Source organism: Lysinibacillus sp. Ag94 (assembly GCF_023242215.1).
GTDB lineage: Bacteria > Bacillota > Bacilli > Bacillales_A > Planococcaceae > Lysinibacillus.
This window is the reverse complement of record NZ_CP096780.1, coordinates 4501280-4616622: the sequence shown is the minus strand read 5'-3', so window position 1 is coordinate 4616622 and position 115343 is coordinate 4501280. Positions and strand designations below refer to the sequence as shown.

Below are 115343 nucleotides of genomic sequence, written 5' to 3'. Positions count from 1 at the left end.
TAGAAAAAGCAGAAATGATGCGTGCTGGCTATGCTATAGAGTACGATGCAATTGTGCCAACACAATTGTGGCCAACTTTAGAAACAAAACGTATTAAAGGTTTATATACAGCTGGTCAAATTAATGGAACATCAGGTTACGAGGAAGCGGCTGCTCAAGGCTTAATGGCTGGGATCAATGCTGCTGCTAATGTGCTTGGTAAACAAGAATTAATTTTAAGCCGCTCAGATGCTTATATTGGCGTATTAATTGATGATTTAGTAACGAAAGGAACAAATGAACCGTATCGCTTATTAACATCTCGTGCCGAATATCGTTTACTACTTCGTCATGATAACGCTGATTTACGTTTGATAGAGCTAGGTTATAATATAGGAATGATTACTGAAGGAAGATATGCAGCATTCAATGAGAAAAAAGAGCTGATTGAAAACGAAATTGCACGTCTCCGTGAAGTGATTATTAAACCAAATGAAGCAACACAAGCTACTATTCGCTCTGTAGGTGGTAGTGAGCTAAAAGATGGTATCCGTGGAGCGGATTTATTAAAACGTACAGAAATGCATTATGAGTTAATTTCTTCGTTAATTCCAGCAGACATAGAGTTTTCGGATGAAGTGAAGGAACAAATTGAAATTCAGCTTAAGTATGAAGGTTATATTGAAAAAGCATTGCAACAAGTTGAGAAGCTTCATAAAATGGAAAATAAAAAAATCCCTGAAAATATTGATTATGACGCTATTTCAGGTTTAGCAACAGAAGCTAGGCAAAAATTAAAACAAGTTACACCACTTTCCATTGCCCAAGCATCGCGAATCTCTGGTGTAAACCCAGCAGATATTTCAATATTACTTGTTTATATTGAGCAAGGTAAAATTGCACGTGTCAGCGGCGAATAATTAACAACAGTAAAGTGAATAAGAGGCGGGCATACCTTTGTGCCCGCTTCCTATTTTTAAGGCTAGTCTTATTTTTATATAGTTGATTGGTAAATGTGAACGAGTACATGCTTACAAATCAAAAATAGGGATAGTAAAGCCAGTTAGAAAAAGGAGACTTTACATGAACGAACAACAATTTATCGAGGCTCTGAAGGAAAAGGGCATTGAACTTTCTGAAAAGCAGATTGCTCAATTCAAAAAATACTTTGAGTTACTTGTTGAGTGGAATGAAAAGATGAACTTAACTGCTATTACAGATTTAGAAGGAGTTTATTTAAAGCACTTTTATGATTCGATTAGTGCCTCTTTTTATTTTGATTTTTCAAAAGTGACGACAGTTTGTGATGTTGGAGCAGGTGCTGGTTTCCCAAGTATTCCGATTAAAATCTGCTTCCCACATTTACATGTAACAATTGTCGATTCTTTAAATAAAAGAATTACATTTTTAAATCATTTAAGTGATGAGTTACAATTAGATAATATGAATTTCGTACATGCCCGTGCAGAGGAATTTGCACAAAATGCGAAATATCGTGAGCAGTTCGATGTTGTAACAGCTCGTGCGGTAGCCCGATTATCGGTCTTATCGGAGTTATGTGTACCACTAGCGAAGCAAGGTGGCTATTTTGTTGCTTTAAAAGCGGCAGCTGGTGCGGAAGAATTAAAAGATGCAAAAAAAGCATTGGCCACATTAGGGGTTGCGCTAAAAGAAGAATTTTCTTTCCTACTACCTGTTGAAGAAAGTGACCGCATGTTATATATCTTTGATAAAATAAAAGGAACACCGAAAAAATATCCGCGAAAACCAGGTGTACCAAATAAAACACCAATTCAATAATTAGTGTTTCATGTGAAACTTCTCAAAGTAGAAAATATTTTTTCTATTTTGAGCATACATACTAGTTATGGATGGTTAAAGCAAATGACATCTACGAACTATATACATTTTAAGAAATATAATAAATAATAATAGAATGAAACAGAGCAAGATAGTTACTTAAAGGTGGTGCCACTTGGATGAAAAGTCCTTTTTCACGTTTTTTTGGAGGCGGTAATAAAACTGAGCCTATTGTGAAAAATGAAGTAGAACAAGCAGAGACGGTTCATGCAGCAGAAGAAGTTATAAAGCTGCCTATTGATCAAATTGTACCTAACCGTTTTCAGCCACGTACTATTTTTGATGATGAAAAAATTGAAGAATTATCAAGAACCATTCATACGCATGGTGTAATTCAGCCAATTGTTGTACGTAAGACAGCGGAAAATCAATATGAAATCATTGCTGGTGAGCGTCGCTATCGAGCAATGAAAAAGCTACAATGGACAGAAGTTCCGGCAATTATAAGAAATTTAACTGATAAGGAAACAGCCTCTATCGCGTTAATAGAGAACCTACAGCGTGAGGAATTAACAGCAATTGAAGAAGCTGTTGCCTATCAAAAATTATTAGAGCTTCATGAGCTGACACAAGAAGCTCTGGCCCAACGACTTGGAAAAGGACAATCCACGGTAGCCAATAAATTACGTTTACTAAAGCTTCCTGAAGAAGTGCAGCAAGCTATTATGAAGCGTGAAATCTCTGAACGACATGCACGTGCATTAATTGCAATTAAAGATCGGTCATTACAGCTAGAAGTTTTACAACAAACGATTGAAAATGATTGGAATGTTCGCCAATTAGAAGAACAGATTTATGCTTTACTACATCCGGAGGCAGTAGCTCAAGAAGAAGCGGAGCCAAAGAAAGTAAAGCCGAAACGTAAGGCCATTAGTAAAGACGTACGCATTGCTTTAAATACGATTAAACAATCGTTATCTATGGTAACAAAGAGCGGTATAACAGTTAAGACTGAAGAAGAAGACACAGAGGAATATTATCAAATTACAGTGAAAATACCTAAAAAGAAAAAGTCTTAAGTAGTGATTAAAGTTATATTGGAAAAATAAAGAAATGGCTTTTAAAGCATCATCAAAGTTGCGGATGATATTTCTATAAGTGATTGGAGTGGAGGATAAACGCCACCAAGAAAGTGTCCAATTGGAACGAAAATCAACCCCGCGATATAATGATGAGCTACTTTTATAGTTCTGTACGGAGGAGGCATCTCAGTAATAATTCTGGGAGATGTCTCCTTTTTTGCATATATTCTTAATATTTTATACAACTATTTTCTGTTTTTTTGATAGAATGAAAGTAAGATAGAGGTTTTAACTTCTTTCAGCAGAAGTCTCTCACCTCTATAAGCGGTAAGATAAAGCGGGTTTAAGTTACTTTTCAGCGGGTGCCTAAACATCCGCTGAAAGAAGTTAAAGTCTCCGGCGGATGTCACGGATTCGGAAAGGAGTGCTTTGTGCAAGCACAAAGCCGAATCCGGACACAATTATGCCGAGGCATAATTGATCAGTGATTTTACAAATGATTTATCAAAGTGAACCTTTGATAAATGAAAGCAGGTGCTTTTAAATGGGTAGAATTATAGCAATCGCCAATCAAAAGGGTGGCGTAGGAAAAACAACGACATCGGTCAATTTGAGCGCTTGTCTAGCACACTTAGGGAAGAAAGTGCTCTTAATCGATACTGATCCACAAGGCAATACAACAAGTGGACTTGGTGTAAATAAAGGAGAAATTCAAGGCTGTATTTATGATGTATTAATTGATGATGAAAACGTTGAAAATGTCATTCAACAAACAAATGTCGAAAACTTAGCAATCGTTCCAGCAACCATTTCACTAGCAGGAGCAGAAATTGAATTAGTATCGACAATTTCCAGAGAAGTACGTTTAAAGCACGCACTTCAAGATGTTAAAGAAGACTATGATTATATTATTATTGATTGTCCGCCTTCGTTAGGGCTACTAACAATTAATGCTTTAACTGCTTCGGATGCGCTTATTATTCCCGTACAATGCGAATATTACGCATTAGAGGGGTTAAGTCAGTTGTTATCAACTGTTCGTTTAGTGCAAAAACATTTAAATCAGCAATTATACATTGATGGTGTATTGTTAACGATGCTTGATGCACGAACAAACCTAGGCTTACAAGTAATTGATGAAGTGAAAAAGTATTTCCAAGATAAAGTATACAAAACAATTATTCCTCGTAATGTGCGATTAAGTGAGGCTCCAAGTCATGGGCAGCCGATTATCATTTATGATGCAAAATCAAGAGGTGCAGAAGTGTATTTAGAGATGGCGAGGGAAGTGATTAAAAATGGCTAAAGGTCTAGGAAGAGGCATAGGTGCATTATTTCCTGGAGAGTCTATAGAACAAAGTGGGCAAGTGGAAGAAATACAATTAGAGCTTATTATCGCAAACCCATTTCAGCCCCGTAAAATTTTTGATGAAGAAACTTTACAAGAATTAGCTGACTCTATACAGGAACATGGTATTTTACAGCCAATTGCTGTACGTAAAAAAGGACGTAAATATGAAATCGTTGCCGGAGAACGCCGATATAGAGCGACTCAATTAGCAGGTTTAGAGGTTATTCCAGCTATTATAAAAGAGCTATCAGATGCGCAAATGATGGAACTAGCTATTTTAGAAAATCTACAGCGTGAAGATTTGACAGTTATTGAAGAGGCTGAGGCCTATCAAAGCTTAATGGAAAGCTTACATTTAACGCAAGAGGAGCTATCCAAAAGATTAGGGAAAAGTAGACCGCATATTGCCAATCATGTTCGTTTACTTGCATTACCAGAGGATGTTCGTGAGTTTATGAATGATGGAACATTATCGATGGGGCAAGGACGAGCATTACTTGGATTGAAAAATAAAAGAAGAATATCTGAAGTGGCAAATAAGGTCATCAAACAAGGTTTAAACGTACGGCAAGTTGAAATGTTAGTACACAATTTGAATGAAGAAGTTTCACGTGAAACAACTCAACAAAAGAAAAAAGATATATTCGTGGCAGCAAAGGAATCACAGTTACGTGATTACTTTGGAACAAATGTACAAATTAGAAAATCTAATAATAAAGGGAAAATTGAAATTGAATTTTACTCTGAAGATGATTTAGAACGTATTTTAGAAATATTAAATTTACAGGAAGAAGAATAAGAGATATATCAATAACGTGATCAGAGCGCCGAACTACAAGGCGCTCTCTATTTTTCTAGAGAGAAGGAAGGTTGGGACGTGGTATTACTAGGGGCATTAATTAACGCTTTGCTTATTATGATAGGTGCAATAGTAGGACGTATTTTTAAAAATATTCCTGAATCGATGAAATCTACTGTATTATCGATTATTGGATTAGCAGTTGCACTTTTAGGGATTAAAATGGGCTTTGAAAGTGAGAATTTTATTATTTTAATGATTAGTTTAGTGGTAGGTACAGTAATTGGTGAGTGGTTAGATTTAGATAAGCAAATGAATAGACTTGGGAAATGGGTAGAATCTTTATTTAGTAAAAATCGAACTGATAATAATCAAATTGGCATAGCAGAAGGTTTTGTAACGGCATCTTTAATATTTGTAGTTGGCTCTATGGGCGTCATTGGTGCACTCGATAGTGGTCTGCGTAACGATCATAATATACTTATTACGAAAGGATTAATCGATGGATTTATATCGATAATCTTAACATCTACATTAGGTATTGGCGTGCTATTATCTGCAGTACCTGTATTCGTTTATCAAGGATTAATTGCACTTTTTGCAGGTGTTATTAGCTCTTTTATACCAGATGCTGCACTACAAATGTTTATTCAAGAAATGACTGCTGTAGGTGGTGTTATGATTTTTGCCATTGGTTTAAATATAGCAGGCTTAACTAAGATCAAGGCTGCTAACTTGTTGCCAGGTCTCATCATTGTTGGTATTGTGGTTGCTATCTTCTATATTTTTTAGTGAGTAACGATGTGTAGCGAGCAATAGAGCTCTTGAAAGTTTTTCCGCCATTGCATAAGAAATATGAAGTCTTGTATTTTGTAAAACAAGCATTTCCATAAAGCCTCCAACATTGACTATTCCTTTAATGGAAATATCGCCGATAGGAGGTAATTGTTTTTTGACAGCTTTCCCCGGAAAAATAGGTCCATTCTGTACAGAAATATGTCCAACGTTTTGTTCACTTCCAAGACATGCATCAATCGCAATAATGAATGGTTTTATAGTATGATTGTGTAGCTGTTGCATAGTAGTGTCTAAATTAAGAGCATGCAAAGGATTGTCTAAAGAGCCTACAATTTCATATGGAAAACTAACAGACTTTTTTAGAAAGCTACCTGTTAATGGTCCAAGTGTATCACCTGTACAACGGTCACTTCCAATACAACAGAAAATAAGGCGTTCATGATGAAAGGGTATATGTTCTAAAAATAATGTACTCAACTGCCAAACGATATTTTTACTTTCATGATGAAGAGAATAAGGAAGTAATAATTTTGGTATAGTATTCATAAAAAAACTCACTTTCCTTTTTATTTGTAAGAAGTGCTCGATTTTTATGCAGTATACGCAAATTTTTAGCAAGTTATTCAAGAGGTGGTAATAATGGATTGGTTTAGTGAAAAGCTATATAAGAACTTTTGGGATAAGCTGATGTCAGAGAAGCTTTGGGAAACTATAATAACGGCTTCAATTAAGATAACGGTTATTTTATTAGCGTCGTGGCTAGCTGTACGATTAGGTAAAAAATTTATTAAAAAAGTGTTTTTAATGCGTATGAGTTCACCATTAAATCACTCAGAACGTCGACAAACAACAATTTCAAGATTATTACAAAGTGTCATTTCCTATGCCGTTTATTTTTCGGCAATCGTAGCTATTCTCTCGATCTTAGAGATTAAGATAGCGGGATTATTAGCTGGAGCAGGGATTGTCGGCTTAGCAATTGGTTTTGGTGCGCAAAGTTTAGTGAAAGATGTCATTACTGGATTCTTTATTATTTTTGAAGACCAATTTGGTGTTGGCGATTATATAAAAATAAATGCTGCTGAAGGAACTGTTGTAGAAATCGGTTTACGTACAACAAAGATTAATGGTTCTACAGGAGAGCAGTTTATTATTCCGAACGGTTCGATAGGTGAGGTTGTCAATTACTCTGTTAACAACTCTAAAATTTATATAGATTTACAAATGACGACCGATGCCAATTTCGAAAAAGCTGAATCTATTATTAAAAAGTATTTAAATACTTTACCTGACCTTCATAAGGAACTTGTAGCAGTACCTGTCTTTTTAGGTGTACAAAATGTTAAGGGGACAGAGGTAACGATTCGTATAGCCGCAGAAACATTACCACAGCAACAACATGGAGTGGCTCGTACGATTCGCCGTGATGTTACAAAACTCTTTGAAGAAAATAATATACCAATGGCTCAACCAAAAATGATGTTCTATGGTGTTAATGAAGAGGGGAGAAGTGAGTAATATGGAAGCAAAGAAATTTGGTTTAAACGATATTGTTGAAATGAAAAAGCAGCACCCATGCGGTACAAATGAATGGAAAATTATTCGGATGGGGGCGGATGTACGCATTAAATGTGAAGGCTGTCAGCATAGTGTCATGATTCCGCGCCGTGAATTTGAGAAAAAAATGAAAAAGGTTATCATTTCGGCTAGCGAGGACTAGTTTTTATCTTCAATCAGTAGGTGTTCTGAACCCACTAATTGAAGATAAAGCCTCCGGCGGATGCCATGGGTTTTGAAAGGAATAAATTGTACGGGTACAATTCAAATTCCGGACGCAATTATGCCAACCCGAAATGGATGTGTATTAGACTTTTTAGAAGTGAATCAATATAATAGATAGGGTTATACAGTGATGAATCAGTGAGGATTTCTGTAACCTCACAGTATCCGTTATTAAGAGCAAATTTGAACAGATCATAGAAAGGTTGTGTCCATACATGGCATTAACAGCTGGAATCGTTGGTTTACCTAACGTTGGAAAATCAACATTATTTAACGCAATTACAAAGGCGGGCGCATTGGCTGCAAACTATCCATTCGCAACAATCGATCCGAACGTCGGTATTGTTGAAGTACCAGATGCACGTTTAGATAAATTAACAGAATTAGTAACACCTAAAAAAACAGTCCCAACAGCATTTGAGTTTACAGATATTGCTGGGATCGTAAAAGGCGCTTCAAAGGGTGAAGGATTAGGGAACAAATTCCTTGCTCATATTCGTGAAGTAGATGCAATTTGCCAAGTTGTACGTTGTTTTGTTGATGAAAATATTACGCACGTATCAGGTGGAGTAGATCCGATTGACGATATTGAAGTCATTAATTTAGAGCTTGCACTTGCTGATTTAGAATCTGTTGATAAGCGATTACAACGTGTTAGCAAAATGGCGAAGCAAAAAGACAAAGAAGCCATGATCGAAGAACCAATTCTTGTGAAAGTTAAAGAACAATTAGAAAACGGTCGACCAGCTCGCGCTGCAGAGCTTTCAGAAGATGAGCTAAAGGTTATTAAAGGACTTCATCTGTTAACAATTAAACCTATGCTTTATGTGGCAAACGTTGCAGAAGATGAAGTAGCTGATGCAGATAATAACGAATATGTACAAAAGGTACGTGAGTATGCAGCTGAAGAAGGAGCTCAAGTTATCACAATTTGTGCAAAAATTGAGGAAGAAATTTCTGAGCTTGATGATGAAGAAAAATCAATGTTCTTAGAAGAACTAGGCATTAAAGAATCTGGTTTAGACCAGTTAATCCGTACTTCATATGATTTACTAGGGCTAGCAACTTATTTCACTGCAGGGGTACAAGAGGTACGTGCATGGACGTTCCGTAAAGGTATGAAGGCACCACAATGTGCAGGAATCATTCATACAGACTTTGAACGTGGATTTATTCGTGCAGAAACAGTTGCTTTCGAAGATTTAGTAGAAGCTGGTTCTCAACCCGCTGCTAAAGAAGCTGGGAAAGTACGTCTTGAAGGTAAAGAGTATGTTGTACAAGACGGCGATATTATGTTATTCCGTTTCAATGTATAAAAAACAAACAGTGGGCAATCTTTCGAAAGATTGTCTTTTTTTGTATATAATTTTATCTGAATTTTCAATTAGGAGGGTAGTATGAACATATTACAAATAAAAGATCGTGGTTTAGAAATAGAGGAGTTAGGTAAATTACCAGAAGACATATTAGAGCTTATTTATGAGCATCAATTGTTTAAGCTATTTACCGCAAAGGAATTAGGCGGTAAAGATTTAGATCTACTAGAGGGCATTAAAGTATTTCAGCAGATGTCTGCACTTGATGGTAACTTTGGCTGGCTTGTCACAATAGGAACAGGGGGTAACGTGTTTATTCCAACATTGAACAAAGAGGTTGTTGAAAAAATGTTTTCACCAAGAAATGCAGTCATAGCAGGCAGTGGCTATCCTACTGGCGTAGCAGAAAAAATCGATGGGGGCTATCGTATTTCTGGTCAATGGAAGTATTGTAGTGGCTCAAATTATGCTACAACTTTTACGATGAATTGTGTTGTCGAGGATGAAGGAAATAGAATAGATGAAATAATTAGTTGCTCAGTAAATCATGATCAAGTAGAGATTCTTAATGATTGGCGAGCAATGGGCTTAAAAGCGACAGCTAGTCATACGATCCGTGTGCAAAATGTTTGGGTACCACAAGAGGAAACATTCCAATTGGGTATAATTAAAAACAATTATGGAAGTACGGTACATAGTTTTCCGTTTGGAGCATTTGCAGAAGCCTCATTTCTAAGTGTTTGTCTTGGGATAACAGAAAATTTCTTAGAAGAGTCGTCTATTTTAGTAAAGCAAAGAAAGCATGATCCAAGCCGTACCGATCGTATGGGTGCAATACAATTTTTATTGATGCAGCAACAGAAGAACTTTAGACAGCTTGAAGAGCGATATTATTTACTGTTGAACGAATACTGGCAAAAACATAAAGAAGGTCATAAGTTTACTGAAGAGCAACTCCAACAATTTTCACGAATAAGTAAAGATACTGCAGCGGCTTGTGTAGACATTGCCAATTGCTTAATACGTAGACTTGGCATGGATGCAATTACGGAGACATCTTCCATTAATCGTATTTGGAGAAATTTATATACAGCAGCACAGCATAGTTTTTTAACGCCATAAATACAAATAGAACCTGCTTGGGGACAAGCAGATTCTATTTGTAACGTGACTGTAAGCAAAGTTATTTCTTTTCCTCGGGCAAATATACATAAAGCTTAGGTAAATGAGGATCATCTTGTATGAACGCATTTCTTGGGTATTTACGTAATGCTGTATACATGGAAAAATCACCAACTGCTCCAGCGATTAAAAAAGCACCTACTAATACTAAAACAGTACTGTTAAAGTAGAAACCAGCAATTGTCGGGAGAACGCCAGTTGTCCAAAATGGAAGTAATAAAGCTTTTTTCATTGCATGATTCGGTAACGGTTGTTCAGTTGTTGCGTACGCTATGCCAAGCTCTAAATTCAGGCCATATTTTAACGATTTAAAGGGTACGCCTCCAAAGACCATAAAGCCAATTAAATGAAAGGCTTCATGTAAGACAATGAAAATAATATACAGAATAACAAAAAGGATAGATCCAAGTATCATATTCCAAAATGAAAAATCAAAATCTTTAAAGCAAATAGCTTGAATAGCTACAAATAATATGACGAGACCACTTGTGACAACAATATTATCCATCATTAGTTTTTTTATATCCAACTCTATTACAATAGGTTCTTTATCTGGTAGCATGAAGATCCTCCTCTCATTCATGAATTAAGTTCATTATATAGAAAGAATTGTTTGGTTGCGACTTGAAAGACATGTATCTATATGTTACAATTCATTGATGTGAGTAATAATTATTACTTGCTCCTTGCTCCCTGTATACAGGAGAGCCTAAGTCCATAAGGAGGTGTAAACAGATGAGAAAATACGAATTAATGTACATCGTACGTCCGAACATTGAAGACGAAGCGAAGAAAGCTTTAGTTGAACGTTTCAACGAAATCTTAACTTCTAACGGTGCAGAAGTCATCGAATCAAAAGAGTGGGGCAAACGCCGCTTAGCTTATGAAATTCAAGACTTCCGCGAAGGTTTCTACCAAATCGTGAAAGTAAACGCTACTTCAGAAGCAATTAACGAATACACACGTCTTGCTAACATTAGCGAAGATATCATTCGTCACATTGCGGTTCGCCAAGAAGCATAATCATTTAACAAAATGCTGAAAAGGAGGTTGCATTTCTGATGATAAACCGTGTCGTATTAGTTGGAAGACTAACAAAAGATCCTGAGCTACGCTATACGCCTAATGGTGTTGCGTCTACAAGATTTACAGTTGCTGTGAATCGAACATTCTCAAACCAACAAGGTGAACGCGAAGCTGATTTCATTAGCTGTGTTGCTTGGCGCAAACAGGCTGAAAACTTAGCGAACTTCATGCGAAAAGGAAGTTTGATTGGAGTAGAAGGTCGCATTCAAACAGGCAGCTATGAAGGACAAGATGGTAAACGAGTATACACAACAGATGTAGTGGCTGATAGCGTACAGTTTTTAGAGCCTCGTAATACTAGCGGTGCTCCTGCTCCTCAATATGGTGGGCAGAATACTTACGGTAATAATCAACCGTCATATGGCGGTGGACAACCACAGCAACAGTTTGGTGGTGCTATGCCAGGGCAGGGTTCATTTGGCGGCGATGCTTATCAGCAAAATCAACCACCTATGAATCAGCCGAATTATACACGTGTAGATGAGGATCCATTTGCTAATAGCAAAGGACCGATAGAAGTATCTGAGGATGACTTACCGTTCTAATACTTCTAAAATAAAAAATGATAAGGAGGAGACATACTATGGCACCACGTCGCGGAGGCCGCAAACGCCGTAAAGTTTGCTACTTCACTGCTAATAACATTACGCATATCGACTATAAAGATGTGGATTTACTTAAAAAATTCATCTCTGAGCGCGGTAAAATTTTACCACGTCGCGTAACTGGCACTAGCGCTAAGTACCAACGTAAATTAACTTCAGCTATCAAAGTTTCTCGTATCATGGGATTACTTCCATTCGTAGCAGAAGACAAATAAGATAATAAAGGCACAACGAGGTTTAATTAACTTTAGTTGTGCTTTTTTATTTATAAAACTGGAGTTGCTGAGCTTGTCATCGCAATACTATAGTAATGATCTTTACCTCAGTAATTGCTCTATATATTACCATTTGCTATTATCATAAGAATTTATTACACTCTTAACAGACATGAATAAAGAAAAGATGAAATTTTAGAGATTGAGAAACAATCGACTAAGTAACATTTTTAAAAACAAACGGCTTATAATCATTTCGATTAAAGGCCTTTTTTCATGCAGTAGTAACGGTCGTATGCATCGTTGAAAAATTTCAACAATATATATAAAAACATAAATAATGAATTTGTTATGCCTTTTCGGTAAAAAATCTCCCTATATAGCTATGTATTTCACGCTTTAGTCATTGGTTCTACAAAATTAATGGCAAAGCATTCAGTTGTTCTTAGCGTTTTTTGTTCAATAACCTAAAAAAATGGTACAATAAAGGTCAGTAAGATTGACTGAAAAAAGGAAGGTTTTCAATGCCGAATAATCAAACAAAGGCGCTTTTACATGGCTCAATGATGGTCGCAATCTTTACGCTTCTTATGCTTATTTCTGCATATGTACCATTCATTCGTATAGTAAGTCTAATATTTGCCCCATTACCGATTGCTTGGTATAGCGCAAATTATAAGCGTTCATCATCAGTATTTGTAGCAGTAGTAGGCTGTATTTTAACCACTCTAACAACTGGCTTAATTATGTTACCATTTGCCTTTGTATTGGCATTACTTGGTGTCGTAATAGGAAATGCAATTAATCAAAAGAAGAGCAAACTTTACCTATTCATGTCATCTGGGGTTGCTGTTCTTCTGTCAATGACAATTGTCTATGTAGCCTATGTTCAATTTACTGGTATCAATATGATTAACATAAGCATGGAGTTGTTCCGTGAAAGTTATGAGCAATCAAATGAACTGACAAAAACTATGACAGGTCAAGAAGCGTTTCAGCCAGAGCTAATTGAGGCTCTGTTAAAAACAGTTGAACTGACAATACCTGCAATAGTAACACTCTCTGCATTTATGACAGCATTTATTGTCATGACATTCAATTTACCTGTATTAAAACGTCTTGGTTTAGACGTACCGAAATTTCCACCGTTCCAACATATGCGTCTACCACGATCTATTTTATGGTATTACATGATTGTTTTATGCATTAACTTATTTATGCGTCCAGAAGCTGGATCTACATTAGATATTATTGTTTTAAATGTTTCTTATGTTTTATGGATGTTATTAATCCTGCAGGGGATTTCCTTTATACATTATCTTATTTCTAAAAAGGGAATGCCGAATGCTGTAAAATGGATAGCTACTTTGTTAGCCTTACCACTATCATCCTTTATGATATTGCTAGGCATCGTAGATTTAGGTTTCGACGTACGTTCACTTGTGAAGGGAAAAACTAAAGAATAAGGGGCTGATGTAATGGGGACTTTTAGAAAACGACCAATCCGCTATCCGCTTTTTGTTCTTTCCATTTTTGGCATTGTGACGTTCGTGCTTCTATGTATTTGGAATATCGGGATAGGTGTCGGTTATGGAATAGGTTTTGTACTATTAATGGTCTATACGTGGAAGGTAGAAAAGATTACCTTTGATGAAACAGAAAGGCATATTGAATCCATTTCTTTCCGCATGAAAAAAGTAGGGGAAGAGGCATTGCTTGAAATGCCAATTGGGATTTTACTTGTCAATGATCAATATGAAATAGAATGGTCGAATCCATATATGCAAGGCGTTTTAAATATGGAGAATTTAGTAGGTGAAGGAATCGTTAATATATCTGACGACATCTACGTGCTAATGAAAAGCGAAGAGACAAACGAAGATACGATTACGCTCCATGATCGTAAATATCGAGTTTATTATAAAAAAGAAGAGAATTTACTCTATTTCTTTGACATAACGGAGCAGATAGCTATTGAAAAACAATACTATGCAGATCGTACAGTTATCGCCATTTTATTTGTTGATAATTATGACGAAATTACGCAAGCAATGGATGACCAGCCACGTAGTTTAACGAATACGATGGTGACATCAATTGTTAATGATTGGGCGGCTGAACAAGGGATATTTGTCAAACGAATATCATCCGATCGTTTTTTAGCTGTATTAAACGAATCCATTTTAATGGAGCTTGAGAAGAAAAAATTTGCCATTTTAGATACAATTCGAGAAAAAACAGCGCAAAAAAATATGTCATTAACATTAAGTATTGGTGTTGGCGCAGGATCATCTTCATTAGTAGAGCTTGGTGAACTAGCACAATCAAGTCTAGATCTTGTTTTAGGTCGTGGTGGTGATCAGGTTGCCATCAAGCAACCTACAGGAAAACTGAAATTCTATGGTGGGAAAACGAACCCTGTTGAGAAACGTACACGCGTTAGAGCACGTGTTATTTCCCATGCACTACGTGATTTAATTCAGGATAGTGACCAAGTATTTGTTATGGGACATAAAAACCCTGATATGGACTCTATTGGTGCCTCTGTTGGTGTACGTAAAATGGCACAGATGAATGATGTGAAGGGCTATGTAATCGTGAATTTCGAGGAATTAAACGGAAGTGTAACACGTTTAATGAATGAAATAGAGAGTAAATCGGATTTCTATGAAAATTTCCTAACGCCAGAGGAAGCTGCGGCAAGAATGACAGAAAAATCTTTGCTCGTTATAGTCGATACGCATAAACCAGATTTAGTCATCGATTCACAGCTATTGAAGCTGGCAGAAAAAGTTGTGGTGATTGATCACCATCGTCGCAGTGAGGATTTTATAGAAAATCCAACGCTTGTTTATATGGAGCCATATGCATCGTCCACAGCTGAGCTTATAACAGAGTTACTTGAGTACCAACCAAAACGTGCGAAGATTAATATGCTAGAGGCTACCGCATTGCTGGCAGGAATTATAGTCGATACGAAAAGTTTTACACTGCGCACAGGAGCCCGTACGTTTGAAGCGGCTTCTTATTTACGGACAAATGGTGCCGATACAGTGCTAGTACAGCGATTATTAAAAGAAGATGTCGATACGTATATTGAGCGTTCTAAAATAGTGCAAACGGTTAAGTTCGTGAAGCCGGGTATTGCTATTGCTGTAGGTGAGGAAGCGAAAGTGTATGATTCTGTACTAATTGCGCAAACAGCAGACATTTTACTAACAATGAAGGATGTTGGTGCTTCCTTTGTTATTGCACATCGTTCAGATGGCAAAATCGGCATAAGTGCAAGATCGCTTGGCGAAGTAAACGTGCAGCTTGTTATGGAAAAGTTAGGCGGCGGTGGGCATTTAACGAATGCAGCTTGCCAAGTCGAAGCAAATTCCATTGATGGAGTAAGAAAATATTTAGAAGAGGCCATAAATGAGGTACTCGAAGGGAGTTCTGAATCATGAAAGTAGTATTTTTAAAAGATGTTAAAGGAAAAGGGAAAAAAGGGGAAATAAAAAATGTAGCGGACGGCTATGCACAAAATTTCTTGATTAAAAATGGCTATGCTGCTGAAGCAAATGCACAAGCATTAAGTCAATTAGATGGTCAAAAGAAATTAGAAGCTAAAAACGCCGCTGCAGAATTAGCAGAAGCGAAAGCGTTACAAGAAAAATTAGAAGCTTTAACAGTAGAATTAAAAGCAAAATCAGGTGAAGGTGGTCGCCTATTTGGTTCAGTATCTACAAAGCAAATTGCTGATGCGCTTCAAAAAAAGCATGGTATAAAAATTGATAAACGTAAAATGACTTTAAGTGATGGAATTCGTGCGCTAGGCTTTACAAATGTACCTGTAAAACTACATCATGAAGTATCTGCAACATTAAAAGTTCATGTAACGGAAGAGTAAGGGGCGACGAACCATGAACGAACCGATGATGGACCGCGTCCCACCGCATAACCGGGAAGCGGAGCAATCGGTTATCGGTGCAATTTTCCTCGATCCCCAATCGTTAATCACGGCATCTGAAATTTTACTAGCAGATGATTTTTATCATAATGCACATAAGACAATTTTTGAAACGATGCTACGTTTAAGTGATCAAGGAAAAGCGATAGATGTTGTAACAGTTACGGAAGAATTATCAGCTAAAAAGGAAATTGAGGATGTTGGCGGGCTATCTTATTTACTAGAGCTCGCCAATGCTGTGCCTACAGCTGCTAACGTCGCACACTATGCGAAAATTGTCGAAGAAAAGGCACTATTACGTCGTTTAATTCGTGTAGCTACTAAAATAGTAGAAGATGGCTATACTCGTGAGGATGAGGTAGAGGCATTACTAGGTGAAGCAGAGAAGAAAATGATGGAGGTAGCCAATCGTAAAAATGCGGGAGACTTTAAGCATGTTAAAGACGTATTGGTGGAAACCTTTGATAATATCGAAAAGCTTCAATCACAAAAAGGTGATGTTACAGGTATCCCGACAGGCTTCCGTGATTTAGACAATATAACGGCTGGCTTCCAGCGTAACGATTTAATTATTGTAGCGGCACGTCCTTCTGTAGGGAAAACAGCCTTTGCATTGAATGTTGCGCAAAGTGTTGCCGTTCAAGCACGTGAAAACGTTGCGATCTTCTCGCTAGAGATGGGTGCTGAGCAGCTAGTTATGCGTATGCTTTGTGCGGAGGGAAATATAGATGCACAAGTTTTACGTACAGGTGCTTTAACAACGGAAGATTGGGGTAAACTAACTATGGCAATGGGAAGTTTATCGAATTCCGGAATTTTTATTGATGATACACCAGGTGTACGTATCAATGAAATTCGAGCAAAATGTCGACGTTTAGCACAGGAGCATGGCCTCGGTATGATTTTGATCGATTATTTACAGCTTATTCAAGGTAGTGGTAAGCCAGGTGAGAACCGTCAGCAAGAGGTATCTGAGATTTCACGTTCTTTAAAAGGTTTAGCGCGTGAGTTAAAGGTGCCGGTCATTGCATTATCACAGTTATCTCGTGGCGTTGAGCAACGTCAAGATAAGCGACCTATGATGAGTGACTTACGTGAATCGGGAAGTATTGAGCAAGATGCCGATATTGTTGCCTTCTTATATCGTGATGATTATTACGATAAAGAGTCCGAGAGTAAAAATATGATTGAAATTATTATTGCTAAACAGCGTAACGGTCCAACGGGTACAGTTACACTTGCTTTTAAAAAAGAATTCAATAAATTCATTAATGTGGATTGGTCGCAAATGCCACCACCACCTCCACGTGAGTAATATTTATCTTCATTCATAAGAAAAATTTCCTTCTTTTAGAGGAACTCAACGTTGGACATTACACCAAGACGGAATTAATCTGAATGTTCGATAATATTCATACCATTCTGTTATTAAACACGAACGTTGAATCATATTTTTTGATTTTATGTTCGTGTTTTTAAGTATTTTTGTTGACTAGGCGTTTCTATCATTGATACAATAATTAACGGCTTAAAAATTGAGATACAAATGGTATCTAACGGAGGTGCTGACTATGACATCAGTTGTAGTTGTAGGAACACAGTGGGGAGACGAAGGAAAAGGTAAAATTACGGATTTCCTTTCACAAAAAGCTGATGCAATCGCTCGTTTTGCAGGTGGCGATAATGCAGGACATACAATTAAATTTGATGGTGAAACTTATAAGTTACATTTAATTCCATCAGGTATTTTCTATAAAGAGAAAACTTCAGTAATCGGAAATGGTTTGGTTGTTAATCCAAAGTCATTGGTTACTGAGCTTAGAGGCTTACAAGAGCGTGGCATTGATACAGATAATTTACGAATTTCTAATCGTGCGCATGTTATTTTGCCATATCATATTAAGCAAGATATCGCGGATGAGGAAAGCCGTGGCGATAAAAAAATTGGTACGACTTGTAAAGGGATTGGACCATGCTATCAAGATAAAGTAGCACGTATTGGTATCCGTATGGCTGATTTACTAGACAAGGATGTATTTGAAGAAAAACTACGTCAAAATTTAGCAATTAAAAATAAGTTATTTGAGAAATTTTACGAAGTTGAAGGCGTAACATTTGAAGAAATTTTCGAAGAATACTACGGCTATGGACAAGAAATCGCAAAATATGTAACTGACACGTCTAAAATCTTAAATGATGTACTAGATGAAGGCGGCAAAGTGTTATTTGAAGGAGCACAAGGTATTTTACTTGATGTCGATCAAGGTACGTATCCATTTGTAACATCTTCAAATCCTGTTGCTGGTGGAGTAGCGATTGGTGCTGGTGTTGGTCCTTCACGAGTGACAAGTGTTATTGGTGTATCTAAAGCTTATACGTCTCGTGTTGGCGATGGACCGTTCCCAACTGAATTATTTGATGAAGTAGGTCAACAAATCCGTGAAGTTGGTCGTGAATACGGTACAACAACTGGCCGCCCACGTCGTGTAGGTTGGTTTGATACGGTAGTTGTGCGCCACTCACGCCGAGTAAGTGGTATTACGCATCTTGCGCTTAACTCAATCGATGTTTTATCTGGTTTAGAAACAGTTAAAATTTGTACAGCGTATAAGTATAAAGATGAAACGATTACTGAGTATCCAGCAAATCTTCATATTATTGAACAATGTGAACCAATTTATGAAGAGCTTCCAGGCTGGTCAGAAGATGTTACAGGCTGCAAAACATTAGAAGAGCTACCTGAGAATGCACGTCGCTATGTAGAACGCGTAAGTGAATTAACGGGTATTGAAATTGCTACTTTCTCTGTTGGTCCTGCACGTGAACAAACGAACGTTTTAGTGGATGTTTGGGAAGCGAAATAAATATAAATCAAAAAGGGACGTGCCATATACGGTACGTCCTTTTTATCATTAGTGAATATCTCTTTTCTTGAAGCGGCCACCTCTAACCTCTGCAATATTACCAATTGCTAGGAATGCATGATCATCAATTTCAGCGACGATTGATTTAAGCTTGGATTCCTCTAATCGGGTAATGATGGTAAAAATAACTTTTTTATCGTTCCCTGTATAAGCCCCCTCGCCATAAAGGAAGGTTACACCTCGACCGAGTCGGTCCATAATCGTTTGCCCAATTTCATCAATTTCATCACTAATGATATAAACGGATTTTGATTCCTCCATGCCTTGAATGACGATATCAATCATTTTATAGGCAATATAGTATGCTAGGATAGAGTACATGGCTTGTTCCCATGTGAACACAAATCCCGCTACCGCAAAGATGAGTAAGTTGCAGAACATAATAATTTCACCAACGGAAAACGGTGTTTTACTATTAAATAAAATAGCTAAAATTTCTGTCCCATCTAATGAGCCACCATAACGAATGACAATGCCGACACCAATACCTAAAATCATGCCACCAAAAACTGTGGCCAATAGCGTATCTTGAGTAAACGGGTTTAGATTATGTAAGAAAAGCGTTGTTAATGAGAGTACTGTAATTCCGAGCCCTGTGGAAAGTGCAAAGGTTTTACCGATTTGTTTATAGCCTAAAAAAATGAAAGGTAAGTTTAAAATGAAGATGAAAATACCAAGAGGTAAATTTAATAAATGAGAAGTAATAATGGAAACACCTACGATTCCACCATCCATAATGTGGTTTGGTACTAAAAATAGCTCAAGCCCTAGTGCCATAATGACTGCACCTAATGCCACCATAATGGTCCTAATGATAAGTTTTCGAACGGGATTTTTACATTGAGGCTTTCTTACTTTAGGGGTTATTTCAGATGTTTGTAAAACATTCAAATTAATCGCTCCATTCAACTAATGTATCTAATCTCTATTTTATCAGAATATTAAAAAAGCAAAAAGTCATAAGGCTTGGAGTAGAGGTTGAGCGGCTGAGGGTCTAGATACCTCGTGAAAAGTACAAGACTGGAGCAAAATCTACGTCTGAAACTATACTTTTTAATAGCTATAAAAATAGGAATGATGTAACAATTAGTAGAGAATTAATACATTTACATTACAATAAGATGAAAACAGTTAAACTGTATTTTCTTTATGGTACAGTATATTGGTGCAAAAACTATTAGTGGGTAATTAATACTACGATAGAAAAGGTGGAAGGTGCTTTGCTGTCACCTATCATAAGAGGTGGTAGGGAAAATCTGTTAGGGGAATTATAGGCACTACTAGAAATCCATCAGGTACACATCTACACTTTGAAGTTAAGAAAAAGGATTCGTTAGAAAAACCATTATCATATGTAGGGCGTTAATCAATTCGAATAGAAGGCAGTCCAAAATAGGGCTGTCTTTTTATATACTTCGTATGTAAATCTATGTTATTTCCCGAGAAATATTTGTCGAAATATAATTTCTGTAGCGAAAGCAAAGCGATAGTTACAGGAGTATCCGCCTCCAACTTTGTACTGTTGCTGTCGCATAGACAAAACACCGTGCTGAAGCTGTGTTAGTACTACTCCTTCGCACAAGCCTTTCGGCGGATGTCACGGGTTCGGAAGGGAATGCTTAGTGCAAGCACGAGGGCCAATTCCGGATGCAATTTGTCGAGGGATAATGGATTATAACAATATCGTAAAATGTCTTAGGATTTAGAATAATGCATAGAAGTTAAAAGCATGGTAGAGTTAGAGTAGTGACTTTAAAAATACAATCGTTTAAAAATAGATAAAAAGCGAAAGGGAGAAAAAATATGGACAAGACCATTTTAGTTGTTGACGATGAAAAACCAATCGCAGATATTTTACAGTTTAATTTAATAAAAGAAGGCTACAAAGTTATTTGTGCTTATGATGGAGATGAGGCACTAGAGAAGGTTGAGGAAGAACAACCAGATTTAATGCTTTTAGATATAATGTTACCGAAGCGTGATGGGATGGAAGTTTGTCGAGAAGTACGAAAAAAATATGATTTCCCTATCATTATGCTAACTGCAAAAGGGTCTGAGATTGATAAAGTATTAGGACTAGAAATGGGCGCAGATGATTATGTGACAAAGCCATTTAGTACACGTGAGCTTATTGCACGTGTAAAGGCAAATATGCGTCGCTTACAGGTAGTAGCTCCTACTGCCGAAGAGGTTGAAGAAGAGTCCAATGAAATTGTAGTAGGTTCGCTTGTTATTCAGCCAGATGCTTACTTAGTATTGAAACGTGATGAAGCAATTGAACTAACACACAGAGAGTTTGAACTATTACATTACTTAGGGAAGCATATCGGTCAAGTAATGACGCGTGAACATTTACTACAAACTGTGTGGGGTTATGATTATTTCGGTGATGTACGAACAGTAGATGTAACAATTCGTCGTTTACGAGAAAAAATAGAGGACAATCCTAGTCATCCGGCTTGGATTGTAACACGCCGTGGTGTAGGTTATTATTTACGAAATCCTGAACAGGAGTAACAAGGAATGCAGAAAGTTAGCTTCTTTAAATCAATTCATGTCAAGCTAGTACTAATTTATATTTTGCTAATCCTACTTGCTTTGCAAATAATAGGAATTTATTTTGCGCGTGAATTAGAGCAAAATTTAAAAGACAACTTCCGACAATCCATTTTTCAACGTGTCGATTTAATGCAATATAGCATTCGTGAAGAAATGTTAAAAGAGCGCGATGAAAGTATGCCAACTCTTGAAGAGAGCTTGAAAACGATTGTTATGGAATTTTCCACAGGGTTGAAGGAACTTTCTAAAGGAGATATTTTAGAAATCCGTGTCATCGATAATAGGCAGCGTATTCGCGCCACATCTGAGATAGACAATCAAAGTTTGATTGGACAGCGCTCGAATAATGACCTCGTACGCCGTGCTATCTCTGCAGAAACATTATTTGAAAACATTAAACTGGATAATAAAACAAGAAATCGAGTGTGGGTGTTAGCTTCGCCAATTCGAGATGGTGCAGGACCTGATGATGAAATTATAGGGGTACTCTATATTGAGGCAAATATTGAATCTGTTTTTGAACAAGTGAATGACATTAACCGTATTTTCCTTGGTGGTACAGCAGTGTCCTTAGTCATTACTATCTTTTTAGGAATCTTAGTGGCACGAACAATTACACAGCCAATTTCAGATATGCGTAAGCAGGCTCAAGCGATGGCAAAAGGTAACTATTCTCGAAAAGTGCGGGTTTATGGTACAGATGAGATAGGGCAGCTTGCTATAACCTTTAATCATTTAACAAATCGCTTGCAGGAGGCGCAATCTACTACTGAGGCGGAACGGCGAAAGCTCGATTCGGTCCTTAGTAATATGACGGATGGCGTTATTGCAACAGATCGAAAAGGGCGTATTATTCTTATTAATGACCCCGCACTAGAGCTGCTGCATATTTCAAGAGATATTACATTAGGCCGACCGATTGCATCTGTTTTAGGAATTGACCAAGAGTATAGTTTTGAGGATTTAATTCACATGAATGATGCAGTGAATTTAAATTTCAGTACAGCAGACGCACCGTATATTTTACGTGCGAATTTCTCTGTTATTCAAAAAGAAACGGGCTTTATTAATGGTCTAATTACCGTACTACACGATATTACGGAACAGGAAAAAATAGAGATGGATCGCAGGGAATTTGTATCAAATGTGTCACATGAATTAAGGACCCCGTTAACGACGATGCGCAGTTATTTAGAGGCGTTAGCAGATGGTGCATGGAAAGATGAAAATATTGCTCCAACATTTTTGAATGTCACACAAACAGAGACAGAGCGTATGATCCGCTTAGTAAATGACTTATTGCAGTTATCAAGAATGGATAGTTCAGATTATGAACTGAATCAAGACATTGTTCTCTTTAATTCATTCTTTAACCGTATTATCGATCGTTTTGAAATGTCTAAGTCAGATAAAGTGATGTTTGAGCGTTTATTCCCAGAGGCATCTTATTATGTAGAAATCGATACGGATAAGGTGACACAAGTTATCGATAATATTATTTCTAATGCTATTAAGTATTCTCCTGATGGCGGTAATATTCGCTTTGGCTTTACAGCGCAAGGAGATATGCTAAAGGTTATGATTTCCGATGATGGTATGGGAATTCCTAAGGAAAATGTAGGACGTATTTTTGAGCGTTTCTATCGAGTGGATCGAGCTCGAGCTCGTTCTATGGGAGGCACTGGTCTAGGGCTAGCTATTGCCAGGGAAATGATTGAAGCTCATGGAGGTAAAATATGGGCTGAAAGTGAAGAAGGGCATGGAACAACGGTTTTCTTCACATTACCACTTAATTTAGATGATTTTGACGAGGCAGGTGAGTGGGAATGAAATATATAGAACCAGTTAAATCAGTTGTTTTATTCCTACTCGTTGTGCTAAGTGTTGTTTTAACCTTTATGATTTGGACATACACGCCAGATTATAAATTTATTGAACAGACTGAAGGAAAAGAAATTTTAATCGGACCACAAAAAAAACCGGAGGATGTAATTCGTCCTTATAAAGCTATTTACCGTTTTGATAAAGAATTTACTGGAACAGTATCTAATGGTGCAATGGTAGATATTATGGAAGCGTTTCATGGGTGGAATATCCTAGATTTAATGCCTATGGACACTAATCTTAAGGCGGACACTGTAAACAATATGATTCGTTCTAATAATTGTATGACCGTCTTTTTCCCTGGTGAGATTCCTTACTCTGCCTTTAACACGATTTTTCAGTTCGCCGATAAGGAGCTACCTGAAACAACCTTCAATCGTATGATTATAGATTGGAGCAATTATAGTAGCAAATATTTACAGGTCTTTTTCATTAGTGGCAATAATGAATTATTAATGCGTTCACGTGTAAGTCTAGAAAATGCTAATCAATTTGTAAGAAATATTATTGAGCCAGCGAAAACATACAACACTTTTAAAGAAGTGGAGCGTGATGGCTTTACCTCACTATATATTGCAAATGATAAAATTGAATCTGCAAAATATACGTATTTTATCGAAGAGAAACCTGAATTATTTAAAAATGTGGTATTTACAAATCTAAACAATGTCGTGCGCACTGATGAAAGTGCAACTACTGAAAAATATCACGATGGCATGTCACGGATGGTGATTGATTCGAAGGTGAAATCATTAACCTATGTATATCCAGCTGCAGAAAGTAGTGTAAGAATAGAGCCTTCTAAGCTCTTTACGGATAGCTTTGAATTTATCAATGAACACGGAGGTTTTACAGATGATTATCGCTTAGCCTCAACAAGTACAAGCAATAATCAATTGGATTATCAGCTATATTTACATGGATTACCAATTTATAGTGATCAGGCTATAAACCGAATTACAACCGTGTGGGGAGATAATCGTATGTTCCGCTACAAACGTCCATACTTTTCTTTTGAGAAAGATATTCCATCCGAGAAAGAGATGAAGGAACTTCCGTCAGGAGCGGAAATCGTTGAAAAGATTAAAAAGCTAGATCACATTGCTTTATCAGATATAGATGATATTGTTGTGGGTTTCTATTTAACCTATGATCAAACCACAATAGTGACATTAGAGCCATGCTGGTTTGTTATTCGTAATGGTATATCGACAAAACTGACGCCTGAAATATTAGGAGGTGTCAAAAATGGATTGGAATAGAACAAAGTCTATTTTTATATTCGTTTTTTTAATCTTAAATATCTTTTTGTATTGGTTATATTTAAATCGCTATAATGAAGCGCAGAGCGTAGAAATACTAGGTGAAAAAACAATAGAAGCCCGTTTGAAAGATGATAATATTACTTATGGACCACTGCCGAATAGTAATGAATCAGCTTCTTACATTACAGGAAAAGTGCATAATTTTAAAAATATTGTTAACGATGATAATCAGCGAGTAAGTTTCACTGATGAGAAACATGCACATATACGTGTTAATTTTATTAACCCTGTGAAATTACGAAATATAAGTGATGATGCAAGCTTTACCGATTTTGTCCATACAAACGTTAAAGATGGAGATTCATATGCACTATGGAAGGTAGATCGTGAGGAACGAGTCGCAATCTTCTTCCAAAAGAAAAATAATCGAATGTTCTATTATAATGATAGTGCCTTATTAAAAGTACAGTGGAATTTAGAAAACGAAGTGACAATGTATGAGCAGACAATGATTGATAATATCGAAGAGATGGAGCAGCAGGAAACGGTCATACCACCACTTCAAATTTTCCAGACACTTTATAATAAAGGGCTATTAAAATCAGAATCGCGTATTAAACATGTGAAGTTAGGTTACTCGACATTTAGTAATTTAACGCAAACGCAAGTGTTGATACCAACATGGGAAGTACAAGTGGAATTACCGGACGGAGAAATAGAAGAGTACTTCGTGGATGCTATTGATGGAAAAATTATTGAAATCCAGGGAGATAAGCAAAAGGCTGAAGAGGAAGACTGGGGAGTTGAATAATGCGATTTAGTGTTTTAGCAAGTGGCAGTACAGGAAATTCGATTTATGTAGAGAATGACGAGCATGCATTTATTGTCGATGCGGGTCTTAGTGGCAAAAAGATGGAGCAACTATTTACAAAAGTCGACCGCAATATGAAACAGCTAAGTGGCATTTTCGTTACACATGAGCATAGTGATCATATTAAAGGAATAGGTGTATTGGCACGAAAATATCATGTACCTGTTTATGCTAACGCCAAAACGTGGCAGGCGATGGACGGGCTAGTTGGCGATATACCTTTAGAGCAACGTTTTGAATTTGAAATGGATACTGTAAAGCATTTTGGTTCATTGGCTGTTGAATCTTTTGCGGTATCACATGATGCAGCAGATCCAATGTTTTATAGCTTTCATGAAAATGGGCGTAAGCTTGTTGTTATTACGGATACAGGCTATGTTAGTGACCGTATGAAAGGGATTATTCGTGGTGCTGATTCCTTTGTATTTGAAAGTAACCACGATGTGAATATGCTGCAAATGGGGCGTTACCCATGGTCTATAAAACGTCGTATTTTAAGTGATGTAGGGCATGTTTCAAATGAGGATGCAGCCATCGCAATGAGTGAAGTAGTATTTGAAAAGCCAACAAATATATATTTATCACATTTAAGTAAAGATAATAATATGAAAGAGCTTGCACGCATGAGTGTTACACAAACTTTGCAATCTTGCGGCATAATTGTCGGTGAGTATTTAAATTTATTTGATACAGATGCAGAAGAGCCGACGAAGTTAGTAACCGTTTAATGATAAAATATCGAGGCTGTTCAATGACATTTACAGAAAATGCATTGAACAGCCATTTTTATGTCCATTTTATTTATTTTTCATCTGATTTTAATGTTTGAATTGTAATATTAGGGTAACAACTAGCAAATACTTAATAAACGAAAGGATGAGGTAAATGGGCTATTTTCAAGATGATGATAAAAATAATGATTTATTAAAAAATGATGAAATACAGAAGTCACCTCTTCAGGAGCGACTCGAACAAGAGGAGCGAGAAACGCAAGAGAAGCGTTATAAAAAGAAAGGCGGTGGCGGAGGTAAAGGTGGTTATTTATTTACCGGTTTTATCGGCGTTATCATCGGCGCTTTACTCGTTTGGCTCATGATGCCTGGACTGGTCAATCAAATGCCAGGTACAACAACAAGTAGCGCAAGTAATGAAAATGGAACAACCATTAATCAGGTTGCAACAGAAGTGACAACTGACGTTACAAAAGCAGTAGATAAGGCTTCAGGGGCAGTTGTAGGGATTACAAATATTCAAGAAGTGTCAACTGGCGGATTCTGGAGTCCACGATCCTCATCAGAACAGCCTGCGGGAAGCGGTTCAGGTGTTATTTACAAAGTTGAAGGTGATAAAGCGTTTATCGTGACAAATAACCATGTTATTCAAGATGCAAAGCAGTTAGAAGTTACAATGCCTGATGGAACGAAAGAAGTAGCACAAATAGTTGGGCACGATGTTTGGACAGACTTAGCGGTCATTTCAATCAGCTCTAAAGATGTTAAGACAGTAGCGACATTTGGTAACTCAGATGTATTAAAACAAGGTGAAACAGTAATTGCAATTGGTAATCCACTTGGCTTAGAATTCTATGGCTCTGTTACTACAGGTGTTGTTTCTGGTAAGGATCGTTCTGTACCAGTTGACATAAACGGTGATGGTACTATAGATTGGCAGCAAGAAGTATTACAAACAGACGCAGCTATCAATCCTGGTAATAGTGGTGGTGCACTTGTAAACCTTGCTGGTGAATTAGTCGGTATTAACTCCATGAAAATTGCGCAATCCTCTGTTGAGGGTTTAGGCTTCTCAATTCCGATTAACTCAGCAATTCCAATTATCGAGGAATTAGAGAAAAATGGTGAAATGAAGCGTCCAACAATGGGTATTTCATTAGTAGACTTAACGGATGTTCCGTCATTCTACCAACAAGAAACGTTAAAATTACCAAGAGACGTAACAACAGGTGTTGTTATTACAGATGTTGTGTCGAACTCTCCAGCTTCAAAAGCAGGCGTTAAACAATACGATGTTATTGTTGAAATGGATGGCAAAAAAATCGAAACAGCAATCGATTTACGCAAACATTTATATAACCACAAAAAAATTGGTGATAAATTAACGATAAAAGTATACCGCCAAGGTAAATTAGTGGATCTATCACTAACATTAACAAATAGCGATTCATTGTAAATTAAAATTCAGTGGGGATGATAGGGTCCCCACTGATTTTTTGTTGTTGAGTCAATGATAGTAAGGTGTCATATTAAAGTATAGCTCTTCAGCAAAACTTATGTGCAAAAGCGACAACAACAATGCTATAACTCTGTTTTGCTCAAGCTTGGTGAGTAGTGAGAACGAGTAACCTCCTCTAAGTTAGAATTCACCTAGCCGCAATGCTCACTGAATGATTTAGAAAATATTGTGGATAACTAGAAAATTGTGAATAATAACATATACAGTGCGAGTGGCGATAGAAAGCCTATTCTTCCATACTCGCCTGACCTTTGTTACAATGGATTGTGGATAACATAGACTGAATTGTGAATAAGTTTGTGGAAATTTCGGAAAATAAGAAGAGGTGCAAAAATGGAAAAATACAGCTGTGAAAACCATATAGAACACGCTTTAGACATGTTTGTGGCTGAGCAAAAAGAGTTCCCAATTATGGATAAAATCGAAGAGGGTGAAAAGTTATCCACAAAATGTAGCTACTGTGAACGACCTGCAGAATATCTTGTATCAAGTAAATAACTTTACACAAGATATAGGAATCACTTGTGGATATGTTGATAACTTTTGTGGATAATTTGTTTGTAAATGAAATGTAAAGGTGGATAACGTGTGAATATAACGATTGTATCAGTCGGAAAACTAAAAGAAAAGTATTTAAAAATGGGAATAGATGAATACGTAAAACGCCTCGGTGGCTACGCAAAGATGGATATAATTGAAGTACCAGATGAAAAAGCGCCCGAGCAGCTAAGCGAAGCAGAGATGGAAATTGTAAAGAAAAAAGAGGGTGAACGTATTCTATCTAAAATCAACCCAGATACATACGTTATCGCCTTAGCCATTAATGGCAAAATGAAAACCTCTGAACAAATGGCGGCAGATCTTGAATCCCTCATGACCTACGGCAAAAATAAAATCGCATTCGTCATCGGTGGCTCCCTTGGCTTACACGATGATGTGTTGAAACGTGCTGATGAGAAACAATCCTTTGGAAAAATGACATTACCGCATCAGCTAATGAAGCTTGTTTTGGTGGAACAGATTTATAGAAGTTTTAGAATTATGAAGGGTGAACCTTATCATAAGTAAGTACGGTTTTAAAAAAGAACCACCAAAAACGTTGAAGTGTCAGCGTTTTTGGTGGTTTTCATTTATACAAATTCAATAATGTCAGTTTTAATAAATGAGGGTAGTAACTTTTGTACATTTTCTAATGTTGAAAAGCGATTTTCGTTTGAAAAAATATCTGTACCTTTGAAGTCATCACTAAATAAAAAAGCGGTTGTTGGTTCGTTAAAATGAATGCAAATGGTCTCCTCTATCGAAGCATTTATCCCATCTGTACGTTTCGCGTCCCAAATTTTGCTTTCTATCATAAACATGTCTTTTCGATTTGACCAAATAGAGCTCATACTATAATTATGCTGCCAAATCATGATAGGAATTAGACGCATTAGTTCTTGATGATTTATGATAGTAATCATTAAATAAGTGCTCTTTTTTGATTGATAAAATACTTCAAATGGTAGCTGTGCATCATGTAATTCTTGTAGAATCTCTTCAATAATTTCTTTATTACTCTGCTTGAATAAATAATAAAGTGGAAATGGGGCTAAGCTTTCTGTAAATAGAGCAAGTTGTTCGTCTGTATAGTCTGGATAATACATCTCGCCAATATTAATGGCATATTGAATGCCTTCATTTATAAAAAATTGATAGCCCCCAGTTGAAGGTTCATTTTCATAATACTTTTTGGGTAAAAAGCCAATCCCTAAATTCATTACAATCACATCCATAGATTATAGTATAAATCTGATTAGAAAAAACGCACTTATACATGTTACGGAGAGTCCTACCCATAAGTAGATGAGTTCCTATTCAAGAAGGACTTTCAGCGTTAGCAATTAGGTAAAGTCCAATCTCCAAAGAGCATATAAAGGAAATTGGACTTCTCTTTAGTGGGAATGGGAATTGTTTATCATTGGCCGTATCTTTCCTTTTTATCAGCTAGGCTTTACAATGACATTGAAATAAAGACATGTAACATCGTTCAACAGAAGATGTTTCAAAGAGAGGAATTTGTCTATGGAAAAATACGTCGTAGGGCAAGTTTTGCAAGAAAGGTTAGAAAAGCATAAAATGGTGGCAGCGGTAAAGGATCCAAAGTATATTGAACGAGCTATTAAGTATAAAGAAAATTTAAGCGCGGTATTATTAATGACGGGAACGATTTTAACAGTAAAGAGATATGTAGATTTCATACAGTCTGAGGGGCTTCCAGTTATTTTACATGTTGAAAAAATAGGTGGATTAGAAATGGATCGTGCTGGAATTGAATTTATAAAAAGAAATGTTCAGCCGTCCGCAATCGTCACAACGAGGACTGGAATTATAAAAAAGGCAAAATCAAGCGGACTTTTTGTGATTCAGCGAATATTTTTAATTGATACGGATGTTTATAATAACTTAGTGGAGGATGCTAGTCAGGTTCGCTCCGATATCATTGAGATTATGCCCAGTCGAGCACCAGAATTTATAAAAAAGTTAACAAATGTGTTGTCAGTCCCTATTATAACAGGTGGATTATTAAACAAACCTGAACATGCTAAGGAAGCACTCGAGAATGGTGCCGTTGCGATTTCGACGTCAAACTCAGAAATGTGGAAAATGAACTTAAATGAATTATAATCAAAATTTACATATCATTAATACTTACTTAATACACACCGTCTATATTATAAGTATAAAGTGAATAGACAAATGGTGCGAGCAGAGAGACCTCAAATACATGTATATGAAGATATACATATATTTGAGGTCTCTCTTTTTTGTTACACTGTGCATTTTCTATAATCATGACCAAAGGAGTTTGCCATGTGGAAAAATAACATCAAGGTATTGATTTTTGATATGGATGGAACGCTCTATCAAGATAGTTATAAATAGTAAGGAAAGAAGGAGATTAGTAAATGACGTACGCTGAACTGGTTAATCTTTCAAAATCATATGATAAAAAGTCTCATGTATTAAGTGAAATAAACCTTGCCATTAATAAGGGGGAGTTCTTTGTTTTAGTCGGACCTTCTGGTTGTGGGAAAAGTACTTTATTAAGAATGATTGCGGGATTAGAAGAAATAACTGGGGGTGTACTAAAGATCAATGATGAAGTAGCTAATCATCTGCCTCCTAAACATAGAAATCTATCAATGGTTTTCCAAAATTATGCACTCTATCCTCACTTAACCGTCGAACAAAATATTCTTTTTGGTTTAGATATTAAAAAAATTGATAAAAAAGAACAACAAAGAAAACTCCAAGAAACGGCAGAAATGATTGGATTAAGTGAATTATTGAAAAGAAAACCGAGGGAACTATCAGGTGGTCAAAGACAAAGGGTGGCCCTAGCTAGAGCAGTTGTAAGTGAAGCGCCACTTTGTTTAATGGACGAACCGCTTTCTAATTTAGATGCTAAATTGCGTGCACATATGCGTGTTGAGATTCGCAAATTACAAAGAGAATTGGGACTTACGATGATTTATGTGACCCATGACCAAGTGGAAGCCATGACGATGGGCGACAGAATTATGGTGTTAAATGACGGGACAATTCAGCAAGTTGGGAAACCGATTACGTTATATAACGAACCGGCAAATACATTTGTCGCCTCTTTTATCGGTTCTCCAAAGATGAATATGGGAAAAGCTGAACTATCCGTTGAGAAAAAACAAATTATGGTTGAAGGTAAGCTTACGTTTAAATTAAGTCCATCAGACTTAAGAAATATACCATCAGCCAAAAAGACAACGATTGGAATTAGAGCAGAACATATATATCCGGCAGCTGAACACGAAGCAACGCATAAGTTGAATGTTGTAGGTGTAGAGCAACTAGGAAATGAAACGATGATTGTTTTTGAAGAATTAGGAGGCCAATTATGGAATGCTAAATGGCCAGGGCAATGGATGATTTATCCGGGTGATAAAGTTCCAGTTATAATATCCGTGCAACATTTTTGTTTCTTTGATTTCGAAACCGGTCAATTATTACAAGCTGCCTATAAAGAGCAGAAACAAGAGGTCGTTGCACAATGAATCACGAAGCTGCATTGATGGTTGAACATAATCAAGTTCATTATGAGAGGATAAAAAAACAACAGCGTAGGGAAAATTTCGTAAAGGGATTGCTATTCTTATTACCATCCATCTTTTTATTTAGTGTTTTTATCTTTTATCCAATGATTCGTACAATCTATTTAAGTTTCTTTTTAACCAATCAAACGGGTGCCACAACGGTTTTTGTCGGCATACAAAATTATCTAGATCTTTTTACATCTCCGATTTTTATGAAAAGTTTGGGGTCAACCTTTCTATTTGTTCTATACACCTTGCCAGGTACGATTATCATAAGCTTATTTTTGGCGGTTATGGCCAATGAAAAGTTAAAAGGTATTGGTTTTTTTCGGACGATTTTCTCATCTACAATGGGAGTTTCTGTAGCCGCTGCGTCTGTATTTTGGTTGTTCTTATTTCATCCTAGTATTGGATTTTTTAATAAATTATTAGTGACATTTGGTTTTGACAAAATTGGTTGGTTAACAGATTCGTCGTGGGCACTCCTTTCCGTTTCATTATCTACGGTTTGGATGAATATCGGCTTTACCTTTTTAATTTTACTTGGCGGTTTACAATCTATTGATTCTCACCTTTATGAAAGTGCCGATATTCATGGCGCCAGTTATTTTTACAAATTGCGTCGGATTACGATTCCTATGCTTTCTCCGACCCTATTCTTTGTGACGACTGTGTCCATCATCAATGCCTTTCAAACCTTTGGTCAAATCGATATGTTGACTAAAGGGGGACCAAGTAATGAAACGAACCTAATCGTTTACTCAATTTATCGTGAAGCCTTTGTGAATTATCAGTACGGATCAGCCAGTGCACAGGCGGTAATTCTATTTATTATTATTTTAATTATGACCGTGATTCAGTTTAAGCTCGGAGAAAGGAAGGTCCACTATCAATGAGGATGTCTCTTTCCAAAAAAATTATCTTATACATATTACTCACAATTTCAGCGCTGGTCATCTTTCTACCTATCATTTTGGCTTTTTTAATGAGCTTTATGAACAATCAAGATGTCATGTTAGGTAAAATCATACCTTCTACTTGGACAATTGAGAATTATGTGAAGGCATTTGAACGCTTACCATTGCTGAAATTTTTATTGAACAGTTTTATTAGTTCCCTGTTGATCATGATTGGTCAGTTAGTTTTATCTAGTTTAGCAGCTTACGCTTTTGTGTTTCTAAAATTTAAAGGTAGAGATGTGATATTCTACTTGTTTATTGCAACGATGATGATTCCATTTGAAGCATCCATCATCCCGAACTTTCAAACGATTAAAGGGATGAATTTAATTGATACATATCCAGGACTAGCCTTGCCCTTTTTGGCTACAGCATTTGGTACATTTTTATTAAGACAAACCTTTAAACAAATTCCAAAAGAACTGAAAGAAGCGAGTGAAATTGCAGGTATGGGTGATTTTAAATTTTATTTAACTGTCGTTTTACCTGTCGCCAAAACAAGCTTAGTTACCTTAGGGATTTATGGCTTCTTATCCGCTTGGAATATGTACTTATGGCCGCTTCTATCCACAACAAATGATACTGTACGAACCGTTCAAATTGGCTTAAAGCAATTACAATCACAGGAAACAGTCAATCAATGGGGAGTTGTCATGGCAGGTGCCATGATTGTGGCTATCCCTACGTTGCTTTTATTATTCTTTGGTCAGAAGAAACTGCAAAAAGGGTTAGCTGAGGGTGCGCTTAAATAATTGGCTTTGTTAATGAATCAACACTCCTATTTAATAAAGTCCAATCATTATCGGTTTTAAGAATATCAATAGATAAATAATCTAAAGGAGAGATATCATGAAGAAAAAGCTTTTATCCTTATCTATGGCAAGTTTATTATTGATCGCGGCAGGATGTAGTTCAAGTAATGCAAGTAATGAGGCTGCAACAAAGACAAAGGAACAAACAGTCGTAACATTTTGGCATTCGATGAATGGTGTACCTCAAGAAACATTAAATAGTATTGTTGAAGAATATAATAAAGCTCAAGATAAAGTTCAAGTGAATGCAGAGTTCCAAGGAACCTATGAAGAGTCATTACCGAAGTTTCATAGTGTTGCTGGAACAAAAGATGCACCAACAATGATTCAAGTGCAAGAAATCGGGACAATGTCAATGATTAATAGTGGTAAAGTCGAACCGATTCAAAAATTTATCGACGCTGAAAACTATGATATGAGTGGACTGGAAAAAAACATCATAAATTATTATAAAGTGGATGGTCAATTCTACTCCATGCCATTTAACTCATCAACACCTGTCATGTACTACAATAAGGATGCTTTTAAAAAGGCAGGGTTAGATCCTGAAAAAGCTCCTCAAACGTTTGAAGAAGTGGAAGCAGCAAGTAAGAAAATCGTTGCAAGTAATGATCATATGAAAGGGTTCGCCTTACAAGCATATGGCTGGTTATTTGAAGAATTATTAGCCAATCAAGGTGGATTGCTAATGAATAACGACAATGGTCGCACCGCAACACCTACAGCAGTAGCATTTGATAATGAAAAAGGGAAATCAATCTTTGAATGGGCGAAAAGAATGAATGACGATGGAACTTTCGCCAATTATGGAACAAACTCTGATAATATGGTTTCAGGTTTCTTAGCAGGCGATGTTGCTATGTTCTTACAATCTTCAGCTTCTTCAAGAGATGTTATTGATAACGCACCATTTGAAGTAGGTGTAGCATTCCTCCCTCACCCTGAAAGTCAAGACCGCCAAGGTGTAGCAATTGGAGGAGCAAGTTTATGGATGTCAGGTGGTAAAGATGAGGAAGAACAAAAGGCAGCATGGGCATTTATGAAATATTTGCAAACGCCAGAAGTACAAGCTAAATGGCATGTAGGAACAGGTTATTTCGCCATCAACCCAGCTGCTTATGATCATCAAGTCGTTAAAGATGCTTATAAAAAAATGCCGCAATTACAAGTTTCTGTACAACAACTTCAAGCAACAAAACCATCTTATGCGACACAAGGAGCATTAATGGATATGATTCCTCAAGAACGTAAAATCATAGAAACGGCACTTGAAACAGTATATAACGGTGGAGGCGTAGACGAAACCTTTGATAATGCGGTTAAACAAGTGAATGCAGCCATCGAACAATCAAACGCAGCAAGAGGTAAATAAATTTCCATAATAAAAGATTACGGTAATAGACGTTGAGATTACTCTCTATCTCCTTGTCCAAGAAAGGATCTATAGCTTATGAATCATACGAAAATTTTTGGTCATCGCGGGAGTATGGGGACTATGCCAGAAAACACATTATTAGGATTCCGTCATGCATTGGATTTAGGTGTAGACGGTATTGAGCTTGATGTGCAACTAACAAAAGATGGAGAATTAGTCGTGATTCACGATGAAGAAATTGATCGAACGACAGATGGTTCTGGCTATGTTAAAGACTATACTTTAGCCCAATTAAAACAGTTTAGTACAGGTATTAAATTTTCCCACTTCGCGTTGTTTGATAAAAATGTTTGGAGTAAAGAGAGGATACCGACATTAAAAGAAGTTTTAGAATTAATTGTCCCCTATCAGATTGAGTTAAACATAGAATTGAAAACGAATATTTTCCCGTACGATGGTATTCAAGAAAAAGTGATAGCAACAGTTAATCAATTTGACTATGCTGATAAAGTAGTTTACTCATCGTTTCATTTACCTTCTATTCTAAAATTAAAACAAATGGAACCTAGTGCAAAAATCGCTTGGTTATTAGAACATGAGCTGAGCCACCCTGCTGAATACGTTAAAAGTTTATATTTAGAAGGACTACACCTTCATAAGAATTTATTATTGAATGGTGTATATGATAAAAAAAGTGGCGCTGATTTTAATATCCGAGTGTGGACTGTTAATGACGGAAAAGAAATGGAACAACTATTAAAAATGAATAACGTAGAAACCATTGTAACGGATTTTCCGATGGAAGCTATTTCTTTAAGAGCTAATAAGTATTTATCGATAATAAGTGATGACAAACAGGCAATGGCTTTTCCTAAAGCCTCTAAGTAAGTTACTTGTAGTCTATTTAAAACTTTTGATTAAATTTAAAGAAAAACGAAAAGTCTGATCAAAAAAGCGTTACTACCGATTGCTAAGCAGTTATTGCCAATTTGTTTTAAACTAAGTTTAACAAGTTCTCACAATGACCATCTATAGAGATAAAGATCTTATATACTAGGAAAGTATAATATAAACGAAAAATAAGCTGTATAGAAAGTTAAATTTTAATAACTTCTGTACAGCTTATTATTTTAATTAATATGCCTTAAAGCATTCGTCCCACTCTATGAACACTCTAAAAAAATTGATCATGTATGCCTTAAATTTGCATGGGCATAAACATAATCAAGAGGCATAGTAAGAACTATTATCGTTAACTTTTTATAGCTAGGCCACTAAAAGAAATCGGTCCAACAATGTTTGCTTGTGCGTTGGGTGTAATATTCTCAGCAAAAACCTGATAGAAGTTAGCGCCAGCTATCAAATTGGAATCAATAGCTTGGAAGGTAAAGATGTAATTTTGTTCTGAATCAGCTGATTCTACCCCATCTTGCGTATTATAGATCTCTTTTCCGTTACGGAAGACTCTAAATACAATTTGGGAAATATCAGTAACTCCAGCCACGCCGATGCTTGCAAGTAGTTCAACATTATTGTTTCTTGAAGCGGTGCCTGGGATGTTTATTTGAATCGAAGCTAAAAGAATTTTAAATGGTGCCTGCGGAATTGGAAAAGCAGTTTCTGGGTTAAACGTACTTAGAGGTTCAGTTGCTTGGTAATCAAGAATTTGTACCATTTAATCACCTCCTTTTGCTAGGATACTATAAGATATGTTCTATATTAGAGTTGGATTGTGTAGTAAACTAAGCCGTGTTATTTTCTAGTTTTGAATGGAATTATGAGCTTTCAAATTAAAATCATTTTTAGTTTGAAGTAATAAAATAGGTGAAAAGGTATGTAAACTTAGCTGTTTTGCATACCTTTTAAGATGAGATGGAATAAAGAATAGTTAAATTGGAGGCAGCTCTTCTTTTTGCATTGAAATGAGCCACATAAAATCATCTTCAATAATAATTTGAAGATCTTGACCGAGGCTAATTAATTTCTCCGCTTTTAATTGTTTCGTACTTATACCGCGACGTTTGTCCCCGAGAATAACGAAGTCTGTATCTTGTGTCACAGTCCCTTGCATAATCCCTCCACAAGATCGTACTCTTTTCGCAGCTTCTGAACGTGTCATCGTGGAAAGGGCCCCTGTAAAAACGATTTGTTTATTATAAAACGGATGCATCAAGCACTCGGATGGATCAGAAAGTAAGATGATTTCTGTGTTGTCCTTATTGTTGTTCATGTTGGTTCTCCTTGATGATTTCAACCTAAATGATAGGTGAGCTTGATTATAATTTGAATAATGACAGGAATAGTACTCTACATCAAAACTAGTCATGGAGAATCGTATCATAAGTCAAGATGATTGGCAGATGTAATTGATACACGATAGAGGAATTGTTACTTAAAGTACCATATCGGAAAAAGTGCAATTTACACTTGCGTATTAAAAGAATTATTAAAGGAGACCGCGTATTTTTGACGGTCTCCTTTCTTCTTAAACTTGCACTTCACTCATGAATGCATGAGTATTATCTTCTGTATCTTTAAAAAATACCATCCATGTTTCTGTTTGTCCCATTTTTGCTACTACATGTGGTTCGTCGATAAACGTAACATTTTTATTAACTAAATCCTCATATGTCATGCTCAAATTTTCAACTTGAAAATAAATAATTGAACTTGAATAAATAAATTCGTCTTTTTCTGGCAAGGTTAACAAAAGACGTAATCCATTACATTCAAAGAATGCCATGCTGTCAGTATTAAATAAAAGTGAAAGCCCTAGTTTTTCTTTATAAAAATATATAGCTCGATCTAACTCTTTAACTGGGATTCCGATTTGTCCGACGCTTTGAATCCTCTTTATTTCCAATGACATTATCCCCTTTCAAATATGAATTTATCTTAAGAAAATACTATTAAATTTAGTATATCTTATCCAAAATCAACTGCCATTGAAAAGTATTTATAGAAAAAGAAACTTTACTATCTTCATTGTGATTATCAATTTAAAAGTACACTAAGAAATGGGGGAGTATTCATTAGATTACATAGATATTCATTAGCTTTTCCATACATATTTTCTGCACATTTTCCAATACTATATCTAAATTATTTATATTAAATTGGCAAGAAGGGAAGAGGAAAAATTGGCTAAGCACTCAGATATGAGCTGGAAACAGGATCATCCAAGCACTTTGTTTGGGAACTCTGTCCAAAAGGCAGAGCGTTTGTTGAAGCATGCAAAGTCACATCCGGAGGAAATAGCGATTGAGCATGCTTTCAATCAAATCGAACATGCAGAAAATGCATTCATGAATGCACAGCAATTTGGTGAGCATTTGGATACAGTTCAGCAAAATAAAGAATACTTAGAGCAAATCAAGCAGCAATTACACGAAATGCAAGGCAAGCAGTAGACAGAGGATAAAAAAATAAACAATTAAGCGGCTTAGCCTAAAAGGACTTGAGCCGCTTAATTGTATTCCTTTTGCTTGTAGTAACTTTACATTTTAATCGATGTTGGGCAGAAAAAGGATACATAACGTTTTCTTTTCCGATGGATCCTGGGTTGTGATCCAACGAATTGGAATACACACACTCCAAAAATTGGGTGATTGATATCTTTCCTGGGAAATATTTTTAGTGTTTTTTATTTAGTTTTTGTATCATTACTAAGTAAAAATGTATGCCATATAAGTTGATTGGAGTGGAGGCTGGCGACTCCTTGGGGATTAGCAATATAGATGAACGAAGGCTAAAACCATCACATCCTGTAACGCTTTCATGACCAACCTCGTGTTGGCCCGAGACCCTGGAGCGAGCCTCGCAAGGAAGCGGCTCATCGGACGCCCCCAGGAACGGAAATCAACCCCACGTTATGGTGATGAACCTATTCTTAACACCAAACAATTACTGTATACGGTGTAGTTTGTGCAGGAATACTCCTTGTAGTAGGACCGTAAATCACAATTAAGTTTCGATTTGCCGGGCTTTTTGAAAAAGGTTGCCCATTTTTTAGCAAGATAAGTGTATAAGCAGAAAGATTTAGTTGTAATTGACCATCACTACTCACTAATTGATTATTAAAAAAGTCGACTTTGACATTTTGAAAGCTGTTTTCCTTTACGACGACGAGGGCTCGATATTGAGGTGGATATATTAAAGGAACAGGTGCATTCCCATCATAATATCCAGTAATCAGATCACCGATTGTTACAATTTCTTGGTTTACAAAATAAGTAGAAGGTGAGACGACAAAATTGATAATGCCCTGAGTACTATCTTCTACCGTCATAAGCTTATAACAGCCTTCCTTTTCCCCATTTTGCCCGATCGGAAAATCATCAATTTGAGTAACGACCCCACGAAATGATTTAAAGTTTACCATTGCTATTCCTTTCTTTATTAAAATCAAAAATTGGTGAAATTAGCTAAAAGAAAACCGACTTTATAAATAAGCAGCGTCATTTTAATTTATGTAACATCCCCAATTTGGGTGACAGAATGATTTATGATTAAAAGGTTAGGTTTCTATATTACATGAATCAATATATACTTAATTTACAAACTATAAATTAAGAGGAGGGGAGATTATTGAAGTGGATTTCTAAAAATAAGAAGCCCCTTTTACTACTCATCATTATTATTATTTTCATTGCTGGTATACTCGATATCAAATATGAAGGATTATTCTTTCAACTATTACCAGGATCTATTCAAAACTATTTAGCTGATATTTTTAAATAAGTAGGATTAGGAGAAAGAGACTGCTATTCATAGTTGAAATTGGTTTTATGACTTAATTAGTAATTAGTTCTAGAAGAATGATGACTGCTCTTCTGATTTGAATCTGTTGACATGGAGAATTGAAATCATTATGCAATTCGTAAACTAAAGCAATGTGGTTTTTCACTTCAAGAAATTAAAATGCTTTTTGAATGGTCGCAAAATACGGATGAAAATGATGAATTGACAGAGGCGGAAATCCAAAACGTTCAACAGCTGAAAATATTATTTCAAAATAAGTATAAGCAGATGATTCAAAGAGAAAATGAGATTAAACAAATAAAGCAAATCTTGCTACGTGCTAATCATAAAATCGAGCAGCTGCTAGAAAAAAATAAAGGTTAGATGTGTTCTAATTAGAATAACAACATCATTAAAAAGATAATATTTCATAATTTAACACAGCTAATAGGCTGTGTTTTTTTTATAAAAAGTAAAAGGTTTTCTTCAATAAATCTTGAATATATTGTGGTATTCCAAAGTCTGATTTTTAAGAAGGGTGATGTTTATGGAAGAGTGGAAAATGGCACTTGAAGAGTTTTTAAAAGATTGGAAGAATCGAAATGATGTTGTAGGGGCACTCGTATGTGGGAGCTATATAACGGGAGATCCTTCAAAGCGTTCTGATATAGATGTACATATTATTCTATCTGAAGATGTTGATTGGCGAGAGCGAGGGAATAGGGTTATGAATGGTTTTCTTATAGAATATTTCGCTAATCCACCAAAACAAATTCGCAAATACTTTCAACAAGATTTTCAAAACCAAAGAACAATGTCCATGGTTCAATTTATTACAGGAAAGATTTTATTTGATAACACGGGCATACTTAATGAATTAAAAATCGAAGCAGAACATTGGCTAAACAAAGATTATGAAGACCTAAATAAAACAGTTTTAGAAATAAAAAAATATTCACTCTGGGATTCACTAGATAATTTAAAGGATTGTTTTGAACAACAAAGAGTAGATTTCCCCTTTGTATATTTTAATTCATTAGCTAATTTATTTTCTGAGTACTGTCAGTTTCTAAGATTAGAAAGCATTCCATACTATCAAGTACATTCTTATCTTATAGAGCCAACATATATTAAAAAATATTTAAAAAATGTTTTTCCTGATTCAATATTTACAGAAATGTTTTTAAAAGCATTATTAGAAGTGGACAAACAAAAGATGGTGGAGGCATATGAACTGTTAGTAAACCATGTATTTCATCAGATGGGTGGTTTCAAAATAGACGGCTGGAAAATAAAAAGCACTGTCGAAAAATAGGATGAGATTTGATTTTTTGGTTAGAATAAAAAAGAAATAACACTAGTAAATATTAAGAATATTCGTTATATTTTTATATGTAGTGGAGCTGGTGCAAAAACAAGACTGGTTCCATATTTTTATGTTATTATATAGATATAATATTAAAAGATCCGCATTATTATATGAAAACGCTAGCCAAATTTAGGTCAATTATTCCATAAAACTTAAATGAAGGTTGGGTTTCTTTGTGGTGGAATAGGAGGTTTTTCTCTTGATTTATTAAGGGGAAGGCTCGAAAAAAGCACATAACTCTCATATAGATAGTTGATATTTTAATCTTTATGTAATTATGATACACTGCAATAAGGTAATAATTGATACAGAAAAGGTGTACGCCTAGGTTACTCCAGGGCTTACTGAGATATTTAAGCAGGAGAGCTATACATCCTTTCTGCAAATCTTAATATATAAGGAAGGTAAAAATGAGTAACAGACAAATTAAATCAGATGTTATCTTAATTGGTGCCGGAATCATGAGTGCGACTTTGGGGACAATGCTCAAAGAATTAGCACCAGATTGGAAAATTACAGTGTTTGAGTCGCTCGATAAAGCTGGTGAAGAAAGTTCTCACGAATTAAATAATGCGGGAACTGGACATGCTGCACTTTGTGAGCTTAACTACACTTCAGAGAAAAAAGACGGATCAATCGATATTAGCAAAGCGATTAACGTTAATGAACAATTCCATGTTTCAAGACAGTTTTGGTCTTATCTAGTGAACAATAAACTGATCAATAATCCACAAGACTTTATTATGCCTTTACCTCATATGAGTTTAGTACAAGGCAAAGACAATGTAGAGTTTCTAAAAAAACGTCATGAAACGATGACAAAAAATCCTTTATTCCAAGGTATGGAATTTTCTGATGACCCAGAAAAACTAAAGGAATGGATTCCTCTTATTATGCAAAATCGTCCAGCAGATGAAGCTATTGCTGCGACAAAAATTGATACTGGTACAGACGTTAACTTTGGTGCATTAACACGTATGTTATTCGACCACCTAAAAAATAAAGACGTTGACATCAACTATAACCATAGTGTTGAAAGCATGAAACGTACTAGCGATGGTTCATGGGAAGTACGAGTGCACGACAAAAAAGGCTGTAAGATGGAATACCATACAGCAAAATTTGTTTTCCTTGGAGCTGGTGGAGGAAGCCTAGAATTACTACAAAAATCAGGTATTCCTGAAGGAAAACATATCGGTGGATTCCCAATCAGTGGATTATTCCTAGTATGTAAAAACCAAGAAGTTGCTGAGCAACATCATGCGAAAGTATACGGAAAAGCTAAAGTTGGTGCTCCACCAATGTCTGTTCCGCATCTGGATACACGCTATATTGATAACAAAAAATCATTACTATTTGGACCGTTTGCAGGTTTCTCACCTAAGTTCTTAAAAACAGGTTCAAATATGGATTTATTTGCTTCTGTAAAACCGCATAATATTACAACGTTATTAGCGGCAGGGGTTAAAGAAATGGGCTTAACAAAATATTTAATCCAACAACTTATGTTATCTAAAGAACAACGTATGGAAGAGCTACGTGATTTCATCCCGAATGCTAAGAGCGATGATTGGGATATTATTGTAGCTGGTCAACGTGTACAAGTTATTAAAGATACAGAAGCTGGTGGTAAAGGAACACTTCAATTTGGTACAGAAGTTGTAAGTGCTTCTGATGGCTCAATCGCTGCATTACTTGGAGCTTCTCCAGGTGCTTCTACTGCTGTTCACGTTATGCTTGAGGTAATCAATAAATGCTTCCCTCAACATGTTAACGAATGGGAATCGAAAATTAAAGAAATGATCCCATCTTACGGCAAGTCATTAGCAGAAAACCCAGAGCTTCTTAAGGAAATTAATGAATCAACAGACGAAGCGCTTCGTTTAAAATAAAATAGGATGTAGAAACAAAGAATGTAAATGATTTGTTTCTACAAAATACAATAGGACCTTCAATTTTAATTTTGGATTGAAGGTTCTATTTTTTTATTTCAACATCTTTAAGGAAGAGTATTTTGTGAAAAATTAGCCTCTATTAAAACGTAGAGTGATTTCATAGCGTATGCTTTAACGATTCTCATATCCACTTTTGATAACAAGTTGTACCAGGAATATTTAAATATATTATCTAATATATTTAAATAGGCATTAATTAATGACAAAATCGCAATAATTTATGAAACAAATATTTATAAATCAAAATAAATGATTAGAAGCACACCTCTTACTAGCAAATAAAAGGTGTGCTTCTAATTTTAAAATTTAAGCTTGGAATAACAAAATTGGATAGAGCGTTTGATATACATTGAACAAAAGAATAGCAACAAAGAAACCAAGAGTGCTAGCGGAATGCTGAAAACGATTGGAAGCTCTACACCATACCAAATGCTCATTTGTATTTGTTCCAAGCCGAATGTTCGTAAAATGCCGGCTACTATTGATAGTAATGCACTGAAGACCAGCCCTGCATAGAGGATAGATAGTACGAGAAGGGCTAATGAGCAAAAAAAGCCTTGAATGATTTTTATGAATGTCATTCGTTTTCCCTCCGTATAATTTGTTGCACCTTGGCGTTTTTAGCAATCGAATAGCTTTTTGTATAATAAAGTGTTTGTATATGACAATTATCGCCTATTGCTACAATATCTCCGTCAACAATTTCTGCATCTGTATAGGACAGATGTATTTGTTCACCTTTAATACATGTACAATTCAACTTTTTCTTTAGAAAAGAAATAGATAACGTATCTTTTTCTACATGTATCACATCTGCAATAAGCTTTCCAATTTTATTTCCACCAGACATTTTTAAGTGAAAATGTTTAGCCTCTATTTCATTTGCTTTAACAAAACCGACTGCATGAAACTGTTCTACTTGTAAGTTTTGTTCAATGCCCAACTTCCCAGAACTATTCAATTTTGTTACTCGCCCATTGCACATATTTAAGCTCCCCGCACTTTTAACCTCATTAATTTCACAAAAATCTTTTATAGAGCATGATCCCGTATTATTTAAAATCTGTGCTTCAACGAGGGAATGAAAAGAACTATGACCATGAGTGGAGATTTTTTTTACGCGTATTTCCTGATGTAAAGCAACAGATCCACGGATATTTAATTGCTCACAGTCTGCTACTAAGTCTTTAATAGAGCCGTTAGTAAGGGTTACTGTACGTAGTTTTTGAATCAAGGATAACCACCTCATTTTAATTTAATTAATATATATTTTAATCATTAAAATATATATTAATTAAATTATATGTTGCTTTGTTTTGTCAAGAACAAAAAAGTGCTACGAGGGTTTTTTATGGATTTTTTAGGCAATAAAAAAAGGATTTCAATAACATGAAATCCTAAAAAATTTTATTCATTAACTGATTAACTTCACGCAATATGTTTGCCATGTCTATCAGCTTTTCCTGTGGAAACTTTAAAAATAAATCTTGAACCTTTAATTCACCGCTATTAGTTAACGCCATTTTTACAACACGACGATCTTCTTGTTCTCTAATCCGTTCTACAAGTTCTAATTTCTCAAGTTTATCGCACATCGATGTAACGGCTCCTGGTGTCACACTAAAGAACTCAGCAATTTCAGTTGCCTTCATACCATTATTACTCTTTAGTTGAAGTAGGAGGATCAGTTGGTTTTGCGACAATGTTTCTCCCTCGGATAAGAGATTTACAAACTTTTTTGATTTCTGTTGTATTTCAAGCATTTCTCTCATAATCGTTTCCACATTGTGCAATTGTTCTTTTTTTGACATAGTATCACAGCCCGTTAAAATATTTAATAACTAAATTATATAGTAAATAAATAATGTGAGCTACAGCAATCGTTGCTAATGACTATATCGATAACTTTGATTGCTGTTGATTATGAAATTAATACAAGTGCATTTATTTTATAAACGTATCGACCATCCACTCGTGAAATTTTTCCTTCTCTTCAAACTGTGGATAATGAGCTGATTGTTCAAAGGCAATAAATTCTTTTTTATCGGCTTCCATCATATCAAAGTATTTTTTTGCTGCGTTAGATGAAGTTTGATAATCATATTTCCCCATAACAAAATAGCATGGTAATTCAAGTTTTTTTACTTTAGTAGATATAGGGTTATTCATTGATTCCTCTAACAGAGTTTTTTGAGAATAGGATAGCCCATAGTTGTAACGAATCACATCTAATAAGTTATACTCACGACTGAATAACATATTTATGATATTTCCATCAGGGATATCAATAAGCCTGGAAGCTCCACCATATTTTGCAATGTACTCTCGTGGTGTATACATCTCACCATTTTCAACTTGTTTCGTTAACCCTTGTAAATATAGAACATCCTCTGTATTACCATCGTGTTCAGCTTGCTGAATAACGTAATTCAAACCGTCAATCTCGCTTTCTACTGTATCACTCATCTGTCCAATTCCAACATAGGCTGTAAATTTTTCTGGAGCTTTAGAGGCAGCTTGCGTTGCAATATACGTACCATAAGAATGGCCAATTAATATTACTTTTTCTTTGCCAAGACGATCTGCTATATAATCCGTCAAAGCCAATAAATCATCTACAAGTAAGTCTGATGAAAGATTAGAATAATCCTCAAAAAAATGATATGATTTTCCGCTTGCTCTTTGGTCGTAATTCACGACCGTAAAATTGTTTTCCAATAAGTTTTGATACTTACTGGCATATGGTATTTCTGAACATCCAGGTCCTCCATGGACAAAAATAATAACGGGATTACCCTTATCTTTGCCACGTATCATAACTTCATGATTACTGCCATTTATCTTTACTTGCTCTAATGCACTTACACTGTTATGACCTTTAATATGGGAGGTCCATGTAGGGAATAAAAGCGCTGTTATGAATAATACGATAGTAATTATTACAGTGTATTTTATAAATTTCATTATCTTTTTCATCTACTTCCCCTTGCGAACATGAAATATAATCGGAATTTTTAGACTCTTTTAGGGAGAGTTGTTGAATTGTATATTTTTCTTTTATAAACATAAAAGTACATGCTAAGGGGCCACCATAGAACGATAAAGATTGGATAAATCGCCCATATTACGCCTGGTGAAGAGACAATATTTACTGTAATAAAAAAGATACTGATAAGAATTGTAGCGGTAACAGAGAAGGCTACAAACGTTTTTCTTTGTGCGTGGTATAAAGCTAAAGGCCACCAAATGACTAAAAATGATGGATAGATTGCCCAAGGGTATGGATGCGATAAAATAATATTTAATAAGGAGTAATAAATAATGGTACTTGCACAGCCTATTAGTGCAATTTTTAATGTTTTTGCTTTTTCCTCTAAATACATTAGAATAGGCCACCAGATAATTGGATAAACCGCATATATGAACCATATATAATCTGGTGAGTATAAATAATTTTCAATGATTAGAAAAGCAATGATCATGGCGCTACAAACAAGAGAATATTGTTTATACATTCTTTTAGACATGAAAAATAAAGTTATAGGCCATAGTAAAACTAGAAAGCACGGGTACATAAACCATATCGTCTGAGGTGAAGTTGTATAATTGACGATTCCTAAAAAAATCATTGTCATCAAACTACCAACAATCGAAAAGCTAATAAAGTTCTTCATGTTTTATTCCCTCCATTTCTTACGTGACCAAACAAAGTACATAGTTAATGGCCACCATAGTATTGCGAATATTGGATAGATTGCCCAAATTATATTGGGTGTATAGTAAAGATTAATAAAAATAAAAAATGCAATAATTAAGCCACTACCCCATATAGAGAATTCTAAATTTAATTTAGACATGTTTTTCTTTTCGGGCTCCTTAACACCTAATTCCTTTTTTAAATCCTCAATATCCCCAAACTCCACGATGGCTTTGTTGATGGCATCCTCTTGTTCTTTCCCTTGATCCATTAAATAAAATACTTTTTCTTCAAGGTTTTGAATAATTTCTTGTTTCACCATTTCTGTTTCTTTATTACGAGGAATGTCTTTAAAAAGCTCATCAATATGATTTTTTATCTTTTTCATTCTAAGCCCTCCATAAATAAGTCGATAATTTCTTTTACTTCCGACCACTCTTTTACTAGCTCATTTAAATAAGCTTTACCTAACGGAGTAATACGGTAATACTTTCTTTTGCCTCCGTGTGAAACATCACCATAATAGGCTTCAATAATTTCCTTTTTCTCAAGACGTTGAAAAACTGCGTATAAAGTTGCTTCTTTAATTTGAAATCGATTATTTGTGCGGATACTTATTTCCTGAGAAATTTCATAACCATAACGGTCTTTCTCTAAAATTAACCTTAAAATAATGGAATCCAAGTGTCCGCGGATGATGTCACTTCGAACCATAAGTCACCTACTTAATTTTTATTGCTCTATCTGTTAGAGTAATATTAGCAAACATTACTCTACCTGTCAAAGTAATTTTTCCAAATACGCCCAGATTTTCACCAAGGTGTAATTATTAAAGGTCAAAAAATCCCCTTTTACATCAGAAGTAAAAGGGGATTGGGGATATTTATTTAGCATTGAACGGCTCTTTTTATTACATATACAATGCTGCAAGGAAAATACCTAATGTTTCTTCATAGATGTCGTCGAATTGACTAAGCGGAAGTGGATTTGTACCACTACCTAATTCAACTGTAAAGCCAGGTCTACGCCAATCCTGAATAAACCAATCTTTATAGCCCGCATAACTGCCCGCTGAATGAATAGGCTCGTAGCCACTGACGCGGCTAAACTCATTAACAAGAATTTCTGACTCTGGTGGTTCGAGATTTTTAAAACCCCAATAAATGACTCTGCCTTGTGTATGAAAAGCAAGAACTCTAGCAAAATCGCGTTTCTTTGTTAAGTCAGCCATAGCAATGGCCTCAGGCTCGGACAAAGGGTGTTGCCCGCCAAAATCTCTTGGCCCAGGTATTTTTGGATTTCGCGCACGTTCGAGCTCCCATTCTGCAGGAAATTGATCGTTCAAATCGACCCCATTTATATTAGCCTTCCAACCTGAGAAATCGGTGCTATCGTTATTCATCGTAAGAAGCTTATTTCTTAATACTTCGTCATTAGGTGGCCCTTGTAATACTAAATCAACACCATCGGGATTGACCATCGGAACTATAGATAGGATTGTTTGCTGGTAAAGTGGTAATGGAGATAAACCTCGAATTGTACTTTGATTGGTGAGAGAGAGTAGATAGTCGTTAATAAAAGTTAAAATAATCGAAGTCGTAATCCATTCGTTCGCATGAAAGGAGCCGTTATAATGGACACGCTTTGTTCCGTTCCCGATGAGAAGCTCTGGGATTTCATGTTGTAAAACAGAATGTCCAATAGTAGAGCTTTGTAGAAATGGATAAGCATCGACAAGCTTTTTAATATCATTCATCATAATCGTGTAAGTATAATTTTGTTTCCCATTGACGAGCCTCCATGTAATTCGTTGGGGGATGCGGATTGTCTGTCCAATGTGTAATTGATTTGGATTAAGACCGGGGTTGACAAGCAAGATGGCTCCTAATGGCAGATTTCTGCTTTGGGCTATTTGCCAAAAACTATCTCCTTGTTTTACTTGATAATTGACTGTAACAAACCCTGGAATTCGAATGCGCTGTCCAACCGTTAAAAATTGAGCATTAATATTTCGGTTCGAATCTTTAATTAGTTGAAGAGGTATTTTAAACACTTCACTGAAACGCCAAAGAGAATCCCCTGGTCTTACGTAAATGTCCACAATTATTCTCTCCTTAATTTAAAGTAGTTCAATATAAAATGTATATGAAAAAAATAGGGGACTTATTAACTTTAAATAAGTAGATTTTGTTAAGTATTTGTCGGAAAAGATGTTAATCGGCTTTGTCATATAAGCTACTCCTCCGATACCGCGCGAGCTTGTTTTTATCCCTAGAGCTGTGACGATAATAATATCGTTCATTTTGCTTAATACGTTTACAAGCTTCAATATCGTCGATTTCAGGCCATCATAATCTAAGAAAATCAAATCTACTGAATCTCTTGTAGGATTTGGTGCATCTAACTGTAAATAATCAAAAAGCTCATAGGCAGATGTTAGAGAAACACAGTTATCCTAACCTGCATATTTTCATACTTTCTCTAGATTGACCTAATTGCCACCTACAAGAAGAATGGTCATCATGTCCCTTATTTTGTTTGAAGTAGCGCATGAATGGTATGAACGTTATTATTATACAAAACATTGGAGAATAATGGTATTTTAAGGAGAATTTTAGATTATGAATAAGTAAAGAGCCAACAAGAAAGAGTCAGCTCTCGAAACGTATCGTTCTTTTCAAATCCTAGCTTTTTTAAAGCCATTATAAATATCAAAGGCGTTTGCAATGATGGCAATAGCAATGCTTATGAATAATATTCGGTCTATCGCAAACAAAATCTTAGCAGAGGTCGTGCCCGTAATTGCAGCAATATAAGGTACGGCTGGACTGTGTATAAGATCAGGGTGAATAGCCATAAGGATAAAAACAATGACCCCTGTACATTGAAGAAGTGCATTAGTTACGGCGATTAACATTGTCCATTGACCAGCTTTCAATTTCCATAATGTTAAAGCTACACTTAAAATGATACAACATAAAACGATTGGAGCGAAGGACAGTAAGACATCCTGATTGAATATAGGCATAATAAATTTCAACCCGCCTTTATTGTGAGAAGTATAAATTCCTAACAGGTGATTAGCATTGAAATAGGCAAAGGAGAAAATAGCAATGCCTAAGAAGCTTAAAATATTATCATTAAGTGAAATCGTTTTTTCTTTAGGGATTATTTTAATTTTTGCTAAATTATCCGGTGTCCATTCTTTTTTTATAAGGGGCATTCGAACGTTTTTTCCTTCAGAGCGTTCGATGACAATGAAAGCAACTGTAATCCAGAACAGTACGTAGATGATTACTGAAATAATATGAGAGATAGTGATAGAAATAGTTTTAATAATAGCTGTCAGGAGTGCACCTTCTCCGTTATAGAGCACAATACTTTCTATCATCTGTACAATAATTGTAAGTAAAATTGCCCAAGGAATAACTAATTTTATTGTCCTAATATAAGTGTCAAACACTTCTGGACCAATTATAAATCGTGGCGTTTTTTGATAGCTTGCTGCAACTTCTACAGGATTACCGAGTTTTTTAAGAACTTCCTTTATAGCTGATTCTGAGTAATCTTCAGATAACATATCTTCAATAGTAGATTTTAGTTCTAGACGGGTTTTATCACGCTTATCCTTGCTTATCCTTTTAGTTACTTCATGAATATATGCATCAATCAGAGTCACTCTTTCCGTCTCCCTTCAATAATTCATCCATTCCTTTTTAATTAAGTCATATGTGTGCGCAACACATCGTATTTCCGGCACTTTCTGATGCCCTAATCAACGAGCTAACGACAGTAATGTATTTTAGCTACTACCAACTTGCTTGAGAAGCTGAATAAGGGTGTAGCTATAAAACATTGTAAGCAAAAACAACAAGCACGAAATGTTCCGCCCCATGCTTCCTTTCTGTAAATAGGAGCACACCGAGTCTTATTTGCATGTGGTAATATATGTTATTATCGAGGGTTGGAATTCATGTGAAAAAAATTATGAAAAGAGCGTGCCTTAAAATAATTTAGTGTAGGAGGGGGATGTATATGAAAGTCGTTGAAAAATTATGAAGGAAGAGGATTTTATACATTTTGTTGATATTGTGGTGGATGCTTATCCAGGAAGGATGGGTAGTTTACAACCAACAAAAGAGCAGCTAAAGGCTCTTTTTATGCACAATCAAAACAATGACGTAGCTATTCATTATTATGGGCTATGGGAAGATAACAAACTAATTGGTGGCATGCGACTCCATGATTTTGAAATGAATCTCTTCTCTAAAATGATTCCAATCGGAGGAGTAGGACTAGTTGCAGTTGATTTACTCCGTAAAAAAGAAAAGGTTGCCAAAGAATTAATCGATCATTTTTTTAAAGTTTTTTTAGAGAAAAATGTTCATTTTGTTGCGTTATATCCGTTTAGACCTGACTTTTATAAAAAAATGGGCTTTGGATACGGACCGAAAATGCATCAATATTCAGTGGAACCATCAAGCTTTCCGAAAGGGGCAACCAAAAAACATCTTACTTTTTTAACAGCTCAGGATCAGCATAAATTAGCCGATTGCTATAGAAGAGTTGCATTAAGAAAGCATGGTATGTTTTTAAAAACAGAATCAGAGCTGGCATCAATTTTTAATAACCCTCAAAACTATATTATTGCTGTTGAAAAGGAAGATTCAATACTAGGTTATATGGTATTTTCCTTTAATAAGCAAAGTAAAACGAATTTTTTACTTAATAATCTAGTCATTAAAGAATGGATCTATGAGACACCAGAGGCTCTATTAGAGTTCAGTACATTTTTAAATAGTCAGGTGGATCAAGTGAACCGTATTGAATGGAACACACAGGAAGAAAATATTCACTTCTTTTTAGGAGATATACGTAATGGAACAAATCATTTAATCCCAAGTGTCTATCATGAAAGTGCTGTTTCTGGTGTTGGTTTAATGTATCGCATTATTAATGTTCGCGGTTTTATTGAGGAGCTTACAACACATAATTTTAATGGACAAACATTAACATTTAAGTTAACTGTGAACGATTCGTTATTGGCTGAAAATAATCAGCAAATTGTTATCGAGGCTATTGATGGTAATATAAAAATTTCTAATAGTACTAACTATGATGTAGAAATGGTGATCGATATCGCAGAGCTTTCTTCTCTTATCATAGGAGTTGTGACAGTACAAGAATTATTGATGCTCAGCAAGGTGAAGATTAGTGATGGACAGTACGTACAGTCATTGCATCATTTCTTCTTTGTCCTTGATAAACCAACTTGTATTACAGCATTTTAGGAAAATAAAGTTATGGTTCTTTTTTCATAAAGAGTGATGAGCGTACAGGCCGTTCCAGCGGCGTAATATTAATAATAAAATAGCTTACAATTAATATTAAAATAATAATTGAATAAATGAAGGTGTTTATGGGATGATCATGTTCCACGATAATTAATCGAATCATGGCTGTAATTCCTATATAAATAAAGTACCTTAGTGGAAAATGATAATTCTCTTTAAAATATTTAATAATCATAGTAATAAATTCAAAATACAAAAAGAAAATAAGAATATTAGCAAGAAAAAGCTTATAGTCGCCATCCTCGTTGTTGAAAATTGAAATTTTAAAAAAGTGGATGAGCTCTTTGCTAAGTAAGAAGGATAAAATAAGCGCTAGAAGCACAAGGCATATATTTAGAAATGATTGTAAAATCTTAGGTAGAGCCTTTGTCAATTGTAAAAAAGTCGAGTCCTTATGGCTCATCGAATTCCTCCAATCTTATAAATCGTTTTACATGAATATAACATTTCATCGTAAATATAATAGTGTGTATTTGTAAAGTTTTGGTATATATTCATGAAAGAAAGTTTTCAAAATAAATTAGCTGTATGCTAAAATAGATGTGCATGAATATAAAATTTAAAAGGGGTTTTAAAAATGGCTAAAGCAGTAAAAGCAGGAAAAATTACACCAGAGCGTTTAGAAGAAGCATTAAACGTACGTGATCGTCTTATTATCGAGTTACTAGTACAAGTACTTGATGAAAAGCTTGTAATTGAACGTCCAGTATTACGTGAGCGTGTAGCAAACCTTGTAGACCTTTCTGATTATGATGAAGAATTAAAAGAAACAATCCACGCTGTTATTAACAAGCTATAATTTAAAGAGAAATGCTACTCTTAATGGGTAGCATTTTTTCTTTTGCAAGTACGGAAAATTGCTCAGTATTTGCCCAGGAGAAACGGAACCAACGAAAAACCCAAACAAGAATTTATTCTATTCTTGTTTGGGTTCTTTTAGTTTTTAATATACTTTATCACCATTAAAAATAGAGTTTTTCACAATTACATAATCTACATTTCGAATGGCATCAAGCTTATTGCCGCCTGCATAGGAAATAGATGATTGAAGGTCTTGTTGCATTTCAATTAACGTATCTTTGATGCTACCTTTATGTTCAACAAACATCTTTTTACCTTCAACATTTTTACGTTCGCCTTTTTGGAATTCAGAAGCAGATCCAAAGTATTCCTTTACAGTTTTACCGTCGATTTCGATTGTTTCGCCAGGTGACTCTTCATGGCCTGCAAATAATGATCCAATCATCACCATTGAAGCACCAAAGCGAACCGATTTTGCAATATCACCATGTGTACGAATACCGCCGTCAGCAATAATAGGCTTCGTTGCGGCTTTTGCACACCAGCGTAGTGCGGCAAGTTGCCAACCACCTGTACCAAAACCAGTTTTGATTTTCGTAATACATACTTTACCTGGTCCAATACCAACTTTTGTTGCATCTGCACCAGCGTTTTCAAGTTCACGTACCGCCTCAGGTGTACCCACATTACCGGCAATAACAAAGCTATTTGGTAGAAATTTTTTAATATGTTGAATCATACGAATGACAGCATTTGAATGACCATGTGCAATATCGATTGTAATAAATTCAGGCACTAAATTAGCAGCTGCTAATTCTTCAATAAAAGGATATTCCTCATTTTTCACACCAACACTAATGGATGCGATTAATCCACGATCTTGCATATCTTTAATGAAATTGATACGTGTCTCAGGGTTAAAACGGTGCATAATATAAAAGTAACCGTTTTCAGCAAGCTTCACAGCAAGACTTTCGTCGATAATTGTTTGCATGTTTGCTGGTACAACAGGAAGTTTGAATGTATGACCACCTAAAGTAACAGAAGTATCACATTCTGAGCGACTTTCTACTATACATTTTGCGGGAATTAGCTGAATATCTTCATAGTCAAATACGTTATCCATTATAAACACTCCTAAAATACGAATATTTTTTATGTTTTTATTTAAATCGTTCGCCATTTGGTAATTTACATTATTTTCGAGTAAATGTCAAAGCTTTTATCTAAATAAATAAAAAAATAGCAGGAAAAAACAGGAATTAACCGAAATATAAAGATATACTATTTTTTGTTATAGCTGGACAAGCGTAATGTTTCAAAAGAAAGTCTTAGCAAAAATCTTAGAATATTTGTAGGAAAGTAAGATTATTGATTGGTTTTATCTAAAATTTGTATTACTATTTGCTATCCATGTAAAATAGAATTGTTTCAAAAAATGACAAAGGGAGTGTTGGAAATGGCAGTAGAAGTCTATTTAATTTTTAATGGAAATTGTCGAGAGGCTGTATCTTTTTATGAGAAAGTTTTTAATGCAAACAAGCCTGAAATTATGACATTTGGAGATTCACCTCAAAATCCAAATTACCCATTACCAGAGGAAGCAAAAGATCTTGTGATGCATACGCGACTTTCGATTTTTGGTAGTACAGTAATGTTCTCAGATACATTCCCGGGCAATCCATTCACGACTGGAAACAATGTAACGTTAGCCGTTGTTTCAGACGATGAGACACAGATGCGAAAAGCTTTTGATGGTCTTAAAGAGGGTGGCAAGGTTAAAATGGAGCTACAAGAAACATTTTGGAGTAAATGTTATGGCTCCCTTACGGATAAATTCGGTATTGAATGGCAATTTAGTTATGAGGAAAATAAATAAAGAGCAATGAGTAATTGCTAAAAAGTTGAAAAGCACGATGTTTGGAAAGTCTCCATTAACATCGTGCTTTTCTTGTTAGTATTTAAAACGATTTACATAGCTTTGTAATTCATCAGCCATGTCGAGAAGTGCTTTTGAGGCTGCAGCCATTTCCTGCATCGAGGACAACGTTTGTTCAGTTGAAGCGGCAACTTCCTCTGACGCTGCTGTATTTAATTTTGCATGATCTGTTAGCTCGATAGCAGTTGCAGAAACTTCTTCGACTACTGCTGACATCTCTTGAGCGGCTGCAGATATATCCTCCATTTTCGGAGCAATATCGTGTAGACTCTTAATAATGTTGGTGAATTTTTTACTTGTATCTTCTGTTAGCTGTAAACCATCCTGGACATCCGCTGAAGCCTTAATCATCGTTTGAACAGATTTAGCCGTGTCTTGCTGAATGCCTGTAATTAGGGCAGAAATTTGCTCGGCTGATTGAAGAGATTGCTCTGCTAACTTGCGCACTTCATCGGCAACTACTGCAAAGCCTCTCCCATGCTCTCCAGCTCGTGCTGCCTCAATAGCAGCATTAAGTGCAAGCAGATTTGTTTGATCTGAAATAGCACTAATAATTTCTAAAATAGACCCGATTTCTTTTGTTCGATCATAGAGTGATTTAATCATTGTATCTGATTGTGCCACAGATTCATGAATAGAAATCATTTGATTCACAGTTTGATCTACCGCTTGTCCGCCTTCTTCGGCTAATTTTATAGCATGGCTAGATAAATCTGAAACCTGCATAGAGCTATCGGCGACCTCAACGACTCCTTTTGCGATCTCTTCAATAGAAACAGCATTCTGGTCAATACCAGTTGTTTGTTTTTCTGTATTAATAGCAACCTGTTGCATAGCTTTTGTAACTTGCTCTGAAGCAGCAATATTTTGTTCGGCATTCGCAGATAATCCATGCGCCGAAGTCTGTACTTGTTGGGAGCTTTGATCGACGTTGCGAATAAGTTTTTTTAAGCTAACCTTCATTGCGATAAAAGCTTCCCCTAGCTGTCCAACCTCATCTTTGGAATGAATGTCAATAAACTCTGTTAAATCGCCCTCACTAATTTTTATAGCGCTTTGTCTAAGTCGATTGATCGGATTAACGATCGATTTTATCATGAATAGCATAAAAATAATGCCAACAATAATAGAAATTGCAATAATTATTAAGTTGATATTAAAGGTCGAAGCTGCGGCTTCTGCAGCCTCGGCTGTAAACATTGTCCCAACAACTTTCCAACCTGTTAGCTTATTTGTAACAAATTGTAGCTGGCGATCTTTTTCAATAATGTTACCACTATCTTGTTCATAGATTTTAGTAATATAGCTTTCTGTTGCTTCAGAGCCACTTTCTTTATCTGGCTGGGCAATATAAATTTTATTGCTATCTAAAAGTGAAGCAAAGCCAGTCTCCCCAATGCGTATATCATTCGTAATGGTACTTAGTGTAGAAATATTTAAATCTAACCCTATTACTCCTGAGCCATCTGGTAAAGCTTGAGTAATCGTAAGAACGATATCACCTGTTGACTGTGTAATGTATGGCGCTGTAATAGACACTTGGTTTTTGTTATCTAAAGCTTTTTTATACCAAGGTCTCGTACGAGGATCAAACCCACTAGGGTATTTTTGTGCTGGCTCATCTAGTAGTCTGCCATCAGAAGTTCCAATATAAATCAGCTCTACCTCTGGATGCATGTTGACATATTCGTGGAAAAGAGATTTAAGCTCTGAAATTTTACCTTCTTGTAAATAAGATTGATTGAGCTTTTTTGAAAAATATTGAACGTCCTTCACTCTTGGCTCAATCGTGTTGGTAATATTCGTATTAAGCATGCGCACACTTTCGGTTGCACTTGCTTGTTGTTCTTCAGAAATTTGCTTTCCAGCACTTTGGTAAGACACAATTCCAATTAACAGTGTTGGGATGATAAGCATTGCTAAAAATGAAAAAATGAGCTTTTTTCTTAAACTTAGTTGTTTCACTTGAATTATCCTCACTATAATATTGTATTTTAAAACTTATATAATATCGCCCTTTGTGACCAACCTCCTACTATCCTAAGAGGTATATCGGATAATTGACACCCTACGTTATGGTGAAAAGTATATACTTTACCGATTGAGGCAAATATTAGACGACTAGGCTCATTTTATCAAAAATAAAATAAAAGTTAAGTATTTTGTTATAACCTGTTCATTAATATTTTGAAACGATAACCATTAGATGACATATAAAGCTACTTTTTGATATATACTAATACCAAAAGAGGAGGGAATTGTTTCATGATTCGACAAATTGGACAAGTGATGTTATATGTAAATGATCAGGAGACTGCCGTGAAATTTTGGACAGAAAAAGTTGGATTTGTTGTGGTTGCTGACCAAGAAGAGGGAGGAGTACGTTGGATTGAAATTTCTCCAACTAAAGATGCTCAAACTACCATTGTCCTACACAATAAAGAAATCATTGCGAAAATGCAGCCTGAATTAAATTTAGGAACACCTTCTATTATGTTTTATACCGATGATATAGTAGATCTATATCAGGATTTTCAAGCGAAAGGCGTTAAAGTAGGAGATTTAGTAATGATGCCAACGGGTAGGGTTTTTAATTTTGCTGATCACGAAAATAATTATTTTGCATTAGTGGAAAAATAAACATCGTTAATAGTTTGTATCTGTCCAATTTCGATTATTCGGTGCGAAAGTTGGACAGATTTTTGCTATTTTTCCTATTTAAATGCACGCAATTTATTTTATATCTTCTCCAAAAATCCCTACAGTTTGGCGATCAACGGTAAATTCATGACCATCCCATTTTAAAATATTTTCTACATAACCTAATCCATCGGCATGAAATCTGCCTGCTATAGACTGATAAGCTAATAGCTCATATATTCCATCACGTTCATAGTCCACTGGATACAATCCACTCATTGGATCTACCCATCCTTCAATAGGCTGCTTTAGTGTACCGTCTTGATGATAAATTTCAGCCAAATAATCTGGACCCTTGTATTGTAAGTCGATGATATATTGCTTGTGGGGATTCATGCTACGAACGGCTACTTTATATTGATTTTGATAATTAACGCTGTACTTTAGCTTATTATTAAAAGAAATTGCATCAAAAATTGAGCGTATGTTGCCGTTTATGGAGGAAAATATTTCACCGTTGATAATGCCTCCACTACCACCTGTGTCAGAAATAGCTAGAATATCTTCCAGATGATCGCCTGTAAAGTCACCTAAAAATATAGTTGGGTTATAGCCAACGCTTTGTTTTAGCATTATTTTTTCGAATTGGTGCGTCTGTCCGTAAAAAATAGCAAGCGTTAGGTCTTTCCACAAAGGGCTATCTGGAGTTTTAGTCCCCATCAAAAGAACAGTTTCAAGTAAGCCATCCCCATTAATATCTCCAAATTTCGTCTGAATAACCTGAGGGCCCATAGTTGAAATAGGCATATTATTCAAGGGTGGATTCATATTATTAGTCATACATGCACCTCTTTCTTTAGTTGTAGCATATGTTGTAAACATAGCTTGGTGAAAAAAGAAGACGTATTCATAATGTGTATAAAGCTTATAAAAAAACTTGTCATTAACCCATTGACATTTTTAAATGTGAAAAGTATTATAAATGTCAACGAATCAGAAAATTCAGTACCACTCATCCTCTCGCTACGAATACGTAGTTAGAGATTTTTTTACAACTTTAATTCTTAGTAAATATATATGTTTTATACATTTTGGGAAGAAGGAGATTTTCTTGAAGAATTTATTTATTAAAACAAAGCAACAACAGTATTGGCTAGATCAGCTAGCATCTATTTCTGATTCAATCAAGGCTGAGGCTAAAGAAGTAGATGAACAATCCCGTTTTCCATTCGAAGCACATAAACTGCTTCTGCAAATTGGTTATCCCAAACTAACTTTACCGAAAGAATATGGCGGTGAAGGATTATCAGTCTATGATATGGTACTCATTCAAGAAACGTTAGCAAGCTATGACGAGAATGCTTCACTCTCGCTAGGTTGGACATTAGGCGTAGTAGGCGAACTATATGAGAAAAAGCTTTGGTCGGACGATTTACTAAGTTCATTTGCTCAGGAAATAAAGAACGGTGCCATTATAAATAGAGCTGCGAGTGAAGCGGTAACTGGGAGTCCAACACGTGGAGGGCGACCAGGAACAAATGCTGTTTCAAGAGAGGGAGGTTGGCTCTTAAACGGACGTAAAATATTTACGACAGCCTCTCCAGTGCTAGATTATTTCTTAACATCAGCGTGGATTGAGGAAAAAAATAAAATTGGTTATTTCCTTATTCATAAAGATGCTCAAGGACTTTCAATTGAAGAAAACTGGGAAATGTCAGCAATGCGAGGCACAAGTAGCCATGACCTAGTTTTAAAGGATGTAATTGTCTCTACAAATCATTTAGTAGAGTTACCGAATCATCCAAGTGGTGGCAAGATAAATGGTTGGATTCTACATATCCCAGCAACATACTTAGGTATTGCACAAGCAGCTCGTGATTATGCGCTGCATTTTGCAAATCATCATCAACCTAATAGCTTGAATGCTCCGATTAGTACATTACCAAATGTGCAGCAGCTTCTAGGTGATATTGAATTGAAGCTATATCAAGCACGCTTTGTACTGTATGGAGTTGCCGACGCTTACGATGACCCGGCTAGACGTGAACTTTTAGCAAATGAAATGGCGGTTGCTAAGCATACAGTAACAAATTTGGCGATTGAAATCGTCGATAAGGCAATGCGTGTGGTAGGTGCGAAAAGCTTACATTTATCCAACCCATTACAGCGTTATTATCGAAATGTTCGTGCAGGACTTCATAATCCACCGATGGATGATATGACAATTATTAAATTGGCAAATGTCGCAATTGAACAGCAAAAATCGCATGAAAATCAATGACAAAAACTTTATAAGGGGACATGATATATGTTTAAACATAAGAAAAAAATTTTTCAATTGGCAGCAATCGGGTTGGCTTCACTAGCTATTTTAGCCGGCTGTAATTCAGGTGAAGCTTCTGATAAAGATTCAGAAGATGGTGCGAAAGTACGTACAGTGAAGGTTGCATTTGACCAGGCGTCAAAGCCCATTAGTTATTTAGATGATAAAGGAAATCCAACAGGCTACGATGTGGAAGTCATGAAGCTAGTGGATGAGATGTTACCTGATTATAAGTTTGAATATGTAGGCACGACTAGTGATGATTTACTAATTGGCGTTGAGCAAGGGAAATATCAAGTAGGCGTAAAAAATGCCTTCTTTACGCAAGAACGGACGGAGAAGTTTATTTTTCCTAAAGAATTTTTAGGTTTAAGTAGTGCGGGTTTAGTATTACGTAAAGAAGATGAAGGGATAAAAACTTTAGCCGACTTTGCAAAAAAGGATTATTCATTAGCACCAATTGCTGCGAATAATGCTCAATACACAATTATTGATGAATATAATAAAGCAAACCCAGACAATAAAGTGAAATTACAGGCTGGTGATGCGTTCACTGTCGATATCGTGCAATGGGTAAATGAAAAACGTGTCGATGGTGGTGTCATGATTGAAGGTCCATTTAAACAACAAGTTTTAGCAGAAGATGGCCCATATCATAATTTAAAGGATGACGTAGTTTACAACGAATTTGCCGTTATTAAAACATGGCCATTGTTCAATAAAAAGGAACAAGAATTTGCAGATGCTTACGATAAAGCTATAGCAAAAATTAAAGAGCAAAAGAAAACAAATGAATTAAGCACTAAGTTTTACGGTCGAGATTTATTTGAAGTGTTAGATTCTGTGAAGCGCTAATAAGCGGTAGCTGATCAAAGAAGACTCCTCTTTAGAAGAGAAAGTGCTAGCAGCTACTACTAAAAGAAAGGCTGTTGAGTCAGTATACTCAGCAGTCTTTATTAATACTTATTTAAATAAAAGTTGGTGAGGAAATGGAGAAGTATTTTGATGCATCATACATTTGGAACTCAATTCCTGTATTATTGCCTTTTTTAAAGGTAACTTTCTTAGTCGCAGGTTCTTCCATTGTACTAGGCACAATATTTGGCTTACTATTAGCAGCTGCTAAGTTAAGTGCAATAAAATTGCTACGAAAATTAGCGAACTTATATACAACGATTATGCGTTGTACACCATCTATCGTGTTATTATTCCTTGTATATTATGGTGTCCCAGCGTTAGCGGAAAATTTCGGCATTAATCTCCATTCAATCGAAACAGCATTTTTCGTCGTGGTAACGTTCACTTTACAGTTTGCGGCGATTATGTCGGAAGTTATTCGTTCTGCTTATTTAGCGATTAATAAAGGGCAATTTGAAGCGGCTGTTAGTGTGGGATTAACGCCATTTCAGGCCTATCGACGTATTATTTTCCCACAGGCATTCGTTATCGCCTTACCGAATTTTGGGAATGGAATGATTGCCTTATTACAAGAAGGGGCGCTCGCTTATACAATCGGCTTAATTGATATTGTCGGAAAGGCAAATTTAATTATTGCAAGTAATATTAATGCGCATGCATTAGAAATATATATTGCTTTAGCGATTGTTTATTGGGTGCTGTCGATTATTATAGAAAAATTCTTCGCTATGCTAGAAAAGTTCTTTGGTAAAGGGAAAAAGACATTAGAAACAACGTAAGGAGGCGAAATCATGAATTATCAATTTTTAGTTGAAACATTTTTTGTTGCATTATCAGGTGTACCTATCGCACTCCTTGTGACAATTGTTGCTATGCTTATTGCTCTACCACTTGGCTTTCTACTAGCACTAACACGCATCAATAAAATCCCAGTGCTCCATCATATAGCGAAAATTTATGTCTCCTTTGTCCGAGGTACACCTATAATCATTCAAATTTTTATTATTTATAGTAGTATTCCATTACTACTTAAAATGATTTTTGAGAAATATAATATTGTCTACGATATTTATAAAATCAATCCGATTTGGTATGCATTTATCGTCTTCGCATTTAGTACAACAGCAATATTAATTGAGGTATTTCGTTCAGCTTTAAGTACGATTGAAAAAGGACAGCTAGAGGCTGCTCATGCAGTAGGCTTAACAACATTTCAAGCCTATCGCCGTATTATTATTCCACAGGCTTTAGTAGTAGCTATGCCGAATATTTGTACGGCTACAGTCAATCTCATTAAAGCGACGTCTTTAGGCTATGCAATGTCCTTACCTGAAATTACATTAAAGGCTAAGGTAGCTGCTAATGTTGGCTACAATTACGTAGAAGCATATATTGATATTTTCATTGTGTACTTAATTTTATGTAGTACGGTTGAATACATTTTTAAACGCTATGAAAGACATTTAAGTAAATTTAAAGTGGCAAAAGCTTAAGGGGTGAACGTGTATGTTAGAAATTAAAAATATTCATAAATCATTTGGTGACAATGAAATTTTAAAAGGCGTCGATTTAGCCATTGATAAAGGTGATGTTGTTGTTATTTTAGGCCCAAGTGGCTCAGGAAAAACAACATTATTGCGTTGCATTAACTTTTTAGAGAAGGCTGACCAAGGACATGCGACATTTGGCGATATCCAAGTAGATTTTCAAAATGTGAAGAAGAAGGACGTACATTCGATCCGTCAGCGTGTAGCCTTTGTATTCCAGAACTACAATCTTTTTACGAACAAAACGGCGCTAGAAAATGTTACAGAAGGGCTTATTATAGGACGAAAAATTCCGAAGGCAGAAGCGACTGAAATTGGCAAAAAGGCGCTTGATAAAGTAGGCTTATCGGAAAAATATGATGCCTATCCAAGTCAATTGTCAGGAGGTCAGCAGCAGCGTGTCGGTATCGCACGAGCAGTAGCATTAAATCCTGATATTATTTTATTTGATGAACCGACTTCTGCACTTGACCCAGAGCTAGTAGGAGAAGTCCTTCAGGTTATGAAGAACATTGCAGCAGAAGGAACAACAATGCTTGTGGTCACACATGAAATGGGCTTTGCGAAAGACGTAGCCAATCGGGTGATTTTTATGGACGGTGGTGTCGTTGTAGAGGAAGGAAATCCTCATGATATATTTGTTAATCCGAAAGAGGAACGCACGAAGAAATTCTTAAAACGTGTTATTCCAGAGGATTATACGTACTACATTTAACTTCTTTTGGCCGATAGGGGCATAATTGATAGATGAAGAGAAGCTGCAAGTGTTCCATGGAGTGTCTATGGAAATATGCAGCTTCTCTTCTTTTTTGATATTAAAGCTTTAAAAAATGTGTTAATTCATTAATGGAATAGATATGCAATTCGTGCATAGCTCGTGTACAAGCTGTGTAGAAATAATTACGTTCTGTTTCCCTAGAATAATTAGCCAAAGAGGCATTGTATATCAAGACAGCATCGAATTCAATTCCTTTTGCCATATAAGCAGGTAACAGTAAAATGCCTTTTTTAAATTGTTTTGTATCATGGGTAATGAGTTGCATATCTACTTGGTCTTTCATTTTATTAAAAACCATCGTACACTCTTGCTCTGTTTTACAGATGATGGCAATTGTTTCGAAATTTAGGGACAAGCTGTTAATCTTTTCGACAAGCTGTTCAATTAACTGTATTTCATTCGACACAATTGTGATAGTTGGTTCGGGACCGGTTCTGTTAAAAGCTTCTACTTTTGCGTCCTCGTGTAAAATCTTCGAAGTAAGGTGAATAATTTGTTTTGTTGAGCGATAACTTTTCGTTAATATCATTTTTTCTGCTTGTTCACCATATAATTGTGGTGTCAGCAGTGAAGGATTTTTAAAGGTATGAGGATGGATGGTTTGATGCCCATCACCCAATATAGTCATACGTGCACGTGGGAATAATTGTTGTAAGACAAATAGCTGAAATGGAGAATAGTCTTGTGCTTCATCAATTAAAACATGACGAATCATCGTATTTGTTCGTTGACCCTCTATTTTGTCCTGTAAATATAAAAATGGAGCGGCATCTTCATACGAAATAATACGCTTTGCTAAATTAGGGAGTGTATGCTGACAGATTTCTTCCCAATGGTCAGGTAAAAGGTGCTGCAATTGTCGATGAATAGATTTGTTCATTTCAAACAATTGACGATAAATACCTAACATATGAACGAACTTCAATTGTTTCACAGATTGACGAAGAGGCTTGAACTGCTTTTTGACAATTTGGCTAGCTATTTTCTTGCGCTCTTGCTCAAAATCATCAAAAGAGTTTTCTGAAAACCGACCTTCATGCAAAAGCTCGCTATAAGCCTTTGTATACTCTTCAATGTCTAAAAGGTCACTGGCTTCTTCTACCCATTCTTTTGTCCGTTCTGCCTTTTCAATTTTCGATAATTGTTGTAATAACCATTCTTTCACTAACTGCAGTCGATTTGGGATGGGCATTGAGGCATTGAATGAATAAAAGTATTCAGCAATTTCTTGAGCGGTAATAATTCTTTCTCCGCGAAAAACAATATTTTTAAATAGCAAACCTTCATTTGCAAGGTGCTCAATATATGTGTCCAGCAATTCTCGATAGTGAAGGCTAGCTTTAAAAGAAATAATCATAAGTCTCGTTTGGTAGAGTGAGTCATCTTCCTCTGTTAAAAGTGACTCCAATTGTTCATAAGGATATTCTAATTGGAACTGTCGACCTAAACGTTTTGTTGCATATTCGGAGAAGGTTAATTGCTGCATATTGTCTTCACCTAAATCCGGTAAAACGGTATGAACATATTGATTAAAAAGCTGATTAGGTGTAATCAATAAAATTTGATCAGCAGTAATTTGATCTCGATAATGATATAACAAATAAGCAACACGTTGGAGAGCTACTGCCGTTTTTCCACTACCTGCGACACCCTCTACGATTAGATAAGGAGTGTTGACATGTCGAATAATTTTATTTTGCTCGGCTTGAATCGTTGCTACGATGCTACGGATATGTTCGTTTGCATTTTGAGCGAGAATATCGAGTAATAAATCATCACCAATCGTTAAACCTGTATTAAACATCGATTGTAATTGCCCATTTTTAATGATAAATTGCCGTTTTAAAAGTATCTCACCATGAATTTCTTCAGTCACTGATTCATAAGTAGCTGGGCCAGGCGTGAAATCATAATACATACTTGATATAGGGGCTCGCCAATCATAAATTAATATGTTTTCATTCTCTTCATCCATTAAGGTTGCGACACCGATATAAATCTTAAAAGGTTCGTTATGACTTTCCTGTAAAAAATCAATGCGAGCAAAATAGGGTGATTGCTGCAAACGGTCATATATTTTTACATCTTTGATGACACGTTGCTGAGCATGCTGAGAATCTGATAAGAGCTCTGCCTGTTGTTTAATAGCATAATAGGTCTCGTCTATATCCTCCGGAGTATCTAAGTTCACTCTGACGTCGTCCCAAAAGGTTTTCTTTAATGTTAAAACATTGTCTCTAACATCCTTTTCCTTTTGCAGTAACTCCTCCTTTTTGTGACCAACTGTGTGTAAACAAAGAACAAGATACTGTTTTTCCTCTGTCCATTCATATTGTTTTTCCAATGTTACTCACATTCCTCTCCATAAAATTATTTGCATGGTTTTTGATGCGGGAAATTTATCATACAGCTAGTTTAGAAAGAAGTATAGTCTAGTAATATTGGCAAATTTATGCTATAATTAAGTTGTAAAAGAAAATCAAATATTTATTGAAAAACTGTTCCTAAAAATTGGGGGCAGTCTTTTTTTAGCCTAATTCCCAGTTTAGTTAAATTATAGTAGGTTATAGAATTTTATTGTATCAATATGTCTATAAGTTGATCTACGTTCCTAGGTCTCGTCTGCGACGTCGATCCCTGGAGAGTCGCCCTCGAACTGACTTATATTCATAGTATTGTTTTTACAAATGTCACAACCAACTTAAATGATTTTAACCCTCTGAAATTAATCTCCATACTTTAATTTTTGATAATGAAGGAAGAATGTTTTTATACATGATATAGACACTTGAAAGGAAGCAAAGAAATGACGGGGAAACGCTTATTCTTTCAAGTAATGCTATGCGTTAAAAGGTATTTTGGGACGCTTGCTAGGTAGAAATTTCGATTGGTATCCCGTATTTTGTGTGAGTATCTAAATGTGACTTTAAGATCAATTTGTTATTGTTGATTCGAAAAATATTGAATGGAGCGCAGGGTATTTGAGATAGGTAAAAATATCTGTATGTTCTAATGTTATTTAATATTATTTTGATATATCAAATCCGTGGTGTGTATCAAAAAAATAATAAAAAAGAGGTGGATTCCGAAAAGTAATAATGGAGAAAATGAAAGGAGTTTCTGATATTGTGGAGGGGTTGAAGAGGTCATATGGTGCATAAAGCGAGCCTGTATGAAATCTCAAAATCCAGACCCGTCCCACATATGAGGAGCTTTTTATAAATATATGCATGAAAACAGTCCATTATGAATAATACCTAGGGGAAATTTGTGAGACAGAATCATGCTCGAACAAGCGAACATTGGTTAAATGATGGAGTAAAACCTTAATGAATCAACATGAAGTTAAAAATTTATAATGAGTATGAGGAAGTAAGCAATGGTGGCGTATCCTTTTACAGAATGGACATGCAGGCTCGATTCCTGTCATCCTCACTTAGGGAGTTTGTTTTCGTTACAATCGTCTTCTTGGTGAGGGATCTTTGCTAAAACTAAACATACTCCTATTTCTCTCTTTTATCTTTGCGTCATGGGAAATATGATATAAGATAAAATATGTCAATTATTGTAGATAGGAGGAAGAAGTAGTGAGAAGTGGTTATTTGTCAAAAATTAGTGTATTAGTTTGCAGTTTTTTACTACTATTACCGTTTACAGCAAGTGCCCATCCAGGTAGAACGGATAGTAATGGAGGACATACTTGTCGAACTAACTGTGAAAAATGGGGATTACAATACGGAGAATATCATTATCATAATGGTGGTAGTACATCTAATGGCAGTAGCAGTATATCAAAACCTGCTCCAAAAAAACCTGTGCCTTCAACACCGGAGCCCAAAATAGATGAGGATCAAGTGAAGGCGGAAAACTATTACACAATGGCAACGAATTTATATAACAGCAAAGATTATAAGGGAGCTATTAGTGAACTTGAAAAGATTTACGAATTGAATAAAGGTAGTAGTAAAACAGATAGTCTTATTCAAAAGTCTGTGAATGCTATTTATGAATTAGCTGAATCTAAGGCTAATGCAGGGGAATATTCTGTAGCTAAAGACTATGCAGTTTATATCAAAGAAAATCGACGTTCTAATGACGAGATTAAGCAAAAAGCTAGTGGTTTATTAAAACAAATGAAAGACAATGAAAAAATCGATGAATTACTTTATAAAGCTACAAATGCTAGGGATAAAAAAGATTACGAAGAAACTTTCAGCATTATCCAAGAGGCTCAGAAGATAAAACAGTTGGATAAGATTAAATCTTTTTATACTGAAACAGTAGAGTCTTTAACGAGCGATGCAGAAGAAGCATTTTACCAAAAGCAATATGGGGATGCTAAAAAGCTTTATAAATTATTGGTCAAAAAAACAGAAACGCCAACAGTAATCTCACAATATCAAAAGAAACTTCAACGATTAGAAGGGGAACAATTACTACAAAAAAGCTTTCATATTAAGACGGCTGATTTTGAAGGGAAGTCACTTTTTAATCATTTAATGGAAGACGAAAAGAACACACCATATGATAAAAATGTTGTAAATATATTAAAAGACTCCTTGCATGTAGGTACAGATAATGCTAAAAAATATATATTTACTATTAAAATTGAAGAATTGTTAAAAGGGGGAAAGAAAGATGGTGCATAAAGCAGAGTCAAAACTTAGAACCCCCATTGTTAAAACAGCTTGGTTTATGTGGTTTTGGTTAATTATTTTTCCTCCTTTGGGCGTATTTCTTATGTGGAAACAGGGGCGGCTTACTAAGAAGAAACGTACTATAGCTACCGTAATAGCAGGCGTCTACTTTGTCTCACCGATGATAATTGGAAAGGCAACAACGCTGCCACTTTATAATAATCAAGAAGAATTTATAGAGGCATTCAACAAAGAAGTGAAAAAACTAGACTTCTCATATTCTCTTGAAAATACAAAGAAAGAAGAAGAAACAATTACTTCAAAGTTGGGTAAGGATATTACTTTAATTGAAAATATTGATGAAAAAGGCGCAGTACATGAGTTGATTATGGTGGGGCAAGGAGAAGGGATGGATATCATACTTTCCATGGGATTGTTAATAGGTATGACAAACCCAGACTTAAGCCAAAACGATATTGGTGCTGTGTTGAAGGATTTACGCTTGTTTGACGAAAGTTATGACTATCAAAAGAATGAAACAACTGTAGAGAAAGATACGATTCGGTATAACTTAAAATATGATGAAGCTGCTGGTGTAATATTTAGTGCTTCAAAAGTAAATTAGTATATAAAAATATAAATATGTCAGTAGAAAAAGTGCGAGCGGCCAGCTCGCACTTTTTTTAAAAAATTACTTTGTATAGTTATCGAAATAACCTTGAATATAAATCATTGGTGTTCCTTTGTCGCCTGAACCTGAAGTTAAGTCTGAAAGAGAGCCAATTAAGTCTGTTAAACGACGAGGCGTTGTACCTTGAGCAGCCATTTTTCCAGTTAAATCTTCATCTTTGTTTTGGATATACTCCGAAATTGCTGCTTTTAATTCTTCGCCGCGAAGATCCGCAAAATCGTTATCAGCTAAGTACTTTAGTTTTACTTCGTTTGGCGTGCCGTTTAATCCAGCAGTGAAAGCTGGTGAAACAACCGGGTCAGCTAACTCCCAAATTTTCCCTACGGGGTCTTTGAATGCGCCATCACCATAAACCATTACTTCCACTGTTTTACCAGTAGCTTCTTTGATTTTTGCTTGAATGCCATCAACAATCGGTTGGCATGTATGTGGGAATAATTTTACGCTATCTTCAGTAGCTTTATTTGAACCGAGTAGACCAAACTCCGCGTTAAAGCCAGAACCATTATTAGGTTCAGATAAAATATTATCAAGACTGTATACTTTTTCAGCGCCGTTTGCCGTTAAAATTCGTTTTGTACGTGAGCGTGTATGAATATCACAAGTTAACACACTCTTCGTAAAGTCTAAAATTGTTTTTGGGTTATTTGAAAAAATAACTTCACAAGAAGCGCCTTCAGCTTCGATTAGTTCTTTATAATATTCGATATAATCTACACCTGTAAATGTATGTTTTTTATACCCGAAATGCTCACGGAATTCAACCTCAGTTAAAGTATCTGTCCAAGGATTAATCCCTTTTACATCTAGCTCATCGATATCAACTAGGTGGTTCCCCACCTCATCTGATGGATAGCTAAGCATAAGAACTACTTTTTTTACGCCTTTTGCAATACCACGTAAGCAGTTAGCAAAACGATTACGGCTTAGAATTGGAAAAATAACACCAACAGTATCATCACCAAATTTAGCAGCTACGTCAGCTGCGATATCATCAATGGATGCATAGTTACCTTGTGCACGCGCTACGACAGATTCTGTTACTGTGACAATGTCACGATCTTCAATGGAATAACCTTCAGCCTTAGCTGCATTTAATACTGTATCAACAACGATTTGCTCAATATTATCGCCTTCGTTAATGATTGGACCACGAAGACCTCTTACTACTGTACCAACTACACGTTCCAAAATAATCTCTCCTTATTAAATGGGTAAATTTATGTTAAATAAAACCAATATAGTTTTACTATACGCCTCATTAGTGATATAAGTAAAATTAATAGTTCGTATAATAGCTATAAGAGGTGCTTATATGATAGGGAAATTAGATTTATATCGTGTTTTTAGTATTGTTGCTAAAAATAATAGCTTTTCAAGTGCGGCTAAAGATTTATATATGACTCAACCAGCTGTTAGCCAAGCTATGATGCAATTAGAAAAGGAGCTAGGTACACGTCTCTTTAACCGCACACCTAAAGGGGTGACGTTAACAACGGAGGGTAAACTTTTATATGAGTATACAAATTCCGCGTTAGGCCTTTTAGATGCTGGTGAGGAGAAGCTGCTAGAATTCAAAAATTTAACAACGGGTCAATTGAAAATTGGCGTTGGGGACACTATTTCTCGTTTTTATTTAATGCCTTATCTAGAGACGTTTCATACAATGTATCCAAATATAAAATTACAAATGTTAAATGGAACGACTTCGGAAATTTGTAACTTTATTAAATCGGGTGAGGTTGATATAGGACTTTGTAATTTCCCGATAGAGGATCAGACATTACAGTTAACCGTGTGCACCGAGGTTCAAGATATTTTTGTATGCGGCGAGAAGTACAAAACGTTGGCATCAAAAAGCTTAAGCTTTGAGGATTTGTTAAAGTTTCCGCTTATTTTTTTAGAGAAAAAATCAAATTCAAGAAAGTATGTAGAAGATTCTTTATTTGCAAGAGGGATCTTCATTGAACCGGAGTTTGAGCTTGGTTCACATGATCTAGTGCTGGAATTTGCACGCAGTAATTTAGGAATTGCTTGTGTGACGAAAGAATTTTCTAATGATTATTTGCAGCGAGGATTTTTATATGAGCTAACATTAACAGAGAGTATACCGACACGAAGCATTGGCATGTGCTATTTGAAAAGCGTACCTTTATCACGAGCAGCATTGAAATTTGTAGAAATTATTGAGCATAAGCAGGAGCTTAAACGTCTAAATCCGAGAATTATAAAGTAAGATTAGCGAGTAGTAAAACTCTAACATTCAAATGTTAAAAAAATGAACAAGGGAATCTTTGCGAGTGTTGCGGTGCTGTCGCTTCGCTCTCGCTCAGATAAACATTATTGCTGAAGTTTTAGTTCATGCTAGGTATATACTATGTGGAACGGAAATACCCCATCGTTGTGGTAAGTGTTACATATAATTTAGAGATGACATTTTGCTATAAAGTATGCCATGCAAATGTTGATTGTAGTGGAGACTGGGCGACTCCTAGGAGATTAGTGATAGAGAGGAACGAAGGCTAAAACCATCACATCCTGTGATAACGCCTTCGTGACCAACATCGTGTTGGCCCGAGACACTAAAGCGTCAGCAACAAATGCTTTCTGTAGCGAAAGCGAAGCGTCAGCTACAAAGCGCCCAGTCGGTACAGAAATCGACCCCTCGTTTTGCCGAAGCGGCGGGATTTCGTGTTTAGCGGCGTTCTTCCTTTGGTTAGTGGCGCAACTCACACTTTTAGCGGCGAATTCCAACATAAACTAAAGTCAGAGTTGAAGAACATTGTATAGAATTTTACACAATATTAAGGACTTGACTCCGAAGTTATACTATTTAAGCCTTTTTTAGCAGCGCCTCTAAAAGAATGTCAACATTGCGTTTATTTTTCATTGTAGGCGAGCACAAATAAGAAAATGTTCGTATAAAATATTGTTCCTCGAGGGGTAAGATTTTTATATCGCCATTTTTTAATTCGCGCTCGATGACACTAGCGGACAGTAATGAAAGTCCAAGCCCCTGTATAACGCTTTCTTTCACACCTTGATTACTACTAATAGTAAGAAGTGAACGTACTTGGAGTCCGTTTGCTCTAAATAAATGATCTAAATAATAACGTGTGCCTGAGCCTTCTTCACGTGCAACCCAATTTTGTTGCTGCAAGTCCGAAACCGTAATTGTTGCCTTCTTTGCAAGAGGGTGATTACTCGCACTGACAATAAATAATTCATCTTGCATAAACGGTTTAATAAGAAGTTCATGGTCGTGTGCTTGTCCTTCAATAAGACCGATATCGACCTGTAACAATTTCGTATAGTGAATGATTTCTTTCGTATTGCCAATAATAACTTGAAGCTCTAGCTGAGGGAATTGCTGCTGTAAGCTCGCTATGATAGGAGGCAATATATATTCCCCAATAGTAAAGCTAGCGCCAATCACAAGTGTACCTTGAATTTCATGGTGATAGGTTAAAATATCTTCTTTTGCTGCCTCGGCAATGGCCATCATTTGCTTAGCTCGTTTATATAAAATTTCTCCAGTTGGTGTGATTTGTACAGATTTTGGCGAACGGATAAATAAAGTCGTTTGAAATTCTTGCTCTAAATTTTTAATGTGTAAACTGACACTGGGCTGCGAAATATGAAGTATTTCGGAGGCTTTCGTAAAATTATTGACCTCCACCAGTGTGATGAACGTTCTTAAAGCATCAAATTGCATATCATCACTCCTATCATTAGAAATATTAATAATTATAATTATATATATGTATTTTACTGATGATTAACTTTCTAATAAAGTAAAATCATCAAGGATGAAAGAAGTGAACAACATGGATGATAGGCAGCATAGGGTAAAAAGTTTCCTGACCCCAGCGTTTATGAAGGGGATATTGTTGACACTCATAATTGCCTTAGTAGCAAAGTATATTTCGACATTCCCGTTCTTCTCAATATTAGGGCAGCTTGTCATTGCCATTATATTAGGTATGGCTTGGAGAGCAGCTTTTAAAGTGCAGGATTCTTGGCAAACAGGTATAACATTTTCAAGTAAAAAATTGTTACGCCTCGGTATTATTTTTTTGGGGATGCGTTTAAACTTAGCGGATATTTACAATGCTGGCGCGAATGTTTTCCTTATTGCCTTTATTAATCTAGTATTTGCTTTAGTGGTTGTATACGGCTTAACGAAGGTATTTCATGTAGATAAAAAGCTAGGCATATTAACAGCTTGTGGTACAGCTATTTGTGGGGCAGCTGCTGTTGTCGCTATTGCTCCTCAAATTAAGGCGAATGAAAAAGAAACGGCGGTGGGCGCAGCGATAGTCGCATTACTAGGGACTGTTTTCACATTAGTCTACACGGTGTTATATTCAGTATTTAACTTAACAGCTACTGAATATGGTATTTTTGCGGGAGGCACGCTACATGAAATTGCTCATGTTATTGCAGCAGCCTCAGCTGGTGGAAATGAAGCTGTTGATACGGCAGTTATTGTGAAGCTAACACGTGTCGCATTGCTTGTACCGGTAGCTATTGTCATCGGTATTTTATATCGAAGAATTGATAAGGGGCAGGAAAAAGAAAGGTTTTCGCTGTCGATAATTCCATGGTTTATTCTTGGTTTTTTAGCGATGAGTGCTATTAATTCGTTAGGGATTGTACCAGCTAATGTAGCGCAAACATTTGTAAATATCGCTTATATTTTAATTGGGATGGCGATGGCTGGATTAGGTTTAAATGTAGAGATAAAAACTTTTAAACAATTAGGCGTAAAAGCGTTTATTGCAGGACTTATCGGTTCGGTTTGCTTATCAATACTTGGCTATGTTTTAGTTATTTTCATGCAATAATTCAAAAAAGTCCTGCATTTTCAAAAATGCAGGATGTTTTAGATAGAATCAGAAGATATTTTAGTTGTTACTCTTTCAGTTGCTGAAAGAAGTTAAAAATTAGCGTAACGCTTCAATCGAAGAAGCTAATTCGGCTATAACTATTTTGCTACCGATAAGTGGACTGTTTTCAGGCTTTCCTCCCTCAGCACTTTGTCCAGGACGGTGATGAGCTGCAGCGAATGCATCGCTGTTACGCCAAGCTTGGAAATGCTCCTTGGACTCCCAGTACATATTGACGCTCATTTCGTCATAAGTCGGATCATCAGTTGAAATTAATACCTCCACTTTATGGAAGCCTTCAAACTGCTGTAGAGGTCCTGGTTTTGTAAAGTTCGGTGCCATTTTTGCAGCAAAGCCGGGTTTTACTTGAATACGATTTGTAACAATAATCATACTTTCCCCCCTATTCATTTTTTAGTTAACCATATGAATGAATTATCAATGATTATCATTCGCAATCAATGATAATTCGCCTAGGAAGACATTGTCAATAGAAGAGCAATGTAAAATAGCTTCAAAATGGTGATAAGCAGGGGGAAAGACCATATGGTGCTGATCCAATATAACGACCTGACGAAAATGGAGGACCTATGTGGCCTAGCAAAAGCGATGCACAATTAAAGTAAGGAACTGTTATACGATTGTTGTTGTTTGATTGCCTTATTAATAGTTACAATGCTCTTTGTTTTAAAGGGAGGACGTTAAAAAACATATTCCAAAACTTTTAACATCGCTGATAAACAACAAAGAATCGCTGATAAAACCGGAAGAATCGCTGATAAACAACAAAGAATCGCTGATAAAACCGGAAACATCGCTGATAAACAACAAGGAATCGCTGATAAAACCAGATAAATCGCTGATAAACATCAAAAAATCGCTAACAACACAAAAGCCTCACCAAGTGCCCTCAAAACTTTTGGGGATGGTTTTTTCTTTTTATCGTGCTAAAATTAATCATTCTTTTTTTAGGAGTAATAGTATGAATGAACATCAATTTGATAAATATTTACATATTAAAACAGTAGGTGAACAATACGGCTTCCCTAAACTAGCTCATTATCATCGCTATGAGCCAACACCGTATGCTGGCTTAGAACAATTATTTGCAGAGTATGAGATGCCTGATAATCCAGTGTTTATCGATATGGGATGTGGAAAAGGGAGAGTTCCTATTTATGTACATGATAAATTTCATATTCCGGCAATTGGGGTAGAAATGGATGCAGGTTTTTATGCAGAGGCTGAAAATAATAAAAGTGGCTATCTTCAAAAAAAGAGCGCTCAAGCACCGATTTCCTTTATTCATTCAATAGCGGAGGACTATGCTATTCAGCCAAGCGACACCGTTTTCTTTTTTTTCAATCCGTTTTCAATTCATATTTTTCGTACAGTAATTCATAATATATGGCAGTCTTATGAACAGCATATGCGTGAAATTCATATTATTTTATATTACCCTCCGTATGATTATTTACAGTTTTTACATCATGGGACGCCTTTTGAATTAATCCATGAGGTTCATCTTGAACATGAAACAAATATTAACGAACGCCTCTGTGTGTTTGCATTGAAAAAAGCTTAGAGCCGTAGAAATACCTAGCTCTAAGCTTTTTTGGGATTATCTTACTCCGATTGCGCCCGCTAAGTACTGTATTTCCGTATTAATACTTTGCGAAAACGCCTTAGCGCTTTGTATGCTAGATCTAGCAATTTTTGAAAAAGGGCATCTTTTAATGAGATTTTATTGTAAAAAAAATAGTTTTATAGTAATGTTCACTCTGAATTGATAGATAATTCTTAAATTACTAATTATACAGAAAAATCACTCTAGACTAAAAATAAAGAATGTTTTACAATGTAAAAGGTTTAATTGAATAATATATCGACTTAGTAATAGATAGTTATAAATTATTATTTGGTTATTTTTGTTATTGAGGAAATGCCGCGGATTGTTTATAATTATCAGAAATATCTAATATTTGAAAAAACTCAGGGGGAATAAAATTATGCGAGAGAACAAAAAGCTTAAAAAGTTTGGCTCACTTTTAGTGGCATCTTCATTACTTGCAGGCGTTCTTGCGGGCTGTGGTAATGGAGGTAGTTCAAGTTCGGGAGGATCATCTTCAGGCGGTGGCGGTTCTTCTGACGGTGATACGATTAAAATCGGTGCAAACTTAGAACTTTCGGGTAACGTAGCTTCCTATGGTTCGTCAATTGCTCTGGGTGCAGAGCTTGCTGTTAAAGAAATTAATGACAATGGTGGGATCGACGGTAAAAAAATTGACCTTATTAAAGTAGATAACAAATCAGAAAACTCGGAGGCTACTGCAGCAGCTATTAAACTGGCAACGCAAGATAAAGTAGTAGCGATGTTAGCCCCAGCAACTTCTGGTAATACAGTTGCTACTGTGCAAATTGCGAATAAAAATAAAATCCCAATCGTTACTGGTTCTGGTACTGCTCCAAACATTACAGTAAATGATAACGGTAGCATTAATGAGTATGCATTCCGTACTTGTTTCATCGATCCATTCCAAGGGATTGTAGCAGCAAACTTCGCTTCGAATGAATTGAAAGCTAAAAATGTAGCTATTTTTGCGGACAACGCATCTGATTATGCAAAAGGCCTAGCGAAATCATTTAAAGAAACAATTACAGAAAATGGCGGGAAAGTTGTAAAGGAAGAAGCGTATGTAGCGAAGGATACTGATTTCCGTACACAGTTAACAAATATTAAAGGAGAGAAGCCAGACTTTATTTTTATCCCAGGATACTATGAAGAGGTCGGTTTAATTGTTAAACAAGCACGTGAAATGGGTATTGATGTACCACTGATGGGGGCTGACGGTTGGGATTCACCAACATTAGTAGAGTTAGCTGGTGGGAAAGCGCTAAATAACACGTACATTACAAACCACTACTCTGCAGAAGACCCAGATCAAAAAATTCAAGACTTCGTAAAGGCGTTTAAAGCAGCGAACAATGATAAAGCACCAGATGCATTTAATGCACTTGGCTATGACTCAATTTACTACATTGCAGATGCTATTAAACGTGCAGGCTCAACGGATGGGGAAGCAATTAAAAATGCATTAGCTGACACAAAAGATCTTTCTTTAGTAACAGGTACTTTCTCAGTTGACGAAAATCATAACCCAATTAAAACAGCAACAGTTCTTGAATTTAAAGACGGTAAACAAGTGTTCAACTCTAAAGTTAATCCTTAATGTTTTCTAGGCAAGGGGAGGCGGGTAAACACGCCTTCCCTTTTTGTTTTCTCTTATTCAGTAAAGGCCCCCACCATTGAAGGTGAAGAGATGAATGCAGATACACCAAGGCGTAATAGATAGATGATGAAAAAATTTTTAAGAGGACACAATTTACTCTATTTTCAATAATAACATGTAGAAGTAAGTCCTATTTTTGCACTTTTCAAAAAATAAAAAGGAGTGAACGCTCATGGAATGGATACAGCAGCTTGTGAATGGTATTTCACTAGGTAGTATCTACGCATTAATAGCGCTGGGGTATACGATGGTATACGGGATTATTAAGCTGATTAACTTTGCCCACGGAGATGTCTTTATGATTGGGGCATTTATTGGCTTTTATGCAATGGCTAAATGGGAGCTTGGTTTCTTTCCAGCACTGTTATTGGCAATGACAGTCTGTGCAATCTTTGGTGTTTTAATTGAACGTATTGCTTATAAGCGTTTGCGAAATGCCACACGTATTGCTGCTTTAATTACGGCAATCGGTGTATCGCTATTAATCGAATATACAACGATTTTCTTCAGAGGTGCGCAACCTGCGGCATATCCTGATGTCATTAAAAATAAATCATTTGATATTTTTGGTGTTCAAATCAGTAGTACATCCATATTAATTTTATCTGTCTCAATTGTACTGATGATTCTTTTACAATTCATCGTACATAAAACAAAAATCGGGAAAGCGATGCGTGCGGTTTCTCATGACGCCGATGCAGCACGTTTAATGGGCATTAATGTAGATAATACAATTTCAGCGACATTCGCAATAGGTTCAGCTTTAGCGGGTGCAGCAGGTGTTATCTTCGGGGTATATTACACAAAAATCGATCCATTAATGGGTGTTATTCCAGGGGTTAAAGCATTCATAGCGGCAGTACTTGGCGGTATTGGTATTATTCCTGGTGCCATGGTTGGCGGTATGCTGCTCGGTGTTGTGGAATCATTCGTAAGTGCACTTGGTTTCTCTTTATGGCGTGATGCAGCGGCATTTGTTATTTTAATTTTAATTTTAATCTTCAGACCATCGGGTATCTTTGGTAAAAATGCCCGTGAGAAAGTGTAGGTGAATGGTGATTATGAAAAAATCTAAAGTTTTCTGGGGCTATGCAGTATTAGCGCTAGTCATCTATGCAGTTGTTCAGGTGCTTATTTCAACGAACTTTCTCGATATTTACTATCAAAATATGTTGATCACAATGTGTATTAACATTATGCTTGCGGTTAGCTTGCACATTGTCATTGGTATTACCGGTCAGTTTTCGATTGGGCATGCCGGCTTTCTAGCGGTAGGGGCATATATTTCTGCCATTATCACAACTAAATTAATGCTTCCGTTCCCATTAGCTATTTTTTTAGGGGCACTTGCAGCAGCAGTAGCAGGTTTAATTGTAGGTATCCCGACGTTACGTTTAAAAGGTGACTATTTAGCAATTGCAACGCTTGGTTTTGCGGAAATTATACGTATTATCTTCTTAAATACGGATTATGTTGGTGGCGCAGCAGGGATGCAGGTTGAATATTTATCAAATTGGACTTATGCATTCATAGGTGTTGTTCTAACAATTTTAGTAATCTCGAACTTTACAAATTCCCGTCATGGACGCGCATGTATTTCGATTCGTGAGGACGAAATTGCGGCAGATGCAATGGGTATTAACACAACCTACTATAAAGTTGTAGCTTTCGCAATTGGTTCCTTCTTTGCTGGTCTTGCAGGGGCCATCTTTGCACATAATTTTTACATTATTCAACCGACCACTTTCAGTTTCTTAAAATCTTTTGATATTTTAATCTATGTAGTTCTTGGTGGTTTAGGCAGTCTTTCAGGATCTGTCATAGCTGCGGTTTTCTTAACAGTAGTCTCAGCATATTTAGCAAACTTCCCAGAAACACGTATGATTATTTATAGCTTAGTCTTAATAGTGGTAATGCTGTACCGTCCAACAGGGTTGATGGGAACAAAGGAAGTTACAGATTTATTTAAATTCGGTAAAAAAGGAGGTACAAAATAATGACTGGAAACCTTCTTATCAATGTTGAAAACATGGGCATTCAATTCGGTGGTTTAAAGGCGGTACAGGGCGTTAATATGTACCTGAATCAAGGAGAACTAGTAGGTCTCATAGGGCCTAATGGAGCTGGTAAAACAACGAGCTTTAACATGCTTACTGGGGTGTATAAGCCAACTGAGGGCACGATTACATTTGACAGTATAAAGTTAAACGGGCTTGCACCATATCAAGTTACACAAAAAGGTATTAGTCGTACATTCCAAAATATTCGTTTATTTAAAGAGCTATCTGTCTTAGATAATGTTAAGGTAGCGAACCATTCACTTGCAAAGCATTCCATGTGGTCTTCTATTTTCCGCTTACCGAATTATTTTAAAGGTGAGACAGAAATGGAGCATCAATCTATTGAGTTTTTAAAAATCTTTGGCTTAGATGTATATAAGGATGAACTTGCGAAAAATTTACCTTATGGGATGCAGCGCCGTCTAGAAATTGCTCGTGCTCTTGCTGCGAAACCTAAGCTACTTTTATTAGATGAGCCAGCAGCAGGGATGAACCCGCAGGAGACGCATGATTTAATGGAATTAATAGCGTTTATTCGTAAAGAATTTGGCTTAACAATTCTTCTAATTGAACATGATATGAGCTTAGTTATGGGAATTTGTGAACGTATATACGTGCTCGATCACGGTCAATTAATCGCTGATGGGACACCAGAAGAAATCCGCAACAATCCAAAGGTAATTGAAGCTTACCTTGGCGAGGAGGTTATCAGCTAATGCTAAAAGTACAAAATATAGATGTATTTTACGGTAACATTCAAGCATTAAAGGGCCTCTCTTTAGAAGTAAATGAGGGTGAAATTGTAACGTTAATTGGTGCAAATGGTGCTGGTAAAAGTACATTATTAAAAACATTGTCAGGCTTATTAAAACCAAAGGGTGGCATCATTGAATATGAGGGCTTCTCTATCGCAGGGAAAGCTGCACAGACAATTGTAAAATCAGGAATTTCACATGTTCCAGAGGGGCGCCGTGTTTTTGCAAATATGTCCGTTGAAGAAAACTTAGAGCTTGGAGCATATCTCCGTAACGATAAAGCAGGTATCAAAAAGGATCTAGAGCATGTGTATGAATTATTCCCGCGTCTGTTGGAGCGCCGTAAACAGCAATCAGGTACATTATCTGGTGGTGAGCAACAGATGCTAGCGATGGGTCGAGCATTAATGGCAAAACCAAAATTGTTATTAATGGATGAACCTTCAATGGGGCTTGCGCCACTTATGGTAAAAAATATTTTTAATATTATTGAGCAAGTTAATAAAGAAGGTACAACCGTATTACTTGTTGAGCAAAATGCCAATATGGCTTTATCCGTAGCCAATCGTGCGTACGTACTTGAAACCGGACGTATAGTATTATCGGGCACGGCTAAAGAGCTTCAAGAGAGTGAACAAGTAAAGGCTGCTTATTTAGGTGGTTTATAAAAGATGAGGGCATCTCGGAAGATGAGATGCCTTTTATATTAGATAGGTGCTTGAAAAAAATCAGATAGCAGTAGCATTCGTCTTTTATTATTTGGTATTGTGGACGAAAGGAGTGATGTTTTATGAAGTATTCAGCACAATATTTTATTGAGAAATTAAATTTAGCAGAGCATCCTGAGGGGGGATATTACATATCCTCGTTTAGAGCAGCTGAGGAGATGGCTGTAAGAGATGTACAGAGACCCATTTATACGAGTATTTATTTCTTACTTCGTTCACAGGATATATCGCATTTGCATCGTTTAAAATCGGACGAGCTTTGGTATTATCATGCCGGCAGTCCGCTAACAGTCCATATGATTTTCCCAGATGGTACATATGAGGCGAAGAAACTTGGATTAGATGTCGAGTCAGGAGAAGTACCACAAATAGCAGTACCGAAAAATACTATATTTGGCTCATCTGTAGAGGATGCAGATGCATTTAGTTTAGTAGGCTGTATGGTTGCACCAGGCTTTGATTTTGAAGACTTCGAATTATTTACACAAGAAGAGCTTTTAGCTGACTATCCACAGCACGAGGAAGTTATTAGAAAAATGGCTTACACAACAATTTAAAGGAAGATAGATAGCTGTTCAAAGTTAGGTGAGTCGGCTCATAGTGTTGAAAAACAAAATGACCAAGGAAATATTGCTTACCTAGATGAGGGCTACTCGTTTAGCCCAATCGCCATATTTTATTGACAAGCGCCGTTTCAAAATAGTTGAGACGGCGCTTCCTATTTACCACAAAATAGTTTCAGGATATTTAGCTTTAATTTCGATTTCATGTAACGATTTTTTTGTAGTAATTGCGGCTTCCATGAGTTGTGATTTTAGCATTACATATTCATTGTCTTCTAACATTAATCGGAGAGCAAATGATGCTAATTGAGCTTTACGCTCCTCTAGGCTTAGTTGAATATACTCTAAGTTCAAAACATCGATGTACTGTGTTGCATACCGGAATGTTAATGGACTTTTAGTATGGAGCATTCTTAAAAATACTAAGTATTCTTCCTCATTAAGCTCCTGCTCTAAACAGTTAGCAACCGCTGCCTGGAATTTACGAATAGCGGCAACATCAATATTCCAATCAGAAGAATCAATTAGCTCCTGATGTAGGCGAATGAAATCGTTTAAAGCGATAGCAGTAAAGATTAGCTCAGGCCAAAGAATCTCTGCTGTGAAATATGCATTTTTGTGGGGAAAAATTAGTTCATGCTGTATCAAAACACTTTTATTGAGACCATTGCTAACAAACTCAAGCTGATGCTCCCCCTGGGCAGCTTGACGTAGATTATAACAAACACGAAGAATGCGCAGGCGCGCTCCTTGATAATCATAATACTTGTTTTCATCACCAGTTATTTTGTAAATAGCATTAATAAGCTCATCTAAATCCCAAAAATCCCCGCTAACACGTGCCCCAGTTAACTGCTCAGTACTTTGAATTGACAGCATAGTTCTATCCCCTTAAACTGCTTTATTTTGGTGTGTATTTAAGTAGTCTAAATAGTTCTGTTCGTTCTTTATCTGTTAAATCGCGCCACTGTCCAACTTTTAAATTGCCAAGCTTAATATTCATAATACGAATGCGTTGTAGACGCTTAACGGAGTAGCCAAGTGCCGAACACATACGACGTATTTGGCGATTTAAACCTTGCTCTAAAATGATTTTAAAGACTTTATCAGATATTTTTTCGACATGACAAGGTAAGGTTGTAGTATCTAAAATATCTACACCCGCTCCCATTTTTTTGATGAATTGCTCCGTAATGGGTTTATCGACTTGCACGATATATTCTTTTTCGTGATGATTTTCAGCACGTAAAATTTTATTGACGATGTCACCATCATTTGTCAGTAATAATAGCCCTTCTGACTCTTTATCTAGTCGTCCAATATGGAAAATGCGAAGAGGATGATTGACAAAATCAACGACATTTCCTTTTATATGACGTTCAGTTGTACTTGTAATTCCTACTGGTTTGTTTAAGGCAATATATACGAGCTGTTCTTCTTTCTTTACCTCTTTTCCATCAACACAAACCATATCACCAGCTGCTACTTGACTACCAACTGTAGCAAGTTCACCATTAATTGTTACTTTACCTTCTTCTACCCATTTATCCGCACCGCGACGAGATACGATGCCTGTTTCACTCAAATATTTATTAATGCGCATACTGTTCTCCTATACATTTATATTATTTTTAAGTATACATTATAGTTGGTCACACCGTGAATTCTAGAAGCTTTTCTAGGAAAAATAACTCATTCCAGGAAAACAACTTTCGTGATTCTCCTCGTCGTTCTACTACCTCATTCCTTGTGCTTTCATACCAATCTGCTTCCTTAATCACAAACGAATTTTAATAGGAATCTAAAAAAATTTAAAAAAGTTGAAATTATTTTTCGTTTCTGACAATATATTGTGTAAGAGGGTATCTATGAAATTATTGTTATTTCGATAAAAAATGACGATATTTGTAGATTATTTTCTCATCATTTTGTGTAAAGGGGAGAAGTAAAATGGTTTATGCATTTCCAAACACTGAAGGGTCGGTAGTTCAATTCAAAGAGAAATATGAAAATTACATTGGTGGGGAATGGACACCTCCAGTGAAAGGACAATACTTTGACAATGTGACACCTGTTACTGGACAAGTTTTTACACAAGTAGCTCGTTCTACTGCTGAGGATATTGAACTTGCACTTGATGCAGCACATGCCGCAAAAGATGCATGGGGAAAAACATCCCCAACAGAGCGTGCAAACATTTTACTTAAAATTGCGGACCGCATAGAACAAAACTTAGAAAAGCTAGCCGTTGCCGAAACATGGGATAACGGAAAAGCGGTACGTGAAACATTAAATGCAGATATCCCTCTTGCAATTGATCATTTCCGCTATTTTGCGGGAGCTTTACGTGCACAGGAAGGCGCAGTAAGCCAAATCGATAACGATACTGTCGCTTATCATTTCCATGAGCCAATTGGGGTAGTAGGTCAAATTATCCCATGGAACTTCCCGTTATTAATGGCTGTTTGGAAGCTAGCACCAGCACTTGCAGCTGGAAACTGTGTGGTGTTAAAACCTGCAGAGCAAACACCAACTTCGATTATGGTGCTCGTTGAATTAATAGAAGATTTATTGCCATCAGGTGTACTAAATGTTGTCAATGGCTTTGGCTTAGAGGCAGGGAAGCCGCTCGCATCAAACCCACGCATCGGTAAAATTGCCTTTACGGGTGAGACAACGACAGGTCGCTTAATTATGCAATATGCTTCACAAAATCTTATTCCAGTTACATTAGAATTGGGCGGCAAATCGCCAAACATCTTCTTTGAGGATATTATGGACGAAGATGATGCCTTTTTAGATAAAGCAGTAGAGGGCTTTGTATTATTCGCATTAAACCAAGGTGAAGTATGTACATGTCCTTCTCGTGCATTAATTCAAGAATCTATTTACGATAAATTTATGGAGCGCGTCCTACAGCGTGTTGAAGCGATTAAAGTTGGAAATCCACTTGATCCGAATACGATGATGGGTGCGCAAGCTTCGAGTGAGCAACTGGAAAAAATCCTTTCTTACTTAGATATTGGTAAGCAAGAAGGTGCAGAATGTCTAATTGGCGGAGAGAAAAATAATGTAGGGTCAGGCTTTGAAAATGGTTACTACATTAAGCCAACTGTCTTCAAAGGACACAATAAAATGCGTATTTTCCAAGAAGAAATTTTCGGACCAGTTGTTGCTGTAACAACATTTAAAACAAAAGAAGAAGCGTTAGAAATCGCGAATGACACATTATACGGTTTGGGTGCAGGTGTATGGACACGTGATATGAATACAGCCTATCGCTTTGGTCGTGGTATTCAAGCAGGACGTGTTTGGACAAACTGCTACCACGCTTATCCTGCACATGCAGCATTCGGTGGCTATAAAATGTCAGGGGTTGGTCGTGAAAACCATAAGATGATGTTAGCTCACTATCAACAAACGAAAAACCTATTAGTTAGCTACAGTGAAAACAAACTTGGTTTCTTCTAATCAATAGGGAGGTGCATGAGCGTGGTCGAGCGAGTTATAGCAACAGAAGAAGCGCTAGCACTAAAAGAATTATTGAAAGAAAAGCATGGTCCTGTTATATTTCATCAATCAGGTGGATGCTGCGACGGCTCTTCGCCAATGTGTTATCCAGAGGGCGACCTACTATTAGGTGATCAAGATGTTTGCCTAGGAGAGATTGGTGGTGCTCCCTTCTATATGCATAAAAATCAATACGACTACTGGAAGCATACACAAATAATCTTAGACGTTGTCGATGGTAGAGGTGGTATGTTTTCACTTGAAGGCGTTGAAGGGAAACGATTCTTAACAAGATCAAGAGCCTTTTCAACAGAGGAGTTAAAGGAATTAGGTTTAATTTAAAGACTTTAGTGACAGCGGCAAACAGTATTGCCGCTGTTTTTTATGTTGATTTATTTGGAAAGTTTATGTGAGGTTATATGGCTACTTGATAGGAGGCTTTCACACAAAAAATCATGTGCTACTGTCGCTTCGTTAGCAGGAATGAAACCAATCCAACGTTATGATGATGAGCCAAAATGAATGAATCCTTTTTTGTTTAATTACGTAAATATGGAAAAGGAGCGTGTTAAACATGGATTTCGTTATGATTGAAAATCAGTTTACAAATATGGTGGAGGATGTCTCGAAGGCTGTTGGCCGGACAGTGGATCGTAAAATTGTGTTAGCCATAGCTAGCAAATATGTGGCATCTGGAAAACCTTTTGATTCTGTTAAATATAAAGAAGTATTACAAGAAATGAAAAAGCAAACTTCATGGACATCTCCGTTAAGAACAACGGTAGGTTATAGTATTGCTGCAAATTTATTAGAGCAAGAAGATCCACAACAAGCCGTAAAAAATTTACTGAACAACGTGAATATAATGAAGGAAGCGAAATTTAGAAGTGGGAACTTTAGTTTTATTGGAGCACAGTTTTTAACTGAAGAGGAAAGTGAGAAGCGTGCACATGCACAGGCGGCACGTGCATTATTTGATGCAATCCGTAAACATCACAAGTTTTTAACGTCATACGATGATATTCCTTATGCAGTATTGTTAAGTAGCCCCTCTGATGATGCGGAGCTACGTGCGGAAACAATGAATCGTTATTATAAAGAATTACGTACGTATAATTTTAATGCGGGTAATGAGCTTCAATGGCTATCGCAATTACTGACTTTCTTATCAGCCCAATATGATAATAATCTAGTGCCAAATGTTGTGACGATCCGTGACACACTAAAGAATCAGGATGTAAAGGTCAAGACGATGCACTATCCTTTACTTGGTTTTTTAGCAATCCTTGAAGTGAATCAAGTACAGCTTCAACAGATTGTTGATGTATATAATGAGTTAAAAGATATGAAACTTTTAAAATGGCATCGTGAATTTGTGTTATTTATGGCCATACAAATTGCAATTTATGATATGGCGCAGGTGCAACAATCCTTATCAATGACGATCATGTCATCTATTGAATTATTAATTCAAGCGCAGCAAGCAGCGATGTTCGCGGCAATGAGTGCAGCTGCTGTAGCATCAAGTTCTTCGTGATAAAATAAAGAAGAACTTGATTTTTTGGAGGTGCATTTGAAGGATGAAGGAAACAAAGCTTTGGATGAATGGCCAATGGCGGAACGCAAAGGAAACATATGAGCTAAGATCGCCCTATAGTGGTGAGGTTATTGCAAAGGTAGCTAAGGCATCAATTTCTGACGTTGAGCAAGCAATAGAAGGTGCACATAAGGCATTCCAAACGTTTAAAAAGACAACAGCCTACGAACGTGCCGAAATATTATATAAAGTGGTTAACATAATGCGCCAGCGCAAAGAGGAATTAGCTGAAATTTTAGCCCTAGAGGCAGGTAAGCCAATATCGGCAGGTTTAACTGAAATAGAACGTACAATAGCAACTTATCAATTTGCTGCGGAGGGTGCTAAGCAAGCAAACGGTGAAACGGTACCGATGGATGCTGCACCAGGGGCAGGAGATCGTATCGGCTGGACAAAACGAGAGCCTATAGGTGTAATTTCAGCCATAACACCATTTAATTTTCCATTCAATTTAGTGGCACATAAATTAGGTCCTGCTTTTGCAGTGGGAAATACGGTAGTCTTAAAGCCAGCGACGCAAACGCCATTAAGCTCTATCGTAATGGCGGAAATTTTCCAGCAAGCGGGTCTACCTAATGGTGCGCTTCAAATTATGACAGGTAGCGGAGGGGAGCTAAGTGATACACTAGTGACCCACCCACTTGTGAAAAAGGTGACATTCACGGGTAGTGGTAAGGTTGGTTTGGGCATTAAAGAAAAAGTAGGCTTGCGTAAAGTCACTTTAGAGCTTGGCTCCAATGCTGCAGTAATTGTCGAGCCATCGACACCAATTGATAAAATTATTTCGCGTTGTGTCGGTGGTGCTTTTAATTTTGCTGGACAAGTTTGTATCTCTTTACAACGTATTTATGTACACGCATCTATTATTGATGAATTTACAAAGGCATTTGTAGCGGGGACAGAAAAATTAGTGGTAGGTGATCCACTAGATACAAATACGGATGTTAGTGCAATGATCAATCCAAAAGAAGTTGAACGTATTCGTCAATGGATTGACGAAGCAAAGTCACAAGGTGCGATAGTTGCAACAGGCGGAACATTTACGGAACGTACTTTAACGCCAACTGTTATGACGAATGTGACGTCGGATATGAAAGTTGTTTGTCAGGAAACATTCGCGCCAATCGTCTCAATTGTTTCATATGAAACATTAGACGACGCTATTCGACTAGTGAATGAGTCGGAACTTGGTTTAAATGCTGGCATTTATACGAATGTGTTACCTGATGCATTACGTGCAGCAGATGAAATACAAGCAGGTGCTGTTATTATTAATGATATTCCGACATTTAGGGTCGATAATATGCCATACGGTGGCGTAAAAATGAGTGGCTACGGGCGCGAAGGTATTAAGTGGGCAATTGAGGAAATGACAGATATGAAATTTATAACGATGAAAAAATCGTTCTAATTTGCATCAACTCTTTTTCTACGATACGATGACGAAAGAAACATTTCATGAAGGGAAGTTGCAAGAGCTATGACAAACAACGCAATACCGATGGGTCAGTCACGTACTGTTCAAACGCGTCTCGTATTACCGCCAGATACAAATAATCACAACTCCATTTTTGGTGGAAGAGTGTTAGCTTATATTGATGAAATTGCTGCAATTACGGCAATGAAGCATGCGAAAGGGCATGTAGTTACAGCCTCTATTGATTCAGTTGATTTTTTATCGGCAGCACATGTAGGGGATATTTTAGAAATCGAAAGTATTGTTTCGTCAACTGGACGTTCTTCAATGGAAGTTTACGTTCGGGTTATTTCACGAAACATTGAAACTCGTGAGGAAAAATTAACGACGGAATCCTTTGTAACGATGGTTGCAGTAGATGATGATGGTAAACCTAAGCCAGTTCCTGCAATTTATCCTGAAACAGATGCAGAAAAACGTCTGTTTGAAACAGGCCCTGCAAGACGAGAACATCGTAAGCAAAAACGGGAATTACCGCATTAAAAGTGAAAAGGGAAATTGACGTATACTGTCAGTTTCCCTTTTTGTGCTTACATTTTTAACTCATTTACCACATTAATCAGTGAATCGGAGGAAGAAGAAACTAGTGTAGCTCCTTGTGACAGTTCAGTAATCAAGTTAGAAATTGTTGAAATATCTCTGGATGTATTTACATACTGCTGTTGAATTCCAGCAACAGCATCGGCGATATCATTAAATGATTTAGATAAACTGTTTTGTGTATCTACGCTATGTTGAATCTTTTGATCCACGTTAATAACTGAATTAGACATTGTTGTAATATTACTTTCTGTTTCTCTAATGAGATGAGAAACATTTTGTACCGCATTTTTTGTCTCTTCTGCAAGCTTACGAACTTCCTCTGCTACAACAGCAAAACCTTTACCATGCTCACCTGCACGGGCTGCCTCGATAGAAGCATTCAATGCTAATAAGTTGGTTTGATCGGCAATTCCCGTAACTAGCCCTACAATCTCTGATATTTTTTGAGAAGATGTGCGTAATTGGTTCATCGTAACTTCAAGACTGTTTACACTTTGCAAAATAACTTGTATTAAATCATTTTGATCTTGTAGCTGCTGCTGTCCGCGTCTGGATTTTTCTTGTGTATCAGCAACGAAGGATAAGCCTTGTTTAGTCGCTACTGCGATATCGTCCGTTTGAGAAGAAATGACTAATAAAGAGGCTGCTGTTTCTTCACTAATCCCATTGAGCTCCTCTGCTGTTTTTTGAATGGTAGTAACAAGTGCGTGTTTTGTATCATCAGCTGCTGCTCGAATGCGTTCCTCTTCTTTTTCATAGGCTTCGATTACAAGCTGCTGCTCGAAGTTAATGATTTTGCAGAAGGCATTGATAGCACGTATGGCATCATGTTTCGATAAATCCAACTCATTTGTAAAGCGTGTAAATGTTGTTGTTAATGACTGAAATGAGGCGATATACCACTTTGATTGTAGACCAATTCGAACATGGGTTTCAGCGATTGCCTTCCGTTCATCAATATAAGCGTTGTTAATATGACTTTCGAAAATATCACTCAAGTGCTTATGTAAAGTAACTTTTAAACGTTCGATTTGTGACGTTCTGTTTATAATATCTAACAAATCTTGGCTTAAACTAATAGCTGCATAAAATTTATCCACCATTTCAGGAACTAAATCTTTAGCTAAAGGCTGTAGTTGTTTAATGATGGCTAAATCCTCAATTGTTAAATCTAATAGTTGCAACTGTTTTTGAAGTTTTGGATAGTTTGATACATCCAATTGTACATTGTTTTTATAATTTTCAGGTGCTAATGTAATTGAGTAGCTAGAATCGTTCTTTTTTGTAAACCAACTCATTGTCTGTTTGCTCCATTCTTTATAAATGCATAGTAGTATATAAAAATCGAATTGCTTAGTTTGTTAATTTTTCGGAATATATGGTATTTAGTCTATTCTACTATTTTTTGTCGTGAATTTGGTTAAAATTTTAGTGTATTTCTTTATTTTTTATAGGCATTATAGACGACTGTCGATTAAAAGTCATGAAATAGACTATTAAAAAGGTAATAGGTAAATTGAATTTAAAATAGGAAACCTGTAAAATACGAACTGTTTAGATTGAACGTAACAATAGTTTTGAGGAGGTATTACATGGAAAAGAAGCGTTTCAAATTTGTTATTCCGGTTATGGTAATTGTAGCGATTGGCTCGGTTTACATGTTAAGAAACTACTATGCTGAAGTACCAGACTTAGAGCAACTATTAATTACTATCTGTGCAACAATAGTATCTGGGGTACTCGCTTACTTTTTATTTCCACAGCAAGGCGAACATAAAATTGATGATCGTGGTCCTTACTGACAGTGGAAAGGCACCTTAGAAAAATCTCAGGTGCCTTTAGTATGTTGTGCGAGTAAACGCTTTGCGCGGGTACTTCTCGTCATCAATGACGATGGTCCCGAAGGAATTAAGGTTTAAATAATTTGAACCAGCCTTTAAGCTTAAAGACTGCCAGCATAAATAAAGCGATAAAAATCATAATTCCGAGTACGATAAAGTAGCTAAATCTCCCGTGTAGCTCTGGCATATATTCGAAATTCATGCCATAAACACCGGCAATGAATGTTAGCGGAATAAAGATTGTTGAAACAATTGTTAAGGTCATCATGATGCCATTCATACGACTAGAGCTCATCGCCATATAGCTATCACGCATATCTGCAGTGAGCTCACGGTTGGATTCAATCATTTCGGTGAGTTTAAGCAGATGATCGTAAATATCTCCGAAATAAGCTCGTTCTGATTTATTTAGTGAAAATCGGTAAGAGTTAAGGATACGATATAATAGATCACGCATTGGTAATATGGTGCGACGTAGATCAAGCAAATCACTACGGAATTCAAACACAATTTTCATAGCGTTAAGGTTACTTTGATAGGTAAGCTCATCTTCTAGTGCATTTAAATGATCCTCAATCTTATAGACAAGCGGGAAATAGTTATCAACGATTTTATCGATTACCTGGTATGTTAAATAGATTGTGCCACGTTCCCAATTCTTTGGCTGTTTTTCCAACATCATTTGTACACGATCTATCTCCGGTGCTGAATTTTTATGAAATGTAACAATAAATTTATTAGAAACAAAAATGTTTACTTCTTCAGCTGTTAATTCTTCGTTAACTCTTTGGATAACAAAGAAGTGGAAATCATCATAAAAATCGAGCTTTGGCCGCTGTAAACGCATTAAACAATCTTCTATAGCGAGTGGGTGAAAATGGAAAAATGTATCTAACAGTAGTTCTTCCTCATCGGTCGGACAATTAAAATCGACCCAGTACCATTCAAATTCGTTTTTGTGTATATCTTCAAGCGGAAAATTCTTTATAAGCTTTTGGTCTTTTGTAATGCCAATTGTACGTATCACAGCATTCACCTCAATTCTGTTAATTATAGCTTAACAGGTGTATATATCTTCACAACAAACTTTCTTTATAACATATCCAACCACCAAATAAAGTAGTCGCAAAGAATCTAGATGGTTTTGTAAAACCTGCCTGCTGTAATAGTGCTAAAATGTCCTCTTCACGCATAAATGAAAGAGAACGTATCGATTTCTCCATTTCTGCTACTTCCGATGGTGTTAGCTTTGTATGCTGTAGCCAATAAGCACGCCATAAATCAAATTGTAGCTCAGTTTCTAAGGAACCTTGCTGCCCATATTTTGAGACGAGGACAAAGGGAGCACCAGGCTTTAAATTATTCGCTATTTCTTGTAATGTTGCAAGCTTCTCCTGATCATCTTGTATAAAGTGAAGCACTAATACACAGCTTGCTGCATCAAACTTCACTGCAGGTAACTGAGTATCCAGTATAGTTCCTTGATATAAAGAAATATTATTAGGTAGAGATTTTAAACGTTCACCAGCGATTTGTAGCATCGCTTCTGACGGATCTATACCAACAAATGACCAATGAGGACTTTTCTCAGCAAGCTGTAAAATCTCATTGCCGCTTCCGGAGCCAACTACTAAAAATTCAGCTGTTTCATGTAACGCAGATTGGTAAAAGGTTTGTGTCAAACGTAGCATTGCATCATAGCTAGGGAGCGTGCGACGAATACCTTTTTCGTATTCGTTTGCAAGTTTGTTATTAAATTCCATCAGTTATCACATGCCTTTCAAAAAAATTTTAAAATCCAATTTATATTTGAAACTATTTAAGAAATAGATCCGTAAATAGTAGTACATAAAATAAAAAATTAAATGGAAGGATTGATATAAATGGAAACTAAATGGTCTAAGGTAATCATACACGCAAGTGCGTTTTTTGCGCCATGGTTAGTACCGATTATATTTTTCTTAATTAGCTCAGATGAAGAGGTAAAAAGTATTTCCGTGCAGGCCTTATTGTTCCAAGTTGTGATGGGGGTATTGATGACAATTTCGGGGATTTTAAGCTTCCTAATCATTGGTATACCGTTCTTAATTGTTTTTGGTATCATGTATTTTATTGCACCAATTATCGGTATTGTGAAGGCTCTATCTGATGAGCATTGGCGTTATCCAATAGTTGGTCGATGGGTATAATTTTTATAGACGCAAGTATATGCTAGTTGCATATGCTTGCGTTTTTTCTATAGCTGAAAAGGGCATCTTATAACTAAGAAACTTATTTCAGCGGTTGTCCAAACATCTGCAGAAATAAGTTGAAAATCATCGCTTCCATACGATAACGGCTAACTGACCTGCATCAAGCTGCTGACGCTACGCTTCCGGGCAAAAAACATCCTGCTCGCCTAACACCAAAGCCGATTCCGGACGCAATTATTCCTGGCATAGGCATAATTAATTTTTTCTAAGTGCGAAATAATTGCAATTATTTTCAAGCGTTTTGTATAATATACTCAAAGAAAGTCAAAGATAGTCAAAGTCAGTGAAGTAAGCGAGGTGTATTCCTAAAATGCGTAATATATCAGACATCATAGAAGGCTACTTAAAGCAAGTGCTTGAATTAGGTGGAGAAGGGCATATTGAAATAAAACGTAGTGAAATCGCAGATAAATTTCAATGTGTGCCCTCACAAATAAATTATGTAATCAATACTAGATTTACTGTCGAGCGAGGTTATCTTGTTGAAAGCAAACGTGGTGGTGGTGGATACATTCGAATTTTACGTGTCCGCGCGAATTCACAAATTGATCTGATTGATGATGTCCTCTCGCAAATAGAAGGTGGGGCATCGCAAACAATGGCAGAAGATTTAGTGTATCGACTAATTGATGAGCAGGTAATTTCTAAGCGAGAAGCGAAATTAATGTTAGCAGCAGTTGATCGCTCAACTCTCGATTTGCAACTCCCGTTACGGGATATTATTCGAGCAAGAATTTTACGAGCGATGCTAACAACGATTAAATATGAACAGCACAAATAAAGAGGTGATGGGAATGATATGCGAACATTGTAAGCAGCGTAATGCGACAGTTACCGTAACACAAATTCAAAATGGTCAAAAAGTAGAGCATCATTATTGTGACGTCTGTGCCTCGCAGTTCCATCCATTTCATGCTGAATTTAAGCAAGAGCCAATATCTATTCAGCAGTTATTATCCAATTGGTTTGGCTCCCCTACATGGCAGCAACAACAAGTGGGTGAAAAACAGCAGGCACCACCACAACCGCAAACATGCCCACAATGTGGATTTACGTATAAACAATTTTTAAAAGAAGGTAAGTTTGGATGCCCTAGCTGCTATGACACTTTTGGTGAACACTTACCGAAGCTCTTTAACCGTATACAGGCTGGTCCTCAACATATAGGAAAAATGCCCGGTGCCCAAAACAATGTCTATGTCATCAAAAAGCAAATTGAAGATATTCGTAAACGTATGAAGATTGCTGTAGATGAAGAACAATTTGAAGAGGCCGCAAAGCTTCGTGATGAAGCGAAGGAACTTGAGAAGCAGCTACAATTTGAAGGTGGTGATGTGTCGTGATGATTGAGTCATTTTTAGAGCGTGCTACACCGATATGGATGAGTGTAGAGGACGATTATTCAGATATTGTCATTAGTACACGCATTCGCCTTGCTCGAAATTTAGATGGTTATCGTTTTCCATTAGCCTTTACAGAGGATGAAGCATTACAGGTGGAACACGCAGTTACACATGCAATCAAGGATAGTACAGAACTTCGAGAAAATTATTCATATTTTGCTATTAAAGACTTAACGTCTTTACAGCGTCAAATACTTGTGGAAAAGCACTTGATTAGTCCTCAGCTTGCAAAAAAAGAGCGAGTTGGCTCCATGCTCTTATCTGATGACGAATCAACTAGCATTATGGTGAACGAAGAAGACCATTTACGCATTCAATGTATGACGGCGAGCTTTCAACTTCAAAAGGCATACGAGCAAGCCAATAAAATTGATCGTACCTTAGAGAAAGCTTTGCCTTACGCATTTCGAGATACATTTGGTTATTTAACAAGTTGTCCAACAAATATTGGTACTGGTTTACGAGCATCTGTCATGATGCACCTGCCTGCCCTTACTCTTACGGGTCAGATGAATCAAATCATTAATGCGATGACACGATTAGGAATGACGGTAAGAGGAATATATGGGGAGGGTAGTGAAAATATAGGGAATGTTTACCAAGTGTCAAATCAGATTACACTAGGGAAAACAGAGGATGATATTTTAGCCGATATCCAAAGTGTCGCTGAAAAAATAATTCAAAAAGAACGACATGCAAGAGGTAAGTTAATGGAAAAAGCAGAGCTTGCCTTAGAAGATCGTGTATACCGTGCTTTAGGGACATTAACACATGCTCGAATTTTAACGAGTGAGGAGGCTGCTACCTGTCTTTCCAATGTTCGTTTAGGAGTAGATTTACGGTTAATTGAAGGTATTAAAGCGACTAAATTAAACGAATGTGTTGTTAGTATGCAACCTGGATTTTTACAGAATTACGCAGGTGACGTTTTGCCACCTACTGAGCGAGATCGCGTACGAGCGGAAATGCTTCGTGAGGCACTATCTCGAGAAAATATGAGTAAGCCTATTATTCGGAGAAAAGGAGAGGATTCATTTGATGTTTAATCGTTTTACACAACGCGCGCAAAAAGTATTACAGCTTGCACAAGAAGAGGCAATTCGTTGGAAACACGAATCAATTGGAACAGAGCATATTCTATTAGGGCTTATCCGTGAAGGTGGCGGTATTGCTGCAAAAGCATTAGAAGCCATTGATATTAGTCCCCAAATGATTGAATCAGGTATTGAAGAGCTTGTAGGGAAAGGTAAAGAAGATGTTGGCCCAATTGTCCACTACACACCTCGTGCTAAAAAGGTAATAGAACTATCAGTCGATGAATCACGTAAATTAGGTCATTCCTATATCGGCACAGAGCATTTACTATTAGCGCTTATTCGTGAGGGTGAAGGTATAGCGGCCCGTGTATTAAATAATGCTGGTGTCGGATTGAATAAGGCTCGTCAGCAAGTGCTATTGTTATTAGGTAATAACGATAATGCTCAATCTGGTCAACAAGCTGCACAGGCTGCCAATACACCAACATTAGATAGCCTTGCGCGTGATTTAACGCAAATTGCTCGTGAAGGCACTTTAGATCCAGTCATTGGTCGAAGCAAGGAAATTACACGTGTTATTGAGGTTCTATCACGTCGTACAAAAAATAACCCTGTATTAATCGGGGAGCCAGGTGTTGGTAAAACAGCTATTGCTGAAGGCTTGGCACAGCAAATTATTAATAATGAAGTCCCAGAAATTCTTCGTGATAAACGTGTTATGACACTTGATATGGGGACAGTTGTTGCTGGAACAAAATATCGTGGTGAATTTGAGGACCGTTTGAAAAAGGTAATGGATGAAATTCGCCAAGCAGGAAATGTTATTTTATTCATCGATGAATTGCACACATTGATCGGTGCGGGTGGTGCAGAAGGTGCCATAGATGCGTCAAATATTTTAAAACCATCTTTAGCACGTGGTGAGCTGCAATGTATTGGTGCAACGACACTAGATGAGTATCGCAAATATATTGAGAAGGATGCGGCATTAGAGCGTCGTTTCCAACCAATTCAAGTTGATGAACCAACTGTAGAAGAAGCAATTCAAATTATTCAAGGCTTACGTGATCGTTATGAAGCACATCACCGTGTGAAAATTACTGATGAAGCAATTGAAGCGGCAGCAAAAATGAGTGATCGATATATTTCTGATCGTTTCTTACCAGATAAGGCGATTGACTTAATCGATGAAGCCGGTTCTAAAGTCCGCTTACGTTCATTCGCAGTGCCACCAAACTTAAAGGCACTTGAAGATAAGCTTGAAAATGTGCGCTCTGAAAAGAATGCAGCTGTCTCAGGTCAAGAATTTGAAAAAGCAGCATCATTAAGAGATACAGAGCAAAAACTAAAAGATGAAATCGAAACTACAAGAAAAAACTGGAAGGAAGAACAAGGTAAAGCCGAGTCAAAAGTGACAGTGGATGATGTAGCAGCGGTAGTATCTATGTGGACTGGAATTCCCGTTTCGAAAATTGCGTCAGAAGAATCGTCTAAGTTATTACAACTTGAAGAAGAGTTACACAAACGAGTTGTAGGTCAAGGAGAAGCAGTAGAGGCAATTTCTCGTGCAATACGTCGCGCGAGAGCTGGCTTGAAAGATCCGAAACGACCAATTGGCTCATTTATTTTCTTAGGCCCTACAGGGGTTGGTAAAACAGAGCTTGCCAGAGCACTAGCTGAGGTTATGTTTGGCGATGAGGACGCAATGATTCGCGTGGATATGTCTGAGTACATGGAAAAACATTCGACTTCCCGTTTAGTTGGTTCACCTCCAGGCTATGTAGGTTTTGATGATGGCGGTCAACTAACAGAAAAGGTTCGTCGTAAACCGTATTCAGTAGTATTACTAGATGAAATTGAGAAGGCACATCCAGATGTTTTCAATATCTTACTTCAAGTACTTGAAGATGGCCGTTTAACAGATTCTAAAGGTCGAGTGGTCGACTTCCGCAATACCGTTGTTATTATGACTTCAAACGTCGGTGCAGATGCTTTAAAATATCAGAAAAACCTTGGCTTTAATGTAGGTGGTACTGATACGAAGTATAAAGATATGAAGGGTACAATGCTCGAGGAATTGAAAAAAGCATTCCGTCCAGAGTTCTTAAACCGTATCGACGAAATGATTGTCTTCCACTCACTAGAAAAAGAACATTTAAAAGAAATCGTCGCAATGATGGCGAATGCTTTAACAAAACGTCTGAAGGAGCAAGACATTTCGTTAGAGTTAACGGATTCGGCACTCGAGAAAATTGCAGAGGAAGGCTATGATCCTCAATACGGTGCTCGCCCACTACGTCGTTCGTTGCAAAAACAAGTAGAAGACCGTTTATCGGAAGAACTGCTGAAAGGCAATGTAGAGAAGGGTAATCAAGTTGTTATTGATTACGTGAATGAAGAGTTTGTTGTGAAGAAAAAAGAGGAAGTTTCTACTTCTAAATAATCTTCAACAGCGAGGGGCATTCATCCCCCATCTGCCCATTAAATGTTTATTTGAAAAGAACAGCAAGGCATAGTGCCAAGCTGTTCTTTTTTATCGTCATTTAAAATTTTTGAAGGTGGTTCCTTTTTAGAGGGTTCCAAACACCTACTGAAATAGAGGAACTTAGTCTAAGAGCGCCACGTTCTGTGGTAACGACTGAGTGACCACCATCACGTTGGCCCAAAACCCCTTCGGACGATTATAAAAGGAATAAATTATGCGGGCACAATTAAAAATCTAGACGCAATTACGCCAAGGCTTAAATTGATGTACAATAAATATAAGAACAAATATTCGAGGTGGATGCATTTTGGCGAAGAAAAAAACAAAATTTGTATGCTCAAGCTGCGGCTATGAATCCGCAAAATGGATGGGAAGATGTCCAGGGTGTGGGGAATGGAATAAGATGGTTGAAGAGGTGGAGGTGGTCGCGAAAGGGCCACGAGGGGCATTCCAACATTCTGCTACGGTTACTCAAAAGGCTCTCCCTATTATGCAGATTGAAGCAGCTGAGGAATCACGAGTTGCAACAGAAATGGGTGAGCTTAACCGAGTGTTAGGTGGAGGTATCGTGCCAGGTTCTCTTGTATTAATTGGGGGAGATCCTGGGATTGGGAAGTCGACGTTGTTATTACAAGTATCTGCGTTGCTTTCGAATAAAGGGCATCGCGTGCTTTATATTTCTGGTGAGGAATCCATCCGTCAAACAAAGCTACGTGCAGAACGTTTAGGGGTGATGTCACAGGAGCTGTATATCTATTCTGAGACGAATTTAGAGTTTTTAAATCAGACTATTGACGATGTGCAGCCAAAGTTTGTTATTGTCGATTCGATTCAAACTGTTTTTCATCCAGAGGTAACGAGTGCACCTGGTAGTGTATCACAAGTGCGTGAATGTACAGCAGAACTTATGCGAATTGCAAAAACAAAGGGAATTGCAATTTTCCTAGTTGGACATGTAACAAAAGAGGGCCAAATTGCAGGGCCACGTATATTGGAGCATATGGTTGATACGGTATTGTATTTTGAAGGAGAACGACATCATAATCACCGTATTTTACGCAGCCAAAAAAACCGTTTTGGCTCTACGAATGAAATTGCTATCTTTGAAATGCTTCAGGGGGGCTTAAAGGAAGTGTTAAACCCGTCTGAGTTGTTTTTACAGGAGCGTTCACAGGGAGCGGCAGGTTCAACAATCGTAGCCTCAATGGAAGGTACACGGCCAATTCTAGTTGAAATTCAGTCACTTGTAACACCAACAAGTTTTAATTATCCAAAACGAATGGCAACAGGTGTCGATCAAAACCGTGTACAACTGCTTATGGCTGTTCTTGAAAAGAGAATGGGCCTCATGTTACAGGCGCAGGATGCATATATTAAAGTTGCTGGCGGCGTGAAACTGGATGAGCCTGCAATTGATTTAGCGGTGTTGACAAGCATCGTTTCAAGTTTTAAGGATCAAGCTGTCAGAGCAACGGACTGCTTTATTGGGGAAGTAGGTTTGACAGGCGAGGTGCGTCGTGTATCTCGTATTGAACAACGTGTGATTGAGGCAGCAAAGCTCGGATTTAAACGGGCCTTCATACCGGCTTCGAATATAGGTGGATGGGATTTCCCACAAGGTATTGAGATAGTTGGTGTGGAAACGATAAAGGATGCATTGACCGCTTGCTTTAGAGAGCTATAAAAAAGCTTGTGCATGTTGGGCAATGTTCTGACATGCACTTTTAATTTATTTCAGCGGGTGTACAAACACCCGCTGAAATAAATTAAAGCCTCCGGCGGATGTCACGGAAATCGGCAAGGAGTTCTTTGTGCATGCACAAAGCCGATTCCGGACGCAATTATGCCGAGGCATAATTGATTTGCAAGCTTTTGTAATTCATAGATAGAAGGTAGGAAACTCTAAAGGGGGTAATGGCGTCTAAGATAACGTCTGTGAAAAGGCTTCTTTAACGTCTAGCAGATGCTTAAGCATGGAAGGATTTCAATAATTGATTGTCCTCTTTCATTAGAATCGAAATGGTTGATCACAAGAATATTAATGATACTTTGATGGGTTCATAAAAGATTTTCTACAGTAAACTATGTATAATTATATAGTAAAAATGGGAGGTGACAGTTATGAAAAAATTTGTTCAAATTGCTTTTTTACTGATTGGAGGAGCATTAGGCCTTGTTTTCTTACCGCCATTATACGAATTGCTTCATTTATCATCTAATCCTTGGCTTGATAATCCCTACGTATCAGTAGCTTTAGGAGCGCTTTTACTGTTTACACTATCATTTGCCTTTTCAGATTATTTCGTAAGGCTAATTAGTTGGATGGAAGACGTGCTATTTAAAGTACCTGTTGGTGATTTATTATTTGGTACACTGGGACTTATTATCGGGCTAATCGTTGCTTATTTCTTAGGATTTGCAATTGATAGTATTGATTTACCGAAATTTACAAAGGTTTTACCAATTATATTGTCATTTGTGCTGGGCTATTTAGGGTTCCGTGTAGGCTTTAAAAAGCGAGATGAATTAATCCAGCTATTTACGTTACGTGGTCATAATACGAAGAAAAAGTTAACGGAAGGTGTAGAGCCTCAAGAAGTACGAGGTAGCTATAAACTGTTAGATACTAGTGTTATTATTGATGGTCGTATTGCAGATATTTCTGAGACAGGCTTTATAGAAGGTACGCTAGTTGTACCCCAATTTGTCCTTACTGAGCTTCAGCATATTGCTGATTCTTCGGATACATTAAAGCGTACAAGAGGTCGTCGTGGCTTAGATATTTTGAAGAAATTACAAGATGAACGTATGACGAAGGTACAGATTACTGAAGAGGACTTTGAGGATGTTCAAGAGGTTGATTTAAAACTAGTACGCCTTGCAAAGAAAATGGGGCACGATACACAAATTGTTACGAACGACTTTAACCTGAACAAAGTTTGTGAGCTCCACCACGTTAAAGTGCTGAACATCAATGATTTAGCAAATGCAGTAAAGCCTGTCGTTATTCCAGGTGAGGATATGCAAGTGATGGTCATTAAAGATGGTAAAGAGCATAATCAAGGGGTTGCCTATTTAGATGACGGCACAATGATTGTTGTTGAAGGGGGACGTAGCTATATAGGACAGGCAATTACAGTAACCGTAACAAGTGTTCTTCAAACATCAGCAGGTCGTATGATTTTTGCTAAACCAAAGGATGACTAGGAAGTGGGAAATGTGCAATATGAAGTAGTGTTGCCTGCTGCGGGAAGCGGAAAGCGAATGGGTGCAGGGCAAAATAAGTTGTTTTTAAATCTTTTAGAAAAACCAATCCTCATACACACGCTAGAGGTTTTTGAACAGGATAGCCAGTGTACTGGTATTTGGCTTGCAGTGAAGCCGGAAGAGCGTGTATTTATTCAAGAAATGCTAGAGCGGTATGGAATTACTAAAGTTAAAGGCTTACCTGATGGTGGTGCAGAACGACAGCATTCCGTCCATTCGTGCATGAAAGAAATGAAGCAGGTTGATATAGTGCTTGTGCATGATGCTGCGCGTCCGTTTATTACGCATGATATTATTGCAAATCTTGTACAAAGTGCATATAATTTTGGCGCTGCGATTGCGGGTGTTCGTGCGAAGGATACGATGAAAAAAGTGCGCGATGGTGTTATTGAAGAGACGATTGATCGAGAAAGCTTATGGATGATCCAAACCCCACAAGCATTTCAATTTGATTTAATTGTAGAGGCAGAGGATGTAGCTGAGAAGGTAGGCTTCCTTGGCACAGATGAAGCAATGCTTGTTGAGCGTCTCGGACATGAAGTGCATATTGTGGAAAGTAGCTACGAGAATGTAAAGATGACGACGCAAGAGGATTTAGTTTTCGGTGAAGCGATATTGCGTAAACGTGCTTTGTAAAGAGTAGTTGAGAAACATTAGGTAAATTACAATGGTAGCAGCTAAGCAGCTATACAAAATCCCGTAAAGAAGTAGCACTATAACTTCTTACGGGATTTTATTTTAACTTCTATTAGCGATGTTCTTAAGCAACGCTTTTTGCAGGGGAAATCCACTATTTCATAATATTCTTTAATTCTTCTATAAAAGCAGGGCGTTTTGGGTAAGTTTGTAGTAAATCAGTAATTAACCGTTCAGCTTCTACGGTATAGCCTGCCTCACGCATAACATTGATTGAACGACAGACGTCTTTATAATTTTTTCGATTAGAGGAAGATTGAGCATCTATGGTGATGGCATCAATGAAAAGTGCACAAACTTCTTCATAGTACTGTTCTTTAATGAATTGATAATAGTGGCCTATTCTTGTTGGGTATTCTTTGCAATAGTCTAGAATACGTTTAGATTGCTGTTCTTCTACAATAAGTCTTGCATATAAGTTCGAATTGGGAAGGCTATTTAATAATTCTTCTAGAACTTCTGGCCATTGTTCAGTAGAGTGAAGAGCTTTGAACTCTTTGTAAAAATCATATTCACCCTTTTGCATTAGCTCTAAAGCTAATTCGCGCATTTCTTCTGTATGCCCTAAATGCTGATGAGCTTTAAAAGCGTAACGTTTCCACATGCTCACAATGCCAGGGAGTTGTTGATCTTGCTGGATTCCATCAGTTGTCAATTGTAATACTTTTTCATATTCACCGTGGTTAATAGCAGATTGAATTATTTGCTCACGCATATGGTAGTCCTCGATATGCTTCTCCAAAAATGCTTCTACTTCCTTACTACTGTATTTATTCTGTAATAAGTGAAGCTCAACCTGTTTTAATTCTTTGTTTATATATTGTGCGTTCCAATCATCTGATGAGCTTGCCATTGAATAAATAAGGGTTTTAAACTGTTTTTCAATCTCATCGTATAAACAAAGAGAAACACAGGCGTTGAGAAGTTGAATTCGACATTCTACCCAGTCATCAAACTCGTGTTGCATTGCTTTTTGAATAACAAGTTCATATACTCTTTCATACTGCTCTTTTGACCAAAAGTTTGCCCCCTCTTCAATCGCTTGACTAATTAATTCTAGACTTTCTCTAATGGCATCGCCGAAATGACCATCGGAATCATCACCATATTGTAGTGCTTCTAATGCATATTGGAGGCATAGAAAACTTAGCTCGATAGCTGTAATATTATCCTCTTTGTCGATATGTTCCTCAGCGTGCTGAAGTGTTGCGTAGACACCTTTTAGTGCTTTCGATGCCCGATGGCGTGGGATAAAACCACTTCTCCCCTCTTGCCCCCATTTCAGATGCTTGACAATCATTTTTTTTAGCGGCCATTACTACATCAGTTGGCTCCATTAGCCGGATTTCTAATTCTTGTAAGAAATCAGGAGAATTCTTCCCGACTGTTAAAATTAGGCTTATTAAATTTTCTTTTGTTTGTGTTGTTAACAATTGCTGTAATGTTGATTTTTTTGCTTTAGATGATTTAGATACCGATACAGGAGGATTATAAAACTGTTCCTTAATCTCGTATAGCACAGCAACAATATGCTTGCAATCATCATCATAAGGGCAGTCGCAATTCGCGTATGTAATATCACCTTGTGCATTGAAGGTGACATCTACAGTATACGGTTCAGTTCCTTCAACTACTGCCCGCCAGTTACTAGTGTCAATTTGCATAATATCAATGACTTGATTATTCATATAATAATCGTACCCACGTTGTACAATTACTTTTTTAAACTGCTTTTCAAAAGAATTAATGTTCATTTCAACACAGCCTTTTCGTATTTTATTAATGCAAGCATATCAAAAAATGAGAGAAAAAAGAGAGCCAAATATTATACCTTTGCCGAGACACTCATTTCCTAGGAAATATGTTAAAATGTGAGGGTATAATATAGAGTAAATATAGAAGTGAAGGAAGGTGAATGAGGCTGCCTTATAAGCTGAATGGAAGCTTTTTAAGTCTGCATATTTGTTGAAGCGAATGAGCTTCAGTTGGTGGATTTTCTTGTTTTATTTATCTTATTAGACAGTTTCAAAATCATATGTTTCGAGTGGGACAAGGATTTGACGTGCATGCATTTGAAGAAGGACGTCCATTAATTATTGGTGGTATAACAATTCCTCATGAAAAAGGGTTAGTAGGGCATTCCGACGCAGATGTTTTATTACACACTGTAACAGATGCGGCGTTAGGGGCTATTGGTGAGGGAGATATCGGTCGTCATTTCCCAGATACAGATCCTGCGTTCAAGGATGCTGATTCGGCGAAATTATTAGCGTATATTTGGAATATTGTTGAGGAAAAGGGCTATGTTCTAGGTAATGTGGATTGTACGATTATGGCACAGCGTCCGAAAATGGCGCCGTATATTCAACAAATGCAAAATCGTATTGCTGAATTGCTTCATGCAGAGCCTTCTCAAGTGAATGTAAAAGCAACAACAACTGAGCGTTTAGGTTTTACAGGTCGCGAGGAAGGGATTGCCGCGATGGCGACAATCCTATTGATTAAGAAATAAAAGCAGGCTCTAAAGCGCTTTTATTTCCTGTAACAGAGTGGTAAAATGAACAAAGTCAATTTTTTGATCGAAAATTTAGGAGGCTTTTAATTATGGCGAAAGAAGTTCGTGTTCGTTACGCGCCATCCCCTACTGGTTTCTTACATATCGGTGGAGCGCGTACAGCGTTATTTAACTATTTATATGCAAAACATCATAACGGTAAATTCATCGTACGTATTGAGGATACAGATATTGAGCGTAATGTAGAGGGCGGAGAAGCATCTCAGTTAGATAATTTAAAATGGTTAGGCATAGCGTATGATGAGTCGATCGATATTGGTGGACCATATGCACCTTACCGTCAAATGGAGCGTCTTGATATTTATAAAGAGCACGCTGACAAACTACTTGAGCAAGGTTTAGCTTACAAATGCTTCTGTTCTTCTGAGAAATTAGAAGCGTCTCGTGAAGAACAAAAAGCACGGGGTGTTGCAGCTCCAACTTATGATGGTACTTGTCGTCATTTATCAGCAGAGGAAGTTGCGGCTAAAGAAGCTGCTGGTGAACCATATACAATTCGTATGCGCGTACCTGAAAATGTAACATATGAATTTGAAGACTTAGTACGTGGACAAGTAGCGTTTGAGTCAAAAGATATTGGTGACTGGGTTCTTGTTAAAGCGAACGGTATTCCTACGTATAACTATGCGGTAGTGCTAGATGATCACTTTATGGAAATTTCGCATGTATTCCGTGGTGAAGAGCATTTATCGAATACACCAAAACAAATGATGATCTTTGATGCATTCGGCTGGGAATATCCACGCTTTGGTCATATGACATTAATCATTAATGAAAACCGCAAAAAATTATCAAAACGTGATGAATCAATTATTCAATTCGTCACACAATATAAAGATTTAGGCTACCTACCTGAAGCAATGTTCAACTTCTTCGCATTACTTGGTTGGTCTCCTGAGGGAGAAGAAGAGATTTTCTCAAAAGAGGAATTTATTAAAATCTTTGATGAAAAACGTCTTTCAAAATCACCATCTATGTTTGATAAACAAAAGCTTACTTGGATGAATAATCAATACATTAAAAAATTATCTTTAGAAGAAGTAGTAGAATTATCTTTACCGCACTTACAAAAAGCTGGTTTATTACCAGCGGAGTTATCAGAAGAAGAACGTGCATGGGCTACAGATTTAATCGCACTTTATCATGAACAAATGAGCTTTGGTGCTGAAATTGTAGAACTATCTCGCCTATTCTTTAATGATCATATTGAATATGATGAAGAAGCAAAAGCAGTTTTAGCAGGGGAGCAGGTACCTGAGGTAATGGCTGCATTTAAAGTACAGCTTGAAGGTTTAGAAGAATTTACGCCTGATGCTGTCAAAGCGGCTATTAAAGCTGTTCAAAAAGAAACAGGTCACAAAGGTAAAAATCTATTTATGCCAATCCGCGTTGTCACAACAGGTGAAACGCATGGTCCAGAACTTCCTAACGCGATTTGCTTAATTGGTAAACAGAAAACAATTAATCGTGTAGAAAAATTTGCACAATAAGTAGAAATTGATTGACAATTTATAAGTTCGTTGTAAAATGTATTTACATTGAGAAAGCGTTGATAAGGAGAAGTAAGTGGCGCATGCTCTATAGAGAGGACCATCACCGGCTGAAAGTGGTCTGAGCCAAGGCAAAACTGAAATGCACCTTTGAGCATAAAGCTGAACAACGAGTAGGCTTTATCGATTCGTTCCCGTTACAGAACGTCCAAAGTGGAAGGCATACGCCTTCAATCAGAGTGGAACCGCGCAAATTTAGCGTCTCTGTCATTCCTTTTTGGGATGATAGGGGCGCTTTTTTATTTTCTGGACAGGTGACTTGAAGCGATGGATGCGTCGGATTCTACTTCACTGACTCTGCGGTGAGATCAACGTCAGCTATAATATTTCAATGGCCAGGGATGCAAGAGGTTGTGTGGAATTAAAGCAGATCAAAACGAAAAGGGGGAGCTTTTGTGTTTAAAAGAATGAAGGAAGATGTAGAAACAATTTTTGAGAATGATCCAGCGGCGCGTAGTGTATTCGAAGTTATATTAACATATTCAGGTTTGCACGCTACTTGGTCACATCGAGTTGCCCATTGGTTCTTTAAAAAGCGTTTTTATTTTATAGCCCGTGCCATTTCACAAATTAGTCGCTTCTTTACTGGAATTGAAATTCATCCTGGAGCGAAAATCGGTCGCCGTTTCTTTATTGACCATGGGATGGGCGTTGTAATTGGTGAAACATGTGAGATCGGTGATAATGTAACGTTGTATCAAGGTGTAACTTTAGGTGGTACAGGAAAAGAAAAGGGGAAACGCCATCCGACGTTAGAGGATAATGTACTAGTTGCGACAGGTGCAAAAGTGTTAGGTTCTATTACAATTGGTGAAAATAGTAAAATTGGTGCAGGCTCGGTTGTCTTAAAAGAAGTGCCACCAAATGCTACAGTTGTCGGTATTCCTGGTAAAATAGTGATTAAGGATGGCGTTCGTCTAGAGAAAAAACTAGACCACCAAAATATACCTGACCCTGTAGAAGAACGTTGTCAAGCTTTCGAGAAGCAGATTGCAGCATTGAATCAGAAAATCGAGCGCTTACAAAAGGAGAGAGAAACACAATGAGTATTCAAATTTTCAACTCATTAACACGACAAAAGGAAACTTTCGTACCGCTGGAAGACGGCAAAGTAAAAATGTACGTTTGCGGTCCGACAGTTTATAACTACATTCATATTGGAAATTCACGACCTGTAATTGTCTACGATACAGTACGTCGTTATTTCCAATACAAAGGCTATGATGTGAAATTTGTTTCAAATTTTACAGATGTGGACGACAAAATTATTAAGGCTGCAAATGAACTTGGAGAAGAAGTTCATGAATTAACAGAGCGCTTTATTGCCGCATACTTTGAAGATGTTTCAGCGCTAGGTTGCAAGAAAGCAGATGTACATCCGCGTGTAACAGAGCATATGGATGATATCATTCAATTTATTCAAGTTTTAGTCGATAAGGGCTATGCTTATGAATCAGCTGGTGATGTCTATTACCGAACTCGTAAATTTAATGGTTACGGTAAATTATCTCACCAATCGGTGGATGATTTAAAAATTGGTGCTCGTATAGAAGCAGGCGAGAAAAAAGATGACGCGTTAGATTTCGCTCTATGGAAAGCTGTAAAACCAGGTGAAATTTACTGGGAAAGTCCTTGGGGCAAAGGACGTCCGGGTTGGCATATTGAGTGCTCTGTAATGGCGCGTGAGCATTTAGGAGATACTATTGATATTCATGCTGGTGGGCAAGATTTAACATTCCCGCATCACGAAAATGAAATTGCACAATCAGAAGCTCATAATGATAAAACATTTGCGCGTTATTGGATGCACAATGGATATATTAATATTGATAATGAAAAAATGTCGAAATCCCTTGGTAATTTTATACTCGTTAATGATATTCGCAAACAAATTGACCCACAAGTTTTACGCTTCTTTATGCTTTCTGTGCATTATCGTCATCCGATTAACTTTGCGAAGGATTTAGTAGATGCAGCAGCAAATGGATTAGAACGAATTCGTACTGCCTACAATAATGTGAAACACCGTTTAACAGCAACTGCGAGCTTAGGTGATCACTCAGAAGAATGGCTTAAAAAAATTGCTGAACAAAAAGCTCACTTTGAAGAAGCGATGGATGATGACTTTAATACAGCCAATGCCATTTCTGTATTATTCGAATTAGCGCGTATCGCAAATATTTATCTAAATGAAACGAATACTGATGAAAAAGTATTAGTAAGTTTTACTGAAACTTTTGAGGTGTTAGGTGACGTCTTAGGTATTGAATTTGTAAAAGAAGAAGAACTATTAGACGAAGAAATTGAAGCACTGTTACAGGAACGTGTAGATGCACGTAAAAATCGTGACTTTGCTCGTTCGGATGAAATTCGTGACCATTTGCAAGCGCAAGGTATCATTTTAGAAGATACGCGACAAGGAACTAGATGGAAACGAGGGTAAGTAACTTGGATAAACTCCGCAACGAAGATGTTAAGCAATTGAATGCATTAGCGTTAGCCTATATGGGAGACGCAGTTTTAGAACAAAAGATACGAGAGCATTTATTACGTGCTGGCCGTGTCAAACCTAACACACTTCATAGAGAAGCGACACGTTACGTATCGGCTAAAGCACAATCTATGATTGTACATCGAATGATGGATGAAGGCTTTTTAACAGAGGAGGAGTTGGCTGTGTTCCGTCGTGGACGCAATGCCAAATCCGGCTCTGTGCCTAAAAATACAGATATTCAAACATACCGTAATAGCTCAGGCTTTGAGGCTGTGCTAGGTAGTTTATATTTATTAAATGAATTAGAACGCGTTTATGCAATCATTGCATACGCTATTCAAATCATCGAGGAATCAAAAGGAGTGTCGAATTAATGGCAGAGCAAAATGGTGAAATTATTGCCGGTAAAAACCCAGTGTTAGAAGCACTTCGTTCAGGCCGCGATATGAATAAAGTATGGATTGCAGAAGGTGTGAAAAAATCAGGCGTCAATGAACTGTTAGATTTAGCACGAGAACGTGGCGTTATCGTTCAATTTGTCCCGAAAAAAAAGGTGGATCAATTATCAGATGCCAACCACCAAGGAATAGTTGCCTCTGTTGCAGCATATAAATATGCGGAGCTAGAGGATTTATTTGCGGCAGCGGCAAAAAAACAAGAAGATCCATTCTTCTTAATTTTAGATGAGCTAGAAGACCCTCATAATCTGGGCTCTATTATGCGAACTGCTGATGCGATAGGTGCGCATGGTATTATTATTCCGAAGCGCCGTTCTGTGAGTTTGACAGCTGTAGTGGCAAAGGCATCAACTGGAGCAATTGAGCATGTACCTGTCGTTCGTGTTAATAATCTAGCGCAGACGGTAGATGAGCTGAAAGAGCGAGGGGTTTGGATTGCGGGTACAGATGCAAAAGGTTCTGCAGACTATCGTAAAATGGATGCAACATTGCCACTTGCGATTATTATTGGTAGTGAAGGTAAAGGGATGGGCCGCTTATTAAAAGAGAAATGTGACTTTTTATATCATTTACCGATGATTGGGCATGTCACATCACTAAATGCATCAGTAGCTGCTGCACTTTTAATGTACGAAGTGTATCGTAAACGTCAAGAAGCGAATGATTGACGATGAAAAATATTTTGCTTGTTGACGGCTATAATATGATAGGGGCTTGGAAAGAGCTTCGACCATTACGTGATACAAATTTTGAAGATGCCCGTAGGAGATTAATTGAGCTTATGGCTGAGTATAAGGCAGCTATAGGGTGGCGCGTAATTATAGTTTTTGACGCACACCTTGTACCGGGTGTAGAGCAAACTTATTTAGAAAATGATGTCGAAGTCATTTATACACGGAAAAACGAAACAGCAGATGAACGTATCGAGAAAATGACACACGAACTAAAAGCTAGAAATGTACAGATTCACGTTGCAACTTCTGATATGGCAGAGCAAAATGTTATTTTTGGTAATGGTGCTCTTCGAAAATCGGCAAGAGAGCTAGAAATTGATATGGGTATTATCCAACATAAAATTTCTCACGATGTGAAACGAAAACAAGATAGCAAGCCGCCTTCTCGTATAGCACTAAAGCCCGATGTTGCTTTAGCATTCGAAAAATGGCGGCGTGGTTTGAAATGATTGATTGACTCATATTTTCCAATTCCGTTATACTGTTCCTAATTATCTGTTGTAGCTGAGGTGATACCATGTTTAAAAATAGTATTGTACAAGTGACACAAGATTTTGAACGATTCAATGATGAAGAACTTATTGAAATGGTGCATCAAGGTAATACAGATGCGTTGGATTATTTAATTACGAAATACCGTTTGTTAGTGAGAGCGAAGGCTAGATCTTATTTTTTAATTGGTGCAGATAAAGAAGACATTGTGCAAGAGGGCATGATTGGTTTGTATAAAGCTATTCGTGATTTTAAGGGAGATAAGCTTGCTTCTTTTCGAGCATTTGCTGAATTATGTATTACAAGACAAATTATTACGGCTATTAAGACAGCTACAAGACAAAAGCATATACCGCTAAATTCTTATGTTTCTTTGGACAAGCCTATTTTTGATGAGGAGTCAGATCGTACTTTAATGGATGTGTTAACCGGTGCTATTATGGATGATCCGGAAGAATTAATGATTCATAGAGAAGAGTTTGGCTACTTAGAAGAAAAGATGGGTGAGATTTTAAGTGAATTAGAGCTACAAGTGTTAGCACTTTACTTAGACGGGCAATCTTACCATGAAATTTCTGAGAAATTAAATCGCCATGTGAAGTCTATTGACAATGCTTTGCAACGAGTAAAGCGTAAATTAGAGCGACATTTAGTTCTTGAAGAAATGTCTTAGCGGTTGTATACCTTTGTTGACATTGACAAATATAGGTGTTAGTCTTGAAAAGACAAAGTGCCGAAAAGGTGATTATATGGCAAAAAAAGTCGTTCTAAATTGCGAAAAATGCGGATCGAGAAATTATACGTTTCCAGCTAAGGAAGATACAACTGTACGCCTCGAATTAAAGAAATTTTGCTCGCATTGCAATGAACATACAGTGCATAAACAAACGCTATAAAATAATTTGTAAATAGACAGATATGATTGATTCGGAGGTTAGGCTAGAATGGGCAAGATTAAAGGCTTTTTCAGCAATGTAATGTCGGAAATGCGCAAAACAAGCTGGCCAAAAAGTAAAGAACTGACGAAATATACAGTCGTTGTAATTTCAACTGTTGTAATTATGGCTTTATTTTTTGTGTTAGTAGACTTAGGTATTTCATCATTATTCCGCTGGTACTTAGAGTTATAATTTAGTAAATAGCATGTTAATACTTCTGAAATAGCCCGTCATGACAATAAACGGGTTTTTTCGTTTGTTTTATCTTCGCTGAAGATAAAGCCTCCGGCGGATGTCACGGATTTTTAAAGGAATGACTATAAGGATTTAGCCTAAAGTCTTCGCGTCCTGCGAAAACGGCTAACGGACCTGCATCCTGCAGGCCTGGGCACAATTGAAAATCCGGACGCATTGGTTATCTGCGCGAAAGTGAAGCGTCAGCTACAATTACGCCAAGGCGAAATTAAAGAAGTGAACAGCGGTAAAATATTCTCAATTGGATAAGTATGCTACTAGGGATAGTATGAGGGTAGCAATAGATGACTATGCTAGATTTGGTATATATCATCAGGCTTTTGCTAGCTGTTAGCGAAAGCTATGTTTTTCTAATGGGCAGTTTGTGAAAAGAGTAAACAATGCACTTAGCATATCGTGAATCATTTTCACTCTTATTTGTAAGGGAGGGACGGACGAGGAGTCCTAGTAGTTATGGAGAAAAATTGGTATGTTGTTCATACGTATTCAGGGTATGAAAACCGTGTAAAAGCAAACCTAGAGAAACGTGTAGAAACAATGGGTATGCAGGATAAGATTTTCCGTGTTATTGTACCTGAACATGAAGAAACAGAAATGAAGGATGGGAAAAAGCGTACTATGATGCGTAAAGTTTTCCCTGGTTATGTTTTGGTAGAGCTGATTATGACAGATGATTCATGGTATGTTGTTCGTAATACGCCGGGTGTAACTGGCTTTATCGGTTCATCTGGTGGCGGGGCAAAACCGACACCTTTATTGCCTGAAGAAGCGGATCGTCTACTTCAACAAATGGGAATGACTGACAAAATCGTAGAGATTGATATTTCTGTTGGAGAAGCAGTCGAAGTATTAGAAGGGCCATTTGCTCACTTCCAAGGACGTGTTGAAGAAATTGACACTGAAAAAGGAAAAGTCAAAGTTTCTGTCGACATGTTTGGTCGCGAAACAATTATGGAACTAGATTTTGAGCAAATACAAAAAATGTAGTTCTAGTAACTAAAGTACATATGTCTAAGACGTATGTCGCAGATTTTGTTAATTACTACTTGCTTAAAAAAATTAAAAGTGGTATCATTTCTAGGTCAGATTGTCATACTTTGGTTTGACGTCTGCAATGATAATTTTAATGTTATCGGCAATTAGCTGACAGACAGATATTGAGTGGGAGGGGCAACCCAATTACCACATCACGGACTTAAGGAGGTGTGTCTCGTGGCTAAAAAAGTTATTAAAGTTGTTAAACTTCAAATCCCTGCTGGTAAAGCAAACCCAGCTCCACCGGTTGGTCCTGCATTAGGTCAAGCAGGTGTGAACATCATGGGATTCTGTAAAGAATTCAACGCGCGTACTGCAGATCAAGCTGGTCTTATCATTCCGGTTGAAATTTCAGTATTCGAGGACCGTTCATTCACTTTCATTACAAAAACTCCACCTGCAGCAGTACTACTTAAAGTAGCAGCTGGTATCCAATCTGGATCTGGTGAACCAAACCGTAAAAAAGTGGCAACGGTTAAACGTGATAAAGTTCGCGAAATCGCTGAAACTAAAATGCCAGACCTTAACGCTGCTTCAGTAGAAGCTGCTATGTTAATGGTTGAAGGTACTGCACGAAGCATGGGTATTGTTATCGAAGACTAATCCCAGTTTTACTTGATGATGTATTTGTTTTTTGGAAGGTTGCGGAGTTTCTTTGTGAACGCGCAACCTTTATTCGTGGGAGGTAAAATCCGCTATAACCACAATCAAGGAGGAATTATATAATGGCTAAAAAAGGTAAAAAACTGCAAGATGCAGCAAAATTAATCGACCGTAACGCATTATACGGCGCTCAAGAAGCAATCGAACTTGCTCAAAAAACTAGCACAGTGAACTTCGACGCTACTGTAGAAGTTGCTTTCCGTCTAGGAATCGATACTCGTAAAAACGACCAACAAATCCGTGGTGCAGTAGTGTTACCAAACGGTACTGGTAAAACTCAACGCGTATTAGTATTCGCTAAAGGTGAAAAACTTAAAGAAGCTGAAGCTGCTGGTGCTGACTATGTAGGCGATGCAGAATACATCCAAAAAATCCAACAAGGTTGGTTTGATTTCGATGTAATCGTTGCAACTCCTGACATGATGGGTGAAGTTGGTAAACTTGGTCGTGTATTAGGACCTAAAGGTTTAATGCCAAACCCTAAAACTGGTACAGTTACTTTCGATGTAACAAAAGCGATCAACGAAATTAAAGCTGGTAAAGTAGAATACCGTGCTGATAAAGCTGGTATCATCCACGCGCCTATCGGTAAAGCTTCTTTCTCTACAGAAAAATTAGTAGAAAACTTCTTAGCTGTATTTGATGTAGTGCAAAAAGCAAAACCAGCTGCAGCTAAAGGTACTTACATGAAATCTGTAAACGTTACAACTACAATGGGTCCAGCTGTTAAAGTTGATGCTTCAAGCGTAGTAGTAAAATAATTTTATGTAAATCTGTTGACGGCACTGTCTATCTATGATAAGATGGTTGCTGTTGTGAATCATCCATTTGTACCGTAGACAGTAGGAGTGACTTGTCACTTAATGATCCTACCGAGGACAGCGGAATTCGGATTCTTATTTTAAAGATGATGACTTTCAGCCTCTGTGTCTATTTGACCCAGAGGCTTTTCTTTTGTCGGTATAAATGACCCATTCTAATAGGAGGTGTCATCATGAGCAAAGCTATCGAAAACAAACAAGTACAAGTTCAAGAGATTACAGAGAAATTCCAAAACGCTGCTTCTGTAGTAGTTGTGGATTACCGTGGTCTTAACGTTGCGCAAGTAACTGAACTTCGTAAACAACTTCGTGAAGCTGGTGTTGAGTTCAAAGTTTACAAAAACACTTTAACACGTCGTGCTACTGAAGCAGTTGGTCTTGAAGGAATCAATGACGTATTAGTTGGTCCAAACGCAATTGCGTTCTCAAATGAAGATGTTGTAGCTCCTGCTAAAATCATCAACGAGTTCGCTAAGAAAAACGAAGCTTTAGAAATTAAAGCAGGTATTATTGAAGGTACAATCTCATCTGTTGAAGATGTTAAAGCACTTGCAGAACTTCCATCACGCGAAGGTCTTCTTTCTATGCTTTTATCTGTACTTCAAGCTCCAGTGCGCAACTTCGCACTTGCAACAAAAGCTGTTGCAGAACAAAAAGAAGAACAAGGCGCGTAATATACGCCCTATAACTTCCGCGGCCTGACCGCAAAAATAAAACATTATCCAATTAGGAGGAAATTATAATGAATAAAGAGCAAATCTTAGAAGCTATCAAAGCTATGACAGTTCTTGAATTAAACGATTTAGTAAAAGCTATCGAAGAAGAATTCGGTGTAACAGCTGCTGCTCCTGTAGCAGTAGTAGGTGCTGCTGCTGGCGCTGCTGAAGAAAAAACTGAGTTTGACGTAGTATTAGCATCTGCTGGTGCAGAAAAAATCAAAGTAATCAAAGTGGTTCGTGAAATCACTGGTTTAGGTCTTAAAGAAGCTAAAGAAGTAGTAGATAACGCTCCTAAAGCTCTTAAAGAAGGCGTTTCTAAAGATGAAGCTGAACAAATCAAAGCTAAACTTGAAGAAGTTGGCGCATCTGTAGAAGTTAAGTAATCTCGCGTTACTTGTAAACAAAAGGGAAGCTCGTCATTGTGGCGAGCTTTTTTCTTCATTCTGAGGAGGCGTGGAAATGTCAGATCACTATTATACGAGTAAGCCTCAAACCGAGAGTAAACCTCGTCACTGGACATTCAAGTTGTTAGGGCATACGTTTTCCTTTGAAACGGATGCAGGTGTATTTAGTAAAAGCGAAGTAGATTTTGGATCCCGTGTTTTAATAGATGCTTTTCAAATGCCTGATATTGATGGTGCGATTTTTGATGTGGGGTGTGGGTACGGACCAATCGGATTATCGATTGCTAAATCAAACCCAGACCGTACCGTTTTTATGATGGATATCAATGAACGTGCTGTTGCACTCTCGCAAAAAAATGCGCAAGTAAACGGTGTTCAAAATGTACGGATATTTGTGAGTGACGGACTATCGATGGTTGACAATGATGTAAACGCCGCAGCTATTTTAACCAATCCTCCAATTCGCGCAGGAAAGGAAACAATTTTCCGCTTTTACGATGGAGCTTATGATAAGTTAGTGTCATCTGGTGAGCTGTGGGTAGTAATACAGAAGAAACAAGGTGCGCCATCAACGGTAAGTTACTTAGAAGAGAAATTTTCTGAAGTCGATGTTGTGGAGAAGAAAAAAGGGTACTGGATAGTACGCGCGAAAAAATAAGTGAAATATGCATAAATTATTGACTTGACAAATCGGCTATGATAATATGGTAAAATGCAAAAATATTATTTTGAGGTCGTATGCCCTTTTTGAATATGATTGTTATAATGTGGGTATACTTGCCAAGATAAGTTTAGTTAACCGAAAATGAGATCTTTTTGAAGACTCGTTTTCTTTTTGTCTTTCGAAATCATACACTATTTGTATGATTTTGCAAAGACCTAATATCGCTTTATTGAGGGGTGAATGAGTTGACAGGTCAACTAGTTCAGTATGGACAACACCGCCAGCGTAGAAGCTTTGCGCGTATTAACGAGGTGCTTGAGCTTCCAAATCTGATTGAGATTCAAACGGCGTCTTACGAGTGGTTCCTTGAAGAAGGTTTACGTGAAATGTTCCGTGACATTTCGCCGATCGAGGACTTTACAGGCAATCTTTCATTAGAATTCATCGATTATTCATTAGGAGATCCTAAGTATGATGTTGATGAGTGTAAAGAGCGAGATGTTACTTACGCAGCTCCATTACGTGTGAAAGTACGTCTTTACAACAAAGAAACAGACGAAGTGAAAGAACAGGATGTCTTCATGGGTGACTTCCCATTAATGACAGAGACAGGTACGTTCATTATCAATGGTGCTGAACGTGTTATCGTTTCACAATTAGTTCGTTCACCAAGTGTGTATTTCCATGATAAAACTGATAAAAACGGTAAGAAAGGTTTCGGAGCGACAGTTATTCCGAACCGTGGTGCATGGTTAGAATATGAAACTGACGCGAAAGATGTAGTATACGTGCGTATTGATC

The 115343-nt window shown here is 36.9% G+C and carries 120 protein-coding genes, 1 tRNA gene and 2 other annotated features (2 of these 123 running past the window's edge); of the genes, 89 read left to right on the top strand and 32 right to left on the bottom strand.

Annotation, left to right across the window (positions count from 1 at the left end; genetic code table 11):
- From mnmG to MY533_RS21970, 6 genes are all read left to right on the top strand, one after another.
- Positions 1–899, top strand: the final stretch of a protein-coding gene (mnmG, locus tag MY533_RS21995; protein WP_248717568.1) for a tRNA uridine-5-carboxymethylaminomethyl(34) synthesis enzyme MnmG. It extends 997 nt beyond the left edge of the window; only the last 899 of its 1896 coding nucleotides appear in the window; the start codon falls outside the window, past its left edge; its stop codon occupies positions 897–899.
- A 163-nt stretch (positions 900–1062) separates the two neighbouring features.
- Positions 1063–1779 carry a 16S rRNA (guanine(527)-N(7))-methyltransferase RsmG gene (gene rsmG, locus MY533_RS21990; RefSeq protein ID WP_132362491.1) on the top strand — a complete coding sequence of 239 codons (717 nt, stop codon included), beginning with the start codon at positions 1063–1065 and terminating at the stop codon, positions 1777–1779.
- 179 nt (positions 1780–1958) lie between these two features.
- Positions 1959–2858, top strand: coding sequence for a nucleoid occlusion protein (gene noc / locus MY533_RS21985; RefSeq protein WP_248717567.1), 900 nt, complete (start codon positions 1959–1961; stop codon positions 2856–2858).
- A 547-nt stretch (positions 2859–3405) separates the two neighbouring features.
- Positions 3406–4167 carry a ParA family protein gene (locus MY533_RS21980; protein ID WP_248717566.1) on the top strand — a complete coding sequence of 254 codons (762 nt, stop codon included), beginning with the start codon at positions 3406–3408 and terminating at the stop codon, positions 4165–4167.
- Complete coding sequence (locus MY533_RS21975) at positions 4160–5011, top strand: ParB/RepB/Spo0J family partition protein (RefSeq protein ID WP_132362495.1); 852 nt, start codon at positions 4160–4162, stop codon at positions 5009–5011. The genes MY533_RS21980 and MY533_RS21975 overlap by 8 nt, the downstream gene beginning before the upstream one ends.
- Positions 5012–5089: 78 nt before the next feature.
- Positions 5090–5803 carry a DUF554 domain-containing protein gene (locus MY533_RS21970; RefSeq protein ID WP_248717565.1) on the top strand — a complete coding sequence of 238 codons (714 nt, stop codon included), beginning with the start codon at positions 5090–5092 and terminating at the stop codon, positions 5801–5803.
- Here the strand turns inward: MY533_RS21970 and yyaC are convergent.
- The gene (gene yyaC, locus MY533_RS21965) at positions 5723–6355 is read right to left on the bottom strand and encodes a spore protease YyaC (protein WP_248717564.1); all 633 of its coding nucleotides are present in this window, start codon (positions 6353–6355) and stop codon (positions 5723–5725) included. The genes MY533_RS21970 and yyaC overlap by 81 nt on opposite strands.
- A 93-nt stretch (positions 6356–6448) precedes the next feature.
- Here yyaC and MY533_RS21960 point away from each other — a divergent pair, with 93 nt between their 5' ends.
- The 4 genes from MY533_RS21960 to MY533_RS21945 all read left to right on the top strand — a co-directional run bounded on the left by MY533_RS21960 (position 6449) and on the right by MY533_RS21945 (position 10029).
- Positions 6449–7327, top strand: a complete 879-nt coding sequence (locus MY533_RS21960) for a mechanosensitive ion channel family protein (protein ID WP_248717563.1) — start codon at positions 6449–6451, stop codon at positions 7325–7327.
- 1 nt (position 7328) lies between these two features.
- Positions 7329–7529, top strand: coding sequence for a DUF951 domain-containing protein (locus tag MY533_RS21955; RefSeq protein WP_132362503.1), 201 nt, complete (start codon positions 7329–7331; stop codon positions 7527–7529).
- A 277-nt stretch (positions 7530–7806) separates the two neighbouring features.
- Positions 7807–8907: a redox-regulated ATPase YchF gene (ychF, locus tag MY533_RS21950; RefSeq protein ID WP_248717562.1), complete on the top strand. Its 1101-nt coding sequence runs from the start codon at positions 7807–7809 to the stop codon at positions 8905–8907.
- Between the two features lie 81 nt (positions 8908–8988).
- Positions 8989–10029, top strand: coding sequence for an acyl-CoA dehydrogenase family protein (locus MY533_RS21945; RefSeq protein ID WP_248717561.1), 1041 nt, complete (start codon positions 8989–8991; stop codon positions 10027–10029).
- A 61-nt stretch (positions 10030–10090) separates the two neighbouring features.
- Here the strand turns inward: MY533_RS21945 and MY533_RS21940 are convergent, their stop codons facing one another.
- A complete protein-coding gene (locus MY533_RS21940) occupies positions 10091–10651 on the bottom strand; it encodes a DUF3267 domain-containing protein (RefSeq protein ID WP_248717560.1) in 561 nt (186 codons plus the stop codon).
- A 173-nt stretch (positions 10652–10824) separates the two neighbouring features.
- Between MY533_RS21940 and rpsF the strand changes: the two genes are divergently transcribed.
- From rpsF to MY533_RS21900, 8 genes are all read left to right on the top strand, one after another.
- Entirely contained in the window at positions 10825–11112 is a 288-nt protein-coding gene (gene rpsF / locus MY533_RS21935; RefSeq protein WP_053482932.1) for a 30S ribosomal protein S6, read from the top strand.
- A gap of 38 nt (positions 11113–11150) precedes the next feature.
- Positions 11151–11720: a single-stranded DNA-binding protein gene (gene ssb, locus MY533_RS21930; protein ID WP_132362511.1), complete on the top strand. Its 570-nt coding sequence runs from the start codon at positions 11151–11153 to the stop codon at positions 11718–11720.
- 38 nt (positions 11721–11758) lie between these two features.
- Positions 11759–11995, top strand: coding sequence for a 30S ribosomal protein S18 (gene rpsR / locus MY533_RS21925; RefSeq protein WP_012296211.1), 237 nt, complete (start codon positions 11759–11761; stop codon positions 11993–11995).
- Positions 11996–12519: 524 nt separating this feature from the next.
- Positions 12520–13461, top strand: coding sequence for a YybS family protein (locus MY533_RS21920; RefSeq protein ID WP_248717559.1), 942 nt, complete (start codon positions 12520–12522; stop codon positions 13459–13461).
- A gap of 12 nt (positions 13462–13473) precedes the next feature.
- A complete protein-coding gene (locus MY533_RS21915) occupies positions 13474–15447 on the top strand; it encodes a DHH family phosphoesterase (RefSeq protein WP_248717558.1) in 1974 nt (657 codons plus the stop codon).
- Positions 15444–15890, top strand: a complete 447-nt coding sequence (rplI, locus tag MY533_RS21910) for a 50S ribosomal protein L9 (RefSeq protein ID WP_248717557.1) — start codon at positions 15444–15446, stop codon at positions 15888–15890. The genes MY533_RS21915 and rplI overlap by 4 nt, the downstream gene beginning before the upstream one ends.
- 13 nt (positions 15891–15903) lie before the next feature.
- Positions 15904–17265: a replicative DNA helicase gene (gene dnaB / locus MY533_RS21905; protein WP_132362519.1), complete on the top strand. Its 1362-nt coding sequence runs from the start codon at positions 15904–15906 to the stop codon at positions 17263–17265.
- A gap of 256 nt (positions 17266–17521) precedes the next feature.
- The gene (locus tag MY533_RS21900) at positions 17522–18814 is read left to right on the top strand and encodes an adenylosuccinate synthase (protein WP_132362521.1); all 1293 of its coding nucleotides are present in this window, start codon (positions 17522–17524) and stop codon (positions 18812–18814) included.
- A 48-nt stretch (positions 18815–18862) separates the two neighbouring features.
- Here MY533_RS21900 and MY533_RS21895 read toward each other — a convergent pair whose 3' ends face one another.
- On the bottom strand, positions 18863–19675 hold the full coding sequence (locus MY533_RS21895) for a YitT family protein (protein WP_248719274.1): 813 nt from the start codon (positions 19673–19675) through the stop codon (positions 18863–18865).
- 1002 nt (positions 19676–20677) lie between these two features.
- Here MY533_RS21895 and yycF point away from each other — a divergent pair.
- The 8 genes from yycF to rlmH all read left to right on the top strand — a co-directional run bounded on the left by yycF (position 20678) and on the right by rlmH (position 28771).
- Positions 20678–21391 carry a response regulator YycF gene (gene yycF / locus MY533_RS21890; protein WP_049662630.1) on the top strand — a complete coding sequence of 238 codons (714 nt, stop codon included), beginning with the start codon at positions 20678–20680 and terminating at the stop codon, positions 21389–21391.
- Positions 21392–21397: 6 nt separating this feature from the next.
- Positions 21398–23263, top strand: coding sequence for a cell wall metabolism sensor histidine kinase WalK (gene walK / locus MY533_RS21885; protein WP_132362525.1), 1866 nt, complete (start codon positions 21398–21400; stop codon positions 23261–23263).
- Complete coding sequence (locus MY533_RS21880; protein ID WP_248717556.1) at positions 23260–24579, top strand: YycH family regulatory protein; 1320 nt, start codon at positions 23260–23262, stop codon at positions 24577–24579. The genes walK and MY533_RS21880 overlap by 4 nt, the downstream gene beginning before the upstream one ends.
- Positions 24566–25393, top strand: coding sequence for a two-component system regulatory protein YycI (locus MY533_RS21875; RefSeq protein WP_132362529.1), 828 nt, complete (start codon positions 24566–24568; stop codon positions 25391–25393). The genes MY533_RS21880 and MY533_RS21875 overlap by 14 nt, the downstream gene beginning before the upstream one ends.
- Positions 25393–26181, top strand: coding sequence for an MBL fold metallo-hydrolase (locus MY533_RS21870; protein ID WP_248717555.1), 789 nt, complete (start codon positions 25393–25395; stop codon positions 26179–26181). The genes MY533_RS21875 and MY533_RS21870 overlap by 1 nt, the downstream gene beginning before the upstream one ends.
- Before the next feature lie 157 nt (positions 26182–26338).
- A complete protein-coding gene (locus MY533_RS21865) occupies positions 26339–27640 on the top strand; it encodes a S1C family serine protease (protein WP_248717554.1) in 1302 nt (433 codons plus the stop codon).
- Positions 27641–28036: 396 nt separating this feature from the next.
- A complete protein-coding gene (locus MY533_RS21860) occupies positions 28037–28201 on the top strand; it encodes a CxxH/CxxC protein (RefSeq protein WP_248717553.1) in 165 nt (54 codons plus the stop codon).
- A gap of 90 nt (positions 28202–28291) precedes the next feature.
- Positions 28292–28771, top strand: a complete 480-nt coding sequence (gene rlmH, locus MY533_RS21855) for a 23S rRNA (pseudouridine(1915)-N(3))-methyltransferase RlmH (protein WP_248717552.1) — start codon at positions 28292–28294, stop codon at positions 28769–28771.
- 62 nt (positions 28772–28833) lie between these two features.
- On the opposite strand, the gene MY533_RS21850 is transcribed toward rlmH, so the two are convergent.
- Positions 28834–29463, bottom strand: a complete 630-nt coding sequence (locus MY533_RS21850) for a hypothetical protein (protein ID WP_248717551.1) — start codon at positions 29461–29463, stop codon at positions 28834–28836.
- A 304-nt stretch (positions 29464–29767) separates the two neighbouring features.
- Between MY533_RS21850 and MY533_RS21845 the strand changes: the two genes are divergently transcribed.
- The 6 genes from MY533_RS21845 (at position 29768) to MY533_RS21820 (ending at position 35846) form a co-directional block, all read left to right on the top strand.
- The gene (locus tag MY533_RS21845) at positions 29768–30370 is read left to right on the top strand and encodes a glycerol-3-phosphate responsive antiterminator (protein ID WP_248717550.1); all 603 of its coding nucleotides are present in this window, start codon (positions 29768–29770) and stop codon (positions 30368–30370) included.
- 281 nt (positions 30371–30651) lie between these two features.
- Complete coding sequence (locus MY533_RS21840) at positions 30652–31773, top strand: ABC transporter ATP-binding protein (RefSeq protein WP_248717549.1); 1122 nt, start codon at positions 30652–30654, stop codon at positions 31771–31773.
- Positions 31770–32708 carry a carbohydrate ABC transporter permease gene (locus tag MY533_RS21835; protein WP_248717548.1) on the top strand — a complete coding sequence of 313 codons (939 nt, stop codon included), beginning with the start codon at positions 31770–31772 and terminating at the stop codon, positions 32706–32708. The genes MY533_RS21840 and MY533_RS21835 overlap by 4 nt, the downstream gene beginning before the upstream one ends.
- 2 nt (positions 32709–32710) lie before the next feature.
- Complete coding sequence (locus tag MY533_RS21830) at positions 32711–33523, top strand: carbohydrate ABC transporter permease (protein ID WP_371873372.1); 813 nt, start codon at positions 32711–32713, stop codon at positions 33521–33523.
- Positions 33524–33620: 97 nt separating this feature from the next.
- Positions 33621–34955, top strand: a complete 1335-nt coding sequence (locus MY533_RS21825) for an ABC transporter substrate-binding protein (RefSeq protein ID WP_248717546.1) — start codon at positions 33621–33623, stop codon at positions 34953–34955.
- 78 nt (positions 34956–35033) lie between these two features.
- The gene (locus MY533_RS21820) at positions 35034–35846 is read left to right on the top strand and encodes a glycerophosphodiester phosphodiesterase (protein WP_256469490.1); all 813 of its coding nucleotides are present in this window, start codon (positions 35034–35036) and stop codon (positions 35844–35846) included.
- Between the two features lie 364 nt (positions 35847–36210).
- On the opposite strand, the gene MY533_RS21815 is transcribed toward MY533_RS21820, so the two are convergent.
- From MY533_RS21815 to MY533_RS21805, 3 genes are all read right to left on the bottom strand, one after another.
- A complete protein-coding gene (locus tag MY533_RS21815) occupies positions 36211–36633 on the bottom strand; it encodes an exosporium protein C (RefSeq protein WP_248717544.1) in 423 nt (140 codons plus the stop codon).
- Positions 36634–36846: 213 nt separating this feature from the next.
- On the bottom strand, positions 36847–37188 hold the full coding sequence (locus MY533_RS21810) for a BRCT domain-containing protein (RefSeq protein ID WP_248717543.1): 342 nt from the start codon (positions 37186–37188) through the stop codon (positions 36847–36849).
- A 255-nt stretch (positions 37189–37443) separates the two neighbouring features.
- Positions 37444–37827: a VOC family protein gene (locus MY533_RS21805; protein ID WP_371873278.1), complete on the bottom strand. Its 384-nt coding sequence runs from the start codon at positions 37825–37827 to the stop codon at positions 37444–37446.
- A 271-nt stretch (positions 37828–38098) separates the two neighbouring features.
- On the opposite strand from MY533_RS21805, the gene MY533_RS21800 reads away from it, so the two are divergent.
- Entirely contained in the window at positions 38099–38368 is a 270-nt protein-coding gene (locus MY533_RS21800) for a hypothetical protein (RefSeq protein WP_132362547.1), read from the top strand.
- Positions 38369–38847: 479 nt separating this feature from the next.
- Here MY533_RS21800 and MY533_RS21795 read toward each other — a convergent pair whose 3' ends face one another.
- Entirely contained in the window at positions 38848–39339 is a 492-nt protein-coding gene (locus MY533_RS21795) for a hypothetical protein (RefSeq protein WP_132362549.1), read from the bottom strand.
- Positions 39340–39545: 206 nt separating this feature from the next.
- Between MY533_RS21795 and MY533_RS21790 the strand changes: the two genes are divergently transcribed.
- From MY533_RS21790 to MY533_RS21775, 4 genes are all read left to right on the top strand, one after another.
- Positions 39546–39698 carry a hypothetical protein gene (locus MY533_RS21790; protein WP_248717541.1) on the top strand — a complete coding sequence of 51 codons (153 nt, stop codon included), beginning with the start codon at positions 39546–39548 and terminating at the stop codon, positions 39696–39698.
- A 180-nt stretch (positions 39699–39878) separates the two neighbouring features.
- The gene (locus MY533_RS21785; RefSeq protein ID WP_248717540.1) at positions 39879–40082 is read left to right on the top strand and encodes a hypothetical protein; all 204 of its coding nucleotides are present in this window, start codon (positions 39879–39881) and stop codon (positions 40080–40082) included.
- 163 nt (positions 40083–40245) lie between these two features.
- Positions 40246–41013, top strand: coding sequence for a nucleotidyltransferase domain-containing protein (locus MY533_RS21780; RefSeq protein ID WP_248717539.1), 768 nt, complete (start codon positions 40246–40248; stop codon positions 41011–41013).
- Between the two features lie 464 nt (positions 41014–41477).
- On the top strand, positions 41478–42959 hold the full coding sequence (locus MY533_RS21775) for a malate:quinone oxidoreductase (RefSeq protein ID WP_248717538.1): 1482 nt from the start codon (positions 41478–41480) through the stop codon (positions 42957–42959).
- 362 nt (positions 42960–43321) lie between these two features.
- Here the strand turns inward: MY533_RS21775 and MY533_RS21770 are convergent, their stop codons facing one another.
- The 9 genes from MY533_RS21770 to MY533_RS21730 form a co-directional block, all read right to left on the bottom strand.
- Positions 43322–43603, bottom strand: a complete 282-nt coding sequence (locus MY533_RS21770) for a hypothetical protein (protein ID WP_248717537.1) — start codon at positions 43601–43603, stop codon at positions 43322–43324.
- Complete coding sequence (locus MY533_RS21765; RefSeq protein WP_248717536.1) at positions 43600–44256, bottom strand: hypothetical protein; 657 nt, start codon at positions 44254–44256, stop codon at positions 43600–43602. Before MY533_RS21765 ends, MY533_RS21770 begins: the two co-directional genes overlap by 4 nt.
- Positions 44257–44419: 163 nt before the next feature.
- Positions 44420–44833 (bottom strand): MarR family winged helix-turn-helix transcriptional regulator, encoded by a 414-nt coding sequence (locus tag MY533_RS21760; RefSeq protein ID WP_248717535.1) that lies wholly within the window; start codon positions 44831–44833, stop codon positions 44420–44422.
- Positions 44834–44966: 133 nt separating this feature from the next.
- Complete coding sequence (locus tag MY533_RS21755) at positions 44967–45998, bottom strand: alpha/beta fold hydrolase (protein WP_248717534.1); 1032 nt, start codon at positions 45996–45998, stop codon at positions 44967–44969.
- Positions 45999–46036: 38 nt separating this feature from the next.
- Complete coding sequence (locus MY533_RS21750; protein WP_248717533.1) at positions 46037–46696, bottom strand: hypothetical protein; 660 nt, start codon at positions 46694–46696, stop codon at positions 46037–46039.
- A 3-nt stretch (positions 46697–46699) separates the two neighbouring features.
- Positions 46700–47107: a permease prefix domain 1-containing protein gene (locus MY533_RS21745; RefSeq protein ID WP_248717532.1), complete on the bottom strand. Its 408-nt coding sequence runs from the start codon at positions 47105–47107 to the stop codon at positions 46700–46702.
- Entirely contained in the window at positions 47104–47433 is a 330-nt protein-coding gene (locus tag MY533_RS21740) for a PadR family transcriptional regulator (protein WP_053482886.1), read from the bottom strand. Before MY533_RS21740 ends, MY533_RS21745 begins: the two co-directional genes overlap by 4 nt.
- A gap of 196 nt (positions 47434–47629) precedes the next feature.
- A complete protein-coding gene (locus tag MY533_RS21735; RefSeq protein WP_248717531.1) occupies positions 47630–48820 on the bottom strand; it encodes a M14 family metallopeptidase in 1191 nt (396 codons plus the stop codon).
- Positions 48821–49396: 576 nt separating this feature from the next.
- On the bottom strand, positions 49397–50398 hold the full coding sequence (locus MY533_RS21730; RefSeq protein WP_248717530.1) for an HAAS signaling domain-containing protein: 1002 nt from the start codon (positions 50396–50398) through the stop codon (positions 49397–49399).
- 376 nt (positions 50399–50774) lie between these two features.
- Here MY533_RS21730 and eis point away from each other — a divergent pair, with 376 nt between their 5' ends.
- On the top strand, positions 50775–52010 hold the full coding sequence (gene eis, locus MY533_RS21725) for a GNAT family N-acetyltransferase (protein ID WP_248717529.1): 1236 nt from the start codon (positions 50775–50777) through the stop codon (positions 52008–52010).
- Between the two features lie 10 nt (positions 52011–52020).
- Here the strand turns inward: eis and psiE are convergent, their stop codons facing one another.
- On the bottom strand, positions 52021–52476 hold the full coding sequence (gene psiE, locus MY533_RS21720; protein ID WP_248717528.1) for a phosphate-starvation-inducible protein PsiE: 456 nt from the start codon (positions 52474–52476) through the stop codon (positions 52021–52023).
- A gap of 174 nt (positions 52477–52650) precedes the next feature.
- On the opposite strand from psiE, the gene MY533_RS21715 reads away from it, so the two are divergent.
- Entirely contained in the window at positions 52651–52872 is a 222-nt protein-coding gene (locus MY533_RS21715) for a phosphate-starvation-inducible protein PsiE (RefSeq protein ID WP_132362575.1), read from the top strand.
- A gap of 144 nt (positions 52873–53016) precedes the next feature.
- On the opposite strand, the gene guaC is transcribed toward MY533_RS21715, so the two are convergent.
- Positions 53017–54000 (bottom strand): GMP reductase, encoded by a 984-nt coding sequence (gene guaC / locus MY533_RS21710; protein ID WP_248717527.1) that lies wholly within the window; start codon positions 53998–54000, stop codon positions 53017–53019.
- A 333-nt stretch (positions 54001–54333) separates the two neighbouring features.
- Between guaC and MY533_RS21705 the strand changes: the two genes are divergently transcribed.
- A complete protein-coding gene (locus MY533_RS21705; protein WP_142510070.1) occupies positions 54334–54753 on the top strand; it encodes a VOC family protein in 420 nt (139 codons plus the stop codon).
- A 75-nt stretch (positions 54754–54828) separates the two neighbouring features.
- Here MY533_RS21705 and MY533_RS21700 read toward each other — a convergent pair whose 3' ends face one another.
- Positions 54829–56778 carry a methyl-accepting chemotaxis protein gene (locus MY533_RS21700; protein WP_248717526.1) on the bottom strand — a complete coding sequence of 650 codons (1950 nt, stop codon included), beginning with the start codon at positions 56776–56778 and terminating at the stop codon, positions 54829–54831.
- Positions 56779–57078: 300 nt separating this feature from the next.
- Between MY533_RS21700 and MY533_RS21695 the strand changes: the two genes are divergently transcribed.
- Positions 57079–57453, top strand: a complete 375-nt coding sequence (locus tag MY533_RS21695) for a VOC family protein (protein WP_248717525.1) — start codon at positions 57079–57081, stop codon at positions 57451–57453.
- Positions 57454–57546: 93 nt separating this feature from the next.
- On the opposite strand, the gene MY533_RS21690 is transcribed toward MY533_RS21695, so the two are convergent.
- The gene (locus MY533_RS21690; RefSeq protein ID WP_248717524.1) at positions 57547–58293 is read right to left on the bottom strand and encodes a hypothetical protein; all 747 of its coding nucleotides are present in this window, start codon (positions 58291–58293) and stop codon (positions 57547–57549) included.
- A 271-nt stretch (positions 58294–58564) separates the two neighbouring features.
- Between MY533_RS21690 and MY533_RS21685 the strand changes: the two genes are divergently transcribed.
- The 5 genes from MY533_RS21685 (at position 58565) to MY533_RS21665 (ending at position 62956) form a co-directional block, all read left to right on the top strand.
- The gene (locus tag MY533_RS21685; protein WP_248717523.1) at positions 58565–59734 is read left to right on the top strand and encodes an acyl-CoA dehydrogenase family protein; all 1170 of its coding nucleotides are present in this window, start codon (positions 58565–58567) and stop codon (positions 59732–59734) included.
- Between the two features lie 27 nt (positions 59735–59761).
- Positions 59762–60631, top strand: coding sequence for a transporter substrate-binding domain-containing protein (locus MY533_RS21680; RefSeq protein WP_248717522.1), 870 nt, complete (start codon positions 59762–59764; stop codon positions 60629–60631).
- Positions 60632–60765: 134 nt separating this feature from the next.
- Entirely contained in the window at positions 60766–61473 is a 708-nt protein-coding gene (locus MY533_RS21675) for an amino acid ABC transporter permease (protein ID WP_248717521.1), read from the top strand.
- Between the two features lie 12 nt (positions 61474–61485).
- Positions 61486–62187 (top strand): amino acid ABC transporter permease, encoded by a 702-nt coding sequence (locus tag MY533_RS21670; RefSeq protein ID WP_248717520.1) that lies wholly within the window; start codon positions 61486–61488, stop codon positions 62185–62187.
- A gap of 13 nt (positions 62188–62200) precedes the next feature.
- Positions 62201–62956 (top strand): amino acid ABC transporter ATP-binding protein, encoded by a 756-nt coding sequence (locus MY533_RS21665; RefSeq protein ID WP_248717519.1) that lies wholly within the window; start codon positions 62201–62203, stop codon positions 62954–62956.
- A gap of 100 nt (positions 62957–63056) precedes the next feature.
- Here MY533_RS21665 and helD read toward each other — a convergent pair whose 3' ends face one another.
- Positions 63057–65363, bottom strand: a complete 2307-nt coding sequence (gene helD / locus MY533_RS21660) for an RNA polymerase recycling motor HelD (protein WP_248717518.1) — start codon at positions 65361–65363, stop codon at positions 63057–63059.
- A gap of 1022 nt (positions 65364–66385) precedes the next feature.
- Between helD and MY533_RS21655 the strand changes: the two genes are divergently transcribed.
- The 3 genes from MY533_RS21655 (at position 66386) to MY533_RS21645 (ending at position 68281) form a co-directional block, all read left to right on the top strand.
- A tRNA-Cys gene (locus MY533_RS21655) sits at positions 66386–66454 on the top strand.
- A gap of 152 nt (positions 66455–66606) precedes the next feature.
- Positions 66607–67668, top strand: a complete 1062-nt coding sequence (locus tag MY533_RS21650) for a YHYH domain-containing protein (protein ID WP_248717517.1) — start codon at positions 66607–66609, stop codon at positions 67666–67668.
- Positions 67658–68281: a hypothetical protein gene (locus MY533_RS21645; protein WP_248717516.1), complete on the top strand. Its 624-nt coding sequence runs from the start codon at positions 67658–67660 to the stop codon at positions 68279–68281. Before MY533_RS21650 ends, MY533_RS21645 begins: the two co-directional genes overlap by 11 nt.
- Positions 68282–68347: 66 nt before the next feature.
- Here the strand turns inward: MY533_RS21645 and MY533_RS21640 are convergent, their stop codons facing one another.
- The gene (locus MY533_RS21640; protein ID WP_248717515.1) at positions 68348–69538 is read right to left on the bottom strand and encodes a coenzyme F420-0:L-glutamate ligase; all 1191 of its coding nucleotides are present in this window, start codon (positions 69536–69538) and stop codon (positions 68348–68350) included.
- A 124-nt stretch (positions 69539–69662) separates the two neighbouring features.
- Here MY533_RS21640 and MY533_RS21635 point away from each other — a divergent pair, with 124 nt between their 5' ends.
- Positions 69663–70583, top strand: a complete 921-nt coding sequence (locus tag MY533_RS21635) for a LysR family transcriptional regulator (protein ID WP_248717514.1) — start codon at positions 69663–69665, stop codon at positions 70581–70583.
- Positions 70584–71180: 597 nt separating this feature from the next.
- Here the strand turns inward: MY533_RS21635 and MY533_RS21630 are convergent.
- A complete protein-coding gene (locus MY533_RS21630; protein WP_248717513.1) occupies positions 71181–72062 on the bottom strand; it encodes a LysR family transcriptional regulator in 882 nt (293 codons plus the stop codon).
- A gap of 112 nt (positions 72063–72174) precedes the next feature.
- Between MY533_RS21630 and MY533_RS21625 the strand changes: the two genes are divergently transcribed.
- On the top strand, positions 72175–73194 hold the full coding sequence (locus tag MY533_RS21625; RefSeq protein ID WP_248719273.1) for a YeiH family protein: 1020 nt from the start codon (positions 72175–72177) through the stop codon (positions 73192–73194).
- Between the two features lie 99 nt (positions 73195–73293).
- On the opposite strand, the gene MY533_RS21620 is transcribed toward MY533_RS21625, so the two are convergent.
- A complete protein-coding gene (locus MY533_RS21620) occupies positions 73294–73629 on the bottom strand; it encodes a heme oxygenase (RefSeq protein ID WP_132362605.1) in 336 nt (111 codons plus the stop codon).
- Positions 73630–74218: 589 nt separating this feature from the next.
- Between MY533_RS21620 and MY533_RS21615 the strand changes: the two genes are divergently transcribed.
- The 7 genes from MY533_RS21615 (at position 74219) to MY533_RS21585 (ending at position 80626) form a co-directional block, all read left to right on the top strand.
- Positions 74219–74821, top strand: a complete 603-nt coding sequence (locus MY533_RS21615) for a class I SAM-dependent methyltransferase (protein WP_248717512.1) — start codon at positions 74219–74221, stop codon at positions 74819–74821.
- A gap of 424 nt (positions 74822–75245) precedes the next feature.
- On the top strand, positions 75246–76466 hold the full coding sequence (locus MY533_RS21610; RefSeq protein WP_248717511.1) for an ABC transporter substrate-binding protein: 1221 nt from the start codon (positions 75246–75248) through the stop codon (positions 76464–76466).
- 232 nt (positions 76467–76698) lie between these two features.
- Positions 76699–77574: a branched-chain amino acid ABC transporter permease gene (locus MY533_RS21605; protein WP_132362611.1), complete on the top strand. Its 876-nt coding sequence runs from the start codon at positions 76699–76701 to the stop codon at positions 77572–77574.
- Positions 77575–77587: 13 nt separating this feature from the next.
- Entirely contained in the window at positions 77588–78523 is a 936-nt protein-coding gene (locus MY533_RS21600) for a branched-chain amino acid ABC transporter permease (RefSeq protein WP_132362613.1), read from the top strand.
- Positions 78523–79302 (top strand): ABC transporter ATP-binding protein, encoded by a 780-nt coding sequence (locus MY533_RS21595; protein WP_248717510.1) that lies wholly within the window; start codon positions 78523–78525, stop codon positions 79300–79302. The genes MY533_RS21600 and MY533_RS21595 overlap by 1 nt, the downstream gene beginning before the upstream one ends.
- Entirely contained in the window at positions 79302–80009 is a 708-nt protein-coding gene (locus tag MY533_RS21590) for an ABC transporter ATP-binding protein (RefSeq protein WP_248717509.1), read from the top strand. Before MY533_RS21595 ends, MY533_RS21590 begins: the two co-directional genes overlap by 1 nt.
- Positions 80010–80131: 122 nt before the next feature.
- Entirely contained in the window at positions 80132–80626 is a 495-nt protein-coding gene (locus MY533_RS21585; RefSeq protein WP_248717508.1) for a cupin domain-containing protein, read from the top strand.
- 165 nt (positions 80627–80791) lie between these two features.
- On the opposite strand, the gene MY533_RS21580 is transcribed toward MY533_RS21585, so the two are convergent.
- Together MY533_RS21580 and rluF are read right to left on the bottom strand one after the other, a co-directional pair.
- Positions 80792–81511 carry a DUF6904 family protein gene (locus tag MY533_RS21580; RefSeq protein ID WP_248717507.1) on the bottom strand — a complete coding sequence of 240 codons (720 nt, stop codon included), beginning with the start codon at positions 81509–81511 and terminating at the stop codon, positions 80792–80794.
- A 22-nt stretch (positions 81512–81533) separates the two neighbouring features.
- Positions 81534–82235 carry a 23S rRNA pseudouridine(2604) synthase RluF gene (gene rluF, locus MY533_RS21575; protein ID WP_132362623.1) on the bottom strand — a complete coding sequence of 234 codons (702 nt, stop codon included), beginning with the start codon at positions 82233–82235 and terminating at the stop codon, positions 81534–81536.
- Positions 82236–82582: 347 nt separating this feature from the next.
- On the opposite strand from rluF, the gene adh reads away from it, so the two are divergent.
- From adh to MY533_RS21550, 5 genes are all read left to right on the top strand, one after another.
- Positions 82583–84103, top strand: a complete 1521-nt coding sequence (adh, locus tag MY533_RS21570; protein ID WP_248717506.1) for an aldehyde dehydrogenase — start codon at positions 82583–82585, stop codon at positions 84101–84103.
- A gap of 21 nt (positions 84104–84124) precedes the next feature.
- Positions 84125–84484 carry a DUF779 domain-containing protein gene (locus tag MY533_RS21565; RefSeq protein ID WP_142509928.1) on the top strand — a complete coding sequence of 120 codons (360 nt, stop codon included), beginning with the start codon at positions 84125–84127 and terminating at the stop codon, positions 84482–84484.
- Positions 84485–84716: 232 nt separating this feature from the next.
- The gene (locus tag MY533_RS21560; RefSeq protein ID WP_248717505.1) at positions 84717–85679 is read left to right on the top strand and encodes a DUF4003 family protein; all 963 of its coding nucleotides are present in this window, start codon (positions 84717–84719) and stop codon (positions 85677–85679) included.
- 43 nt (positions 85680–85722) lie between these two features.
- Entirely contained in the window at positions 85723–87150 is a 1428-nt protein-coding gene (locus MY533_RS21555; RefSeq protein WP_248717504.1) for an aldehyde dehydrogenase family protein, read from the top strand.
- Positions 87151–87219: 69 nt separating this feature from the next.
- Positions 87220–87699: an acyl-CoA thioesterase gene (locus MY533_RS21550; protein WP_053482846.1), complete on the top strand. Its 480-nt coding sequence runs from the start codon at positions 87220–87222 to the stop codon at positions 87697–87699.
- Positions 87700–87746: 47 nt separating this feature from the next.
- On the opposite strand, the gene MY533_RS22250 is transcribed toward MY533_RS21550, so the two are convergent.
- Positions 87747–89057 (bottom strand): globin-coupled sensor protein, encoded by a 1311-nt coding sequence (locus MY533_RS22250; RefSeq protein ID WP_305883973.1) that lies wholly within the window; start codon positions 89055–89057, stop codon positions 87747–87749.
- A gap of 294 nt (positions 89058–89351) precedes the next feature.
- Between MY533_RS22250 and MY533_RS21535 the strand changes: the two genes are divergently transcribed.
- Positions 89352–89561 (top strand): hypothetical protein, encoded by a 210-nt coding sequence (locus MY533_RS21535; protein ID WP_248717503.1) that lies wholly within the window; start codon positions 89352–89354, stop codon positions 89559–89561.
- Positions 89562–89667: 106 nt separating this feature from the next.
- Here the strand turns inward: MY533_RS21535 and corA are convergent, their stop codons facing one another.
- Positions 89668–90627 (bottom strand): magnesium/cobalt transporter CorA, encoded by a 960-nt coding sequence (gene corA / locus MY533_RS21530; RefSeq protein ID WP_248717502.1) that lies wholly within the window; start codon positions 90625–90627, stop codon positions 89668–89670.
- Between the two features lie 49 nt (positions 90628–90676).
- The gene (locus MY533_RS21525; RefSeq protein WP_248717501.1) at positions 90677–91363 is read right to left on the bottom strand and encodes a class I SAM-dependent methyltransferase; all 687 of its coding nucleotides are present in this window, start codon (positions 91361–91363) and stop codon (positions 90677–90679) included.
- Between the two features lie 120 nt (positions 91364–91483).
- Here MY533_RS21525 and MY533_RS21520 point away from each other — a divergent pair, with 120 nt between their 5' ends.
- The 8 genes from MY533_RS21520 to ispD all read left to right on the top strand — a co-directional run bounded on the left by MY533_RS21520 (position 91484) and on the right by ispD (position 100680).
- A complete protein-coding gene (locus MY533_RS21520; protein WP_132362639.1) occupies positions 91484–91789 on the top strand; it encodes a DUF4870 domain-containing protein in 306 nt (101 codons plus the stop codon).
- A gap of 373 nt (positions 91790–92162) precedes the next feature.
- Positions 92163–92633: a CtsR family transcriptional regulator gene (locus MY533_RS21515; RefSeq protein ID WP_248717500.1), complete on the top strand. Its 471-nt coding sequence runs from the start codon at positions 92163–92165 to the stop codon at positions 92631–92633.
- Between the two features lie 13 nt (positions 92634–92646).
- Positions 92647–93195: a UvrB/UvrC motif-containing protein gene (locus MY533_RS21510; protein WP_132362643.1), complete on the top strand. Its 549-nt coding sequence runs from the start codon at positions 92647–92649 to the stop codon at positions 93193–93195.
- A complete protein-coding gene (locus MY533_RS21505; protein ID WP_132362645.1) occupies positions 93192–94301 on the top strand; it encodes a protein-arginine kinase McsB in 1110 nt (369 codons plus the stop codon). Before MY533_RS21510 ends, MY533_RS21505 begins: the two co-directional genes overlap by 4 nt.
- Positions 94291–96735: an ATP-dependent Clp protease ATP-binding subunit gene (locus MY533_RS21500; protein WP_248717499.1), complete on the top strand. Its 2445-nt coding sequence runs from the start codon at positions 94291–94293 to the stop codon at positions 96733–96735. Before MY533_RS21505 ends, MY533_RS21500 begins: the two co-directional genes overlap by 11 nt.
- A gap of 349 nt (positions 96736–97084) precedes the next feature.
- Positions 97085–98461 carry a DNA repair protein RadA gene (gene radA, locus MY533_RS21495; protein WP_248717498.1) on the top strand — a complete coding sequence of 459 codons (1377 nt, stop codon included), beginning with the start codon at positions 97085–97087 and terminating at the stop codon, positions 98459–98461.
- Between the two features lie 437 nt (positions 98462–98898).
- Complete coding sequence (locus MY533_RS21490; protein WP_248717497.1) at positions 98899–99984, top strand: PIN/TRAM domain-containing protein; 1086 nt, start codon at positions 98899–98901, stop codon at positions 99982–99984.
- 12 nt (positions 99985–99996) lie between these two features.
- The gene (ispD, locus tag MY533_RS21485; protein WP_132362731.1) at positions 99997–100680 is read left to right on the top strand and encodes a 2-C-methyl-D-erythritol 4-phosphate cytidylyltransferase; all 684 of its coding nucleotides are present in this window, start codon (positions 99997–99999) and stop codon (positions 100678–100680) included.
- Between the two features lie 154 nt (positions 100681–100834).
- Here the strand turns inward: ispD and MY533_RS21480 are convergent, their stop codons facing one another.
- Positions 100835–102040 (bottom strand): hypothetical protein, encoded by a 1206-nt coding sequence (locus MY533_RS21480; RefSeq protein WP_248717496.1) that lies wholly within the window; start codon positions 102038–102040, stop codon positions 100835–100837.
- Positions 101931–102494 (bottom strand): SWIM zinc finger family protein, encoded by a 564-nt coding sequence (locus tag MY533_RS21475; protein ID WP_248717495.1) that lies wholly within the window; start codon positions 102492–102494, stop codon positions 101931–101933. The genes MY533_RS21480 and MY533_RS21475 overlap by 110 nt, the downstream gene beginning before the upstream one ends.
- A gap of 281 nt (positions 102495–102775) precedes the next feature.
- On the opposite strand from MY533_RS21475, the gene ispF reads away from it, so the two are divergent.
- The 17 genes from ispF to rpoB all read left to right on the top strand — a co-directional run.
- Entirely contained in the window at positions 102776–103252 is a 477-nt protein-coding gene (ispF, locus tag MY533_RS21470; RefSeq protein ID WP_132362655.1) for a 2-C-methyl-D-erythritol 2,4-cyclodiphosphate synthase, read from the top strand.
- A gap of 92 nt (positions 103253–103344) precedes the next feature.
- Positions 103345–104805 carry a glutamate--tRNA ligase gene (gene gltX, locus MY533_RS21465; protein ID WP_248717494.1) on the top strand — a complete coding sequence of 487 codons (1461 nt, stop codon included), beginning with the start codon at positions 103345–103347 and terminating at the stop codon, positions 104803–104805.
- Between the two features lie 50 nt (positions 104806–104855).
- Positions 104856–105074: a binding site (T-box leader), on the top strand.
- A 186-nt stretch (positions 105075–105260) separates the two neighbouring features.
- Positions 105261–105911: a serine O-acetyltransferase EpsC gene (gene epsC, locus MY533_RS21460; protein WP_132362659.1), complete on the top strand. Its 651-nt coding sequence runs from the start codon at positions 105261–105263 to the stop codon at positions 105909–105911.
- Positions 105908–107308, top strand: a complete 1401-nt coding sequence (cysS, locus tag MY533_RS21455) for a cysteine--tRNA ligase (protein ID WP_248717493.1) — start codon at positions 105908–105910, stop codon at positions 107306–107308. Before epsC ends, cysS begins: the two co-directional genes overlap by 4 nt.
- Positions 107293–107733, top strand: a complete 441-nt coding sequence (locus MY533_RS21450) for a Mini-ribonuclease 3 (RefSeq protein WP_132362663.1) — start codon at positions 107293–107295, stop codon at positions 107731–107733. Before cysS ends, MY533_RS21450 begins: the two co-directional genes overlap by 16 nt.
- Positions 107733–108485 (top strand): 23S rRNA (guanosine(2251)-2'-O)-methyltransferase RlmB, encoded by a 753-nt coding sequence (gene rlmB, locus MY533_RS21445; RefSeq protein ID WP_132362665.1) that lies wholly within the window; start codon positions 107733–107735, stop codon positions 108483–108485. The genes MY533_RS21450 and rlmB overlap by 1 nt, the downstream gene beginning before the upstream one ends.
- Positions 108486–108487: 2 nt before the next feature.
- Positions 108488–109000 carry an NYN domain-containing protein gene (locus MY533_RS21440; protein WP_248719271.1) on the top strand — a complete coding sequence of 171 codons (513 nt, stop codon included), beginning with the start codon at positions 108488–108490 and terminating at the stop codon, positions 108998–109000.
- 68 nt (positions 109001–109068) lie between these two features.
- Complete coding sequence (gene sigH, locus MY533_RS21435; protein ID WP_049662792.1) at positions 109069–109716, top strand: RNA polymerase sporulation sigma factor SigH; 648 nt, start codon at positions 109069–109071, stop codon at positions 109714–109716.
- A gap of 76 nt (positions 109717–109792) precedes the next feature.
- On the top strand, positions 109793–109939 hold the full coding sequence (gene rpmG / locus MY533_RS21430; RefSeq protein WP_132362667.1) for a 50S ribosomal protein L33: 147 nt from the start codon (positions 109793–109795) through the stop codon (positions 109937–109939).
- Positions 109940–109987: 48 nt separating this feature from the next.
- Complete coding sequence (gene secE / locus MY533_RS21425) at positions 109988–110173, top strand: preprotein translocase subunit SecE (RefSeq protein ID WP_053596042.1); 186 nt, start codon at positions 109988–109990, stop codon at positions 110171–110173.
- A gap of 516 nt (positions 110174–110689) precedes the next feature.
- Positions 110690–111223: a transcription termination/antitermination protein NusG gene (nusG, locus tag MY533_RS21420; protein WP_049662801.1), complete on the top strand. Its 534-nt coding sequence runs from the start codon at positions 110690–110692 to the stop codon at positions 111221–111223.
- Positions 111224–111448: 225 nt separating this feature from the next.
- Positions 111449–111874: a 50S ribosomal protein L11 gene (gene rplK / locus MY533_RS21415; protein WP_004233593.1), complete on the top strand. Its 426-nt coding sequence runs from the start codon at positions 111449–111451 to the stop codon at positions 111872–111874.
- Between the two features lie 122 nt (positions 111875–111996).
- On the top strand, positions 111997–112695 hold the full coding sequence (gene rplA, locus MY533_RS21410; RefSeq protein WP_132362669.1) for a 50S ribosomal protein L1: 699 nt from the start codon (positions 111997–111999) through the stop codon (positions 112693–112695).
- A 54-nt stretch (positions 112696–112749) separates the two neighbouring features.
- Positions 112750–112896: a sequence feature (ribosomal protein L10 leader region), on the top strand.
- A gap of 32 nt (positions 112897–112928) precedes the next feature.
- A complete protein-coding gene (gene rplJ, locus MY533_RS21405; RefSeq protein WP_068986555.1) occupies positions 112929–113429 on the top strand; it encodes a 50S ribosomal protein L10 in 501 nt (166 codons plus the stop codon).
- A gap of 68 nt (positions 113430–113497) precedes the next feature.
- Positions 113498–113857, top strand: coding sequence for a 50S ribosomal protein L7/L12 (gene rplL, locus MY533_RS21400; protein WP_132362671.1), 360 nt, complete (start codon positions 113498–113500; stop codon positions 113855–113857).
- Between the two features lie 76 nt (positions 113858–113933).
- The gene (locus MY533_RS21395) at positions 113934–114536 is read left to right on the top strand and encodes a class I SAM-dependent methyltransferase (RefSeq protein ID WP_248717492.1); all 603 of its coding nucleotides are present in this window, start codon (positions 113934–113936) and stop codon (positions 114534–114536) included.
- 242 nt (positions 114537–114778) lie between these two features.
- A protein-coding gene (gene rpoB, locus MY533_RS21390; RefSeq protein WP_248717491.1) for a DNA-directed RNA polymerase subunit beta crosses the window boundary here: on the top strand, positions 114779–115343 show its 5' end (the start). 3011 nt of this gene lie beyond the right edge of the window; the window shows 565 of its 3576 coding nt (coding positions 1–565); it begins with the start codon at positions 114779–114781; the stop codon falls past the right edge of the window.

Coding starts and splice junctions, on each gene's coding strand:
- MY533_RS21490 (WP_248717497.1), top strand. CDS start 98,899: ATGAAAAAATTTGTTCAAATTGCTTTTTTACTGATTGGAGGAGCATTA.
- sigH (WP_049662792.1), top strand. CDS start 109,069: ATGTTTAAAAATAGTATTGTACAAGTGACACAAGATTTTGAACGATTC.
- gltX (WP_248717494.1), top strand. CDS start 103,345: ATGGCGAAAGAAGTTCGTGTTCGTTACGCGCCATCCCCTACTGGTTTC.
- MY533_RS21670 (WP_248717520.1), top strand. CDS start 61,486: ATGAATTATCAATTTTTAGTTGAAACATTTTTTGTTGCATTATCAGGT.
- MY533_RS21830 (WP_371873372.1), top strand. CDS start 32,711: ATGTCTCTTTCCAAAAAAATTATCTTATACATATTACTCACAATTTCA.
- rsmG (WP_132362491.1), top strand. CDS start 1,063: ATGAACGAACAACAATTTATCGAGGCTCTGAAGGAAAAGGGCATTGAA.
- MY533_RS21840 (WP_248717549.1), top strand. CDS start 30,652: ATGACGTACGCTGAACTGGTTAATCTTTCAAAATCATATGATAAAAAG.
- MY533_RS21630 (WP_248717513.1), bottom strand. CDS start 72,062: ATGCAATTTGATGCTTTAAGAACGTTCATCACACTGGTGGAGGTCAAT.
- MY533_RS21845 (WP_248717550.1), top strand. CDS start 29,768: ATGGAAAAATACGTCGTAGGGCAAGTTTTGCAAGAAAGGTTAGAAAAG.
- MY533_RS21780 (WP_248717539.1), top strand. CDS start 40,246: ATGGAAGAGTGGAAAATGGCACTTGAAGAGTTTTTAAAAGATTGGAAG.
- ispF (WP_132362655.1), top strand. CDS start 102,776: ATGTTTCGAGTGGGACAAGGATTTGACGTGCATGCATTTGAAGAAGGA.
- MY533_RS21915 (WP_248717558.1), top strand. CDS start 13,474: ATGGGGACTTTTAGAAAACGACCAATCCGCTATCCGCTTTTTGTTCTT.
- MY533_RS21795 (WP_132362549.1), bottom strand. CDS start 39,339: ATGGTAAACTTTAAATCATTTCGTGGGGTCGTTACTCAAATTGATGAT.
- MY533_RS21805 (WP_371873278.1), bottom strand. CDS start 37,827: ATGTCATTGGAAATAAAGAGGATTCAAAGCGTCGGACAAATCGGAATC.
- MY533_RS21715 (WP_132362575.1), top strand. CDS start 52,651: ATGGCTAAAGCAGTAAAAGCAGGAAAAATTACACCAGAGCGTTTAGAA.
- dnaB (WP_132362519.1), top strand. CDS start 15,904: ATGAACGAACCGATGATGGACCGCGTCCCACCGCATAACCGGGAAGCG.
- MY533_RS21625 (WP_248719273.1), top strand. CDS start 72,175: ATGGATGATAGGCAGCATAGGGTAAAAAGTTTCCTGACCCCAGCGTTT.
- MY533_RS21480 (WP_248717496.1), bottom strand. CDS start 102,040: ATGATTGTCAAGCATCTGAAATGGGGGCAAGAGGGGAGAAGTGGTTTT.
- MY533_RS21975 (WP_132362495.1), top strand. CDS start 4,160: ATGGCTAAAGGTCTAGGAAGAGGCATAGGTGCATTATTTCCTGGAGAG.
- MY533_RS21745 (WP_248717532.1), bottom strand. CDS start 47,107: ATGAAAAAGATAAAAAATCATATTGATGAGCTTTTTAAAGACATTCCT.
- MY533_RS21525 (WP_248717501.1), bottom strand. CDS start 91,363: ATGGAATTTAATAACAAACTTGCAAACGAATACGAAAAAGGTATTCGT.
- MY533_RS21955 (WP_132362503.1), top strand. CDS start 7,329: ATGGAAGCAAAGAAATTTGGTTTAAACGATATTGTTGAAATGAAAAAG.
- rplL (WP_132362671.1), top strand. CDS start 113,498: ATGAATAAAGAGCAAATCTTAGAAGCTATCAAAGCTATGACAGTTCTT.
- MY533_RS21760 (WP_248717535.1), bottom strand. CDS start 44,833: ATGTCAAAAAAAGAACAATTGCACAATGTGGAAACGATTATGAGAGAA.
- MY533_RS21665 (WP_248717519.1), top strand. CDS start 62,201: ATGTTAGAAATTAAAAATATTCATAAATCATTTGGTGACAATGAAATT.
- MY533_RS21675 (WP_248717521.1), top strand. CDS start 60,766: ATGGAGAAGTATTTTGATGCATCATACATTTGGAACTCAATTCCTGTA.
- guaC (WP_248717527.1), bottom strand. CDS start 54,000: ATGGATAACGTATTTGACTATGAAGATATTCAGCTAATTCCCGCAAAA.
- MY533_RS21615 (WP_248717512.1), top strand. CDS start 74,219: ATGAATGAACATCAATTTGATAAATATTTACATATTAAAACAGTAGGT.
- MY533_RS21535 (WP_248717503.1), top strand. CDS start 89,352: ATGGAAAAGAAGCGTTTCAAATTTGTTATTCCGGTTATGGTAATTGTA.
- MY533_RS21560 (WP_248717505.1), top strand. CDS start 84,717: ATGGATTTCGTTATGATTGAAAATCAGTTTACAAATATGGTGGAGGAT.
- MY533_RS21775 (WP_248717538.1), top strand. CDS start 41,478: ATGAGTAACAGACAAATTAAATCAGATGTTATCTTAATTGGTGCCGGA.
- adh (WP_248717506.1), top strand. CDS start 82,583: ATGGTTTATGCATTTCCAAACACTGAAGGGTCGGTAGTTCAATTCAAA.
- MY533_RS21515 (WP_248717500.1), top strand. CDS start 92,163: ATGCGTAATATATCAGACATCATAGAAGGCTACTTAAAGCAAGTGCTT.
- MY533_RS21695 (WP_248717525.1), top strand. CDS start 57,079: ATGATTCGACAAATTGGACAAGTGATGTTATATGTAAATGATCAGGAG.
- rlmB (WP_132362665.1), top strand. CDS start 107,733: ATGGCAGAGCAAAATGGTGAAATTATTGCCGGTAAAAACCCAGTGTTA.
- rluF (WP_132362623.1), bottom strand. CDS start 82,235: ATGCGCATTAATAAATATTTGAGTGAAACAGGCATCGTATCTCGTCGC.
- MY533_RS21600 (WP_132362613.1), top strand. CDS start 77,588: ATGAAAAAATCTAAAGTTTTCTGGGGCTATGCAGTATTAGCGCTAGTC.
- rpmG (WP_132362667.1), top strand. CDS start 109,793: ATGGCAAAAAAAGTCGTTCTAAATTGCGAAAAATGCGGATCGAGAAAT.
- MY533_RS21635 (WP_248717514.1), top strand. CDS start 69,663: ATGATAGGGAAATTAGATTTATATCGTGTTTTTAGTATTGTTGCTAAA.
- MY533_RS21785 (WP_248717540.1), top strand. CDS start 39,879: ATGCTTTTTGAATGGTCGCAAAATACGGATGAAAATGATGAATTGACA.
- MY533_RS21645 (WP_248717516.1), top strand. CDS start 67,658: ATGGTGCATAAAGCAGAGTCAAAACTTAGAACCCCCATTGTTAAAACA.
- rplI (WP_248717557.1), top strand. CDS start 15,444: ATGAAAGTAGTATTTTTAAAAGATGTTAAAGGAAAAGGGAAAAAAGGG.
- MY533_RS21440 (WP_248719271.1), top strand. CDS start 108,488: ATGAAAAATATTTTGCTTGTTGACGGCTATAATATGATAGGGGCTTGG.
- MY533_RS21690 (WP_248717524.1), bottom strand. CDS start 58,293: ATGACTAATAATATGAATCCACCCTTGAATAATATGCCTATTTCAACT.
- MY533_RS21835 (WP_248717548.1), top strand. CDS start 31,770: ATGAATCACGAAGCTGCATTGATGGTTGAACATAATCAAGTTCATTAT.
- noc (WP_248717567.1), top strand. CDS start 1,959: ATGAAAAGTCCTTTTTCACGTTTTTTTGGAGGCGGTAATAAAACTGAG.
- MY533_RS21825 (WP_248717546.1), top strand. CDS start 33,621: ATGAAGAAAAAGCTTTTATCCTTATCTATGGCAAGTTTATTATTGATC.
- MY533_RS21880 (WP_248717556.1), top strand. CDS start 23,260: ATGAAATATATAGAACCAGTTAAATCAGTTGTTTTATTCCTACTCGTT.
- MY533_RS21680 (WP_248717522.1), top strand. CDS start 59,762: ATGTTTAAACATAAGAAAAAAATTTTTCAATTGGCAGCAATCGGGTTG.
- MY533_RS21740 (WP_053482886.1), bottom strand. CDS start 47,433: ATGGTTCGAAGTGACATCATCCGCGGACACTTGGATTCCATTATTTTA.
- MY533_RS21850 (WP_248717551.1), bottom strand. CDS start 29,463: ATGAATTTAGGGATTGGCTTTTTACCCAAAAAGTATTATGAAAATGAA.
- MY533_RS21960 (WP_248717563.1), top strand. CDS start 6,449: ATGGATTGGTTTAGTGAAAAGCTATATAAGAACTTTTGGGATAAGCTG.
- MY533_RS21620 (WP_132362605.1), bottom strand. CDS start 73,629: ATGATTATTGTTACAAATCGTATTCAAGTAAAACCCGGCTTTGCTGCA.
- MY533_RS21755 (WP_248717534.1), bottom strand. CDS start 45,998: ATGAAAAAGATAATGAAATTTATAAAATACACTGTAATAATTACTATC.
- rplJ (WP_068986555.1), top strand. CDS start 112,929: ATGAGCAAAGCTATCGAAAACAAACAAGTACAAGTTCAAGAGATTACA.
- ssb (WP_132362511.1), top strand. CDS start 11,151: ATGATAAACCGTGTCGTATTAGTTGGAAGACTAACAAAAGATCCTGAG.
- MY533_RS21510 (WP_132362643.1), top strand. CDS start 92,647: ATGATATGCGAACATTGTAAGCAGCGTAATGCGACAGTTACCGTAACA.
- rpsF (WP_053482932.1), top strand. CDS start 10,825: ATGAGAAAATACGAATTAATGTACATCGTACGTCCGAACATTGAAGAC.
- MY533_RS21895 (WP_248719274.1), bottom strand. CDS start 19,675: ATGGTGGCATTAGGTGCAGTCATTATGGCACTAGGGCTTGAGCTATTT.
- MY533_RS21865 (WP_248717554.1), top strand. CDS start 26,339: ATGGGCTATTTTCAAGATGATGATAAAAATAATGATTTATTAAAAAAT.
- nusG (WP_049662801.1), top strand. CDS start 110,690: ATGGAGAAAAATTGGTATGTTGTTCATACGTATTCAGGGTATGAAAAC.
- MY533_RS21475 (WP_248717495.1), bottom strand. CDS start 102,494: ATGAACATTAATTCTTTTGAAAAGCAGTTTAAAAAAGTAATTGTACAA.
- MY533_RS21590 (WP_248717509.1), top strand. CDS start 79,302: ATGCTAAAAGTACAAAATATAGATGTATTTTACGGTAACATTCAAGCA.
- ychF (WP_248717562.1), top strand. CDS start 7,807: ATGGCATTAACAGCTGGAATCGTTGGTTTACCTAACGTTGGAAAATCA.
- MY533_RS21705 (WP_142510070.1), top strand. CDS start 54,334: ATGGCAGTAGAAGTCTATTTAATTTTTAATGGAAATTGTCGAGAGGCT.
- MY533_RS21450 (WP_132362663.1), top strand. CDS start 107,293: ATGGAAACGAGGGTAAGTAACTTGGATAAACTCCGCAACGAAGATGTT.
- rpsR (WP_012296211.1), top strand. CDS start 11,759: ATGGCACCACGTCGCGGAGGCCGCAAACGCCGTAAAGTTTGCTACTTC.
- MY533_RS21875 (WP_132362529.1), top strand. CDS start 24,566: ATGGATTGGAATAGAACAAAGTCTATTTTTATATTCGTTTTTTTAATC.
- MY533_RS21555 (WP_248717504.1), top strand. CDS start 85,723: ATGAAGGAAACAAAGCTTTGGATGAATGGCCAATGGCGGAACGCAAAG.
- MY533_RS21585 (WP_248717508.1), top strand. CDS start 80,132: ATGAAGTATTCAGCACAATATTTTATTGAGAAATTAAATTTAGCAGAG.
- MY533_RS21870 (WP_248717555.1), top strand. CDS start 25,393: ATGCGATTTAGTGTTTTAGCAAGTGGCAGTACAGGAAATTCGATTTAT.
- rplA (WP_132362669.1), top strand. CDS start 111,997: ATGGCTAAAAAAGGTAAAAAACTGCAAGATGCAGCAAAATTAATCGAC.
- walK (WP_132362525.1), top strand. CDS start 21,398: ATGCAGAAAGTTAGCTTCTTTAAATCAATTCATGTCAAGCTAGTACTA.
- MY533_RS21770 (WP_248717537.1), bottom strand. CDS start 43,603: ATGACATTCATAAAAATCATTCAAGGCTTTTTTTGCTCATTAGCCCTT.
- MY533_RS21580 (WP_248717507.1), bottom strand. CDS start 81,511: ATGCTGTCAATTCAAAGTACTGAGCAGTTAACTGGGGCACGTGTTAGC.
- MY533_RS21900 (WP_132362521.1), top strand. CDS start 17,522: ATGACATCAGTTGTAGTTGTAGGAACACAGTGGGGAGACGAAGGAAAA.
- MY533_RS21750 (WP_248717533.1), bottom strand. CDS start 46,696: ATGAAGAACTTTATTAGCTTTTCGATTGTTGGTAGTTTGATGACAATG.
- MY533_RS21550 (WP_053482846.1), top strand. CDS start 87,220: ATGACAAACAACGCAATACCGATGGGTCAGTCACGTACTGTTCAAACG.
- cysS (WP_248717493.1), top strand. CDS start 105,908: ATGAGTATTCAAATTTTCAACTCATTAACACGACAAAAGGAAACTTTC.
- MY533_RS21940 (WP_248717560.1), bottom strand. CDS start 10,651: ATGCTACCAGATAAAGAACCTATTGTAATAGAGTTGGATATAAAAAAA.
- yycF (WP_049662630.1), top strand. CDS start 20,678: ATGGACAAGACCATTTTAGTTGTTGACGATGAAAAACCAATCGCAGAT.
- MY533_RS21605 (WP_132362611.1), top strand. CDS start 76,699: ATGGAATGGATACAGCAGCTTGTGAATGGTATTTCACTAGGTAGTATC.
- MY533_RS21595 (WP_248717510.1), top strand. CDS start 78,523: ATGACTGGAAACCTTCTTATCAATGTTGAAAACATGGGCATTCAATTC.
- MY533_RS21945 (WP_248717561.1), top strand. CDS start 8,989: ATGAACATATTACAAATAAAAGATCGTGGTTTAGAAATAGAGGAGTTA.
- MY533_RS22250 (WP_305883973.1), bottom strand. CDS start 89,057: ATGAGTTGGTTTACAAAAAAGAACGATTCTAGCTACTCAATTACATTA.
- MY533_RS21920 (WP_248717559.1), top strand. CDS start 12,520: ATGCCGAATAATCAAACAAAGGCGCTTTTACATGGCTCAATGATGGTC.
- MY533_RS21520 (WP_132362639.1), top strand. CDS start 91,484: ATGGAAACTAAATGGTCTAAGGTAATCATACACGCAAGTGCGTTTTTT.
- eis (WP_248717529.1), top strand. CDS start 50,775: ATGAAGGAAGAGGATTTTATACATTTTGTTGATATTGTGGTGGATGCT.
- MY533_RS21860 (WP_248717553.1), top strand. CDS start 28,037: ATGGAAAAATACAGCTGTGAAAACCATATAGAACACGCTTTAGACATG.
- MY533_RS21980 (WP_248717566.1), top strand. CDS start 3,406: ATGGGTAGAATTATAGCAATCGCCAATCAAAAGGGTGGCGTAGGAAAA.
- MY533_RS21815 (WP_248717544.1), bottom strand. CDS start 36,633: ATGGTACAAATTCTTGATTACCAAGCAACTGAACCTCTAAGTACGTTT.
- secE (WP_053596042.1), top strand. CDS start 109,988: ATGGGCAAGATTAAAGGCTTTTTCAGCAATGTAATGTCGGAAATGCGC.
- MY533_RS21395 (WP_248717492.1), top strand. CDS start 113,934: ATGTCAGATCACTATTATACGAGTAAGCCTCAAACCGAGAGTAAACCT.
- MY533_RS21610 (WP_248717511.1), top strand. CDS start 75,246: ATGCGAGAGAACAAAAAGCTTAAAAAGTTTGGCTCACTTTTAGTGGCA.
- psiE (WP_248717528.1), bottom strand. CDS start 52,476: ATGAGCCATAAGGACTCGACTTTTTTACAATTGACAAAGGCTCTACCT.
- MY533_RS21820 (WP_256469490.1), top strand. CDS start 35,034: ATGAATCATACGAAAATTTTTGGTCATCGCGGGAGTATGGGGACTATG.
- MY533_RS21810 (WP_248717543.1), bottom strand. CDS start 37,188: ATGAACAACAATAAGGACAACACAGAAATCATCTTACTTTCTGATCCA.
- yyaC (WP_248717564.1), bottom strand. CDS start 6,355: ATGAATACTATACCAAAATTATTACTTCCTTATTCTCTTCATCATGAA.